The following is a 115343-nucleotide window of genomic DNA, read 5'->3' on the forward strand; positions in this document are numbered from 1 at the left end:
CTGTCGACGCCCAGGTCGGCGTATTCGAGCAGGCGTGCGGCGACAGTTTCCGGATCGCCGACCAGTGCAGTACCGGCGCCACCGCGAACCAGGCCGACCCCGGCCCAGAGATTGGGCGCCACTTCCAGCTTGTTGCGGTCGCCGCCGTGCAACGCGGCCATGCGCCGCTGGCCTTCGGAATCCATCTTGACGTAGTTGGCCTGGGCGGCGGCAATAGTGGCGTCGTCGAGGTGGCTGATCAACTCGTCGGCAGCGGCCCAGGCGGCTTCGCTGGTTTCCCGCACGATCACGTGCAGGCGCACGCCGAAGCGCACGCTGCGGCCATGCCTGGCGGCACGAGCGCGCACATCGGCGATTTTCTCGGCCACGGCCGCCGGCGGTTCGCCCCAGGTCAGGTAGGCATCGACATGCTTGGCTGCCAATTCATGGGCGGCCTCTGATGAACCACCGAAGTACAGCGGCGGGTGGGGGTGTTGTACGGGCGGGAAGAAGTTCTGGGCGCCACGCACTTTCAGGTGCTTGCCGTCGAAGTCGACGGTTTCGCCCTGAAGCAGGCGGCGCCAGATGGTCAGGAACTCATCGGAGGCGTCATAGCGCTCGTCGTGCGTGAGGAACACACCGTCGGCTTCCAGTTCGGTGGCGTCGCCGCCGGGTACGACGTTGAGCAGCAGGCGGCCACCACTGGCCTGGTCCAGGCTGGCGGCCTGGCGCGCCGACGCCGTGGGGTTGCCCAGCGAGGTGCGCAGCGCCACCAGCAGCTTGATGCGCTGGGTCACCGGAACCAGGCTGGCGGCGGTCACCCAGGGATCCAGGCAACTGGCCCCGGTGGGGATCAGCAGGCCATCGTAGCCGAGTTGATCGGCGGCCACGGCGATCTGGCGCATGTAGGCGTTGGTCGCCGGTCGGCCACTGTCGGAGTGTCCCAGGTAACGAGTGTCGCCGGAGGTGGGAAGGAACCAGAAAATATCCAGGCTCATGAGGTTCGGTCCTTGTGCGGTTGGGCGTATGGAAGGGCGCATGGGCCCTTCCGGCATCGCAACGCTTGGCATGTTGGGGCGTTGTCGGTCGCCCACGGGGGCGCCGCATCGCCTGGTTTTAGTTTGATCAGATCGACAGTTGCAGCGCCCGATCCGGGCGTGTGTGGATGTCCGGGCGACGTCGGTTGACCACCAGCTCGCCAATGGCGATCAGTCGTGCTCGCGTGACGTTGCGACTCAAGCCCAGCAAGCTGGCGGTGCGCACCTGGTTGCAGTGGCAGAAGCGGTAGGCGGCGCGCAGCAGGCTGTCTTCGACTTTCTCGTGGAGACCGCCAGCCTGTTCTTCGAACAACCGGTGGAACGTGCGCAGCAGTTGTTCGTCGGCGCTCTCGCCGAGGGCGGCCTGCGCTGGCTCCTGGCGCTCGATGCGCAGGGACGACAAGCGCAAGTCGTCTTCCTGCACCAGACCGTTGCGGCACACCAGCAAGGTGTGGTGGATGACGTTCTCCAGTTCGCGGATGTTGCCCGGCCAACTGTAGTCCGCCAGTTTGCGCTCGGCTCCGGAGGTCAGGCGCACTTCGCCGTAGCCCAGGCGGTTGCAGTAGGTCTTGATGAAGTGCCGGGTCAGCGGCAGGATGTCGCCTGGCCGCTCACGCAGCGGAGAGAGTTGCAGGCTGACCACGTCGAGGCGGTAATACAGGTCCTCGCGGAAGTGGCCGGCGCCGATGGCCTTGTCCAGCTGCACGTTGGTGGCAGCGACCACGCGCACGTTGATCGGGATGCTCTTGCGCGAGCCCAGGCGCACCACCTCGCGCTCTTGCAGCACACGCAGCAGCTTGACCTGGATGGCCATTGGCAGGTCGCCGATCTCGTCGAGAAACAATGTGCCGCCGTTGGCTTCCTCGAACCAGCCGGCCTTGGCGGCGAGGGCGCCGGTGAAGGCACCTTTCTCGTGGCCGAACAGCTCCGCCTCCACCAGCGATTCGGAAAAAGCCCCACAGTTGACGGCGACGAAGGGCCCCGCGCGACGGCCGCTGAGGTTGTGGATGTGGCGTGCGACCAGCTCCTTGCCCGTGCCGGTTTCACCAATGATCAGGACGCTGGCCTCGCTGGGGGCGACCTGTTGTACGTGGGCGAGCAGCGCCTGCGATCTAGGGTCTTCGAAGACCTGTGCGGTCGCCCGGATCGAGGTAGCCAGTGTCGGCGAAGGGGGGAGGGTCAGCAGTTGCATGGGCATCCCTATGAGTAGAAGGAGGGGGTGGGCCGCGTCTGGTTCAGCGCCCATTCACCCAGTTCGTGGAGTTTGTAATCCACGGGGTCGTGCAGGCTCTGCGTGCGCAGGTTGCGCCAATGGCGGTCCAGGCGCAGCGAAGCATGGGTGGCGCGGGCGCCGGTGACTTCGAACAGGCGGCTACAGATATCCAGGCCGGTGCGTACGGCGGCGACTTTGGCGGTGGCGATGGACAGCGCCAGCTGGGCGCGTTCCTCGGCACCCAGGGCGTGGCCCTTGTGCCAGGCCTCATCCAACTGGTCGGCAGCGCGTTCCACCAGCAGTCGCACACTTTCCAGGCCAACCCAGAATTCGCCGAAGTGGCGCAACACATAAGGGTCTTCGCTGACATGCTGGGCCTTGGAACGGAACCACGGACGGCCCTCCTTGAGGGTGTAGTGCCGGGCTTCTTCCAGGGCGCCTTCGGCAATACCGAGGAAGATGTGGGAGAAATGCAATTGCGCGATCAACGGGCGCAGGCAGGCGAAAGGCGTACTCAGGGGGCCGGGGTCGAGCAGCAATTCGTTCTCTTCTACCCGCACCCGTTCGAAGGTGGCACTGCCACTGTCGGTCTGGCGTTGGCCCATATTGTCCCAGTCGCCGTGCAGGGTGATGCCGGTGCGGCCACTGGGGATCGCGGCGATCAGCAGTTTGCCGCCAGCGCTCTCATCGATGGCCGAGGCGATCAGCATTTCCGAGTCGCTGGCACCGGAGCAGAAGCTCTTCTTGCCGGAGAATTCGCGCCAGCCGTCGAAGGTCTTGACCACGGTACGGGTGTCCAGTGGGTTCAGAGCGTTGCCCCAGAACCAGTTCTTGCGGGCGGTCTGTTCGAACCAGGGTTGCCACTGATCGGGGCGCGAGAACAGGCGCACGGTGGCCAGCATCAGGTGCTGAAAACCGAAGACGTGGGCGATGGAACTGTCCACCTTGGCGAACTCGCGCACCACGCCAAGGGTTTCGCTCCAACTGGCCCCGAGGCCACCGAACTGGGTGGGGATGCTCAAGGCCAGCAAACCGCTCTGGCGTATGGCATCGCGTTGCAGCTTGGGTGTGCCGCCGGCCTCGTCGCGCTCGACGGCGGTTTCGGCGAACTCCGCAGCCAGGCGGCGGGCGGTCTGCAGCGGGGTCAGCACGGTGGGTTGTGGTTGGATTCTCATGCGATGTCCCTCGCAAAAACGCCTTCCAGGCAGATGCAATCGTGATTCATGCGGGCTCCTCAGGCGATCTTGCGCAGGGCGTGCGCCTGGCCGGCAAACAGGCGAGAGGCGTGTGCGGCCGCCAGCTCGATGCGCGACTGCAAGGCGGTGCTGACGATGCGGTAGTCGGCGAAATCGGTCTCGCTGGCGTACACGCCGATGGGCAGGGTGAGTGACTGGAAGAAGCTGAACAGCGGGCGCAACTGGTGATCGAGGACCAGGGCATGGCGTTCGCTGCCACCGGTGGCGGCCAGCAATACCGGGGTGTTGATCAGGGCGTCCTGGCCGACCAGATCGAACAAATGCTTGAACAGGCCCGGATAGGTGCCGCGATAGACCGGCGCGGCCACCACCAGCAAATCGGCAGACTCGATCAGGCGCAGTTCGTGCTCGACGGTTTCCGGCAACTCCTTGCGCCACAGCGCACCGCCCAGCGGACGGGCGATGTTGCCCAGTTCGATCAGGTGGGTATCGATGACCAAGTGCTGGCCGAGCTCGCCCAGGATGGCTTCGGTCAGTGCCAGAGTGCGCGAGGGGCGGGCGGTACCGCCGGAGACGGCGACGACTTTCAATGGAGTGCTCATCCTAGGTGTTCCTGTTGGACTGTTGATCGAGGTACATAGGCTTGAGCAAGGGCCGTACCAACGCGAAAAGCCCAGCGTTTACTGGGCTTCGCGGGGATAGGAGGGGGCGGAACTGTTGGCCTGGCGGATGAATTGTTGAATGGCTGTTGCCCAGGCAACAACTGAGCCGCTGTTTCTGGGGCAACAGTCTTCAGTGGCAACAGTCGTCCCCCCTATAGGTCGTCCGCCATCGATGCTACAGTCCCGTCTTTCCAGGGGAGAAAGCGTCATGCGGATCGTGTTATTGGCTTTGACGATGGCGCTGCTCGGGGGATGCGCGACGGCCAACGAAACCTTTGGCATGGGGCAGCTTTGCGGCCGTCAACCTTATTGCGGCGCGGCGACCGATATCGAGATCATCAAGGGCTCGATGAACGACAACGATGTGTATTCACGCGCGCTGGCACCGTTTGCAATCATTGACCTGCCTTTCAGTGTCGTGGCCGATACGTTGATTCTGCCCTATACGATTTTTCATATGAGGCCTGCCGAGGAGTAGGCCTCTCTGAATGATTCGAACCCGCTCCCTCGCCCTGGGGATTCAACACCCGGCGGAGGAGGATGCCAACGCCGCTGCGCTCTCACCGAATACCTGATCCATCCTTCAGGATGAATGCACACGCACTTGAAGATGTTCTCCAAGGTACTGGATAAATTCTCGTGCCAACTGTGATGACTCTTCCTGTGTGGGAAGCAGCAATGCAATTTCGTATCTGATCGCTGGTAAAAAGGGTTTCAGGACAAGATGCCGAGTGAAGGACTTACTGACCACCGGATCGACGATCCCCACACCCAGGCCGGCGCCGACCAGTTCGCATGCTGTCGAGAAAAACTCTGTCTCGGCCACCACGTTCCAGGATGATCCATAGGCCGAAAAAGCCATGGCCAACTGCTGATAGATCGGATCGCCCTTGAACAGCGAAACGAACGGTACACCATGCAGGTCTGCCGGGGTAATCACGTCCAACGCTGCGAGAGGGTGACCCATCGGCATCATGCATTGGCACTCATACGAAATCACCTCCATGTGGGAGGTGGGGTAATCGAGCGGCAGTTCGGCGATGGCCAGGTCGAATTGCTGCGTCGTCATCAGCTCCCGGACGGACTGGGAGTTTCGGGTGATAATCTTGAGTTCCAGCCCTGGACGTTCTTTCGCAAACTCGGCCATCAATCGTGGCAGCAGATTGATCGAGATGCTTGCATAGGCAGCCACTGCCAGGTGGCCGCGTTTTCCTGTTCTGATTTCCTTGGCGATGCGATGGGTTTTTTCCACCGCTTCCAGCGCACGCTCAGCCTCGACGAAAAACAGTCGGGCTTCAGGTGTGGGTTGCAGGCGACCGCCCTTGCGCACGAACAGCTTGAGGCCAGTCTCATGCTCCAGATTGGCGATGGTGCTGCTTATGGCCGGTTGGGAGATGTTCAAAAGCTCTGCGGCACGGGTCATCGTGCCGTGGATCATCAAGGTCCTGAAGCACTCAAGCTGACGGATTCGCATGGCTTGCCCTATAAATTCAACTTATACCGAGGCCACTTTATATTATTGGTTTGCGGTTTTGTGCTGTGTTTTCCTTGATGGCAAGTACTCGGCCGTCGGCCTTTAGTCTTGCGAGGAAACAAGAACATGAATGCAGTAGATACCATCCACGGCACAGAGCTGGTCCGCTTGCCTGCCCGGCGAGGTGTTGCGCTTCGGTTGCATCAAGGGCGAACCCTCAAGCTCATCAACACACATGGCAAGCAGGTCGTTGATACTTGGGCGTTCAACCCGGATGATCTTTGCGAAGTCATGTCGATGGAGCACAGTCGACCTTTTTGGTTGAAGCTCAACCCGTGCAAGGGGGACAGCCTGGTGACCAACAAACGCCGGAAAATCCTCACGCTTACGCAAGACAGTTCGCCCGGTGTGCATGACACGCTGGTGGCTGCTTGCGACCCGACGCGTTACGTGCAGTTGGGGGTAGTGGGCCATCACGATAGCTGTAATGAAAATCTCTTCCTGGCTCTGGACGTCCTCGGCCTGGTGGTGACTGAAACCCCGAGTCCGTTGAACCTGTTCATGAATGTGCCGGTTCATCAGGACGGGCGTATCGAGTTCGCCGCGCCGGTCAGTGAGCCAGGGCAGTATGTGTGCCTTACGGCGGAAATGGACGCGATTGTGGTGCTCTCTGCTTGTCCCCAGGACATTACTGCCGTAAATGGAATGGAGCCCCGGGACGTTCACTATTGCATTCTCTGAATCCGCTGCACGTCATACCGTCCAGGTGCCAGGAGACCGTCATGCGCAAGATACCCCCTCTGAATTCGGTGCGAGCATTCGAAGCGGTTGCACGCCACCAGAGTTTTTCCGTGGCCGCGAACGAGCTCTCCGTGACAGTCGCCGCGGTCAGTCATCAAGTCCGGCAATTGGAGGAGGGGTTGGGACAAAAGCTTCTCGAGCGGGGGCGGACGGTGACCCTCACACCTGCGGGCAAAGCCATCTATCCGCTGTTGCGGGACGGCTTCGATCAGATTGCTCAGGCCTTTGCCCTGTTAAATGGGGCGAAGGAGGGCGATGCGATCCAGGTGTCCACCACGCGTGCATTTGCGGAGCGATGGCTCATGCCGCGCCTGGTGAAGTTCAACGAGATCTATCCGAACATCGTGGTGTCGATCCACGCCTCGGAGAAACTGGTGGATCTGCGTTCCGAGACGATTGATCTGGCGATTCGATATGGTCCAGTCGAGGCCGATGTGCGAGGTCCGGTGCTGTTCGAGGATCGGTACATTGCGGTTGCGGATAAAAGCATCTGTCCAGTCGAACGCATGGCAACGATCGACGACTTTCATAATCGACCACTGCTGGCGTTCAAATGGAAGAATCAGGCTCTCGAAGCTCCCGCGTGGTCAGCCTGGCTGGCCCGGGCCGAGCACGGTGCCTCCCGGGACTTGCGCACCTCCTGGTACAGCGAGGAAACGCTTGCGCTGCATGCGATGGAGCGGGGGTTAGGCCCTTTGCTGTGCAGCAACGTATTGATTGACGATGAGCTTCGCTCTGGTCGGATTCGACGGGTGGTGGGGCCGACCTTGGCCGGTTTTACCTACCACTTGATAGAAGATAACCATTGCAATCCTCGCCATAGCCTTTCGTTGTTCAGGGAATGGCTGCTGGGCGAGGCAAAGTCGTTCAGGGAGCACACGCTTGATGAGGTGGCAGGGCATCAAATGGCGCTGACGTCTTGAGCGCTGAGGCAGATAAGCTCGATTCTATCGTCAGGGCTGCATCGAGCCGTTGATCGTCGTGACCCCGGGTTGGCGAAAACAGGGTCGAGGTGGCAAGCCCGGTACTTTCCTTTCCGGATGGGATTGCCACGCCCGACATGTTCAGCAGGCTTCCCCATCGTTGGTTTTGGCGGGGATACGCGGCATCAAGCCGGAGAGAGCTGGCTTTGCCGTGCCTCGATCATTTGCCTGACCAGGACCGGAACGGCATCGAACGCATTCGCGATGGAGGCTTCATGGCGAGCGTCGCCAAATTCCTGGTAGTCGATAGAGATGACATGGGTTTCATTCACGCCCAGGTAATGCGCACAGGTCTGAATGTGCGTGTCCAGATGGTTCATGGCTTCACGAACGCCACCTGGGCCAAATCCAAACTCGCCACGGGAGGATAAAATGACCAGCTTCTTGCCGCTCATGATGGGTTCCAGTGGGTAGTCGCCGCGCTCGAGATCGAAGGTAAAAGTCTTGCCGACCCGAATCACCTTGTCGAACCAGGACTTAAGGGCCGCCGGCATCCCATAGTTGTACATCGGCGTACCGATCACAATGATGTCGGCCCGGTCGATCTCGTCGATCAGTTCATCCGAGAGGCGGATTTCCTCGCGTTTTTCTGGCGTCATGTGTTCTTCGGGGGTAAAAACTGCGGCGATCCAAGCTTCGGTCACGAATGGAGGAGGGTTGCGCCCAACGTCACGGGCGATGATTTGCGCCTTGCCATCACGTTCGACCCAGGCTTGGACAAAAGCCTGGGACAGTTTACGGCTTAGGGAACGGTCGGATCGCGCACTGGCATCAATATGAAGAAGGGTGGTCATTTCATCATTCCTGTTAACCCTGAAGTGGAGTTACTTCAGCGACTGCAACAAATTGGCACGTCCCTCGCCGCTTCGGCTATTGATGTTTATTTGAAGAGCGTTAAATAAAACTCAATAAGCGATTTTTATTTGTCGGGTTGGGTTGGAATGCTTTCTGTTTTTGACAAGGCGTGGGTATTTCATGCCTGGATGAATGGTGGGGTTGAGAAAATCTTTATCCGGCAATTTTTCTAAAGGGTAGTTTAGTTATGGTCAATTACATAAAAATACAGACCTCGCTTTAATGACTCGGGGCGATTCATGTGTCGCCGGTCAGCGAGGAAAATAATAATGTCAATGCGTCGAGAATCTATAAGAAACTTAACGAACGAAGCCAACTACGATGCGTTGGGCATTGAGCCGGTGCCCGATAGCCATCGTACTTCAACGCCGTTGGACCAGTTCTGGATCTGGGCTGGAGCGAATGTCGCGCCGATCAACTGGGTGCTGGGGGCAATCGGTATCCAGTTGGGTTTGAGCCTGATTGAAACTCTGCTGGTGATTATCGTCGGCAACCTGTTGGGCGCCGCCTTGTTCGGTGCTATCTGCATCATGGGCCACCGCACGGGCGTGCCGCAAATGGTGCTTTCCCGGCTGGCCTTCGGCAGACGCGGCGCCTACCTGCCAACCATAATGCAAATACTGATGCCGATGGGCTGGGTCGCCACCAACACTTGGATAGTCCTGGACCTGGCGATGGCGGCCTTGGAAAAGGTCGGTATCAGCGGAGGCATGGAGCTCAAGTACGGTATCGCCTTGGGCGTCATGGTCATCCAGGTGGGTATCGCAGCCTGGGGCTTCAATGCTATCAAGTGCTTCGAGCGCTACACCATGCCGGTGATCCTACTGATCATGGTCGTGATGACCGGGCTCGCCTTCACTCATGTGGACATCCAATGGCAGGCCTCGACCACCGAGGGCATTGGCAAATTGTCGGCCATGAGCAGCCTGATGACGGCGATCGGGATCGGCTGGGGCATTTCCTGGCTGGTATATGCCTCGGATTACACCCGCTTCACCCAGCGCAAACTCTCCGATGGCCAGGTGTTCCGCTCGACATTCCTCGGCATGTTCCTGCCCACGGTATGGCTGGCCTTTCTTGGCGCTGCCATTGCTTCTGCGGGCGCAGGCTCGGACCCGGCGCAGCTCGTCATTGCGGTGTTCGGAACCATGGCGTTGCCGGTACTTCTGGTGCTGCTGCATGGTCCGGTGGCCACTAACATCGTGGTCATTTATTCGGCGGCACTGGCAACGTTGTCGCTGGATCTGCGAGTGCCACGCTGGGTTGTTTCAACCGTCTCGGGCGTTGTCGCGCTGTTCATCCTCTATCTGTTCCTGCAATCAGGTGAATTCGTGCATACCTTTGAGAACCTGATGGTTTTCTTCGTGGTGTGGATCAGTCCCTGGGCCGGTATCACACTGGTTGATTTCTTCCTGATTCGCCGTGGTCAGCTCGATCTTCAATCGCTTTATTGTCATCACTTGGAAAGTGCCTGCACGGACGTGAATTGGAAAGGCCTGTTTGCACTTGCAACTGGCGTCCTGGCGGCTTGGTTATTCCAAGTAGGCACTATTAAATCACTGCAAGGTCCCCTGGCGATGGCATTGGGCGGTATTGATCTGTCTTGGTTGGCAGGGTTTGCTGTCGGCGGCGGTATTTATTATGTGTTGCACCGATCCCGGCAGGCGGAAGTTGCTCGCTCGTCGGCCATGGCTAAGTAAAAACAATGTTGTTATTCATTAAGCGAGGTTATGCAAATGTCTCATCTTGAACAAACCAATGTATTGGCGGCGTTGAACGGCGGTGCCGAGATCGATGCGTTTCTGGGCAATGTCGTGGAAATCGCGATCGTGACGCGTGACCACAGACGCACCATGGATGGCTTGCTCAAGCTGGGGATCGGCCCGTGGCGGGTCTACACCTTCAGCCCGGAAAACACCCAGAACCAGACTTACCACGGTGAGCCGGCCGACTTTGTACTGAAAGTCTGTTTCGCACAGTCCGGAAACATGGTCTGGGAATTGATGGAACCTGTTTCCGGGCCGACAATCTTCGCCGATTTCCTGGACAAGCATGGCGAAGGCATCCAACACGTCGCGTATGACTGCAACAACATTCCGTTCGAAGATCGTCTCGCTGAACTGGAGCGACGTGGTTTCAAATGCGTTCAGTCAGGTTCTTGGATGGGCGTGAATCATTTCGCGTTCTTTGGTACCGAGGCCGATACCACCACCGTATTTGAAACCTATGCATTTCCTTCCGATTGGGATTATCCGGAACCAGAGTCGTGGTACCCGCCGCGCGCATAAGCCCACGCGGCATCACCTCGGCGCTGATGGCTGTCATGCGCCGAAGTGCTCGCCACCTTGAAATGACATCAGGAGGACAACCTCATGAACAGTGTTCGGATGGATAACATCAGTTGGGTCGAGTACAAGCATCGGGTGCAATCAGGCGCCGTGGTGTTTCTTCCCATCGGCGCAACGGAGCAGCATGGACCTCACTTGCCTTTGGGAACCGACGCCTTACTGGCCAGCGCTATCAGCGAGGATGTGGCCCGGGCAATCGACGGCATCGTCGCCCCGACGTTGTCCTATGGCTATAAATCCCAGCCCAAGTGTGGCGGCGGGCAGCACTTCTGTGGCACAACCAGCGTGGACGGTGCAACCCTGATCGCCATGGTTCGGGATTCCATCCGTGAGTTTCATCGTCACGGTGTGAAGCGGCTGGTACTGGTGATCGGGCACTATGAAAACCAGTGGTTCGTGACCGAGGGCATAGAACTGGCAATGCGCGACATTGGCCCGGACAGCGGGCTGGAAGTCATGCGCCTGGAACACTGGGAGTTCATCAACCCACGGACGCTCGACAAGATTTTTGTGGACGGCTTTCCGGGAATCGCCCTGGAACATGCAGCGGTCATCGAAACCTCGATGATGTTGCATTACTACCCAGCGATGGTTGCCCTGGACAAGATTCCTGACCACGGGCCGGCCGAGTTCCCGGTCTATGACATGTACCCAACGCGGATCGAATGGGTGCCTGCGAGCGGGGTTCTGTCCTCTGCGCTGGGGTCCAGCGCCAACAAGGGAAAGCTGTTGGTGACCGATGTCATCAGCGGCATTGTCCAGGCGGTCCAGTCAGAGTTCGGGCTCGATATCCAGCGGCCCGTTGGCCTAGTATGTTGAGCGGTGTGGTGGTTACTCAAACCCCGGCGACAGCCTCGCGAACGAAGTCTTCATAGGTGCGCAGCGGGCGTCCCAGAATCGCCTGGAGCCGTTCCACGGTGCCTTCAGCGGCCTGCATGCCAAACCTCTGGATACCGGACATCATCAGGCGCATGTCATAAGCCAGCCAGGCAGGGCCGTACGCAGCCAATTGTGCTTCGAAGGCGATCACATCGTCACCGCCGTAGGCGACCTCGCGACCCAGGGCGGCGCTCCAGATTTTCGCCACGGCGGTACCGGTCAGTGCGTGCGGGCCGACCAACTCCAGGGTGACCCGATCCAGGGCCGAAGGTGCCTTGTCGCGACGCAGCAACTCGGCAGCGGCGATATCGGCGATGTCCCGGGTATCGATCATCGACACGCCCGCCGAGCCGATCGGCATCGGGTACACCGAGTAGTCCTGAATCGTCTGCTGGACCATGAATTCGTTTTGCATGAAGTAAGCCGGGCGCAGGATGGTCGCCGGGATGTCGAGGCTTTCGATCATGCGCTCCACCGTATGCTTGCCGGTGAAGTGCGGCACGTAGGTGAACTTGTCGGCATGGATCACTGACAGGTAGACGATGCGCTCGATGCCGGCCTCGCGAGCGAGGTTCAAGGTGATGAGGGCTTGCGTCACCTCGTCGGGCGTCACGGCGTTGAGCAGGAACAGCGTACGCACCGATGCCAGTGCGTTGCGCAGCGAAGGGACGTCGGTGAGGTCGGCAACGACTTCAGTGACGCCCACCGGGAAAGTGCCCTTGCCCGGCTGGCGCACCAGGGCTTTGACCTCGGCGCCTGCGCTGGCGAGGCGTTGAATGATGAGTGAACCGAGGGTGCCCGTGGCGCCGGTAACGAGAATGCTCATTTTGAATCTCCTGCAAAGGGTGGGTGAGTCAGAACGTCCGCCACGACCTTGTCGGCCCGTTGCGATGGACAAACGATAGGGTGTTGCAGGAATAAATCGAAGACACCAGGATGTAGACACTCCGTTGCAAAAGTGGAACGCCATGAACCTGAACGCACTGATCGATTTCACCCTCGTGGCCACGAACGAGGGGTTGGGCAAGGCAAGCCGTGCCAGCGGAATATCCAAGGCAACCTTGTCGCGCCGCATCGCCGACCTTGAGGAGCAATTGGGGGTCAGGCTGATCGAGCGCAGCGCCCGTGGCCTGAAGCTCACCGAGGCCGGTGCGCTGCTGATGGCCAGGGCCGAAGGGCCGCTGGCCGAGGTGGCCGAAGCCATGGCAGCGGCGAAGGAGGGCGTATCGACGCCGCGCGGACGCTTGCGTGTCGCTGCCCCGGTCCTGTTCTCGCAGCTGGCGATGGGACGCATCGGCGCAGAGTTTTGCGCGGCTTACCCTGACGTCACGATCGAGGTCGTTGCGGAGGATCGCGTGGTGGATCTCGTCGAGGAACAATTCGATGTCGCCATCCGGATCAACCCCAGCCCGGACAGCGCTTTAGTCGGTCGCTGTTTCGCCAAGGACCGGCTGGTGGTGGTGGCCGCGCCTGAACTGCCAATGCCTGCACCCGGGGCCATCCGCTCGGTTCCCGGCATTGTGGCGTCCGGTTTCGAGCCCACCCAATGGACACTCGATGGCGGCCACTTGGTTCTGGAACCGGTCCCCAGGCTGCGGTTCTCTTCGTTCCTGATGATCCGCGATGCGGCCATCGCCGGTGGTGGGGCGGCCCTTATCCCGCAGTCGATGGCATGGAACCAGCTGGCCAGTGGCGAGTTGGTCCAGTGGGGCACGGTATCTGGGAAAGAAGCCGAACTCTGGGTCCTGCACACGTCCCGGCGTCTTGCTGCGCCGAAGGTGCGGGCGTTTGTCGATTTCATGTGTGCCAGGTACCCGGACATGTCACTGATACTCAAAGGTTAGAAGTTCTTTGCAATACGTAGGGAGGTGCGGGCTGAGCCGGTGAATGGTGCGGCGGCGGTGGAGAAGTACAGCTAAGCTCACGGCCATTGAGAGGGCAGAAATAAGTCCCTCTAGGGATGCCAACATCTCTGGCAAAGGAGTCGCGAGCCATGAGTGCCGAACAGAGCCGCTATCCCCATGCCACCATTCTGGTGGTTGACGACACGCCTGATAATTTGATGCTGATGACTGATCTGCTCAAGGATCGTTACCGGGTCAAGGCTGCGAACAGTGGTGAGAAAGCCCTGCGAGTGCTCAAAGGTGACTCGTTACCGGACCTGATCCTGCTGGATGTGATGATGCCCGGACTGTCCGGTCATGAGGTCGCGGACCAACTCAAGCATGATCCGCGTACCTGCGACATTCCTATCATTTTTCTCACCTCCCTGGCGGCGGTCGAGGATGAAGTCCATGGCTTGGAGCTGGGCGCGGTCGACTACATCACCAAGCCGATCAGTCCACCCTTGGTCTTGGCGCGGGTGGATACCCAGCTCAAGCTCAAGGCAGCGGCAGACTTCCTGCGTGATCAGAACGATTACCTGGAGAAAGAGGTGCAGCGGCGTACCCGCGAGGTCATGGCTATCCAGGACGTGACCATCCAGGCCATGGCCTCATTGGCAGAGACTCGCGATAACGAGACTGGCAACCATATCCGCCGGACTCAGCACTACGTGAGGGTCCTGGCCGAGCAGTTGCGCGATCACCCTCGCTTCAACCATTTCCTCAACGATGACACGATCCGTCTGCTGTTCAAGTCGGCACCGTTGCACGATATCGGCAAGATCGGCATTCCTGATCACATCCTCCTCAAGCCGGGGCGCTTCACTGCCGAGGAGTTCGAGATCATGAAGACCCATACCACATTGGGGCGCGATGCCATCCAGCGTGCCGAGGACCAGCTGGGTGTCCAAGTGGACTTCCTCAGCCTGGCCAAGGAGATCGCCTACAGTCACCAGGAGAAATGGGACGGCAGCGGATACCCACAGGCGTTGGCGGGGGACGAGATTCCCATCAGCGCCCGACTGATGGCGGTAGCGGATGTCTACGACGCCTTGATCAGTCGACGGGTATACAAATTGGGCATGCCCCATGAGGAGGCTGTCGAGATCATCCGACAGGGACGTGGCTCACACTTCGATCCAGACATTTGCGATACCTTCCTGGCGAACGTCGAACAGTTCCATGCCATTGCACAGCGTTTCGCCGACAGCGATCAGGACATGGCCAAGCAGGCGGCTGCCCTGGAACGTATTGCCCGCAAACCTTGAGCGAAGTACTACAAAGCGCCTTCGCCAGCCTCTTTGTTGTGGATACTGGGGTATGTCATGGTCAGATTACGAACCCTGCTTGAGCGTCTTTCGCTTCTCCACAAACTGGTCCTCGGCTTTGCCACACTGCTGTTGTTGGTGCTGATCCTGGGCGTACAGAGTCTGCGTAGCCAGGAGTCGCTGAAACAGGACATGCAGAACCTCTATAGCCAGGAACTGGTGGGCATGGAGCACCTGCACGAAGTTCGAGTGCAATTGCCGCATCTGGTACAGACGCTGCAGCGTGCCGTGGGAACGGACAGCGCCGAGGTGCGCATTGAATCGCTGCAACAATTGCGGGATACCCAAGCCCGACTGCACCGCTCCCTGGCCGAAGCCAAATCAACCCTGAGGCGTCCGGAAAACCTGGCGCGCCTCGCCGAGTTCGATGTGCTGCTGCAACAGTTGCAGCGGGAAGGGGAGCGCGCCTTTGCAATGATCGATCTGGGCCGCCAGGGCGAGGCATTGCTGCTGCTCAACAGCAGTCAATTCCAGCACCTTGACCAGCAGGCCGATGCTCTGTTGAACGCCGTCGCTCAGGTAAAAGAGGCTTCGATCCGCGACACAGCCAAGGACATTGCCGAGTTTGCCGAGCGCAGCTCCACCTTGACCTACATCCTGCTGCTCGGCGGATTGTCGCTGGCGCTGCTGCTGTGCTGGCTGGTCAGCCAATCGATCCGCCACCCGCTCAACCGAGTGCGAGTTGCCGTGGATCAGTTGGCGGCAGGGAAACTCGACCAACCGATCCCGCATACTGACTTGAACAACGAGACCGGCGACTTGGCGCGGGCCATCGCCAAACTGCAGATCGAATCCCAGCAACTGGAGCGCCAGCGGTCGGTCAAGGCGCAAATCGCCCAGCTACAAATCGATCTGCAACAGGCGGAGGGTCCTGGCGAACTGGCGCAGGTGTTCTTGCAACACATGGCGAATCTGCTCGGTATTGGTCAGGGCGTTCTCTATGGCGCCCACCAGGACGCCACCCGATTGGTGCTGATGGGCGGCTACGCCACCGATTCCGAGCGGCCTCCGCAAGCGCAGGTCATGTTCGGCGATGGCCTGCTGGGCCAGTGCGCAGTCGATCGCCAGGCACGCCAGATGCAGGCACTACCGGAACAATATTGGCGCCTGCACTCGCAACTGGGCGAAATCCCGGCCACCTGCCTGCTGCTGCAACCGATTCTGCGTGGCGAGCGACTGTTGGGCGTGCTCGAACTTGCTGGATTAAAGACCTTGGATGATGACCAGTCACTGCTGCTTCAGGAAGCCACCCCTCGCTTGGCTGCGGCGATGGCCATCCTGGAGCGTAATCAGGCTGTCCAGGCTCTGTTGGCGGAGACCCGTCGTCAAGCCGATGAAATGGCGGAGCAGGCGCTGCAACTGGAGCGCCAGGCCCAGGAGCTTGAAGCCCAGCAATCGGCACTGCGCGCCACCGAGGCCTGGTACCGCGGAATCATCGAGGCGGCGCCGGACGGCATGCTGGTGGTGGGCACTGACGGGCGTATCCTGCGGACCAACCAGCAACTGGATCGGTTGTTCGGCTACAGCGCCGGCGAGTTGGTGGGCGAGGCGATCGAGCGCCTGGTGCCGGTCTCGAGCCGCGGGCGCCACGTTGAGCTGCGCAATGGCTTCATGGCCCATGGTGATACTCGACAAATGGGTGCCGGCCTGGACGACCTGCAGGGTGTGCGCAAGGACGGCAGTCTGTTTTCCGTGGAAATCGGTTTGTCACGCTTGCCTGCCCTGGAAGGACGCGGAATATGTGTGTGCGCCTCGGTACGCGACGTCAGTGAGCGCCGCCAATTGCAGGCGGCGCTCAAGGTCAGCGAAGCGCAACTACGCGCGGTACTCGACAGCAGTCCGGTGGCGATGCTGATCAGGGACATCGAAGGCCGTCCGACCTACTGCAACCCGCAGTTCGAAAAACTGTTCGGCGTCGATATTGCGCAACTCGAAGGCGTGGACCCGGGACGTTTCTGGGTCGATCAGCAGGCACACCAGCGCTTTGTCGCAGCGGCGGGGCAGGGCGCGGTGCTGAACTTCGAGGCCACCCTGCAGCGTAGTGAGGGGGAGCGCTTCGATGTGCTGGTTTCGGCGGCGACACTGGAGCAGCGCGAGCGGGTCATTCGCGCCAACTGGTATTTCGACATTACCGACCGCAAGGCCGCCGAGGCCGAAGTGCATCTGGCGCGGGAAATTGCCGAGGAAGCAACCCGGGCCAAGAGTGATTTCCTGGCCACCATGAGCCACGAGATCCGCACGCCGATGAACGCCATCATTGGCATGAGCCATCTGGCCCTGCGCACTGACCTGGACCATCGGCAGCGTAACTACATCGAGAAGGTGCACCGCTCGGCGGAGAATCTGCTGGGAATCATCAACGATATCCTCGATTTCTCCAAGATCGAGGCCGGCAGGATGCATCTCGAATACATTCCCTTCCACTTGGAGGACGTGCTCGAAGGCTTCGTCAGCATGATTGGCCTGAAGGTCGAGGATAAAGGCCTGGAGCTGTTATTCAGCACCCCGCCGGGCCTGCCTACCGCACTGATGGGGGATCCGTTGCGCCTGGGCCAGGTGCTGATCAACCTGGGCAACAATGCGGCAAAGTTCACCGAGCAAGGCGAGGTCGTGGTGGGCGTGGAGCAAATGGGCGGTGGCGAGGAGCAGGCACAGTTGCATTTCTGGGTGCGTGATAGCGGCATCGGCATGACCGCCGAACAATGCAGTCGGCTGTTCCAGCCGTTTAGCCAGGGAGATAGCTCCACCACGCGCAAGTATGGTGGCACCGGCCTGGGCCTGGCGATCTCCAAGCACTTGGTGGAGCTGATGGGCGGACGTATCTGGGTGGAGAGCGAGCCCGGTCGCGGCTCCATCTTCCATTTCGAGGTGAGCCTCGGCGTGCAACGCGACGCTCAGCCGCGGCGAATGTTCACCGCCGACGAACTGTTGGGCGTTCGCGTGCTGGTGGTCGACGACAACGCTAGTGCACGCGAGATTCTCTCCGGCATGGCGCGCAGTTTTGGCGTTGAGGTGGATGTGGCGGAGAGTGGGCGGGTGGCGTTGGGGAGGCTGGTCGATGCGGAGCGCAAGGCATTGGCCTATGACTTGGTGTTGATGGACTGGCGCATGCCGGGCATGGACGGCGTGGAGACGGTGCGGCAGATGCACGCCACCGATCTGGCGCGAACACCTTCGGTCATCATGGTCACCGCATTCGGGCGCGAGGAGGCGCGCGAAGAGGCCAGTCGGCACGGTATCCAGTTGCCGGTGGTGCTGACCAAACCGGTGACGCCGTCCACTCTGCTTGAGGCCATCGGCACCGTGCTCGGCAAGGTCCCCCAGGCCGACACCCGGGCCAGCGAGCGATCCGGGCAGAGCGCCCAGGCGATGGCTAGCCTGCGTGGCGCGCGTCTGCTGCTTGTCGAAGATAACGAACTGAACCGCGAGTTGGCCTGCGAGCTGCTGGAGAGCGCTGGCATCGAGCTGTGCCTGGCTACACACGGCCAAGAGGCGCTTGATCAGTTGGCGCGTGACGCGGATATCGATGGTGTGTTGATGGACTGCCAGATGCCGGTGATGGACGGCTATACCGCAACCCGCATGATTCGCGAGCAGTCGCGTTGGGCCGGGCTGCCCGTGATCGCCATGACGGCCGATGCCATGGCGGGGGACCGCGAGCGGGCCTTGGCTTGCGGTATGAACGACCATATCTCCAAACCGCTGAACATCGAGGGTATGTTCGTTACGCTGGCCAAGTGGATTCATCCCAAGCCCGGTCGTACCGTCCAGGCAACCGAAGTCTCTCCGTTTCCCGGGGCGGTCGCCGTGGGCCTGCCCGCTGAACTTGCCGGTATTGATCTGGCGGCCGGCCTCGCCACCAGCATGGGCAAGGTCGAACTCTACCTGCGCCTGCTGCGCAAGTTCCGCGCCAGCCAGAGCGCTTTTCGAAGCGAGTTCCTGCTCGCCCGAGACGGTGCAGACTCCTCGGCGGCGACACGACTGGCCCATACCCTGCGGGGCACTGCAGGTAGCATTGGGGCCAAGGCCGTCGCGCAGGCTGCCTTCGCCCTGGAGCAGGCTTGCCTGACCGGTGCCCAGGAAGCGGTCGTGACTGAGCGACTGTTGGCGGTGGAGCGTTGCCTGAACCTGGTGTTGGCAGGGCTGGCGGGGGTGGCGGAGCCACAGACATCCAGCGAGTCGCTGCCCGTGTCACTTTCTGATGCCGAGTGGCAGGTGCGGTTGGCCCAAGCCAGGGAGCTGTTGGCCGAGAGTGACACGCAAGCACTGACCGTCCTGCACGAGTTATCGGGGCTGACGTCAGACCCCAGGCTGGCCGAGCAGTTACGTCGGGTCGTCCAGTACGCCGATCGCTTCGATTTCGACCAGGCCCTGAAGCTGCTGGAAAACCTAGCCTGATGGGGACGAAGGGCGCGAGGCGACGGTGTCAGAATCGTTCTGGCATGGGACGATTCTGCTGTCGCTTTACGATTCGCCGTCAACAAGTCTCAATCTGTGGCAATCAAAGGGTCCAAGTTTTTCGCCACGTGCCGAGCGCACTTCCATCGGCATGAGGGCCTGGCCGGTGGCGTTGTCCAACAGCACGGAACGGGTTTCCCCCGGCTCGAACAGGAAACGTTCGCCCCACTGTCGCAGGCTGACCACCACCGGAAAGATCTCCCGGCCTTTCTCTGTCAGGACGTACTCCTTGTAGGCGCTCCCATCCGAGGCGGGTCGAACGTCGAATACGCCGGCCTCGACCAAGGCTTTGAGTCGCGAAGCCAGAATGTTCTTGGCCACGCCCAGGCTCTTTTGAAATTCGCTGAATCGACGGATGTCGTCGAATGCGTCGCGGATGATCATCAGTGACCAGCGATCACCCATCACATCCAGTGTCCTGGCGACCGGGCATTCGTTGTTTTGCGATGAAGCGGTTTCCATTTTATTGACCCTCTGGAAAGCATTGCCAAGTTGGCCGGAATTTTGTGGTTGCAAATTGAAACCTGATCAAGCAACAATTCAGACAGGTTTTTAATTGAAACCAGTTTAGCGCCAAGGAGACGTGCATGACAGCAGAGGCCGACTGTTTCACCCAGCAGCCTTCGGAAAGTCAGGGTGACGAGGGAGCTTGCTCTCGCTGGCCTGTAGGAGCTGACGAGCGAAGCGAGGCTGCGATCTTTCCCTCGACGCTTGAGTCTCAAGCGAAAGATCAAAAGATCGCAGCCTTCGGCAGCTCCTACACGGGGTCATCGGGGCTTTCGCCTTCGCTCACGTTATTGTTTTCCGTGACCTGCGCCCTGGCCGTCGCCAATGTCTACTTTGCCCAACCCTTGCTCGCCTCGATGGCCGAGAGCCTGGGTGTCGCTTCCGGATTGATCGGGGGAGTGGTGACGGCCACCCAGGTGGGGTACGCGCTGGGGTTGCTGTTCATCGTCCCGCTGGGGGACAGGGTCGACCGTAAACGGCTGGTTTTCGCGCAATTGGTGTTGTCAGCCATCGCGCTGGCGGCCGTCGGCGCAGCCCAGCATTGGTTGGCTTTGCTGGGCGCCATGGTCGTGATGGGGTTGCTGGCGGTGGTCGTCCAGGTGCTGGTGGCCTATGCCGCCGTGCTGTCCTCGCCATCCCAACGGGGACAGACCGTGGGCACCGTCACCAGTGGCATTGTCCTGGGGATTCTCCTGGCGCGGTTCACCTCCGGGGTGATCGCCGACCTGGCGGGCTGGCGCGGGGTTTATTTCGTGTCCTCGGGCTTGATGCTGGCCATCGCGGCAGTGTTCTGGGTCGTGGTGCCCGCCGCTGTGTCGCCCCGTCACCGGCAGCCCTACCTGGCGCTCATCCGCTCGCTGTTCGTGCTGTTCGTGACCGAGCCGATGCTACGGACCAGAGGCCTGCTGGCCTTGCTGATCTTTGCCGCTTTTTCGGTGTTGTGGACTGCGATGGTGCTGCCGTTGAGCGCCGCGCCGCTGTCACTTTCACACACGGCCATTGGCCTGTTTGGCCTGGCGGGTGTCGCCGGTGCCCTGGCGGCCAGAAGCGCCGGTCGTTGGGCGGATCAAGGTTTTGGACAACGGGTTACCGGTTTGTCGCTGGGGCTCCTGACGTTCTCCTGGCTGCCCATCGCGTTTACCGAGAGCTCCCTGATCGCACTGGTCTGCGGCGTGGTGCTACTCGACTTCGCGGTACAAGCCGTGCACGTTACCAACCAGAGCCTGATTTTCGCCGCGCGGCCCGACGCCCAGAGTCGCATGGTCGGTGCCTACATGTGTTTCTACTCGGTGGGCAGCGCATTGGGCGCGACCGCCGCGACCCAGGTCTATGCGCTGTGGGGCTGGATGGCGGTCAGCCTGCTGGGCGCCTCGATCAGCCTCGCCGCGCTGGTGGTGTGGAGACGCTCGCTTCATTGCGGCCACTGCTCAAGCAGGATCGAGACGAATTTCTCCGCGGCCGGGGAGAGCGATGCGCCCCGGCGGTAGACCAGGCCCAGGGAGCGGTTTACCACCGGCTCGATCAGCGGCACGCTGACCAGGGTTGGATGATCCCCGGCCGGCATGGCCAGGCTGGGCATCGCCGACACGCCCAGGCCGGCCTCGACCAGTCCCAGCGACGTAGACAAGTGCTGAACTTCGTAGAACCACTGTGGGCGCCAGCTCAGGCCCGACAGCGCGTGGTCCAGCAGCATGCGGTTGCCGCTCAGGCGCCCGACCCCGATCAGCCGATAGTCGCTGAGTTCCGACCAGGTGACCGCACTGCGTTCAGCCAATTCATGGTCGCGTCGGCAGGCCAGCACAAAGGGTTCGTTGACCAGGGGCACGAACTCGATGTCCGGGTGCTGGCCGCTCATCATGTTGATGCCGAAGTCGGCTTCGCCGCGCAGCACGGCTTCGAGCCCTTCGTTGGCGCTGAGGTCGAGCAGGCGGATGCGGATTTTCGGGTAGCGCTCGTTGTAGAGGCGGATCACCGAAGGCAGGAAATAGAACGCCGCCGTGGGGATGCACGCCAAGGTCACCCGGCCGATCTGCCGCTCCGCCAGCTCGCGGATGTTGAGAATCGAGTCGTCGAAATCATCCAGCAGGCGCCGCGCCTTGGGCAGGAAGTCACGGCCGACACTCGTCAGGCTGACCTTGCGGGTCGTGCGATCGAGCAAAGCGGTTCCCAGGCCTTCCTCGAGTTTTTTCATCCGTCGGCTCAGGGCCGGTTGTGACAGATGCAGCGCATCGGCAGCTTCGTGGAAACTGCCCAGTTCGGCGATTTTCACGAAAGATCGTATGTCCTGGAGCTCATATTCCATGTTCTACCTCACCGCAGAGGGGATGCGCAGTGCAAATCATCGTAAAGTAATTCATTTGTGAAACGCAATAATCTCTCTGATCTTTGCATTGGAAACACTTTTCAAACTTTGCCACTCTTGTGTCCAGAGCATCAATTATCCAGATTGATCAACAAGAGTTAGTGATCATGCAGCGAATTCCTTGTGTGCTAATGCGCGGCGGTACGTCCAAAGGCCCGGTGTTTCTCGCCTGGGATCTGCCGGTCGCCATCGCCGAACGTGACGAGCTGCTGCTCAACCTGATGGGCTCCGGCCACGAGCTGGAAATCGACGGCATCGGTGGCGGCAGCCCACAGACCAGCAAAGTGGCGATCGTCAGCCCATCGCTGCACCCTGACGCGGATGTCGATTATCTGTTCGTCCAAGTCATGGTTTCCCAGCGTCGGGTCGATACCGCCCCCAACTGCGGCAACATGCTCTGCGCCGTCGGCCCGTTCGCCATCGAGCAGGGGCTGGTCAAGCCTTCCGGCGACCTGACCCGGGTGCGCATTCGCAACCTCAACACCGGGACTTTCGTGAATGCCGAAGTGCAAACCCCGCAAGGCAAGGTCAGCTATGAAGGCGACACCGCCATCGACGGCGTGCCTGGCACAGCCGCTCCGGTACAACTGACGTTTCTCGATGCGGCGGGCAGCAAGACGGGGAAACTCTTCCCGACCGGGCAACTCCTGGACCTGATCGACGGCATTCCGGTGACCTGCATCGACATGGCGATGCCGATGATGATCGTCGAGGCCAGCCAGCTCGGTAAACGCGGTGACGAAAGCCCTGCCGAACTGGACGCCGATAAAGCCTTCCTGCAGCGGCTGGAGTCCTTGCGGTTGAAAGCCGGCCTGGCGATGGGCCTGGGCGATGTCAGCGACAAGGTCATTCCCAAGCCGGTGCTGGTGTCTCCGGCCAAGTGCGGCGGGACGATCCAGGTGCGCTACTTCATGCCGCACAACTGTCACCGCGCCCTGGCGATCACCGGCTCCATCGGCCTGGCCACGGCGTGCGTAACCGAAGGCAGCGTCGTTGCACAGTTGCTCGGCAACGTCAGTGAACCGCGCTTGCAACAGGTTCGGATCGAACACCCAAGTGGCGGTATTGATGTCGTACTGTCCTACACCGGTGAAAAGGGTGAGACCATTCGGGCTTCGGTAGTACGTACCGCGCGCCGGCTTTTCTCAGGTTACGTCTACGCCACGGCGTCCCAACGGCTGGCCGGGTAGCCCTGGTCGCCAGGGTCTTTTGCATCAGAACAATTCTAAAAATGGGTGATGCCATGAAAGTTGTTAAATCGCTCTACTTCCAGATCATCTGCGCCGTGCTGCTGGGCGTGGTCGTCGGGCACTTCTGGTCGCAACAGGCAATTGCCTTGAAGCCGCTGGGCGATGCCTTCATCAAACTGATCAAGATGATGATTGCGCCAGTGGTGTTCTGCACCATTGTCACTGGCATCGCCGGTATGAGCGACAAGCGCTCGCTGGGGCGTTTGTTGAGCAAGACCATGCTGTTGTTCCTGGCGCTGACGGTGATCAGCCTGATCATCGGCCTGGTGTCGGTCTACCTGTTCAAGCCCGGCGCGGGCATGAACATCGACCCGACGCAGTTGAGTACCCAGGGGCTGTCGCAGTACACCGAATCCGCCGCGAAACTGAGCGTGGTGGACTTCTTCATGCACATCATTCCCGACACCTTCATCGGCGCCTTCAATAAAGGCGAGGTGCTGCCGGTGCTGTTTATCGCGGTGCTCTGCGGTTTTGCCCTATCGTCCCTGGGCGAGCGCGGCAAACCTGTGCTGGAGGTCCTGGAATCGGCTTCGCACATGGTGTTCAAGATTTTCTCCTACCTGATGCGTTTCGCTCCGATTGGCGCTTTCGGGGCCTTGGCCTTCACGGTGGGGCAGTACGGCATCACGTCGCTGGGCTCGCTGGCCAAGTTGATCATGACCTTGTATATCGCCTGCGCCTTCTTCGTCTTCGTGGTGTTGGGCAGCCTTTGCCGCGCCCACGGTTTCAGCCTGTGGAAGCTGTTGCGTTATCTGCGTGAAGAGTTCCTGGTGGTGCTCGGCACGTCCTCGACTGAACCGGTAATGCCGCGGATGTTGGAAAAACTCCAGGCCCTGGGGTGCAAGAAAGGGGTCGTGGGGCTGGTGCTGCCGACCGGCTACTCGTTCAACCTCGACGGCACGGCGATCTATCTGTCGCTGGCGGCGATCTTCATTGCCCAGGCCTGCAACATCGACCTGACGCTGACCCAGGTCATCACCATGCTGGCGATCATGCTGCTGTCGTCAAAGGGTGCCGCGGGTGTGACCGGCAGCGGGTTTGTCGCCCTGGCCTCGACCTTGACGGTCATCCACGACATTCCCCTGGCGGGCCTGGCCCTATTGATCGGGATCGACCGGTTCATGTCCGAAGCGCGGGCGTTGACCAGCCTGGCGAGCAACGCCGTCGCGACCGTGGTGATCTCCCTCTCGGAGAATGCCTGTGACCGCGAAGTGCTGTTGCAGACCCTGGATGGCAAACCCGCCCTGGCACAGACCCCGGCAACGGACTCGAGCTGGGACGGCGCGAAGGTCGCCAAACACATCTAGCCGCTCACGGCTGACTCGACAGCACCGCAAGCTCATTCGATACCTCTGCGCCAGGCACACTTCAGCGTGTTGCCTGGCGGGTGGGAGGGCGTGTGCCTGGGTGTCTGCCAAGCTACTCATAACAACAAGAGATCTGACATATGCTCGCTTTACTTGGCTTGGCCATGGTGGTGGTCTTCACCTTCCTGATAATGACCAAACGGTTGTCCCCGATTGTCGCCCTGACGGTAGTGCCCATCGTCTTTGCCGTGCTCGGCGGCTTTGGCGGGACCACCGGCAAGATGATGCTGGACGGCCTGAAAATGGTCGCGCCCTCGGCGGCACTGCTGTTGTTCGCGATCCTGTTTTTCGGCCTGATGATCGACGCCGGTCTGTTCGACCCGCTGATCCGCAAGATCCTCAAGCGGGTCAATGGCGACCCGATGAAAATCGCCGTGGGCACCGCGCTGCTGTCGCTGTTGGTGGCACTGGACGGTGACGGCACGACGACCTACATGATCACCTGTGCCGCGATGCTGCCGCTGTATAAGCGCATCGGCATGAACCCGATGATCCTGGCGACCATTTCCATGCTCTCCCTGAGCATCATGAGCGGCATGACCCCTTGGGGCGGCCCGGCGACCCGTGCGATCGCAGCGCTGGGCCTGGATGCCGGTGAGTATTTCGTGCCGTTGCTGCCGACCATGATCGGCGGTGCGATGTGGGTGGTGTTCACGGCCTTCCTGCTGGGCCGTGCCGAGCGCAAGCGTATCGGCAACGTCCAGCTGCAAAGCGGTGGCGGTGACTGCTACATCAACGCGATCATCGAGGACACGCCACACAAGCGCCCGAAACTGGCCTACGTCAACCTGCTGCTGGTGGTTGCGGTGATGGTCGCGCTGGTGATGGGGCTCATGCACTCGGCGATTCTGTTCCTGATCGGTTTCGTCCTGGCGCTGATGATCAACTATCCGCAACTGGATATTCAGAAGGAGCGCATTCTCGCCCATTCGGGTAACGCCATGACCGTGGTCCTGCTGGTGTTTGCTGCGGGCATCTTCGCCGGGATCTTCTCCGGAACGAAAATGGTCGATGCGCTGGCACAGACCCTGGTCGATTGGATTCCGCCTTCCTGGGGCCATCTGTTCCCGCTGGTGGTGGCGATTACCAGCATGCCGCTGACCTTCGTATTGTCCAACGATGCCTACTACTTCGGTGTCGTGCCGATCCTGGCCAACGCCGCGGCTGCCTACGGGATCGATCCGGTGGAAATTGCCCGGGCCTCCATTCTCGGCCAGCCGGTGCACCTGATGAGCCCGCTGGTGGCCTCGACCCTGTTGCTGGTGGGCATGGTCGACCGCGACTTGGGCGACTTCCAGAAAGCCACCGTCAAGTGGGCGGTGCTCACGTCCCTGGTGATTACCGCGCTGGCCTTGCTGACCGGGGCGCTGACGCTGTTTTCCTGATTCACCCGACACACACTTTTATCTTTCTGCCCTGACATGCCCTCGCAAGCGGGTGTGCGCCGGCCTGCGTGCCCAATAACAACAACGAGTAGCCAGACATGACCATTTTGCTGACCCGCGGGGCTTTGTTTCCAATCCTTGGCCTGTTGCCCCTGGCCACGGCCAGCGCCGAAGGTTTCATCGATGACAGCAAGCTGAAGCTGCAATTGCGCAACGTCTACTTCAACGAAAATTTCCGCGACGAGCACGGTATGAGCGCCCGGGCGGCGAGGACCGCCAAGAGTGAGCGCACCGAATGGGCCCAGGGCTTCCTGCTGGATTACCAGTCAGGCTTTACGCCGGGCACCCTCGGCTTCGGGGTCGATGCCCTGGGCCTGCTCGGGGTCAAGCTCGATTCCGGGCGTGGTCGCAGTGGCACCGGTCTGCTGCCGGTGCATGACGACGGTCGCGCCGCCGACGAGTTCGCCAGTGCGGGCATGACCGCCAAGGCCCGGCTGGCCAAGACCACGCTCAAATACGGTACCTTGCTGCCCAAGACCCCGGTGCTGGTCTACAACGATGCGCGGCTGTTGCCCCAGACTTACCAAGGCACCCAGATCAGCAGCAACGACATTGACAACCTCACCGTCACCGGCGGACACCTGGAGCGTTTCAAGCTGCGGGATTCGAGTGACAGCATGCCCATCGTGCCGGACGGCTACGGCGGCGATAAGTCCGGTGACTTCAGCTATGCCGGCGCCGACTACAAGCTGGGCAAGCACATCCGCCTGAGCTACTTCTATGGCGAGCTGGAGAATTTCTATCGACAGAACTTCGTTGGCATCCAGCATGATCTGCCCCTGGGCGCCGGGGTATTGACCAGCGACCTGCGCTACTTCAACAGCGTCGATTCGGGGTCGGCCTACGGCGGCAAGATCGACAACGACATGCTCAGCGGGTCGCTGTCCTATGCCGTTGCCGGCCACACACTGAGCGCCGGTTACCAGACCCTCAGCGGCGAGGCGGGCCTGCCTTACGTCAGCGGCGCCACGGTGTACTCCTTCAGCAACGTCGGGATCGGCAAGTTCATCGAGGAAGACGAGAAGACCTGGATGCTCGGTTACGGCTACGACTTCGCGCGCCTCGGTGTGCCCGGCCTGACGTTCTCCACCCGCTACCTGAGCGGCAACGACGGTAAGTCCGACACCACGGTCAAAGAGTGGGAACGTGACGCAGAGATCGCCTATGTGGTGCAGCAGGGTACGTTCAAGGGGCTGGGGGTGAAGTTGCGAAACTACGTTTATCGCTCGGACTTTTCCCGTGGCCGTGACAGCAACCGGGTCTACTTTACCTACGACATCGCTCTTTGGTAGGTCATGCAGTTCACCTAAGAAACAACGATGGACCTGTGGCGAGGGAGCTTGCTCCCGCTCGGCTGCGAAGCAGTCGTGAACCGGCGGGTGCGGTGTGTCTGTGTTACGCGTTCGGCAGGTTTTGGGGTCGCTTCGCGACCCAGCGGGAGCAAGCTCCCTCGCCACGGTTTTCTCAGTGGCCCCGCGCTCATCACGGTGGCCCGGTTCGATTCTTTGCGACATCATTGCGTCAATTTTCTTTGGGGCAATGCCCGTCGAGGCCGCTGTGGATCGAAACCGAGACCGACGCAACAACCTTTCCCTGGATGGCCTGAATTTTTTCCTCGCGGATGTGCGCGATGGTTTGGGTCCTTATCTGGCGATCTACCTGCTGGCGGTGCATCGCTGGGACCCGGCCAGCATCGGCGTGGTGATGACGGTGGCGGCCATGGCCGGGCTCGTCGCCCAGGCGCCCGCCGGCGCGTTGATCGACCGGGTGCGCAGTAAGCGTGCCGTGGTGGCCGTGGCGGCCTTGGCGGTGACGCTGGGGTGCCTGGTGCTTCCGTTCACGTCGTCCTTTGGCCTGGTGGCATTGACTCAGGCCATCGGCGCCGTGGCAGCGTCAGTCTTTGCGCCGGCTATCGCGGCGATTTCCCTGGGCATTACCGGCGCCAAGGCCTTTACACGGCGCACGGGGCGCAACGAAACATTCAATCACGCGGGCAATGCCTGCGCCGCGCTGCTGGCGGGTGGGTTCGCCTGGTTGTTCGGTCCCATCGCGGTGTTCTACCTGATGGCCGCCATGGCATTGGCGAGCATCGTGGCGGTCAGTTGCGTGTCCGCCGAGGCCATCGACCATGACGTGGCACGGGGCCTGGAGGCGGGCCAACTGGTTCACGGCCCTGTACCCTCGACGCTGCGGGTCCTGCTGGATAACCGTACGCTGCTGTTGTTCGCCATTTGCTGCGGGCTGTTCCACCTGGCGAACGCGGCGATGCTCCCGCTGGTCAGCCAGAAGCTCGCCCAGGCCAATGTGCACCTGGCCACGCCGTTGACATCGGCTTGTATCGTTGCGGCGCAACTGGTCATGGTGCCCATGGCGTGGCTGGTGGGCGTCAAGGCCGATGCCTGGGGCCGCAAGCCGTTGCTGCTGGCCGGCTTCCTGATCCTGCCCATCCGCGGCGTGTTGTACGTGCTCTCGGACGACCCCTACTGGTTGGTGGCGGTGCAACTGCTGGACGGTATTGGTGCCGGGCTGTTTGGCGCGCTGTTTCCCCTGGTGGTCAAGGACCTGACCCAGGGCACCGGGCGCTTCAACGTCAGTCTCGGGGTGTTGTCGACGGTGTTCGGGCTCGGCGCCGCGTTGAGCAACAGCCTGGCCGGCTTCGTGGTGCAAGGGGCTGGCTACAGCGCGGCGTTCCTGACCCTGGCGGCGATTGCCGCGCTGGCATTCGGCCTGTTGCTGGCGATGCCCGAGACCTTCAGGCCAAGCCGCGTGTCCCAGGCCGACACCCTTGCGTTGCCCGACGGCGGGGTCGCCTGAGGCCGCGTACCCGGTTCGACCCCGCGCTGTTCAAGCCCGGGCGGGGTCGCTGGCGTGTTCCCGGCGAGACAATTGAAGCAGCAGTCCTGGTTCCGCTCTTGTGGCTGAAAGCGTCCAGCCATGGGCCTGGGCGATTTCCTGGCAGATCGTCAGGCCCAGGCCGGCGCCATGGTCGCGGCGATGGGGCCCGCGCCAGAAGCGCACGAACAGCTGCGGCAGTTGCTCCCGATCAACCCCGGGGCCCCAATCGCGTACGCTCAGGTGATCCTTGCCGATGTCCACTCGCACCTCGGTGCCTCGAGGGGCGTGTTGGAGGGCGTTCTCCAGCAGGTTTTTCAGCAAGGTGAAGAGGGCGCTGCGATCAGCCTGCCAGGGGGCAACGCCCGTGCAATCGTCGGCCAGCACCAGGCGTACGTCGACGGCTTCGGCCATGCGCTGTAGATAGTCGGCGGCTTCTTTCGCGACATCGGCCAGTTCGACCGCGGCAAACCTATAGTTCTGCGCCTCGCTGGCTTCGGTCAACAGCAGCAGTTGCTGGGCTTGGCGGGTCATGTGGGCGACGTCGTTGAGGAGCGCGCTGCGATCGGGACTGTCTGCCATCAATTCGATCTGCGCGCGTATCAGCGCCAGCGGTGTCTTCAACTCGTGCGCCGCTGTCGCCAGAAATTCCTGCTGGATCCGGTAGCCATTTTCCAGGCGCTGGAGGACCCGATTGAAACTGTCCACCAGTGGCAAGACTTCGGAAGGTACGCGGCTGACCTGCAAGCGCGAATGCAGCGAGCGAGGCGAGATGGCCGCGGCCGACTCGGACACTTCGCGCAAGGGCTTGAGCGTATAACCCAGGATGACATAGGCGCAGGCACCAAAGACGAAGAGCAGTACCAGGCTGAACAGGACGATGCCGGCCCCCATGAAGGGCAGCGCGAAGGCGCCGTGAAAGAGGTCCATCAACCGTTCGCTGACGGCAAGCTGCAAGAACCAGGTCTGGCCGTCGTGTTCGACTGGCGCGGTGGCACCGTACATCAAGATGCCCTGGCGCTCGAACTTGAACGGTTCGTGCTCCAAAGGGTGCAGCGAGGCACTCGCTGGCCAGAAGGTCGCATCGGTGGACGCCAGGGCCACGTTTGCCGAGGCGTCCAGCACGCGGTAGCCGATTTCCTGTCCCATGCTGTCATAGGTCCAGATTCGATCCGCCTCGCTGGGGTCGAATCCGACCGGGCGCCCGCCAGCATCGAACTGGAGTTTCTCCGCCAGCTCCTGGGTGCGTTCGGCCATGTTCATGACCGACAGGATGTCGCTCTGTGAGCTGACCAGGGCCAACGCCGCCGACACGATCAACAGAATGCTCAGCGCCACGCCGGCGATATAGGCCAGCAGCACCTTGAACCGGAGGCTACTCAACCACGTCGACCTGGCGGAGCGCATAACCGAGACCTCGCAAGTTGACAATGCGTTGGCGGGAGCCGATGGCAAGCAGCTTGCGGCGGATACGGTGCAGGGCCACGTCCAGGGCGTTCGGCGTGACCGCCTCGCTCAAACCCCAGCCCGCCGCCTCTATGCTGGGGCGGCGGACGATTTCCCCAGGCTTGCGCAACAGCAGCAACATGATCTGCATTTCCGCCGGCGCCAGGGTAATGCTTTCATTCGCACAGCACATAGTGCCGGTCTCGGGTTGCAGGCTCAGGTCACCGTGGCTGGGTGCCAGTGGGCGGCAGTCCACGGGGCGCCGCAGCAAAGCCCGCACCCGGGCAACCATTTCATCCATGGCAAACGGCTTTGGCAGATAGTCATCGGCACCGGCATCGAGCCCCTGTACCCGATCATGCAGGGCATCCCGTGCCGTGAGCACCAGGCACGGCAGGCCAAGCCCGGCGCTGCGCAGGCGCTTCAACAAGACAAGCCCGTCGCCGTCCGGCAAGCCGCGATCGAGGATCAGCGCCTGGTAGGGCACCCGCTGGATGGCTGCCCATGCACCGTCCATGCGGTTGATCACATCGACGGCGATCCCGGCGTTCGTCAATCCCGTGCTGACCAGTTGGGCCAAGCGTTCGTGGTCCTCGACCAACAGAATGCGGCTCATCAGAAGCGGTACAGGTAGCCGAACAGCGCGCTGTTTTCGGTAGAACGATCTACCAGCGGGCTGTCCTTGATCTCGCTGGCGAAGCGGGTCGCCTTGATATCGAGGAACACAGAGTGGTGCTTATCGAACATGTAGTTTCCCCGGACGCCAAACTCGGTATTGAGGGCGGACTTGCCATCATAGGCCGCGCGATCGATGCGGGCTTCACTGTCGCGCACGCCAAAATAATAATCGACGTATTTCTTGTCCTGCCACATCGCCGTCACGTGGGGCGTGAGGGTCATGTGCTCGTCGAGTCGCCAGGTCCGCTCCAGGCCCAGGTTGAAGCGCTGCCCCTTGCTGTTGCCCGATACATCCGCCAGCCACTCGGCGTGGGCGTCCACCCAGTCGGTGTGCCACTGCATTTTTGCTCCGGCCCAGAAGCTGCTTTTACGGTCGCTCATGCCATCGAAAACCCGCGAGTCATCGGCATCATAGCCACTGAAGTCGTACTGGCCCACGAGGCTGAAATCGATGTGCTGGGTGTCGTTGATCTCGAACTGCGACAGCTTGACCTCGGCGTTCGGGCCGAACACCCGCAGGTATTCGTTCTCGAAGTAGATCAGCGGTATCGCCTTGTTGTCACGATCGATGCCGGTATAGGGCTGCTGGCTGCTGATTGCGCCGACCCCCAGCCCCCAGGACGAAGACGGTTTGGCGGTTTCAGGTTCGGCGGCCTGTGCGGCCAGCGCTGAAGGGGGCGCAGTCAGTAGGATCAGGCTCGGGATGGTGGAAACGGCTAAGCGCAGCAAATGCATGGGGTGCTCCAACGGGACAGGATGAAATGCGCGCCTATCGTTGAGCGTCTTCCCTTACCGGATACTTACGGTTATTTGTCGAAAGCTTGACCTCGATCAAGGCAAATACATATTCCCGCTTCATGGCCGTTATATGTGCCAAGCGGTGCAATATCAGGGGTGATGGCTATTTGGTATTGCGCTAAGATCGCACCAAGTCAGCGTGTATAACAGCCTTCTTACAATAAGTTCACGCGTCACTAATTCATTTTTAAATGAGGCTTGAACGGAAATGCTCAGGAATGCACCGCTGCGTCTGAAACTTTTATTGATCCTGCTCCTTCCCTTGTTGGGATTCCTGATTTTGGCCGGCGTCTTTGTCGTGGACAACTACAAGACACTGCGTGATATGGACGCCACGGTCACCGCCAGCGCCACGGCGCAGAAGTTGAGTCAACTGATCACGGTATTGCAGCGTGAACGCGGCGCCAGCGGGGTGTTCCTGGGCAGCGCGGGCAAGTCCATGGGCGAGCGGATGATCCAGGCGCGTCAGGATTCCAATGCTTCTGTCGAGGTGGTGCGCCGGTTGTCTGCGTCGGGGAGCGCGCAATTGGACAACGTCCTCCAGGCCTTGGCGCAACTGCCCGCCATTCGTGGGCAAGTGGATAAGTTGGGTATCAGCAGCACCGAATCGGGTGTTCGTTATACCGAGATCATTCAAGCGCTCGTGGGCTATACCCACTCTTTGGAAGCGACGATCAACAACGCCACCATTGTTCATGCACTCGGTGCGCTCAATCAGTTTATCGAGATGAAAGAGCGGGCTGGACGCGAGCGGGTCGTGCTGGGCCTGGTATTCAGTCAGGACCGTTTCGACGAGACATTGTTGTCGCGCTTTAGCCGTAATCTCGGCGAGTTCTCTGCTTACTCCGACGCATTCCGTCGCCAGGCCCAGCCAGCCTTGCTTCAACAGTTTACCGAGCAGATGCTCAAACCCGCTGCGGTCGAAGTGGGCAAGTTGCAGCGCCTGGCTTTCGAAGTGCCATTGGGGCAGCCGCTGGGCATCAAGCCAGAGGCCTGGTTTGAACTCTCCACTCAGCGCATCGACATGATGGGCCAAGTGGAGGAAGCCCTCGGTCAAAACGTCAGCCGCCTGGCGGTACACGGGCGCGATGAAGCCAGCCGTGCGTTGTGGTTGACCCTCGGTGCGGTCGTCGTGGCGCTGCTGGCGGTGACGGTGCTGTCGTATGTGATCATCCGCATGATCGATTTGGCGGTACGCGATGTGAACCGGGCCCTGAACGGCCTGGCACAGCGTGATCTCACTGCCAGGGCCACGTACGAGGGTCGGGATGAATTCGGCCAGATCTCGCGCAACCTCAATCGCATGGCGCAGGAGATCAGCGAAGTCGTGCAGGAAATCGGCAATGCCACGGCGCAGGTGGCCACCGCCGCGCAAGAGTCTTCCACGGTGACGGTCCAGACCAGTGCGAGTGTCGAGCAACAGCGCCAAGGCACCGAGCAGGTGGCCACCGCGATCAATCAGATGAGCGCCACGGTGCGCGAGGTGGCGCAAAGTACCAACGATGCGGCGCACATGTCGCAACAGGTCAACCTCAGCACGGCGCAAGGGCGCGTGGAAATCGAAAGCACCATCGGGCTGATTCGCCAATTGTCCGGGCAGGCCGAGGAGACCGCGGGGATCATTGGTGATCTCAAGCTGGAAAGCGATGCGATCTCTTCCGTGCTCGACGTGATTCGCGGCATTGCCGAACAGACCAATCTGCTGGCGCTCAATGCGGCGATTGAAGCGGCGCGGGCCGGTGATCATGGGCGCGGGTTTGCGGTGGTCGCCTCCGAGGTGCGCACCCTGGCACAAAAGACGCAGGAGTCCACGGGCAATATTCAACAGATGATCAGCAACCTGCAAGCCGGGTCGGATCGTGCGGCGCTGTCCATGCAGCAGACCCTGGACAAGGCTCAGGACGGGGCGAGCAAAGTCGAGCGCGCGGGGGCGTTGTTGGTGGAGATCGCCGAGGGCGTGGCGACGATCAGCGACCGTAACATCCAGATCGCCTCCGCAGCCGAAGAGCAGAACGCGGTGTCCGAGGACATCAATCGTAACGTGAACGAGATCAATGACCTGGTGATCCAGGTGAGTGCCGGTGCCGAGCAGACGGCCATCACCAGCCAGGAACTGGCGCGCCTGGCCGAGCACCAGCAACAGTTGGTCAATCGCTTCAAGGTCGCCTAGTTCCTGCGGCCCCGGGCCTTTGGCGCAAGGCCCGGCTGTGCGTTCAAACGATATCGTCGATCAGGATGTGGCGCTCGCCGCGGCTGCACTGCTCGATCCGCGCTTCGACCTTGTAGACCTGGCGCAGCATCGACTCGGTAATCACCTCGGCGCTCGGGCCGCTGCCCTGGGCGGTGCTGTCGGCGATGACCAGCACTTGGTCGGCAAAGCGCAGCGCCTGGTTCAGGTCATGGATGGCGATGAACACAATGACCTGGCGTTTGCGCGCCAGGGCCCGCATGAAATTCAGCACCTGGACTTGCCGATGCATGTCCAGGGCGCTGGTCGGCTCATCCATCAACAGGATTTCCGGTTCGCGCACCAGGGTCTGGGCGATCGACACCAGTTGCTGCTGTCCGCCGCTAAGCTCTCCGAGATTACGGAACGACAACTCAGTGATGCCCAGCGCGGCGAGAATGTCGTCCACCAGCTTCAGTTCGTCATCGTGGACGACCCAGCCCGGCGTAAGCTGCTTGCGCGCCAGCAGCACCGACTCGTACACCGTCAACCGGGCACTGGCGTTCAAGCCCTGGGGCATGTAGCTGATGCCCTGCGGTCCCTTTTTCGAGCCCTCCAGGATCACCTGCCCGGGGCCGTCGATCAACCCGGCCATGCGCTTGAACAAGGTGGATTTGCCCGCCGCGTTGGGGCCGACTACCGCCACCACCTGGCCGCCGACAAAAGCTGCCGTGGTCACGCCGTGAATGACCGTGCGCTGGCCATAGCGGGCCCCGAGATTCTCCAGCCGGATCGTTACCATGAGTTTTTCTTCCCGCCGAGAATCAAGGATATGAAGAAGGGCACGCCGATCAGCGACGTCACCACGCCGATGGGGAAAATGGCCCCAGGGATCAGGGTTTTGCTGATCACCGAACTGGCGGACAGAATCAGGGCGCCGGTCAGCAACGACGCCGGCAGGAAGAACCGTTGGTCTTCACCGATCAGCATCCGCGCGATGTGCGGGCCGACCAGGCCGATGAAACCGATCGTGCCGACAAACGCCACCGGGAACGAGGCGAGCAAGCTGACCATGATCAGCGTCTGAAAGCGCAGGCTGCGCACGTTGATGCCGAAACTCGCGGCCTTGTCGTCCCCCAGCCGCAGCGCGGTCAAGGCCCAGGCGCGCCGGGCGAAAATCGGCAGGGTGACCAGGATCACCAGGCAGATCACCCCGAGCTTGGGCCAGGTGGCTTTGGTCAGGCTGCCCATCGTCCAGAACACCACGGCGGCCACGGCTTGCTCGGTGGCGAAGAATTGCACCAGCGCCAGCAACGCGTTGAAGGTGAACACCAGGGCGATGCCGAGCAGCACGATGGTCTCGGCGGTGACACCGCGGCGCAGGCTCAGGAAGTGGATCAGCAATGCCGACAGCATGGCCATGATGAACGCGTTCACCGGCACCATGTACTGCGCCGCCAATGGGAACAAGGCCACGCCAAACGCCAGCCCCATGGCCGCACCGAAACTGGCGGCAGCGGAAATGCCCAGGGTGAACGGGCTGGCCAGCGGGTTGTTGAGGATCGTCTGCATCTGCGCGCCGGCCAGCGACAACGCGGCGCCGACCGCGACAGCCATCAGCGCCACAGGCAGGCGGATGTCCCACATCACCACGCGAACCTGGGGCGAAGCGCTGTCCGGCGAAAACAGTGCGCCGAGCACTTCGTCGAGGCTGTAGCGTGCCGGCCCGAGGGCCAGGTCGAGCAGGACGCTGCAAATCAGCAACAGCGTGAGCCCGCCGAGGATAAGCCGCTTGCGCAACACCAGGCGTCGGTAGGTGTCACGCTGCATCACCAGGGTTTCGTTCAACGACGTCATGGCTTGTCCTCAGTCTGGTCCAGGCTGACGGCGTAACCCGGCTCATACGGGACCGGCAGGAACTGCTCGTGCAATTGGCGGAACGAGGCGTCCGGGTCCAGGTCGGCGAATAACGTCGGGTGGAACCACTTGGCCAATTGCTGGATGGCCACGAACTGATAGGGGCTGTTGTAGAACTGGTGCCAAATGGCGTGGAACGCCTGGTCGTCCTGGGCCTTGATGCCGGCGTAGGCCGGTCGCCGGGTGTACCACGCCAGTTTTTTCCTGGCTTGGGCCATGTCCGCCCCGGGGCCGACGCCGACCCAATGGCCACCGGGTGCAAAGGCTTCCCAGTTGGCGCTGGTGACCACCACCTGCGCCGGGTTGGCGACCACCACTTGCTCGGCATTCAACTGGCCGAACGTGGTGGGGATGATGCCTTTGGCGATGTTGTCGCCACCGGCCATTTCGACGAACAGGCCGAAATTCTCGTTGCCGAAGCTCAGGCAGCAATCATCGGTGTAGCCGCCGATGCGCTCGATGAAGACCTTGGGCCGGGCAGGGTGGCGCGCTTCAATGACGTCGGTGACCCGTCGAATCTGTTGGTTGCGAAAATCGATGAAGGCTTCGGCACGGGCTTGCTTGCCGAACAGTTGGCCGAACAGGCGCATGGTCGGCTCGGTGTTCTGCATCGGGTTGTTGCGAAAGTCCACGTAGACCACCGGGATGCCCAAGGCGTCGAGCTTCTCGATGTAGCGCGCATCCTCGGTGGCGTGCTGGGCTTCGATATTGAGGATGATCACATCCGGACGCTGGGAGATAGCCTGTTCGATGTCAAAGGTGCCGTCCTCGAACCCGCCGAAGGTCGGGATCTTGGCAATCTCGGGAAATTTGCGCAGGTAGGCGCCGTAGGTGTCCGGATCTGACTGGATCAGGTCCTTGCGCCAACCGACGATGCGTTCGATGGGGTTTTGCGTGTCCAGTGCCGCCACCAGGTACAACTGGCGGCCTTCGCCGAGGATCACCCGCCTGACCGGGAGATGGACCTTGACCTGGCGCCCGAGCAGGTCGGTCACGCTGCCCAGGGCAGGGTCCGCCTCGGCGGCCAGGGCGTTGCGGGGCGTCAGCGAAAGAAACGACACACCGAGCAGCCCGGCGAACAGCAGGGCGGCAAGGGTGTGAGGGCGGCGAAAAACGGTAACCATGGTTCATGCCTTTACAAAAGCCGGACCGGACAACGGCGCAAGTCGCCGCCCCGGCCCGCAGGTTTCAGAAATCAACGGTGGCGGATAACAACAGCGTGCGCGGTGCGCCTTGGGAAAACGCGCCATAGGACGCGACCCCCGACCAATAGGCGCGGTCAAAGACGTTCTGCACCGTGGCGCGAAATGTCGTGGGCCGTTCGGCAATGCGCGTGGCATAGCGGGTACCGACATCGAAGCGGGTCCAGGCATCCAGTTCCTGGGTGTTGGCCTGGTCGACGTACTGGCTGGCGGTGTAGATCGCGCCGCTGGTCAGTGTCAGCCCGTCGATGCCCGGGGTGTCCCACTCGGCCCAGAGATTGGCCTGGACCTTGGGCACGCCCACCGGTGTATTGCCGCGGTTGGCGGCCACGCTGGTGCGGGTCAGCTCCCCATCGAGTAGCGTCACACCACCGAGCAGGCGCGTGCCCCGGGCAATCTCGCCGGACAGGTTCAGTTCCACGCCACGGTTGCGTTGCTGGGCCTGGACCGAAAACACCCCGGACGACAATTCACCGCTGGGTTTCTTGATCTGGAACAGCGCCAGCGTGGCCATGAAACGCTCGTAGTCGAGCTTGAGCCCGATCTCCTGCTGGCGGGAAATGTAGGGTGAAAAAACTTCGTCGGCGTTCGTGGCGGCAGCCGGCGCGATGTCGCCCTTGCTCAGGCCTTCGATGTAGTTGTAGTACAGCGCGACATGGTCCCAGGGCTTGGCGACGATACCGAGCAGTGGCGTGGTCTTGCTTTTGTCGTAGGACGGGGTGGCAACGGTGGTGTTGTAGTTGTCCGACTGGATGCTTTGCCGGCGCAACCCGAGGGTGAGTTGCAGGCGCTCATCGAGCACCGACAAGGTGTCGGCCAGGGCAACGCCCGACAGTTCGCTCTCGGAGACTTTTGGCGTGTGAGGTTCGGCGATGTTGGGCCTGGGGCGGTCGACCGGGTGATAGATGTTCGAGAGGATGGCGGGGCCGGAAATAATGCCCCGGGACAATTCATCGCGATAACGGCTGACTTGCAGCACCGCGCGGTGGCTGACCGGCCCGGTGTCGAAGCCCAGGCGCGCGCCGGCATCGACGGTGTAGCGTTGGACGTTGAATTTGTAATAACCGGGAACCGATGACGTGTCGCCGGCGGCGTTGATGATGGTCGGGGTCTGGTCGGACATGCGCTCGACCTCGGATTTTCCGCCACCGGCGTGGGCAAACAGGGTCAGATTGTCGCTGAGGTCGTACTCGCCACTCAGTAACGCCGACTTGTCCCGGGCCCGGGAGCGCCCCCAGTCCTGGCTGACACTGGTGCGGCCGTTGGCGGCGGAGGGGATTTGCACGCCAGAGTCGATCAGGAAAGGGCGGGAGGCGGCGTCGAATTTTTCATCCTGGCTGATCAGGTCCAGGGTCATGCGCAGGCGATCCCCTTGGTAATCCAGGGACATGGCGCCGGTACCGACGTCTCGGGACTGCTTGTCGATGGCCGTGTCACCCTGCTGCAGGCTACCGTTGAGCCTGATCCCGAACCGGCGTTCCTCGCCAAAGCGCCGACTGACGTCGAGGTGGCCGCCCAGTTGCGAGTTCGTGGCGTAGCGGCTGGTGAATCGGGTCAGGTCCTCGTCGAGGGCGCGCTTGGGGACCACGTTGATCACTCCACCCACGGCGCTGTTGGGCGACATGCCATACAGCAGCGCGGCGGGCCCCTTGACCAGTTCGATGCGCTCGGCGTAATCGGTGAACACCCGGTAATTGGACGCCACGCCATACACGCCGTCGAAAGCCAGCTCCCCGAGGTTGCCTTCCCCCAACGGAAAACCGCGGATGAAGAACGAGTCGACGATGCCTCCCGCCTGACCAGTGGAGCGCACTGAAGCGTCGCGTTCCAGCAAGTCACCCACGGTGGTCGCCTGTTGATCCCTGATCATCGTCGAGGTGTAGCTGCTGACGCTGAACGGTGCATCCATCACATCGGCGTTGCCCAGCAGGCCGAGGCGTGCGCCGCGGGCGACCTGGCCGTTGGCGTCGGTAGGTGGCAGGTCGCTGCTGCGTCTGCCGGCGGCGTCGACGCTGATCTGCGGCAGGGACACCTGGCGCAGCACCAGTGTGTAGCTGCCATCGTCGCGGGCAACCATTTCCACGCCGCTGTCGGCCAGCAGATGGGTGAGTGCTTGCGTTGCCGGATAAGTGCCGGAAAGCCCCGGGCTGACCAGGCCCTCAGTGATCGAGGGCTGGAATGACAAGGCAATGTCGGCGGTCACCGCAAAGCTCGACAGGGCAGGGCCGAGCGGCCCCGGGGCGATGTCATAGGCGCGGGGGGCGACGGCTTCCAGTTGTGCGGGCACGGCGGCGAAGGCGAACGGCCCGGTGACCGTGCTCAACGCAAGGCTTAACAGCACACTGCGCATGACGTGCTTGGACGGACGATCCGGACGCAGGGGCCGCGCAACGAGCATGGATGGATGACCCTATGGACGAGATGAAATGGTTATTCCTTTCTTTGCCAGTTGAGATCAAAAAAAGTATCACCCGAGCAGCAAATAATTTTTGTGGGGTCAGGCCGGGGAGAGCGTCACCCAGTAACCGCTCAAATGACCGGTGACCAGGACCGGGTAGGTTTGCACCAGCATGTTGAGCGTGCGCTGGGTATCGCTGATGGGAAACGCGCCGGACACCCGCAGCTCGGCAATGGCCGGGTCGCAACGCACGAAGCCGCGGCGATAGCGCGCCAGTTCGGCGACGAAATCCGCCAGGCGCATCCTGTCGGCCATCAGCATGCCTTGGGTCCAGGCGCTGGCGTTGCGATCTGTCGGGGTCAACGGACCGAAGGCCTGGGACGAGAAGTCGGTGCGCTGTCCGGCGTTGACGATGAGCGGCGCGGCCTGGCGAGCCTCGGTCAATTCAATCCGCACCGCGCCTTCGAGTACCGCCAGATGGGTGCGCGATGGCAGTTGGCGCACGATGAACCGCGTACCCAGGGCCTGCATCCGGCCCTCGCGGGTGCTGACCAGGAACGGTCGGGCCTGTGGTGAGGCATCCGGCGCGGTCTGCACCAGGACTTCCCCTTCGCGCACATGGAGGAGCCGCTGGCGGGTGTCGAACAGCACGTCGATGGCCGTGCCGGTATTGAGGGTGAGGTGAGAGCCGTCGGCCAGGGCCAACTCGCGGCGCTCGCCGATGGCGGTGCGGTAGTCGGCGGACCATTGCTGCGATTGCGCCAGTTTCCAGCTGCCCCAACCGACAGGCACCGCTGCCAGCAGCAACGCCAGTTTGCCGAGGGCCGCGCGTCGTTCGGGGCTGCTTGGGCGATCCAACGCCGACATCGCCAATGCTCGTGGCAAGCCGCCGAGCTTGCTTTGCAGCAATTGCGCACGAGACCAGGCCCGGCCGCGCTCGGGGCTGCTGGCCCTCCAGCATTCCCATTCGGTGCGCTCGGTGTCACTGAGGTCGCTTTCGCTCAAGCGCATCAGCCACTCGGCGGCTTCTTCGAGGGCCTTGGGGTCGAGCGGCGGCTCACGGCGACGAGTGAGCATTCATTCCACCAGCATCAAGCACTGCACGAATGCCTGCTTCATGTAGCGCTTGACCGTGATCAGCGAGACGTTCAGCTGTTGGGCGATGTCGTCGTACTTCAGGCCGCCGATCTGCGACAGCAGGAATGCCCGCTTGACCGGCGCCGGGAGGGTGTCGAGCATGGCGTCGATTTCGTGCAGGGTTTCCAGCACCAGAAAGCGCAATTCAGGGGACGGCACTTCCTGGGCCGGTAAATGCGCGAGCGCCTCCAGGTAGGCACGTTCCAGGGCCTTGCGCTGATACCAATTGATGAGAATGCCCTTGGCCACGCAGCTCAGGTAGGCCCGGGGCTGGTCAATGGCCGTGACTTGGGAGGCGAGAATGCGCGTGAAGGTGTCTTGCGCCAGGTCCGCCGCATCCATGGCGTTTCCCAGCTTCTTCTTCAGCGTGTTGTACAGCCAGCTGTGATGGCCGGCGTACAGGTCTTCGATCACGCGCAGATGATGGTCGTTGTTCGCGGGCAGGGTTTCGCTCATGGCTGCGTTTTTTGCAATTGAGAAGTATTCCCAATGCTAAAGGACAACTTGCTCGCGACGCAAGCGGCATCGACTGGGAGCGAGCTTGCTCGCGATAGCGGTATATCAGTTTGCAGAGATGCTGGATTTACCGACGCCATCGCGAGCAAGCTCGGCTCCCACAGTTTTTTGAGCGTTCACAGATCAGGCGTCCACCATCGATCCTCTGTGGGAGCTGAGCTTGCTCGCGATAGCGGTATGTCAGCTTGCGGGGATGTTGGCTGTGCCGGCGCCATCGCGAGCAAGCTCGCTCCCACCGTTTTCGGGATGATGATGAGATTGAGATACACCCTGAATCCCCTGTGGGAGCTCGGCTCCCACAGTTTTTTTTGAGCGTTCACAGATCAGGCGTCCACCATTGATCCTCTGTGGGAGCTGAGCTTGCTCGCGATAGCGGTATATCAGTTTGCAGAGATGCTGGATTTACCGACGCCATCGCGAGCAAGCTCGGCTCCCACAGTTTTTTGAGCGTTCACAGATCAGGCGTCCACCATCGATCCTCTGTGGGAGCGAGCTTGCTCGCGATAGCGGTGTATCAGCTTGCGGGGATGTTGACGCCGACGCCATCGCGAGCAAGCTCGCTCCCACCGTTTTTGAGCAAAGCCCTGAACCATCCCTCAGGTGCGCGGCAGGTGCGCCAGCGCGGCCGCCAGGGTGTCGATTTCAGCTTCGGTATTGTAGGCGTGTACGGAGGCGCGGCTGACTTCCAGCAAGTCGCGTTGCTGCATGTCGAGCATCGTCGAGCGGAACGTCGATGTGCTGACGTTGATCCGTTTGGCCTGGCCCGCCAGCCATTGCTGGACCTGGGTCGCGCTGCCGTGTCGGTGAGTGAATGTGACGATGCCGGATTGGAGCGTGCCCTGGTCTTGAAGCGTGACCGTCGGAATCGTCGCCAGGCGTTCGCGCAAATGGCTGGCCAGGTGTTGGATGCGCTGCCACATCGGCTCGATGCCTTGGGCCAGAGCATATTCCACCGCCGCGCCGAGCCCCAGCTTGGCCGCTACGTTGCATTCCCAATTCTCGAAACGCTTGGCATCGCCACGCAGGCTGAACGTGTCAGGTGTTTGCAGCGAGGCGGCATGCAGGTCGAGAAAAACCGGCTCAAGGTTCTGGCACAGGGCCTTTTCGACATAGAGAAAACCCATGCCCCTGGGGCCGCGCAGGTACTTGCGGCTGGTCGCGGCGAGCATGTGGCAGCCGATGCGTTTCACATCGATCGGCATTTGCCCGACCCCTTGGCAGGCATCGAGCAGAAACAGCACCCCGGCGGCCCGTGCCAGGGCGCCGATCTGTTCGACGGGTTGGACCGGTCCGCCGTTGGTGGCAATCACCGGCAAAGACACCAAGGCGACGCGATCATCCTCCAGCAGCGTCTTGAGGGCCGGCAGCGACACCTGGCCGTGCTCATCGTTGGGAATGATCCGCAGCTCGATACCGCGGAGTTTCTTCAGTTGCAGGTAGGGGATGTAGTTGCCGGCGTATTCAGTGGTGGACGTCAGCACCACATCGCCGGGCCGCAGCGGCAATGAATAGAAGGCCATGTCCCAGGCACGGGTGGCATTTTCGATCACCGCGATTTCATCGGGCTGGGCGTTGATCAGGCGGCCAATGGCGTTGTAGACATTGGCCAGCGCCGCGGCCTGTTGCCCGGCGGCCTCGTAACCACCGAGGCGCGCCTCCCATTGCAGGTGGTTGGTCACGGCCTCGATCACCGGTTCAGGCATCAGTGCCGCACCGGCGTTGTTGAAATGGACCAGGTGCGCGACACCGGGCGTATCGGCGCGCAGTTGTTCAACGTTCAAAGGGAAACTCCTTGATCAGTCCCCGGGCGGGGCGGGGCTGGCTTGCAGGCTCGCGGGCCAGTACCGCAAGGCAACGATGGGAATCAGGGCCAACACATAGGCCAGGCAAACGAACAGGTAGGTGTACTGCAAACCGTAGACTTGGCTGAGCAACCCACCGGCCGAGATGCCCGCGATCGAGGCGAACTGCGCGGTGCCCTGGGCAATGCCCAGCACCTGGCCTTGGCGCGCGCTGTCGGCGGATTTCGAGATCAGCGCCATCAGCACCGGCGTGGTAGCCCCCAGCAGCACGCCCCAGATGAAGTAGACGACGACAAAGACGATGGCATTGCGCGTGACCCCCGCCAGGGCGGTCAGGGCGATGCAACCGAGCACGACGTAGATGATGCGGTGCAAGGTGTCCTGCTGGGTACGGTGTTCGAAGTAGCGCGACCAGGCGGTGGCCGAGAGGATGAAACCCAGCGCCAGCAAGCCGTAGCATAGGCCGACCACTGAGTTGCTGACGTCGAATACCGAGCTCACATACAAGGAGAAGGAGGTCTGTGGCAGCATCCGGGCCAACAGCAGGATGCCCATGACCCACAGCAATGACAGCAATGGCGATCCTTGCCAGACGCTGTCGGTACGGCTCGCTGTCGTCGGGGCCTGGCTGGTCGCGGCTTTTTTCACCGGTGGCACGTCCGGCAAGGTCACGGCGGCCACCACCGTGCACACCGCGCACAAGGCCGAGGCAATGATGTTGATCCAGAAGAAGGTGGCGTAGTCGAGGATCAGGCCCCCGACCACCGCGCCGAGTAATGAGCCGACGTTGGTGGATATTTGCAGGATCGCGAACAGCCGCGCCCGTCGCGAGGGGGCCTCGATGCTGACGCCATAGGCCTGGGCCGGGGCGATGTACCCGGCAAAGGCGCCCTGCAGGAAGCGCAGCACTAGGATGACCCAGATATCGCTGCACAGCGCCAGCCCGAGCTGCGTCAATGACAGGCCCGCCAGGGCGCGGATCATCATCAACTTGTGACCGTAGCGATCACCGATACGGCCCCAGAAGGCGCTGGTCAGAATGATGCCCAGCATTGGCCCGACATACACGGCGATGCTGGCGAAGCTGAAGACCGACTCCGAGGACGTCAGCCCGCGCAGGTGGACCGGCCAGAACGGCCCGCTCATTTCCATCGCGCCCATGGAGATGAGCTGGATCGCGAATAGAAGATAAATCAGGATTCTGACGTTCGAACCCTGGATGGCACCTGCGTGGGACATGACTCAGCCTCGGTGGTTAAACGCTCGCAAGCGGGTTGGTCAGCGTGTGCTGTAAACGATAGTTGGAGTACTGCAACAGGTGCATGCGCAACAACGATCGGGTCGGCCACGGGTCCTGGATGAACGCCTGGCGTTCGGTTTCCCACAATGGCGCGGCGACACGCTCGCGTACGGCTTCGAACGCCGCCTCGGTTTCCTCGCGCAACACGCGCCACAGTCGTGTGTCGTCCAACCCGTATTCCCGTGTCAGCCACAAGGCGATCTCGTGCAGGTGGGTGAGGAACGCCGCGTCGAGCACGAACATTCGCACCGGCTCGATATCTTCCACGAACACGGTCGGCAAGATGCCCGGCTGCACATGAGGTTGCAAGGTGTACCCGCGTTCCTCCAGCAGGGGCGCGTAGGTTCTGCCGTCGCCGAAATCGCGGATCAGCAGGCTACGCGCTTTGCCATCGGGGGCAAAGAGCACCATGGTGTTTTGCTGATGGGCTTCGAGCCCGATGCCGTACATCAGGTAGATCGCGATCACTGGGCGGGTGACCACGGCGGAGTACTGCCGGAACCAGTCTTCAACGCCCTGGGCCTCGGCCCGAACCCCATCGCGCTCGATCAGGTCGGTAAACAGCGGGCGGCCGCCGGGCAGGCGGGTGAACAACGAGGCCACGGTGATGGGCAGGCAATCGTCGCTGCGTTCGAACGCCGCTCGGCTGGCGCGATAGACCACTGAAAGGTGTCGTCCGGGGGCGTCGTCCTGGGTGATCGCGTTGCGGTATCGCACGCCGATTTCTTCCGGGAAGATCTCGAGGCGCTGGTCGAAGCCGTTTTCGGCGGCGAGGATTTTCGTGATCACCGTGCTGATCCGCGGGCCCATGTGGATCGACTTGGCTTGCAGGCTGCGCAGCTCGCTGGTCATCCACACGGCGATGGGCAACTTGATCAGCGGCGCGGTCTCGTCCAGCACCGGCATCATGGTCCGATAGGACATGGTCGGCAGGGTCTGGAGGTCGGGGCCCTCGGTGATCAGGATGCCTGCTTCGATTTCCGCGGCAAAGGTCTTGAGTACGTAGGCCTGCAGATGCCAGGCATGGATGGGCAGCGGCAGCCATTGGTTTTCGTCCAGGCCCTTGGCATTGAGGGCGGCGGTCCACTGCGCCCATTGCGCCGGGAAGTTGCTGGCGAACCAACGGTGGTAGCTGGTGACGTGGGGCATGCTTTCACTTTTGGCCATGTCGGCGCGCAATGCGGCGATGCGCAGGGGGACCTGGGCGTTGAACTCGGGGGACAGTTGTTCGACTTCCGCATCGCTGAGACCTGGACGGGATTTCCAGGTCGGATAATACGGATGGCCTTCCAGCGACCCCCATTGGTCCAACAGGATCGCGGCGTCCTTGGTGCTGGTGTGTTGGCGCAGGTAGTCGGTCAGGCTGGCGAGCCCGTGGCTTTCGGCGGCCTGGGCCAGGCGCGCGTTCCATTGCTGGCGATGCTGGCGGGCGTGGGCATCGTTCATCAGGCTGTTTTCCATGTCCGACTTGAGGCCGGCCACGCCTTCGTCGCTGGGTTCGAAGTCGAAGCTGTCGCGCAGCACGTCCAGCAAGTCCTGATGGCTGTGAATGACTTGGCGTACGCCTTCGTCGGTCAGCAGGACCACGTCACCGTCACTGATCAAGGTGTCGGCGGGGACCAGGGTAATCTGCGAGAAAAACAGCTGGGCCCGTGCATTTTTCAACGGGTAGGTCGCCTCGCTGCCGTCCGCGGAAAAGCTCAGGGCCGAACGGTCCAGGATGTTCTCGGCAAACAGGCAGCGAACCAAGCGTCGCATGGCGTTTTTGCGTGAATAAGTGACCAGTGTCTTGAAGTCATCCATATCGGTATCTGCTCGTCGATGAATAAGGAAGAGGGTGAAGCCCGGTTCAGGCCGAACGCGGCCAGTGGGTCGGGAAGTAGTCCAGCGCCGAGTCGCGCAAGCCTTCCATGTAGGCGATGCTCCACTGCAGGACTTCCTCGATGTAGGGGACTTTCAGTTCGAAACGCTTGGCCATTTCCACCAGCAGGACCAGGCCATAGGCGACGTCTTCATTGAAGGCTCGGCTCTGGCGCTCGATCACATAGCCGGGGCGGTTGCCGTCGGCCGGTACCATGGGCGCCAGGATGTCGTTGTAGGCCCGGTTGGTGCGCAGGATCGAAAGCATGCTGCTGCGGTCGCGGATCTGCTCGCCGTAGGCCTCGACGATCTCCTGTTTCAAGGACTTGACCGAGGACAGGTCCACGCCCATGCGCTGGCTGATGACCGCGCACAGGTTCTGGCTTTCTTCATCCATGCGTTCGAGGAAATAGGCGCCCAGTTCCGGACACTCGGTCCACCAGCACAGGCGTTGCGGGAAGATCTTGCGGTGCCACTGGCCGTAAGGGCCGATCAAGCCGTAGATCACCGAGCTGTGCATGATCGGATTGCCCGGGGTCAGGGTGATCTCCAGGTAATGGTCGAGCAGGGTCACGCAAGGGCCGTACAGCCTGCTGAGCATTTGCTGGAGCTGCTGGCGCGACGCCTGGGTTTCCCGGGCGTGGGTGGCGACATACAACTGGCTTTTGCCGCCGCCCATCTTCACCGAGCGTCCGGGTTTCAGGTCGAACGCCGTGTGCGGGACGTCCTTCATGCCCCAGATCACCAGGTTCGGTTTATCCGCCAGTGTGGCTTGGGCCAGCCAGTCGAAACCGCAGAAGCCTGGAATGGCACCGACGTACACCGGCTTGGTCGTGCTCAGGTACGGTGCGATGTCCTGCAGGACCTGCGGCCGGGCATGGGCCGGCACCGTGATGATGACGATGTCGGCGTCTTCGACGGCGACTTTTGCCTCGGTGGTCACCCGGTCCGGCCGCGCGCTCAGCGTCGAACCATCGGGCATCAACGCCTGCATGGGGGTTTGGCGGGCGTGGAGGTCGACGATGTCCTGATTGCTGGTGAGCAGCGACACCTGGACATCAGGCAATTGCTTGAACAGGATGGCATTGAGATGGCCGGTTCTGCCACCGCCGCAAATGGCGACTTTCAGCACGTTCATGAAGAGGCGTTCCTGTGTGGGTGGAGGGTCATGCGACGCTCAATTGCAGCGGCGCAGAACTGGATTCCAGCCATTGGGTCTTGCCCAGCCAGCCGTCCAGTTGCACGGCGACGCCTGGGTCGAGCAAGTCGCGCTCTTGCAGCCATTGATCGTCGAACACGGTGTGCAGGTACTTCTCGCCGCCGTCGGCGATCGGGACCACGACATTGCCGGTCAGCACACCTTTGTGAATGAATTCCAGGGCCTTGAAAATCGCCCCGCCGGTAGAGCCGCCCACCAGCAGCCCCAGGTTGCGAGCGATATAACGGGCGGTTTCGAAGGCTTGGGAATCGGTGACCTGGACGCCCAGGTCGATGCAGCTGTAGTCGAGCACCAGGCCCACGGTGTCGCCGGCCGGGGTACCGGTGCCGGATTGATAGTACGGGTAGCCGGGATGACCGAAGACAATGGAGCCGGCGGGTTCCACGGCGACGGTCACGGTGTCGGGGTTGTGCAGTTTCAGCCCGCGGGCGATGCCGGTCATCGAGCCGCCGGTGCCGACACAACCGACGTAGGCACCGACCTTGCCTTCCACCTGGGCAATGGTTTCGCGGACGAAGTCGCTGTAGCCGCCGGCATTGGCGGCGTTGTCCGACTGGTTCATGAACACCGCTCCCGGGATCTGTTGCGCGAGTTCGGCGGCCATCCGTTGGCGCTCGACTACCGCGACTTCATCCTCGCGATAATGGCCGGCGACAAATCGAACGTCGGCGCCCAACGCTTTCATGACGGCGATCTTGTCCTGGGCGGCATGGTGGTCGACCACGGCGATAAAATGCAGGCCGAATTCGACAGCGGCCATGGCCAGGCCGATGCCGGTGTTGCCGGAAGAGGACTCCACGACCACGCCGCCGGGTTTCAAGCGTCCGGACTTGAGTGCGGCCAGTACCATGTTCCGCGCCATGCGGTCCTTGATGCTGCCGCCGGGGTTGTTCTTTTCAATCTTGAGCAACAGCCTGGCATTAGTGTCGGGTATATCAATGCCCAGCATGGGGGTATTACCGATCAGGTCGGAAACTTTATTAAGTATCATGTGAAGTACTCCCTTTAGCAGTCAGGTGAAAACGCGTAGTGGCCTTGTGTACAACAAGTCGCCATTAATCGTCGGGGTAGGGGGTGACGATGGAATTCGTTTTCCAGCAAATCCATCTGATAGCCGGCGGTATTGGCGTAGATCAATAAGTCGCCGGGCTGGGGTAAATATTCGAAGTTGATAAGGCGATAACTGATGACGTCATCATCCAGGCAACTATGGCCGGCGATGTATGCTTGAGTCGGGCTATGAGGTGATTGCGTTGCGCTTATCAAGATGGGATCGACCAGATATTCAGACGCGAACCAGGTTTCACACGCGCTGAAACTACTGCCCTCGACGAAGATCACGGTTTTATTGTCGGCCAGCTTTTTGGTGCGGGTCACTCGAAATACCGAGATGGCGGCTTGATCCACCAGGCTTCGACCGGGTTGCAACGACAAGGTGATATTGCGTGACTTTAAGTAATTCGCTATCGAACGGCCGGGTGAATGATCGGATTCCAGGAAAAGTTCCAACCACTGGCTGGCTGTCAAACTGCCGCCATAGGGATAAAACGACTCGGGCACTGAATGGTTGTAGTAATGACCGGGTTTATTGTCGTTCTGCAGAAAACTGTTATAGATCTCGGGATCGACATAACGAATAGGCAGCCCTCCACCCATGTCGATCATGCTCGGAGTCAAGCCCATCTCGTGCGCCGCCTCGACAAAGGCGGTCACCTCTCGGAAGGCCTGTACCCGGGTTTCGTACCCGTAGCCGCCCAGATGGAAATGGAAGCCTTCGAAGTGAAAATGTTCGCCTTCTTCGGTCAATTGTCGCAGGCACTCCAGCAAGTCATCGGTGCCCATTCCGAAACGGCTCGCCAGGCAGCTCTGCGGCCGGTAACGCAGTAAAACCCTGGCCTGTAAGGGAGGGCGCGTGGCTTTTACCAGCGCTTTGAGATGAGCGAATTCTTCCAGCGAATCCACACAGATCAGTGAGCCAGCCTCTACCAGTGTCCGGTGGAAAACAGCCGTTTTGGCCGGCCCCGTTGCGCACAAAAGCGCGCCCGGCGTGCCGGCGCGCCGGGCCGCATTCAGTTCGTGAATGCTCGATACATCGACGCCGATACCCAAATCTTCTGCCGCGCGAAGCAGACATTGGGACTTGTTGGCTTTGGCGCCATAGAAGATGACGTGATTCACGTCGTATTTCTTCAACATGCTCTTCAGCGCCGTTGTATTGGCTTTAAATGCATGGGGCCACATCAGGTTCAGGGGTGATCCATGTTGTGAAACAAGTTCTATAAGTCTTTGTGAATGATCATGAATAAATTGTCCGATCGCCGGGTCGAGTAGGGGTGTCAACAGTGTGGGTTGATGCACTTTGGTTCGGTTGTTGGATGTTGGCGTGGAAACATTAGGCATAGTTAACCCCTGGCGTCGAACATGCCATTTTTCATAGTTCGACAACCGCTGTTGTCGAGGCGGATATAAAGCGTCCGTTTTCAGGCTTAAGAAATTTCCGTGTTTGGCGGTGTAAGCCAAACGAAGCCTGAAGATAAAATAATCAGGCCGGACGTAATAAATATTTCACAAAACACGGCATAAGAAACCCATTCCCTAAGGTTTATCCGAAGAGCGGAGCAGCCGCCATCGACGGATGGCGCGTCCGTGTTAAATAGCCAATGAATGGCATTCAAATGACATCACCGCTATGCACTTCCTGTGATGACAAAAACTTCCTTTGATGATTGGCTTGCATCAGTTCGATGGCGAGAACCATATTGCTAACGCGAACGATTATCAAGTAAGGTTTTCAAAAATTTTAAATAATTACTCGCTGAACGAGCGTGCATAAGCGCTTGTTCGCAGGTGCTTGTAAGCGTTCTTGCGCAGTTGAAGAAGTACCTTAATGCCTTGATGGAAAAGGAATTAAGGAGCGCTGGAACAGGCCGCAGCCGAGACCGGGATTTCCCTGCCTGAGGTACATGAAATTTTCGCTGATCACCACTGACGCATACCCAGGAGAGCTCCATGACAACTGAACGCCCCCATACCGTCGCCACGCTTCCCATCAGCTACCTGTTCGTTCCCGGCAACCGCCCCGAACGGTTCGCCAAGGCGGTCGACGCGACGCCGGATGCGATCATTCTCGACCTCGAGGATGCCGTTCATCCCGACAGCAAAGCCGCGGCTCGAGCGGCCATTTGGGCTTGGCAGGAAAGCGTGCCGAGTGTTGCTTGCCAGCGCTACATCCGCCTGAACAGCGTTGACAGCACCTTCCTGCGCCAAGACCTGACATGGCTGGGAGACATGCGCTATCCCGAGCGTTGCGCGGGGATTTTCTTGCCCAAGGCGCAGTACGGCGAGGCCTTGTGCCAAGTGGTCGAGCAGTTGCTGGCGTGGCAGCCCGAGTTGCAGATCGTCGCCATCATCGAGACGGCCAAGGGCTTGCAGCAGGTCGAGGCGATTGCCGGCATTGCCGGGCTGTCGCGCCTGGCGTTCGGTTCGTTGGATTTTTCCCTCGACATCAACTGCAGCCAGGTGCCCGAGGCGTTTTTGTTCGCCCGCAATCGGATCGTGCTGGCATCGCGCACGGCCGGTTTGCCTGCGCCGATCGATGGTGTGACACCGGCCATCAGCGACCTGGCGATGGTCAATCACGATGCGCATTACGCAAGGTCCCTGGGCTTTGGCGCCAAGCTGTGTATCCATCCCGCGCAATTGAACACGGTCCAGCGGGCCTTCCTGCCCAATGCGGGTCAACTGGCCTGGGCCGATCGCGTGATGCGTGCCGTGGCCAGCGGCTCCCATGCGGTGCAGGTGGACGGCGAGATGGTGGATCTGCCGCTCATCGAACATGCCCAGCGCCTGCTGGACGTGGCCAGCCTCTACGCGGTGCCCGCCAAGGCGGACGCCTGCTGAACCCGCTGCCGACCAGGAGATTCGCCATGGAACACCAGGGTTATCAGATTGCGCTGCGACCGCTGTGCGAAGTGCTGCAATCGGAGCACGTCGATCCGGCCAATGTGCAATGGCTGCGGGAGTCGATTATCCGTGCCGGGCATTGGCTGGAACCGATCATCGTCGAGCGTTCGCGAGGCATCGTGATGGACGGCAATCATCGCTTCAACGCGGCGTTGCAATTGGGCTTGAAGCGGGTCCCGTGCATCCAGCTCGACTACGCGGATCCGCGGGTGTGTGTGCGGCATTGGCAGACCGGCAAGGCGTTCGAGGTGGCGCGGATTTTCAGCACCATCGCCCGGGGCGAGCTGTTCCCCTACAAGACCACGCGGCACGCGTTCGACCCGGCCCTGCCCGTCGTCGCGATACCGCTGGAGCGCCTGTACGCCTGAGGGATCCGGCGCAGTCTGAAAAATAATCCCCAAGAGGTGATACTTTTCCGCAGGTCGACTGGCAATAGGAGTGATTACCATTTTCTCTCGTTGGAAAGGATCCTTAAGCCATGTCTGTTGCACGTCGACCTTGTGGTGAGTCTGCGTTATCCCTCGCGATTCGTAACGCCACGCTGAGTTTCATTCTGGTCGCAGGAAGCGCCACCGCCTGGGCGGCAACCCCCGGACAGGCGCCTGCCGCCGATACAACCCAGGACGCCTCCAAGGGCAACGGGCAAGGCTTGACCCTTGACGCCACCACCATCAGCGGCACCCACAACGACCCAGGCGCACTACCGCCCGTGCTGGCCGGCGGTCAGGTGGCGCGCGGTGCTCGCTTGGGGATGATGGGCAACAAGGACGTGATGGACACGCCGTTCAGCGTGACCAGCTACACCGAAAAGACCCTGGCCGATCTGCAAACCGTGACCGTGGCCGACGCCCTGCAACGAGACCCTTCGGTGCGTTCGACGGGTCAGGTGGGCGGCATCGTCGATTCGTTTTTCATCCGTGGTTTTCCCATCGGCGAGGGCAACCTCGGCGAGTTGGCCTACGACGGCGTATACGGCGTGGCGCCCAACTACCGGGTGTTCACCGACTACGCCGAACGGGTCGAAGTGCTCAAGGGGCCGGGTGCACTGATGTACGGCATTTCTCCGAACAGCGGGGTGGGCGGGGTGATCAATATCGTTCCCAAGCGTCCGTTGGACGAAGACCTGACGCGCTTTACCGGCAGCTATGCGTCCGATTCACAAGTGGGCGGGCACCTGGATGTCAGCCGTCGATTCGGCTCGGAAAACCAGTTCGGCGTGCGCTTCAACGGCAGCCTCCAGGGTGGCGACACGGCCATCGACGACCAGGAACGCGAGCTCAACATCGGTGCTATCGCCCTGGATTATCGGGGCGAGCGTTTGCGCTTGAACCTCGACTTCATCAGCCAGAAAGAAAGCTTTGACGGCGCCTCGCGGCCCTTCACCGTCGTGCCTGGCGTTGAAATTCCATCGGCCCCCAACGGTCGTACCAATGCGTCACAGAAATGGGGTTGGTCGGACACCAAGGAGCAGTCGGCCTTGCTGGGTGGCGAATACGACCTGACGGACGCGGTCACGGTGTTTGCCCACGCCGGCGGTGGTCGCTCGGACGTCAAGCGGATGTCCGACCAGGTACCAAGAATCCTCAACAACGCCGGCGATATCAGCAACACGCCGGGGTATTACAAATTCAACGTAGACCGTTCGACAGCCGATGTGGGGGTTCGTGGGGTGTTCGACACCGGCCCTGTCAGCCACACGACCACGCTGATGGCGACCACTTACCAGGATGAACTGTCCCGGGGGATCAACAATGGGCCGGAGGTCCGCTCGAACATCTATCACCTGGTGGACGTGCCCAAGCCGGCCATCAATGCGCCCAAGGTGCTGCGGGTTTCCGAGTCGCAGCTGTCCGGCTTCGCCTTGACCGACACCTTGTCGGTACTGGATGACCGTCTGCAACTGACCCTGGGGCTGCGTCGGCAAAATATCGAGTCGCGCAACTACAATGCCAGCGGCTCGGTCAGTTCCCGTTATGACGACAGCGCAACGACCCCGCTGGTCGGCGTGGTGGTCAAGCCCTGGGAGGACGTGTCGCTCTACTACAACTATGTCGAGGGGCTGAGTAAAGGTGACGTTGCGCCAGCCAACGCGAACAATCCTCTAGAAACATTCGCACCTTATGAATCCAAGCAGCACGAGATGGGCGTCAAGTACGAGCACGGCACGTTCATGACCACCCTGGCGCTGTTCCAGATCGAGAAGCCCAGTGGCGAACTCGGTGCGAACAATGTTTTCTCGGTGCAGGCCGAACAGCGCAACCGTGGCCTGGAGTTGAGCGTGTTCGGCGAAGTGGCCCCCGGCACACGCTTGATGGGTGGCGTGACATTGCTCGACGGTGAGCTGACGGATTCCGCCACCGCGGCCAACCGTGGTAATAAGCCGGTGGGTGTGCCAGACGTGCAAGCCAACCTGTGGGCCGAATGGGACACCCCGTGGGTGGAAGGCTTTACCCTCACCAGTGGCGCGATCTACACCAGCAGCCAATACGTGAACCAGGCCAACACCCAGGAGCTGGATGCCTGGACCCGCTTTGATGCGGGCGCTCGCTACGCCACCAAGATCGAAGGTCGACCGACGACTTTCCGAGCCACGGTTCAGAACGTCTTTGATCGCGAGTACTGGTCGGGGGTCGCCTCGTATGGTGCCTTCTCCCCAGGCTCGCCGCGCACATTGCAGTTGTCGGCCACGGTGGATTTCTGAGGCTTGGCGAGGGGTGGCTCTAGCACAGGGTCACCCCTCTCACTTTTCTTTCCCGATCTCTTCTATATAAGGTAATGCTGTTCACTTAGGAAAAACGATGAACCTGTGGCCAGACAAACCTTAAGCGAACAGCATTATTGGCCTTTGGCAGGCAGCCCCATCTTCGCCAGCGTCAGCGTTTCATCGGCGCGCCCCCAGCCACCGTCTGCCACCTCTTCGACCAGGACCATGGTGAATGGACGGACCCCTTCGCCGAAGTATTCGACGAACATTTCCGTAGTGCGATGGATGATCTCTTCCTTGCGGGCGTGGTCCAGGATTCCTTCGGGAAATTTGTAGTTGGCAAATGGCATGGATCGACTCCGTAGGTGTGAAAGATTCGCCAGGGGCGATGGCCCCTGGCGCGCATCTTTCTCCTTTATGCCCGTGGAATAAATCCTTCTGGATTGGCATCTGAATTCAACGTACGTGAACAATCGGCCGCTTGGACTCAGTGCGAATGACGCGGCTCGCCACTGCGGGCGATCACGCGTAGATGCAGCGTGGCAGGCTCCAGGCAGCCCCCGGTGGACAATTGCCCGACCAGTTGCCGGTACAGTTCCTGCCAAGGCGTTTGCGACGGTGGGATGTTCGGTGTCCATTCAAGTCGGCGCCGGGCCATCTCTTCGTCGTCGATCAGCAGGTTCACGGTGCGTGTATTCAGGTCCACTTTCAGCCGGTCGTTGGTTTGCAGCAACGCCAGGCCGCCGCCCACGGCTGCTTCAGGGGACATGTTGAGGATCGATGGGCTCGCCGAGGTGCCGCTCTGGCGACCGTCGCCCAGGCAGGGCAGGGAGTCGATGCCCTGTTTGATCAGCGCGGCCGGTGGGGCCATGTTCACCACCTCGGCACTGCCGGGGTAGCCCACGGTGCCGACACCGCGAATCACGAGGATGCAGCGCTCGTCGATGTCCAGCGCCGGATCGTCGATGCGGGCGTGGTAATCCTCCGGTCCTTCGAACACGATGGCCCGGGCTTCGAAACTGTTCTCGGCACCGGGCTCGGAGAGGTAGGTCTTGCGAAACGCTTCGCCCACCACCGACATCTTCATGATCGCGCTGTCGAAGAAATTGCCGCTAAGTACGATGAAGCCGGCACGGTGCTTGAGCGGGGTGTCGAAGGGATGGATCACATCGGCGTTGCTGGTCAGGCTGCTGCTGACGATTTCGCCGATGGTCCTGCCGCTGACCGTGGCGCAGTCTTCGTGCAGGCGTCCGGCTTTTTGCAGTTCATGCATGACCGAGGGCACACCGCCGGCCCGATGGAAACCTTCACCCAGGTACTTGCCCGCGGGCATGCAATTGACCAGCAGCGGCACGTCCTCGCCAATCCGTTGCCAGTCATCCAGGCTCAGTTCGACGCCCATGTGCCGGGCGATGGCGATCAGGTGCGGCGGGCAGTTACTCGAAGCACCCAGGGCCGAGGCGACGGCGATGGCGTTCTCGAAGGCCTGGCGGGTCATGATCTGTGACGGACGAATGTCTTGCAGCACCAGCTCGCAGATGCGCTTGCCGGTGGCATAGGCCATTTGCCCGCGCTCGCGATAGGGCGCCGGAATGCTCGCGCAACCGGGCAGCGACATGCCCAGGGCTTCGGCCAGGGCGTTCATCGACAAGGCGGTGCCCATGGTGTTGCAGTGACCCACCGATGGCGATGCCGCAGTGGTCATTTCCATGAAACCTTCGTAATCGATCTCGCCGGCGGCCATCAGGTTGCGCGCATGCCAAAGCACGGTGCCCGAGCCGATCAACTCGCCCTTGTGATGGCCGTCGAGCATCGGCCCGCCGGACAAGACAATGGCGGGCAAGTCGGTGGTCGCCGCCGCCATCAGGCAGGCGGGCGTGGTCTTGTCGCAACCGGTGGTGAGCACCACGCCGTCCAACGGGTAGCCGTGGAGGATTTCCACCAGCCCCAGGTAGGCCAGGTTGCGGTCCAGGGCAGCGGTGGGGCGCCGTGACTGTTCGGCGATCGGGTGCACCGGGAACTCCATGGGGATACCACCGGCGTCACGGATGCCGGCCTTGACCCGTTGGGCCAGTTCCAGGTGATGACGGTTGCAGGGCGTCAGGTCGCTGCCGGTCTGGGCGATGCCGATGATCGGGCGTCCCGATTGCAGCTCTTCGCGGGTCATGCCGTAGTTCATGTAGCGTTCGACATACAGGGCGGTCATGTCCGCGTGAGCCGGGTCATTGAACCATTGCTCGCTGCGCAGGCGGCGTTCAGGCGTGTCAGTCATGATTCATGTCTCTCTTGTAATTGGATGAATCGGTCACGGTTGTAGCGTCAGCGGCCCAGCAGTCCGCGGGCGGCGAGGTTGCGCAACAAGGCGCTGACGCCAAAGGTCCAGGGGGCGGCGTCGCAGCTGTGGGTCACCTGGTTATGCAAGCTACCGAGCAAGGGGCTGCTGATGCTGACCCGGTCCCCGCGTTTGTGGGTGAAACCGCTGCCGGGATGGTCGCGGTCTTCGGTGGGGGCGAACAGGGTACCGAGAAACAGCACAAAACCATCCGGATATTGGTGGTTGGCGTTGAGTGTCTGGCTTGCCAGGTCCTGCGGGTCACGGCTGATCTGGCTCATGGAACTCGAACCGTGCAGGCGGTAGCCATCTTCGCCTTGTACCTGGAGGTCGACCACGCAGGCGCGTACGTCATCCAGGCTGAAGTGTTCGTCGAACAGGCGAATGAACGGCCCGATAGAGCAGGACGCATTGTTGTCCTTGGCCTTGCTCAGCAACAGCGCGCTGCGACCTTCGATATCTCGCAGGTTGACGTCGTTGCCCAGGGTGGCGCCGTGGATCTGGCCACGGCTGTTTACCGCCAGCACCACTTCCGGTTCCGGGTTGTTCCATTGCGATACCGGATGAATGCCAATTTGGCTGCCGCTGCCCACGGCGGACAGGATCGGTGCCTTGGTGAAGATCTCCGCATCCGGGCCGATGCCGACTTCCAGGTACTGCGACCACATGCCCTGTTCGATGAGCAAGGCTTTCAGGCGCATGGCTTGCTCGGAACCCGGCACGATCGCCCGCAGGTTATCGCCGATCACGCTGTGCACGGTGGCGCGTACCGCCTCGGCCCTTGCCGCGTCGCCGCCTGCCTGTTCCTCGATCACCCGCTCGATCATGCTGGCGGCGAAGGTCACGCCGGCGGCCTTGATCACTTGCAAGTCCAGCGGCGGCAACAGAAATGGCTTGGCCGGGTCGGCATGAACGCCGGTGTTGGCCAGCAGCGCTTCGACGCTGGCGATGAAAGTGCCGGGCGTTTGCCTGACCGCCGCCAACGGTGAGGACGTTTCCAGCAAATCGCTCAAGGTCGCGAAACGATCCGACAGGTCGAACACCCCATCGCTGCGCAGCACGACGGGTGAAGGCCCGGCGACACGGCCAGGCACCCAGGCACGACCGATCAGGGTGCCGGCGACGCCATCGACGGGCAGGGTGTTCTCGGGAGTAAGCATCAGCGACATGGGCAGTCTTCCTGGTTCGTAAAGCTTTCAAGCTAGGGCCCGCGGTTGATGAACTCCAATGAGATATATTCAGTATCTGATAACGTCCGGTTATTACATCGTCGAGGATTGCCCATGTCCGATCTGTCTTTCTCCAGCTTCTGCGGCTGGCTCAAATTCCGCCATCTGCTGTTGATCGATACCTTGGGGCGAACCTGCAACATGCATCTGGCGGCCGAGCAGATGAACCTCAGCCAGCCCGCCGTGAGCAAGATGCTCAAGGAAATCGAAAGCCTGCTCGGCTTCGCCCTGTTCGAGCGACGACCCCGGAGCATGCCGCCCACCGCATTGGGCGAACATGTGCTGCGTTACGCGCAGATCGCCTTGAACGATGCACGTTCGTTCGTCGAGCAAATCAGCAGCCTGCGCGAAGGTGGCCATGGCTACCTCAAGGTCGGCGGTATTTTTGCCGCGACGGCGGTGGCCTTGCCTGAGGCGATCCTGCAGATCAAGCAACGCTGGCCCTTGCTGTCCATCGAGGTGGTGGAGCAGACCAGCAACCATCTGATGAAGATGCTTGAAGAGAAAAAACTCGATCTGGCGGTAGCCAGGTTTACCGAGCAAAGCCAGCAACAGCGCTACGACTTCCAGCCCCTGGCCCCGGAACCGTTCTGCATCGTGGTCAATGACCGCCATCCCCTGGCGAACGCCGGGCCGACCTCCCTGCAGCAACTGGTGGACCTGCCGTGGATTCTCTACCCGGTCGGCACGCCGATCCGTGCACGCATGGAACTGGCCTTCGCCGAGGCCGGGGTGGGAATGCCGCGCAATACCATCGACACCATTTCCATGCAGACCTTCCTCCAGGTGCTGCAACGCGGGCCCATGATCGGCATGCTGCCCAATGCCATGGTCGATCCGCTGCTCGACAGCGGCCAGCTCAAGACCCTCGATACCCCGTTGCACCTGGTGCCCCAGGACTACGGCATCCTCACGCGAAAGGACGAACCGCTGGTAGGCGCGGCGCTGGAGTTCGCCGAGATTCTCAAGGACAACGCCCGTCTGGCCGCCATGTTGCCTGTTTAAAGAAAAAGATGAGTCTGTGGGAGCAAGGCTTGCCCGCGATGCAGGCGCCTCTTTTCCCACAGATCGCGTCGTCCTCATCGCGGGCAAGCCTTGCTCCCACAGCTAACATCGGATGACCCTGAGGATGATTTCGATAACTTCTTGTTATCGACTAATCCAAAAATGCCATTGGGAAAGAATCGATTCCCGACAGTAGAGTCCTCGTTCAACCGCCGGATGAGTCACTCATTCGACGTGACCCAATAAAAACAATCAGGGGTTACCTCATGCAAACCATCTCCGAGCCGTTGCCCGCCCAGGCACAAGCCGGCCAGCTGGATTTCGAAGACCGGACCTACCGCAAGGTGATCTGGCGGATCCTGCCCGTGTTGCTGTTGTGCTACATGGCGGCGTACCTCGATCGGGTGAACATCGGGTTCGCCAAGCTCGACATGCTCAACGAGCTGCAATTCAGCAATACGGTGTATGCCTTGGGCGCCAGTATGTTTTTCTGGGGCTATTTCCTCTTCGAAGTGCCCAGCAACCTGTTGCTGCATCGCTTTGGCGCACGGTTCTGGATCGCCCGGATCATGCTCAGTTGGGCGGTGATCTCCATGGCCGTGGCCTACACCGTACCCCTGGCGGCTTTCTTCCACATCGAATCGAGCACGATGTTCTATGTGCTGCGCTTCCTGTTGGGCATCTGCGAAGCGGGCTTTTTCCCTGGCGTGATCCTCTACCTCAACTACTGGTTTCCGACCCACCGGCAGAGCCGGGTGATGTCCGGATTCCTGCTGGCGCTGCCCGTCAGCCTGACCCTGGGCGGCATACTTTCCGGCTGGCTGATGAACAGCATGCAAGGGGTGCATGGCCTGTCCGGCTGGCAATGGATGCTGCTCATCGAAGGCATTCCGTCGATCATCATGGCGTTCGTGGTGATCGTCTGCCTGGCCGACAACATCGACAAAGCCAAATGGCTGACGGTCGCGGAAAAAGCCCTGCTCAAGGCCAATCTGCAAACCGACAACCAGGGCAAGGCCACGCGCTTGAGCGAAGTGTTCTTCAACCCTCGGGTGTGGTTGCTGGTATTGATCCTGCTGACCTTCAACACCGGTTTCTATGGCCTGGCGTTCTGGATGCCTTCGATCATCAAGAGCACCGGCATCACCAACAGCTTGCACATCGGTTTGCTCACCGCCATTCCTTATTCGGTGGCGGTGGTGGCGATGCTGCTCAACGCCCGGCACTCCAACCGCACTGGTGAGCGGCGCTTGCATGCGGCGATCCCGGCGTTCATTGGCGGCGTCGGCCTGATCCTCAGTGCCTTCTTCGCTGACAACCTGGTGTTGTCCGTGCTCTTTCTCAGCGTCTCCGCTTCGGGGATCCTCAGCCTGATGCCGATTTTCTGGACCCTGCCGGGCACCGTGCTGTCGGGGGTCGCCGCCGCAGCCGGTATTGGCATGATCAACGCCATCGGCAACTTGTCGGGCTTCACCGGCTCGATGATCACTGCCGTGGCCGAAACCCTCACGGGCAACATCAACAACGGCACTTATGTACTGGCCTTGTGTCTTTTGGTCAGCGGCGGGCTGATCCTGGCCATCCCCGCTTCGATGCTCGGCAGGGTCCCCAAGCACGCCGCCACGGCAGCGCAACTGGAGGCCGCATGAACCTGCAGAACAAGCGCGTGCTGGTGACGGCAGCGGGGCAGGGCATTGGCTTGGCCAGCGCCATTGCCTTCGCCCGGGCCGGGGCCGAGGTGATCGCCACGGACATCGATATCCATGCACTGGCGGGGATCGAAGAGGTCACCGCCATGTCCCTGGATGTCACCTCGACCGCTGCCATTAGCGCCGCCTGCGAGCGCATCGGCGGGCTCGATGTGCTGTTCAACTGCGCAGGCTACGTGCACAGCGGCAACATACTGCAATGCGACGAAGCAGCCTGGGCGCGTTCGATGGACCTTAATGTCACGGCCATGTATCGGATGATCCACGCGTTTCTGCCGGGCATGCTGGCCCGTGGCGGCGGCTCGATCATCAACATGTCGTCGGTGGCCTCCAGCGTCAAGGGCGTGGCCAATCGCTTCGCCTATGCCACCAGCAAGGCGGCGGTGGTGGGCCTGACCAAGGCTGTCGCCATCGACTTCGTCAGCCAGGGCATCCGTTGCAACGCGATCTGCCCGGGCACCGTGGACTCGCCTTCGCTGCGCCAGCGCATCGCCGCCCAGGCCGTGCAACAGGGCGTCGATGAGGCGCAGGTCTATCGGCAATTCCTCGACCGCCAGCCCATGGGACGCATCGGCAGCACTGAAGAGATCGCCCAGTTGGCGGTGTACCTGGGCAGCGATGCATCGGCCTACACCACGGGTGCCATTCACGTCATCGACGGTGGCATGAGCATCTGAACCCGGTCTTCACTTGAGCAGGAGCACGACATGAAACTATTGCGCTACGGCGAAAAAGGTTCGGAAAAACCCGGGCTGTTGGATACCGACAATCAGCTGCGCGATCTCTCCGGCCATGTGCCGGACATCGCCGGGCAGGTCCTGGGCGCGGACAGCCTGGCAGCGCTCGCCGCCCTCGACCCGCGCAGCCTGCCGCTCGTTGCCGGCCAGCCGCGCATCGGTGCCTGCGTCGGCCAGGTCGGCAAATTCATCTGCATCGGCCTGAACTACGCCGACCATGCGGCCGAGTCGAACATGGAGGTGCCGAAAGAGCCGATCATCTTCAACAAATGGACCAGTGCCATCTGCGGGCCGAACGACGATATCCAGATCCCGCGCGGCTCCCTCAAGACTGATTGGGAAGTCGAGCTGGGCGTGGTCATCGGTAAAGGCGGGCGCTACATCGACGAAGCCAATGCCATGGAGCATGTCGCCGGCTACTGCGTCATCAACGATGTGTCCGAGCGCGAGTGGCAACTGGAGCGCGGCGGCACCTGGGACAAGGGCAAGGGCTTCGACACCTTCGGCCCTCTTGGCCCCTGGCTGGTGACCCGGGATGAAATCGCCGACCCGCATACGCTGGATCTGTGGCTGGAGGTTGACGGACACCGCTATCAGAACGGCAATACCCGAACGCTGATCTTCAGCGTGCCGCAACTGATTGCCTACCTGAGCCGCTGCATGAGCCTGCAACCGGGGGATGTGATCTCCACTGGCACGCCACCCGGCGTCGGCTTGGGCATCAAGCCCGCCCCGGTGTTCCTGCGGCCGGGCCAGACCATTCGCCTGGGGATCGAGGGTTTGGGCGAACAGCGTCAGGTCACGGTGCAGGCGGACTGATCGCAGGGCTCGCTGCCCCCTCAGGCCCCTGTGGGAGCGGGCTTGCTCGCGAAGGCGGCGTCACAGTCAATGAAGAGGTTGACTGTGCTGGCCTTTTCGCGAGCAAGCCCGCTCCCACAGAAGGATTCCGGATGCACGCGGATATTGTGTTCGCTGAAGACCCAATGTGGGAGCGAGCTTGCTCGCGATAGCGGTGGCCCGGCCTGGCCTCACTTCGGATCAACACGCCTGACACGCTTCATCACCACTACGAAAAACACCGGCACGAACACCACCGCCAGCGTGGCGGTGATCATCCCGCCGATCACCCCGGTGCCGATGGCCTGCTGGCTCGCCGAGCTGGCACCGGTGGCAATCGCCAGCGGTACCACCCCGAGGATGAATGCCAGCGAGGTCATGATGATCGGTCGCAGGCGCAGGCGTGCGGCCTGGAGCGTGGCGTCGATCAGGTCGTGGCCTTCGTCGTACAGGCTCTTGGCGAACTCGATGATCAGGATCGCGTTCTTCGCCGACAGGCCGATGATGGTGATCAACCCGATCTTGAAGAACACGTCGTTGGGCATGCCGCGCAACGACACGGCCAGTACCGCGCCAAGCACACCCAGTGGCACCACCAGCAACACCGAGGTCGGGATCGACCAACTCTCGTACAGCGCCGCCAGGCACAGGAACACCACGAGCAACGACAGGCCCAACAGGATCGGTGCCTGGCTGCCGGACAAGCGTTCCTGCAAGGACAACCCGGTCCATTCCTGGCCCAGGCCCGTCGGCCCCAGGGCCACCAGACGCTCGATTTCGGCCATGGCTTGCCCGGTGCTGTAGCCCGGTGCCGGTTCGCCGGAAATGCTCACCGCCGGATAACCGTTATAGCGGGTCAATTGCGCCGGCCCCTGGGTCCAGCGGGCCTGGACGAATGCCGACAACGGGACCATTTTCCCGCTGTTGTTGCGCACGTGGATCTTCAGCAGATCCTCGACCTGGCTGCGCTGGTCGCCCTCGGCCTGGACCACCACCCGCTGCATCCGCCCCTGGTTGGGGAAGTCGTTGATGTAGGCCGAACCCACCGCCGTGGACAACACGCTGCCGACATCGGCAAAGGAAATGCCCAGGGCATTGGCCTGCTTGCGGTCGACCTCCAGTTGCACCTGCGGCGCCTCCGCCAGGGCGCTTTCGCGCACATTTATCAGCATCGGGCTTTTTTCGGCGGCGGCGAGCAATTCGCTGCGGGCCTGCATCAAGGTGGCATGGCCGAGTCCGCCACGGTCCTGCAAACGGAACTCGAAACCGCTGGAGGTGCCCAGGCCATCCACGGGCGGCGGCAGCACCGAGAACGCCATGGCATCCTTGATTTGACCCAGGGCCAGGTTGGCGCGGTCGGCAATCGACGCCGCCGAATTCTCGGCGCCGCGTTGCGACCAGTCCTTGAGGGTGGTGAAGGCCAGGGCTGCGTTCTGCCCGCTGCCGGAAAAGCTGAAACCGAGAATGATCGTGCTGTCGCCAACCCCCGGCTCGCCGGCGTTGTGGGCTTCGATCTGCTCCACCACCTGCACCGTCCGGTTTTTGCTCGCACCCGGTGGCAGCTGGATGTCGGTAATGGTGTAGCCCTGGTCTTCCACCGGCAGGAACGAGGAGGGCAGGCGACTGAACAACAGGCCCATGCCCACCAGCAGCACGCCGTAGATCAGCAGATAACGGCCGCTGCGTTTCACCGCATAGGCCACCCACCCCTGATAGTGGTCGCCGAAGCGGTCGAAGCCACGGTTGAACCAGCCGAAGAAGCCGCTTTTGGCGTGGTGATCACCTTGGGCGATCGGTTTGAGCAAGGTCGCGCAAAGCGCCGGGGTCAAGGTCAGGGCGAGAAAGGCCGAGAACAGGATCGAGGTTGCCATCGACAGTGAGAATTGCTGGTAGATCACCCCCACCGAGCCCTGCATGAACGCCATCGGAATGAACACCGCCACCAGCACCAGCGTGATGCCGATGATCGCACCGGTGATCTGCCCCATGGCCTTGCGCGTGGCCTCTTTGGGCGACAAGCCTTCCTGGGCCATGATCCGCTCGACGTTCTCCACCACGACGATGGCATCGTCCACCAGGATACCGATGGCCAGCACCATGCCGAACATGGTCAGCACGTTGATCGAGAACCCCAGCGCGAGCATCGTCGCGAAGGTACCCATCAATGCCACCGGCACCACCAGGGTCGGGATCAGGGTGTAGCGGATGTTCTGCAGGAACAGGAACATCACCGCGAACACCAGCAACATCGCCTCGCCGAGGGTGTAGATCACCTTGGTGATCGAGACCTTGACGAACGGCGACGTGTCGTAGGGGATCTTGTACGCCACGCCGGCCGGGAAGTAGCGCGACAGCTCGTCCATCTTGTTGCGTACCAGGGTCGCGGTGTTCAAGGCATTGGCGCCCGGCGACAGTTGCACCGCCACCGCGGTGGACGGCTTGCCGTTCAGGCGCGTGGAAAACTGGTATTCCTGGCTGCCGATCTCCACCCGTGCCACGTCGGCGATGCGCACCGTCGAGCCATCGGGATTGGCCTTGAGCACAATGTCGGCGAACTCTTGCGGCGTGTTGAGCTGGCCTTTGACGACGATGGTCGCGGTGATTTCCTGGGTGCTGCGGCTCGGCAATTCCCCCAGGCTGCCTGCCGACACCTGGGCGTTCTGCGCCACGATGGCAGCATTGACATCGGCCGGGGTCAGGTTGAAGCCGACGAGTTTCTGCGGGTCGATCCAGATCCGCATGGCGCGCTCGGCCCCGTACAGCTGGGCCTTGCCGACACCGTCCAGGCGCTTGATCTCGTTCATCACGTTGCGCGCCAGGTAATCGCTGAGGGCCACGTCGTCGAGCTTGCCGTCGCTGGAGGTAAGGGTGATCAGCAGCAGGAAGCCGGCGGAGACTTTGTCCACTTGCAAGCCCTGCTGCGTGACCGCTTGCGGCAGGCGCGACTCCACCGCCTTGAGGCGGTTCTGCACGTCGACCTGGGCCAGTTCCGAGTTGGTACCGGGTTGGAAGGTCGCGGTGATGGTGGCGCTGCCCAGGCTGCTTTGGGATTCGAAATACAGCAGGTTGTCGGCGCCGTTGAGTTCTGCCTCGATCAGGCTGACCACGCTTTCGTCCACGGTTTGCGCCGAGGCGCCCGGGTAGACGGTGTAGATCTCGATTTGTGGCGGGGCCACCACCGGGTATTGCGCCACCGGCAGTTGGGGGATGGCCAGGACACCGGACAACAAGATGAACAAGGCGACGACCCAGGCGAATACCGGACGGTCGATGAAAAATTGCGGCATGGCTTAGTGTCCTGCCTGTGGCCCGGGAACCTGGGCGAAGGGGAGTGGAGCATCGTCTATCCGGACATGCTCGCCGGGACGGGCGTGTTGCAGGCCTTCGATGACGATGCGGTCGCCGGGTTTCAAACCGTGGGTGACGACCCAGCGATCGTTTTGCGCGGCGCCCAGTTGCACCGGTTGCTGGCTGACCTTCTGCTCGGCGTCCAGCAGCAACACCTGGGCAATGCCGGCGCTGTCGCGCAAGATGGCCCGTTGCGGCACGGTGATGCCCTGGCTGTTGACCGCCTGTTCCAGGCGCACGCGGATGAAACTACCCGGCAGCAGGTCCAGGTCGGGGTTGGGGAACTCGCTGCGCAGGGTGATCTGGCCGGTGCTCGGGTCGACGCTGAGGTCGGTGAACAGCAACTTGCCGGGCAGCGGATAAGGGCTGCCGTCGTCCTGGATCAAGGTGGCCTTGGCCTGGCCCTGGCCGACCGCTTGCAGTTGCCCTGCGCGAAAGGCGCGGCGCAGGTCATTGAGTTCGCGGGTCGATTGCGTGAGGTCGGCGTGGATCGGGTCCAGTTGCTGGATCAACGCCAACGGCGTGCTTTCGTTCTGCCCCACCAAGGCACCTTCCGTCACCAGGGCGCGGCCGATGCGCCCGGATATCGGCGCGGTCACCGTGGCATACCCGAGGTTCAGTTTCGCCCGTTCCACCGCGGCTTTGTTGGCGGCGACGTCCGCGGCCGTCTGGCGCACGTTGGCCCTGGCGTTGTCGTAGTCCTGGCCACTGATCGCCTTGTCATCGATCAATTGGGCGTAACGCTGTGCCTGCAAGCGGGCCTGGAACGCATTGGCCTCGGCCTTGCGCAACGCCGCCTCGGCACTGTCCAGGTCGGCCTTGAACGGCGCCGGATCGATGCGAAACAGCACCTCGCCTTGTTTGACGTCGCGGCCTTCGTGAAACACCCGCTGCAAGACCACGCCGGCTACCCGCGCACGGACTTCGGCGACCCGTGGCGCGGCGATCCGACCGCTCAGCTCGTTGCTGATCGACAGTGGCCGGGCCTGGACCGTTTCGACACGCACGCTTGCCAGCGGGGCGGAGGCTTGCGGGTTCGAGGCATTATCACAGCCACTGAGCAGCAGCGCGCCGACCAACAGGCCCAGTGTGACGAAAGGAATCTTGGACATGGTGCTTCCCCAATATTGAGCCGCCCATGGTAGGGGTCGAGGCCAATGCCAGGGGTGAAGCTTTGTAGGCGCTCTGTGAAATTGTGTAAGCGCACAGGCCACTAGATCCGGAAATGCCCCACCAACTGCTGTTGATGGTTGGCCATGGCATGCAACGAGTGGCTTGCCTGCGACGCTTCTTCCATCCGGCTGGTCAAGGTTTCGCTGATTGCGCGAATGTCGCTGACGCGATGGCTGATGTCTTCCACTACAGTGCTTTGCTCCAGGGCGGCGCTGGCGATCTGTTGGTTCATGTGTTCGATCACTTCCACGGCGTCGGTGATGTGTTGCAACGCCACATGGGTCTTTTCGACTTGGGCGACGCTGTCCTTGGCCTGTTCGCGGCTCAGTTGGGTGCTGTGCACGACCTCCTGGCTCAACTGTTGCAACGCTTCGATCACTGTGCGTATCTGCTCGACCGAGTTCTGGGTGTTGCTGGCCAGATGGCGAACTTCGTCGGCCACCACGGCGAAGCCGCGCCCCTGTTCACCGGCCCTGGCCGCTTCGATGGCGGCATTCAAGGCCAGCAGGTTGGTCTGTTGGGCAATAGCACAAATCACGTCCAGCACCTGGCCAATGTGTTGGCTGTTGCCGGCCAGCGCCTGCACTTGCTCGAGCGTGGTTTCCAGGCGCCGGTCGAGACTGTCGATGCTGGTGACTGCGTTGGCGAACAATTCCCGCCCCGATCGGCTTGCGTTTTCGGCGACGGTGGCGGCATCGGCCGCCTGGTGGGAATGGCGAGCCACTTCCTGGGCGCTGGTGCTCATTTCATGCAAGGCGGTCGCTGCCAGCTCGACTTCCCGGTACTGCGTGTGCATGCCGGCGCTGACTTCCCGGGCCACCCGTGCCGACGTATCGGCGGTGTTGCGGGTGTCCAGGGAGGCTTGCTGGATATCGCGGATAATGGGCTGCAACTTGTCGAGAAAACGGTTGAAGCCCCTGGCCAGATGGCCCAATTCATCGTGGCGGTCGTTGGGCAGGCGCTGGGTGAGATCGCCGTCGCCTTCGACAATCGCATCGAGCATATGCGCCACCCTCAGCAGTGGCCGGGTCACGCCGTAAGCGGTGAGCCAGATGAGCAACAGTCCCAAGCCGGCAGCCAGCAGGCCCAGGCTGAGGTTGAGCCAGTTGGCCTGGCGATACTTGTCGTCCAACTGCGCCTGCATGTGCAGGGCTGGCGCTTGCACAAGCGCTTCAGGCACGCGTATCTGCAATTGCCAGGGGCTATTGTCGGGAACGGTTTGCACGGCTTGCCGAACGTCGACCGAGGTGCCGTCAACCGTGCCGCTATGGCCGGCAACTTGCCCTGACGGGGAAAGAATGTTGATCTCGCTGTGGCCGGGATACAGGTCGTTGGCCAGGCTGGCGGCCAGTTGCTGGAGGGTATCGAGGCTGATGTCCATGCCCACCACGCCGATGACGTTGCCCTGGTCCAGCAGCGGTATGGAGATGCTGCTCATCAACGTCTTCTGGCCTTCGACCTCGATCGCGTAGGGCTCTGTCACGCAGGTGCGCCCCAGGGTCTGCGGGCAGACGTACCAGGCGTTGGCCGGCTCGCTGCCCGGTGGTGCGGTGTTGGCGCTGATCTGGGCTTCGCTGAGCACCTCCTGCACCAAGTGGCCGGGTTGGCTTTGCGACCAGTACAAGGCGAAGCGACCCTTTTCGTTGCCGGCCAGATCGCGCTGGCCAATGAAACCGGCATCTTCACCGACCAGCGCGTCGGGAAGCAGCACCACGTAGAAGCCGAGGACTTTTTCGCGGTTCTGGAGGGCTTGGCGGGTCGCGGCGATCAGGTCGCGGCGCAGTTGCCCCGGCGTCAATCGCCCGTTCCACGCCTGGGCGCGCAGTTGCAGGACCTGTTGGGCAAAACCTTCCCCATAGATCGCGGTTTCGCTGAAAAAGCGCTCCACCCGCTGACCGTGTGCCAGGCCCTGTGCCTGCAGGCCTTCCAGGGCCGAGCGCCCGAGCAGTTGACTGCTTTGCTGCTTGAGCAGCGTTGCGCCTTGCTGGTTCTGATACAGGGAGGTACCGGTCAATGCCCCGACGACGGCCAGCAGGCACAGCCCACTCAGGAGCGTGATCCGCCATTGGATAGAGAGACGAGCGAAGAACATGCTGAGATTTTCCTGCGCTTAGGGATTTTTATTGTTCTGTGCCCCGCACTGTTTGAACGGCGGGCGAGGCTATCTTGCGGCAGGAAGCGCTTGCCGGTTATCCCGAATCGGCAGCCGTTGTGCCCTGGCGTTGGGCAATGCGAGTCACTTAGGGCGACGACGTCCCTGTGGCGAGGGGATTTATCCCCGTTGGGCTGCGCAGCAGCCCCCCATACAAGCCAACTCAATCTATCTGAAACACCGAGTTGTTCAGCTTTTAGGACTGCTGCGCAGCCCAGCGGGGATAAATCCCCTCGCCACAGGGACTGACCTGTTTTGGGGCAGCGCTTTGGATGCTGCCGTTTTGGGATAGCGAAGGGTTTTGGCAAGGGCCTAGCATCGAATCCAGCGTGCAAGCAGAACAATAAGCTTTTGGACGTCGGCGAAACTGGCCGTCTCCGATCCAGCAACAACTGCCTCATACAATAAGGTCAAGAACAATGAGTGTATCTTTCCCGATCAGCAGCTCGACGGAGCTGAAGCGCGGCGCCCTGGGCGTCGGCTTCATCATCTTCTTTGTGATTTCGGCGGCGAGCCCCTTGAGCGTCATCGCCGGCGGCTTCCCCATCGGCATCATGCTGGGCAACGGCGCGGGTACGCCGGCGTTGCTGCTCCTGGCGCTGCTGGTGTTGCTGGCCTTCTCGGCGGGCTACACGGCCATGTCCCGGCACGTGACCAACGCCGGTGGTTTCTATGCCTTCACCTCCCGCGGCCTGGGTGGCCTGGCCGGTGGCGCGGCGGGGGTGCTGGCGATGTTCGCCTACAACATTCTCCAGGTCGGGCTGTACGGCATGTTCGGCGGCGTGGTCAGCGGCACGATGGCCAGTGTCTTTGGCCTGGATTTGCCGTGGTGGACGTATTCGCTCCTGGCGATGGCAAGCATCGCGATTCTCGGTTATCGCAAGATCGACCTGTCGGCCCGGGTGCTGTCGGTGGTGGTCATTGCCGAGTACCTGGCGATCCTGACGCTGGATTTCGCCATCCTCAAGACCGGTGGCGACAGTGGCATCAATCTCGATTCGTTCGATCGCAGCCATGTATTCAGCGGCACGCCGTCCATCGGCTTGCTGTTCTGCTTCGCGGCGTTCATCGGCTTCGAAGCCACCACCATCTACGGCGAGGAGGCGAGGAACCCGCACCGTACGATTCCCATCGCCACCTACAGCTCGGTGCTGTTGATCGGTGGTTTCTATGCCCTGTCGGTCTGGGCGATGGTGATTGGCGTAGGCGCGGACAAGATCGTACCGACCTTGCAGGCGCTCCAGGATCCCACCACGTTCATCTACGGCATGTCCGATCACTTTGTCGGCCCGCAGCTGACCCAGATCATCCGAGTGCTGTTCATGGTCAGCATCTACGCCGGACTGCTGGCGTTCCACAACGCCGCGGCGCGTTATTTCTATGCCATCGGGCGTGACGGTTTGCTGCACAGCCGGTTGGGCACCACCCATCGCGTGCACCAGAGTCCGCACATGGGCTCGGTCCTGCAAAGCCTGATCGCAGCGGTGGTGGTGCTGATCTTCGCCGCGCTGGACGCCGATCCGATCCTGCAATTGTTCGCCTGGTTCTCCAACCTGGCCACGTTGTGCGTGATCCTGCTCATGGCCCTGACCTCGGCGGCGGTATGGGTCTATTTCCGCTCGCACCCGGAGTTGAAGCTGGGGCTCTGGCGCGGACAGATTCTTCCGGGTTTTTCGTGCCTGGCATTGCTGGCGGTCCTGGCCCTTGCGGTGATGCATTTCGACGTGCTGACCGGCGCCAGCCAACTGTTGTCCTACGGCCTTTGCGCCGTCATTCCCGTCGCGCTGATTGTCGGGGTGTTCCTCGCCGCCCGATTGCGCAAGTGCTCGCCCGAGCGGTTCATGGCGTTGGGCAGCCACAAGCTCTAGGGCGCCACGCGACCACGTCAAACCACACAAAAAACTGCGCTGTCGTTCGGGACGGTCCGGCAGCGCGTGAAAGGAAGATGCTATGCACGATTATCAAATGCTCATCAATGGGGTTCGGATCGACGGCGAAAACGGCCACTTCGATGTGGTCAATCCGGCGACCGGCAGCGTGTTCGCCCGTTGCGCGGCCGGTTCCCTGGCCCAGCTGGACCTCGCCGTCGAAGCGGCGCAGTCGGCCTTTATCGAATGGCGATACAGCAGCCATGAAGATCGGCGCCAGCGCCTGCTGAGCATCGCGGCGGACATCGAACAGGACGCCGAGTCGTTGGCCCGGCTGATTGTCCTGGAGCAGGGCAAGCCGCTGGAACTGGCGTTTTCCGAGGTGATGGGCGCGGTGGCCTGGACGCGTTACGCCGCCGAACAACAGATCCCCGTGGAGTTGGTGGAGGAGACCCCGAGCCAGCGCATTGAACTGCACCGCAAGCCGTTGGGCGTCGTCGCATCGATCACGCCCTGGAACTGGCCATTCATGATCGCCGTCTGGCACATCATGCCGGCGTTGCGGGCCGGCAATTGCGTAATCAGCAAACCGTCGAGCCTGACCCCGCTGAGCACTTTGCGCCTGGTGGAGATCATTGCGCGCCATGTCCCTCGGGGCGTGATTAATAGCGTGACCGGCGAACAGGGTTTCGGCAGCGCGATGACTGCCCACGCCGGCATCCAGAAGATCGTCTTCACTGGCTCGACCGCCACCGGCCAAAGCGTGATGCGCGGCGCCGCGGGCAACCTCAAGCGCCTGACCCTGGAACTGGGCGGTAACGATGCCGCCATCGTGCTGCCCGGCACGCCTGTCGAGGCGGTGGCCGAAGACATTTTCCAGGCGGCCTTCCTGAACATGGGACAGACCTGCGCCGCCCTCAAGCGTTTGTACATCCACCAATCCCAGTACGAGGCCTTTGCCGAGGCCCTGACCGTTATCGCCAGGCGTCAGTTGGTGGGTGACGGCCTGGCGCCTGGGGTCACGTTTGGCCCGGTGCAGAACCTCGAACAGCTGATATTGGTTGAGGAACTGGTGGCGGACGCCCGTGCCCAGGGCGCGCGGGTGTTGTGCGGCGGTGCCCGCCTGGACCGCCCGGGCTTTTTCTATCCGCCGACGCTGGTCGCCGATGTGACCGACGGACAGCGCCTGGTGGACGAGGAACAGTTCGGTCCGGTGTTGCCCCTGATCGCCTATCAGGATGTCGAGGATGTCCTGCGCCGCGCCAATGCCGGCGACATGGGCCTGGGAGGGTCGGTCTGGGGCCGCGACAGCGAGCAGGCACAGGCATTGGCCAGTCGCCTGGAATGTGGCATGGCCTGGGTCAATTGCCATGCGCAGATCCAGCCGAATACGCCGTTTGGCGGCAGCAAGATGTCCGGGTTCGGCGTCGAGTTCGGCCTTGAAGGGCTGCTGGAGTTTACCGGCCAGCAACTGCTGTACGTACGCAAGCGTGAAACTGAGTGAGGACTGCAACCATGTACGAGCACTACAAGACAGCGCAGAAGAAGTTCTGGCACCCGATGAGTTCTTCGGCGCCAGCCAACCGCTCCAAGACGTTGATCATCGCCCGTGGCGACGGCAACTACATCACCGATATCGAGGGCCATCGCATGCTCGATGGTGTGGGCGGCCTCTGGAACGTGAACGTGGGCCATAACCGGCCCTCGGTGAAGGCGGCCATCGCCGCGCAACTGGACGAATTGGCCTATTACCAGACCTTCGACGGCATCGCCCATCCGCGGGTGTTCGACCTGGCCGAGCGGCTGACGTCGATGTTCGCCCAGGAAAACATGGCGCGGGTGCTATTCAGTTCCGGCGGTTCCGATGCGGTCGAGACGGCCCTGAAAATGGCCCGTCAATACTGGATCGCCAGCGGCGAGCCAGGGCGCACGCGTTTCCTGTCGTTGCGCAATGGCTACCATGGCGTGCACGTGGGCGGCACCTCCGTGGGCGGCAACGGGGTCTATCACTACAACCACGGGCCGCTGTTGGCCGGTTGTCATCTGCTCGATACGCCGTGGCTGTACCGCAATCCCTGGGACTGCCGCGATCCGGAGGAATTGACCGCTCACTGCATTCGCCAGTTGGAAGACCAGATCGCGCTGCTGGGGCCGCAGACCATTGCCGCGTTGATCGCCGAGCCGGTGCAAGGTGCCGGTGGTGTGATCGTGCCGCCGAGGTATGACTGGAAAAGGCTGCGTGAAGTCTGTGATCGCCACGGCATCTTGTTGATCGCCGATGAAGTGGTCACGGGGTTCGGCCGCACCGGCTGCATGCTCGGCAGTCGGGGCTGGGGCGTCGCGCCCGACGTGCTGTGCCTGGCCAAGGGTATCACCGCCGGCTACATCCCCATGGGCGCGACGGTATTCAACCAGCGTATCGCCGATGCCATCGAGAACGGTCCGGGTTTCAGCAGTGTGATCATGCACGGTTACACCTACAGCGGCCACCCGACGGCATGTGCGGCGGCCCTGGCGGTGCTGGACATCGTCGAAGCCGAGGACTTGCCGGGCAATGCCGGGAAAGTCGGTGCCCAATTGCTGGAGCAACTGCAGCCGCTGACCGAACGTTATGCGGTGGTGGGCGAAGTGCGCGGCAAGGGCTTGATGATTGCCGTGGACCTGGTGGCGGACAAGGTCACCCGCGAGCCGCTGGACCCGGCCAACGGCCTGGCCTCGCGTATCGCCGAGCAAGCGCGCCGCGCCGGCGTACTGGTGCGCCCGATAGGCAACAAAATCGTGATGTCGCCACCGCTGACCCTCACCTCCGATGAGGCCGCCATGATGGTTGGTGCGTTGGACGGCGCGCTCGCCGACTGCCGCTAGCCCGACCCGCCGGCGCAGCGTGCTGCGCCGGCTCCTGAATATAAAGACAGCCTTTGAAGGCGCACCACAAGGAGCTCCCGCCATGCGGAACCTATCGCGTATGGAATTTTTCGGCAGTGGCCTTGCCTGTACGCTGGCGCTCTGCGCCGCGAGTCAGGTCCAGGCCTATGAGTTGTATGCCGATGACGACACTCACTTCAACGCCGACATGCTGGCGGTGTTCGGCCATTTCAACAGCCGCAAGAACTACGACGGCAGGGCCGGCGGTTCAACCTGGCGCGAAGGCTTTATCAAGTATGGCGTCAGCGGCGACCAGGGCCTGGCCGGCCGTGGCACCGCCTACGGTGCGTTCAGCCTGGTCAGTTCCGCCACCTGGGGCGATGGCGACGCGGCCGGCAATACACTGGGCAGCGAGCGTACGACGAAGATCGAAGACGCTTACCTGGGCTGGCGCTCCGCCGATCTGTTCCCTGTGTTGGGGCAGGACGGTGTCGATATCTCCGGCGGTCGCCAGGTGGTCAAGCTGGGCAGGGGATTCTTGATCAACGATGATGGGCCGAACCTGGGTAAAGGGCCTGCCGATGGGCGCTTGAATCGCGGGGGTGCCTATTACCTGGCCGCCCGGCATGCGTTCGATCAGACCGCTGTATTGCGTCTGGGCGGGCAGGAGGGGCTGCATGGCAGTGCGGTCTGGCTCAAGTCCGACAACCGTGCCCAGGCCGAAACCGAACTGGCCGCTGGCACGCTGGACTACACCGCCAAGGCCGGGACCTTGGGCTTGACCTGGATCCATGGCCTTGATGTGAGCGACCAGTGGGCCAGCGCTTTCCAGAAGCAACGCAAGGGCATGGACGTCTACAGCATTCGTGGTGAAGGCGACGCGGGCATCGAGAACGTCAGCCTGGCATTCGAATACGCCTGGCAGGACAAGGACGCCGGCCCGCAGAACGCCTGGTACGCCGAGGCCGGCTATAGATTTGCCGATCTCGCCTGGGCGCCCAAGCTGACGTACCGCTACAGCCGCTATTCGCAGAAGTGGGATTCGCTGTTCACCGGGCAGAGCACGGGTTATGGCACGTGGTTCCAGGGTGAAGTCGCGGGCAATTATGCCGGGCCCTTCAACAGCAATACGGGCATTCATCATGTCGGCCTGACAGCCACACCGCTGGAGAACCTGACCCTCGGTGCGTTGTACTTCGATTACAACACCGTACGTAAAGACAACGCCCTGAACCTGGATGCCCGTGAGCTGGATGTGTATGCCGAGTGGGCCGTCAACGAGCATTTGATCGTCACCCCACTGATCGGCCTCTACAAGCCGGATCGGGATGCGACGACGGGGGGCAATCAAGTGACGGGCAATGGCACCAACGTGTACAGCCAGGTGACGGTGGCCGTGCCGTTCTGAGGCAGGAGTTGTTCGATAAAACCTTGTGGCGAGGGAGCTTGCTCCCGCTGGGTCGCGCAGCGGCCCCTCTCTTTGGGCCTGCTGCGCAGTCCAGCGGGAGCAAGCTCCCTCGCCACAGGGGGATCGTTTTTCTTGAGTGAGCAGTGTCTCTGTTGTTTAGCTGACCGCAGGCGGATGCTGCATCCGCTCGGCAATCCGCCGGGTCGTATCCATCACCATTTCAACCACGGTTTCCTGGCGCAGCAGTTTGAAGCTGTGGGTGCTGCCCACGGCCGAAAGGCTGCCCACCACCTCGTCGAGCTCCGGGTTGACGATCGGCGCCGCGATACCGGTGAGGCCCAGGTTGAGTTCGTCGTGGGTCATGCAATAGCCATCCTTGCGGATTTTTTTCGTGGCCTTGGAAAAGCTTGCCCAGTCATGGCCGCTGTCGGGGTCGTTGGCCAGGTGTTCTTCGAACAGGCGTTGCAGGCGCCGACCCTTTTGGAAGGCGATCAATACCTTGGATTGCGCACCACGAAAAAACGGCAGTGGTTGGCCGCGGCCGAATGAGAACTGGTAGGTGTCACTGGGTTCGGCGATGTAGGTGTTGATGATGCGGCCGTCGTAGAAAACGCTGGCGAACACCGCCAGGCCAGTGGCGTCGGACAGCTCGTGCATCAACTCGCGGCCTGCCACGAGGATCGGGTCGTACTGCCGCATCATCCAGTCCAGCTCAATGATGCGTGGCCCCAGGCCGTAGCTGCCGGCATCCACCCGCACCAGCAGGCCGGCATCGCACAAGTCCTTGACGTAGCGGTACACGGTCGCCCGTGAGAGGCCCATGCGCTCGGCGATGGTCTCGGGGTCGATCTTCAATGTGGCCGGGCCGAAAAGGTCCAGCACACTCAGCATTTTGCTCAGACTGCTCATTTCGCTCCTAAAGGGGGAATGGCGCGTAGGGGGTCGTTGGGTGAGCACTATAGGTAGCCGCGGCGCTGATGAAAAGCCCGCGCGCTCGCTCAGGAGCGCGTTATCACGGTAACTCAATGCTTGAGAAATACAAGCGGATTTCCAGTCGTTTACTCTCATAAAATATGCATTAATCTCAAAATATGATTTTAATGCATAAAAATAGCTTGTTTTGTCGATTGTGCTGTGTGATAAATCTCAGCCACTGCAAACGCTCGATGAAGAGGGCTGGAAATGAATGGTGCGCAACTGATAGTGAAGGCGGCGGTGGCAAGCGGTATCGAATACTGCTTCGCCAATCCCGGAACGACTGAAATTCCCCTGGTGGCAGCCATGGCCAGCGCGCCAGCCCTCAAGCCGGTGTTGTCCTTGTTCGAAGGGGTATGCACCGGTGCGGCGGACGGCTACGGCCGGATTGCCGGCAAGCCGGCGATGACCCTGACTCACCTCGGCCCAGGCTTTGCCAATGGCATTGCCAACCTGCACAACGCCCGTCGCGCCAACACCCCGATCGTCAACGTCATCGGCGATCATGCGTCCTGGCACGTCAATTACGATCCACCGCTGGCCAGTGACATCCAGGCCTTGGCCGGCAGCGTTTCCAAGTGGGTACGGACCTCGCGCACGGCGTCGGGCGTCGGTGAAGATTTCCAGGAGGCGGTGCGTGCCGCCTGGCAAGCCAACGGCCAGATCGCCAGCCTGATTCTGCCGATGGACCTGCAAGCCAACACCGTGCAGCACGAGAAAGCCTTCACGGCATTGCAGGCTCCGGTCCGGCGTTTTGCCGGTGACCGGGTCGAGGCGGTCGCCCAGGCATTGCGCGATGGTCGGCGCCTGGTGTTTATCGTCGGCGACCAAGGCTTGTCCGTCGCCGGCCTGGAAGCGGCGGGGCGCCTGGCGCAACTGCCGGGCGTGCGCCTGTTCGCCGAAACCTTTCCGCGCCTGAGTTATCGCGGCGGTGGCCTGCCAGACCTGGATCGCCTGCCTTACTTCCCCGAAGTGGCCATCGAGATCCTTGACCAATACGACGCGGTGGTCTGTGCCGGCGTCCCCGAGCCCATCAGTTACTTCGGCTACGAAGGCATTGCCTCCCGGCTGGCAGAGCGTGAACGCCTGCTGTGTCTGGCCGAGGTGGGGGACGACGTTGCCGGGGCGCTCACTGCGCTGGCCGATGCGCTTGAGGCGCCGGCTTACGTGCTTACGCCAACCGGTATCGAACTGCCGCCCGGCGAAGCCACGTTGACACCGCAATCGGTGGGCCAGGTGCTGGCCGCATCGTTGCCGGACGACTGCATCGTTTCGGTGGAAGGCGGCACGTGCGGCTATCCGTTCTTCACCGCTTCGGCCCATGCCGCACGGCATCGGGTCTTGACCAACACCGGTGGGGCCATCGGCCAGGGCATCCCGGTGGGCTTTGGCGCCGCCATGGCCGAGCGTGGCAACAAGGTGTTCTGCCTGCAATCGGACGGCAGTGCCCAGTACACCATCCAGACCTTATGGAGCATCGCCCGCGAGCAACTGCCGGTGGTGATCCTGATCGCGGCCAACCACCGCTACGCCATCCTGCAGAACGAGCTGCGCCGCTTCGGCATGACCGAGCTGGGCCCCGAGGCCCTGAGCCTGACGGTGCTGGACCGTCCACGCATCGATTGGAAGGCCCTGGCCAAGGGCTACGGCTTGCCGGCCAGCACTGTGCACACCAACGGTGAGTTGCAACGCGCCTTGGCCAACGCCAAGGCCGACGGTGGTCCTTGCCTGATCGAAATGGCGCTGTGAAGGAGCGGATATGAACCCGATTCAATTGTTACCTGCGGTCGAGAAGTTCCTGTCGCAACCGGGGCGTCTGTTTATTGGCGGCACTTGGCAGGACGCCGCCAATGGTCGCCGGTTTGCCGTGGAAAACCCGGCCACTGAACACACCCTGGCTGAAGTCGCCGAAGGTGGCGAACGTGACGTGGATGCCGCCGTCGCTGCCGCCCGCGCGGCCTTCACGGGGACCTGGGCACAGCAGTCCCCGGCCCAGCGCGGGTTGCTGCTGTTTCGCCTGGCGGAACTGCTCGACCAGCATCGCGAAGAGCTGGCGCAACTGATCACCCTGGAAAACGGCAAGCCGATCGGTGCGGCCCGGGGCGAAGCGGCCAGTGCGGCCAATATCATTCGTTACTTCGCCGGTTGGCCGACCAAGATCGAAGGCAGCACGCTGCCGGTGTCGCCCTCCAGTGGCGCGCCGATGCTCAATTACACCTTGCGCGAGCCGGTGGGCGTCTGCGCGTTGATCGTACCGTGGAACTTCCCGCTGACCATGTGCGTGTGGAAACTCGGCCCGGTGCTGGCGACCGGTTGTGTCGCGGTGCTCAAGCCCGCCGAGCAGACGCCCCTGGTTGCCATTCGCCTGGTGCAGTTGATCGAGGCCGCCGGTTTCCCGGCCGGGGTGGTCAACCTGCTCACTGGCCTGGGTGCGCAGACCGGTGCACCGCTGGCCCAGCACCCGGACGTGGACAAGATCGCCTTCACCGGCTCGACCCAGGTGGGACGACTGATCGCCCAGGCGGCCACTGGCAACATGAAGAAGGTCTCCCTGGAACTGGGGGGCAAGTCCCCCAACATCATCCTGCCGGACGCCGACATTGTCCGGGCCGCCAAAGGCGCCGCCGATGGCATTTTCTACAACCAGGGCCAGGTTTGCACCGCCGGATCGCGTCTGTATGTGCACGCCAGCGTTCTCGACCAGGTGCTTGAAGAACTCCAGCACCACGCGGCCGCCCATGTATTGGGGCCAGGCCTGGATCCGGACAGCAGCATGGGCCCGCTGGTTTCGGCCCGGCAATTGGGCACGGTGCGTGGCTACCTGCAACGGGGCCAGGAAGAGGGCGCCGAACTGATCTGCGGCGGTGATCGGCCGGCCCACCTGGAGCGCGGTCATTTCATCCGCCCCAGCGTGTTTCTCGACCGCGCCGAGCGCGCCTGTGTCGCCCGGGAAGAAATCTTCGGCCCGGTACTGACCGTCATGAGCTGGACCGAAATCGATGAACTGGTGCTGCGTGCCAACGACTCGCCTTACGGCCTGGCGGCGGGTCTCTGGACCCGTGACTTGCGCTCCGCCCATCGCGTGGCGGCGCAGTTGAAGGCCGGTTCGGTGTGGATCAACTGCTGGAACGTCGTCGACCCGGCCTCGCCATTTGGCGGCTACAAGCAATCCGGCTGGGGTCGGGAAATGGGTAAGAACGTGATCGATGCCTACACCGAAACCAAAAGTGTCTTCGTCGATCTGGCCTGAACCGAATAATCACAAGAGGAACTGCTATGGATCTGGAATTGCAAGGCCGCGTGGCGATCGTCACCGGCGGCGGTATGGGCATCGGCAAGGAAGTCGCGCGCTTTTTGTCCCAGGAAGGTTGCAAGGTAGTGATCTGTGCGCGACGCATGGAGTTTCTCCAGCAAGCCGCCGAGGAAATCACCGCCGAGACCGGCAACGAAGTGCTGCCGCTGTACTGTGACACCAACCAGATGTCGGCGGTGTCCGACATGGTCGAGGCAGCCCACAAGCACTTTGGCCGCATCGACATCCTGGTCAACGGCGCTGCGGCACCGTCCGGCGTGGTGCGCAATGACATCGAACATGCCGGCGACGACGAGTTGCTCTCGGACCTCAACACCAAGGTGATCGGCTATTTCCGTTGCGCCAAGGCGGTGACCCCGCACATGAAGGCCGGTGGCTTCGGTCGCATCATCAACATCGGTGGCTTGACCGGGCGTGGCAGCAAGGTGCTCTCGGGCATGCGCAACCTGGCCATCGCCCACATGACCAAGACGCTCTCCGACCAACTGGGCCCTTCCGGCATCACCGTCAACCTGATCCACCCCGGTGTGGTCGACACCCCGCACATCCAGGAGCTGTACGAGCGCGAAGGGGTCAAGCAGGGCAAGACGCCTGAGCAGGTGGAGCAGGGCTACATCGACGCGACGCCGATCCGGCGCACCCTGGCGCCCATCGAAATGGGCTGGCTGATCGGTTTCCTCGCATCCCCCAAGGCGGGCGCCGTGACCGGGGAATCCATTGGCATCGACGGCGGCTTGACCCGTGGCATCTTCATTTGAGGAGCAGCAGTGATGAGTAACGGAACCCTTTTGGTTGCCACCGTAGGGCAAGCGGTGATCCGCAGCGCCGACGATGGCCGTACCTGGCATCGCCTGGGCCTGGGCCAGGACCTGGAATTCGATGCGATCACCCGATCCCTGAGTTTCCATCCGGCTACGCCCGAGGTGATCTATGCCGGCACCGACGTCGGCCTGTGCATCAGCCGTGATACCGGCGGCTATTGGCAGCGGGTGGATTCGCCGTTCAACGGGCAGACCGTCTGGAAGGTGGCGGTGGATCCCCAGGATGCACAGCGTATTTTCGTGGGCACCGGTGCGCCTTCGCGCGCCGTGCTGTGGCGCACCCTCGACGGTGGCCAGCACTGGGATCGCGCCCCCGTGGAGATCCCGGAGTTCTGCGACGGCGTCAGTCGTCCACGCCTGCTGGCTTTCGCCTACGATCCGACGGACCGCAACCAGCTCTGGTTCGGCCTGGAAGAGGGCGGGTTGTTCCACAGTCGCGACGGGGGCGATAGCTGGACCCGTGTCGATGATCGCTTGTTGTGGGACTTCAACTCGGACGTGCACAACATCGTGGTCCTGCCCAACCATGGGCAAAAGGTCATCGTCGTGGTGTGCGTCAACGCCGTTTACCGCAGCCTCGACGAGGGGCAGACCTGGACCGGCATCGTCGCCCGGGAAGCCTTCGGTCTGTATTACGTGCGCGCCATGAATGCACCGTTGGGCGGCGAGGATACGCTCTACCTGAGCATCTCCGACGGCACCCCAGGCACGACCAGCAAGGTCCTGGTTTCCCGGGATGCCGCCCTCAGTTGGGAAGTGCTGCCGCTGCCGCAACAACCCAACTCCTGTGTCTGGGCGATTGCCTTGAACCCTGCCGACCCTCGCCAGATCGTCGCCGGCACCAAGTACGGGCATCTGTTCACTTCCGAGAACGGCGGTGACGGCTGGCAGAAGCAGTGGCGTGAGTTCAGTGAAATCGCTGATGTGCTCTGGACGCCCGCCGTGGCGCAAATCAAGTCCGGGCATCAATCCATCATCAAGAAAAACTGAGGTATCGCGCGATGAAAGTCGAAGTCGTTCGTACTCACCTGTCGTTGTTCGTGAGCGACCCGGAAGTGTCGGCCCGTTGGTACGCCGATGTGCTGGGCATGCATGAAAGCGCCCGGGGTGAAAGCTGGATCATGATGGCGTTTGGTGCCAAGCATCACGACATCGCGTTGCTCCGCGCAGAGCCCGGGGCTCACCAGGGCGGCCTGGGTTTGCAGCACTACGGGCTGGAGATCGCGGGCGACATGACCACCCTGCGCAAGCTCTACGGCATGTTGCTGAACAAGGGCGTCGAGGTGGTGAAGATCACTGACCACGAGATCGGCAACGGCGTGTACTTCAACGACCCCGATGGCAATCGCATGGAGTTTTTCCTCGAGTCCGAACACGACGACGAGCGCGGCAAGGCCCGCTTCAAGGCCGCTGGGGCCCCCAGCCGGCATTTCGATCTCGACCCACTTTAAAGAGGCAAGTCTGATGAAAACCGCAAATTTCGCCAGTTACCACATCCGCAAATGGTACAGCTTCGTCGAGGAAACCCTGGCCAACGAAACCGGCCAGTTGGCCGATGGCGAGCCGCTGTTCAAGTACGCCATTGGGGCGGTGATCGCCAACCCTTATGCCGGACGTTTCAGCGAAAGCCTGGCCGAGTTGATAGAGCCGTCACCCTTGCTGGGCCAGGAGTTTGGTCGGCGTATCCAGGCCCTGGCCGGCGAGCGTGAGATTGTCAGTTACGGCAAGGCGTGCCTGGTGGGCAGCCAGGGCGAGTACGAGCACGGCAATGCGTTGCTGACCAATCCGGCGGCGGATCCGATCCGTGTCGCATTGGGCGGTGGCAAGTCCTGGGTGCCCTCCACCGGCAAGCGTGGCGGGCCTGGCGTGACCATCGACGTACCGCTGGCCCACAAGGACGCGCTGTATGTACGCTCCCATTACGACAGCATTTCCCTGTCGTTCGGCGATGGTCCCTCGGCCGACGAGTTGATCATCATCTGGGCCTTCGCCACGCGCGGGCGTTTGCATGCACGTCTGGGTGGTCTGCAGGCCGCTGACGTCAAGGGCAATGACGGCCTGTATTGAGGTGCGCTGACGTGGGAAGCCAACGAATGTCTGCAAACAGCCAGTTCTTCACCAATCGTTCGGGGATGCGCCTGCACTACTTGTCGTGGGGCAATGCGTCAGGCATTCCCGTGCTGTTGCTGCATGGGCTGCGGGCCTATGCCCAGACCTGGGCGTCCCTGGCCAATGCTTTGGGCGAGCAATTCTGTTGCCATGCCCTGGACCAGCGCGGCCGTGGCGACAGCGATTGGGCAGAGGCTTCCAGCTACCGGACCGAAGCCTATGTCAGCGATCTGGAAGATTGGGTCACGCACCTGGGGCTGGAGCGTTTCGTCCTGGTCGGGCATTCCCTCGGCGGCACCAATGCGCTGGAGTATGCCCGGCTCAATCCTGGACGTCTGCAAGCCCTGGTGATCGAAGACATCGGCCCCGGCTCGTCGATCAGCGGCGAAGGTGCCGAGCGCATCCGTCGCGAAATGAACCAGACGCCCCTGTCGTTTCCCGACTGGGAAAGTGCCGCGCAATTCTGGCGCCGCTCACGTCCCGGTCTGTCCGCCCAGGGGCTGGCGTCCAGGTTGACCCATTCGATGAAGGAAACCCCGACAGGCATCGGCTGGCGTCATGATCAGGCCGGAATTGCCCAGGCGCGCCTGAGCATCACCCCGACCGATCTGTGGCCGGCGGTCCGGGCACTGGATTGCCCGACGCTGTTCATCCGTGGCGCGCGTTCCGATTTTCTGCCCGAGGCGACCCTGGAGGCCATGAAGGAGGCCAATCCACGCGTGCATACAGCGCAAATCGCCGACGCCAGCCATTATGTCCATGACGACCAGGAGGACACGTTCAACCGTGTCGTCATGGATTACTTGCACGACCAATGCCTAAAACCACAACAACAAAGCGGTGAATAACGATGAAGCAGGAGAAGACCCAGGTTGTCATCGTGGGCGGCGGCCCGAACGGGATCACGGCCGCTCATTACATGGGGCTGTACGGTATCGACTGCATCGTCCTGGAATTGGCTGACGGCGTCCTGCCGTATCCCCGCGCGGTGGGCATGGATGACGAGGCGCTGCGGGTGTTGCAGGGCATCGGCATCGCCGAGCTGGCCGCGCGCGACATGATCTGCAACGTGCCCCTGCGTTACTACAATGCGCGAGGCGTCTGTTTTGCCGAGGTCAAGCCGAGCACGGCGAACTATGGCTGGCCGATGCGCAACATCTTCATGCAACAGTTGCTTGAAACGACATTGCGCGAGCAGTTGGGCAAACACGCCAGTGTCGAGTTGCGCCAGGGCCATGAAATGCTCGACCTGGAGCAGGATGCCGAGGGCGTGACCTTGCAGGTGCGCGATGCCCGGGGCGAGCTCTATCAACTGCAGGCGCAGTACGTGATCGGTGCCGATGGCGGACGCTCCAGCGTGCGCAAGAAACTCGGCATCGAACTGCTGGGGCTGACCCATCCGCGCAAATGGGTGGTGATCGATACGGCCAACGACAGCCTGGATGCACCTTATACGGCGTTGCATGCCGACCCCCAGCGACCTTTCGTCTGTATCTACCTGCCGTATCAGCAGCGGCGCTGGGAGTTCATGCTCCTTGAGGGCGAAGACGAAACCCGGATGTGCGAAGAAGCGACGATCCGGGACTTGATCCGTGGGCATATCGGCGACGCGGTCGACCAACTGGAAATCATCCGGATCCGCGCCTACACCCACAACTCCCGGGTCGCGGCGCGCTTTGTCCAGGGCCGTGTGGCATTGGTGGGGGACGCGGCGCATATTTCCCCGCCCTGGGCCGGGCAGGGGCTCAATTCGGGCTTGCGTGATGTGGCCAACGTCAGCTGGAAGCTCGCCGCGATTCTCCAAGGGCGGGCGTCGCCGACGATCCTGGCCAGCTACGACCAGGAGCGCCGTGGGCATGCGACCGATCTCATCGCGTTGGCCGACAACATGGGCGCCGTCCTGGGGCTGACCAACCCGTTGATGGCGGGTGTACGGGACTGGTTGTTCCAGGCCGTCAACAGCGTCGACAACCTGCGTTCGCATTTGCTGGAATTCAAGTTCAAACCCAAGGCGACCATCACCAAGGGCCTGGTGTATCACGAGCGCGCCGAGCTGCATGAGGATGATCTGGTCGGGCAGTTGTTCATCCAACCGTCCATCGAAGATGCCCAGGGCCAGCGCCGACGCCTGGACGAGGTGCTGGGGCATTCCTATGCAGTGCTGGGGTATCGGGTCAACCCGAACGAACAGCTCAGCGAAGAAACCGCCGCCTGGTGGGCGCGCTGGGAGACGCGCTTCATCCAGATCAATCGCTCGCGCAGTGGCGTGGGGCGCAACCAACCCTTGTCGGCCAGCGGGGCCATTTGTGTCGAGGACGTCGACAACCGCCTCGGCGAATGGTTTTCCAAAGTGCGTGATTGTGTCGTGGTGGTGCGGCCGGATCGGTTCGTTGCCGCGATCACCACACCCGAGCGGCTCGAGGGCGTGTTGCGCAAACTGGCGGAGCAACTCTCATGAGGCGCGAAGATCATCTGTTGGTCCGGCTTCACGATGCCGCGCAGACCGTGCACGCCTTGCCTTCGTTGGAACCACAGGCCGTAGACCTGCCGACGGGCTACACCTTGCAGCGCGAGGCGCTGCGTCGGCGCCAGGCCGGGGGTGAGCGGTTGAGCGGATGGAAAGTGGCCTTCGCCGGCCGCGCCGCCCAGGACCGTTTCGGTATTGATGAGCCGGTATTGGGCGCACTGACCGATGCCATGGTCGTGGAACCCGGCCATGGGGTGTCGCTTGCGCGGCTGATCCAGCCGAAGTTGGAAATCGAGCTGGCGTTTGTCCTGGGGCGTACGCTGGTGCCCGGTTTCTACAGCGACGAGGACATCCTCGCCGCCATCTCCGAAGTCGCGCCGGCATTCGAAATTGCCGATTGTCGCTGGCAGGGCTGGCGTTTCGGCGTCGGCGCGTTTCTTGCCGACAATGCCGCCGCGGGGCTGTATTGCCTGGGGCCGCGGGTCAGGTTCCATCCCGAGCAATTGGCCCACCTGAACTATCGCTTGGCGTGCGATGGGGTGCCCTGTGGCGAGGGCAATGCCCAGGCGCGCGAAGACACGCCCCAGGCCAACCTGTGCTGGCTGGTCCGGCGCTTGCTGGCCGACGGGCAGTGCGTTGAAGCGGGCCAGGTGGTGCTGTCCGGCGCTTTGTTGGCACCGTTGGAGATCAAGGCCTCCGAGTACCGGTTGTACATGCTTGGCATGGAACTGGCTTTGGTTTTCCGGTAGGAGCTGCCGAAGGCTGCGATCTTTTGATCTTTTGATCTTTTTTTCTTTCGCTTGGGATTCAAGTGTCTGGGGGAAGATCGCAGCCTCGTTGCACTCGACAGCTCCTACACAGCTCCTATGCAGTTTCTATGCAGCTTTACGCATCAGGGTTAAGTACAGCGCCACCGAGGAACAATGATCATGTTCGCCGAAGTCCGTACCTTCAATGATCCTCAGCAACACGCCGGTTCGATCCTGGGCTGGCAACAAGTCTATGACCAGCTCGGGCGTGGATGTCTTTCCAGCGAGCTGCGCCAGGTGTGCGCCGAACGTTTCCAGATCTTCCAGGAGGTGCTGGATAAACGCGTGGTGCAGCACGGTTGCGCGCCAAAAGGGCGCTTGTGCATTGCCATGTCGCTGGGCGGTACGCCGGTGGTCCAGGGGCACCAGGTGGGCGCCCACAGCGTCGTGTTGTTGCGCGATGGCGAGGACTTCGTCTTGCACGCCCCGGAGGGCATGCATTTCTTCGCGGCCAATGTCGACACGGTGCGGTTCGCCAAGCTGGCGGCCTACGAACTGTCGAGCGAACAGCTCAAGCGTTTGAAAAACGTGTCCCAGGTCAGCGTGGATGAGGTGGTACTGCGCCGCGTGCAACAACGCATCCACCCACTGTTTCGTCGTCTTTTGGAACAGGCGGACGCCGTCAATCCCGCCTCGGAAAAGATCCTCGAAGACGTTCTGCTCAATGCCTTTCTCGACCTGTTCAGCCACGCCTCGGACGAGGTGCGTGGCCGACGCGGCAATTTTGCCGTCAGTGCCTACCTGGTCAAGCGTTGCCAGGAGCTGGTCGTCGCCAGTGCCGAGGTGCCCTTGAGCATTCTCGACTTGTGCGAGCAATTGCGGGTCAGCCGCAGGACCCTGCAGAACAGTTTCCAGGCGGTGACCGGGATGCGCCCGGTGGAGTACCTGCGCAACCTGCGGCTCAATGCCGTGCGCCGCCGTTTGATCACGACCCATGCGGCGGCGCAGAACGTCAGTGAGATCGCCGTGGAGATGGGGTTTTTCCACCTGAGCCATTTTGCGTTCCATTATCGGGCGCTGTTTGGCGAGTCACCTTCGGATACGCTCAGGGCGCCGGCATGATGAGCCGCCGTTTAGGGTGTTACCGAAGCGCCATCCTTCACCTATAAAGCGCAGTCGCTGAGCTGTTTGGTAGCAAACGGCTGCAGCCTGGCCTGTGGCAGGGCTCACGGCAGCCAGTCACTTTTCCTCGGTAAATTCCTTCAAATCAAACGCTTGCACGATTGCGTGAGAAGTTGGCACGCATTCTGCCTTTTTGAATCCATGGATAATTGGATACAAAAATGCAGAAGGTGCTGCCATGCAATTTGCTCCGACATACGCTGAACGCCCGCCCATGACCGCCGAGGAGGAGGCCTACAACTTCCTGCTCGATGCCATTTGTGGCGGTCGGTTACGCAAGGGCGACCGGCTGATCGCCGAGGACATTGCCAACGAGATCGGCATGAGCCGGATGCCGGTGCGCGAGGCCTTTCGCCGTCTGGATGCTCAGGGCCTGGTGACCCTGCGGCCCAATCGCGGGGCGATTGTCAGCGGCCTGGACATCGATGAGCTGCACGAAGTCTTCGAAATGCGCAGCGCCCTGGAAGGCCTGGCGGTCCGTGTCGCGACAGCGCGAATTGGCGAGCGCCAGTTGGTCGCCTTGGAGCGCTTGCTGGACGAGATGGACGACTACCGCGAGGAAAGTGCCGAGTGGATCAGCCGCCATCGCGCCTTCCATGAGTACCTGTGCAGCCTTAGCGGTCGCCCGCGACTGCTCAAGCAGATCAGCGCGCTTTATTCCCTGATCGAAGCGCCCATGCGCCTATGGCTGCAGCATGTGGAAAAGCCCCTGAGTGCGCGTCAGGAGCACATGTTGATCCTCGATGCCCTGCGTGCGGGCGATGCCGAGAAGGCCGAGGCGGTGGTGCGTGGGCACATCGAAGGCACCGTTCCTGAATTGATCGAGTTCCTGCAATCGAAAAAATAACGAGAGCAGGCCCCGAACCTGCCCGTGTTCTGACTTTGAGTACTGCCCGTTACCTACTGAACTGGAGTGTCTGGTCATGCATAAGCCTCGCCTGTTGGTTGCCGCTTTATCCTTGGGTTTCTGTGCGCAGTGGGCGGTTGCCGCGCCCGTTGTCCCGGAGCGTTTGCTCAAGGTCGACAAACTCGTCTACTGCTCAGGCATGGATTCGCCGCCGCTGGTGTCTTTTGACGAGGCGCAGAAACCCAAGGGATTGACCGTTGACCTGGGGCTGGAAATCGCCAAGCGCCTGGGTGACAAGAAGGTGGAGTGGCGGGTCATTCCCTTTTCCGGATTGCTCCCCGCGTTGCTGGCCCGCCAGTGCGACATGATCGTCGATCAGCTGTTTGACAAGCCCGAGCGCCGCGAGGTGATCGACATCGTCAACTACATGTATTCCAGCCAGGCGGTGGTGGTGCCCAAGGGCAATCCGAAGGGCCTCAAGACACTGCCGGATCTCTCCGGGCACAAGGTCGCGGTGCTCAACGGTTCCACCATCAAGACCCTGCTCGACGCCGAGAACGAAACCCTGGCCAAGGCCGGCAAGCCGGCGATGAAGCTGGTGGTCTACAACACCGACACCGATGCCTTCCAGGCCCTGCGCATCAGCCAGGTCGACGCCTACGGTACCACCGTGGAAACCGCCGGTTACTACGCGGCCATGGCGCCCGACCTGTTCGAGGAAGGCGTGCCGGCCTTCAGCCGGATCCTCACCGGCCTGGGCATTCGCAAGGACGATCCGCAACTGACCGCCGCCGTGCAGCAGGTGATCGGCGATATGCGCAGCGATGGCAGCTACAGCCAACTGCTTGGCAAATGGCATGTCGCCAGTGACACACTTGATTGAGGTGAACCATCGATGAATTTCAATTGGGATGTGTTCTGGCAGTACCTGCTGCAGCCCAGTGGGGTGTACCTCACCGGGCTTTGGCTGACCTGCCTGATCAGTGTGCTGGCGATGCTGCTGGGCTGTGCCCTGGGGCTGGCCGCCGCGTTGCTGCGGTTGTCGAGCAACCCCTTGCTGCATTTGCCGGTGCGTTTTTACGTGTGGCTGATGCGCGGCACGCCGTTGCTGGTGCAGATCGTCTTTCTCTACACCGCGCTGGCCGCCGGCGGGATTTTCCGCTTCGAAGACATCGACCTGTTCGGCCTGGTGATCCCCGGCAATATCCAGGCGGCGATCATTGCCCTGGGCCTCAACGAGGGGGCCTACATGGCCGAGATCATCCGCGCCGGCATCGGCGCGGTGGACAAGGGCCAATACGAGGCCGGACGTTCCCTGGGCATGACCTTCGCCAAACTGATGCGCCGCATTGTCCTGCCTCAGGCGTTCCGGGTCATCGTTCCGCCGCTGGGCAACGAGTTCAATGTGATGCTCAAGAACACCACGCTGGTCAGCGTGATCGGCGTCCAGGAACTGTTGCTCAGTACCCAGATGGTCACGTCGGCGACGTTCCGGGTGTTCGAGCTGTACCTGGTGGTGGCGATCTACTTCCTGTTGCTGACCACGTTGTGGGGCTTTTTCCAGCGCTGGCTGGAGACCCGTTTCGGCCAATCGGATCGGCCTTCGTCGCCACCGCCGGCGTCGACGCGAATGTTCGGTCGCAGCACCTTGAACCTGCTGAGGGCACGTTAACCATGGCGCATAAAAGCGAAGAGCTGATCATCGAGGCGCTGGACGTTCACAAGTCCTTCGGCGAGCTGCAGATTCTCAAGGGCATTTCCCTGCAAGTGCGGCGTGGCGAAGTGGTGGTGCTGATCGGTGCGTCGGGCTCCGGCAAGACCACTTTCATTCGTTGCATCAATCTGTTGGAAGACATCCAGGGCGGACGCATCCGCGTCAATGGCCGGGCCATGGGGTACCGCGAGCGGGCCGACGGCAGCCTGGTGCGTGAGTCGGAGCGCAACATCGCCCGGCAGCGGCGGGACATTGGCATGGTGTTCCAACGCTTCAACCTGTTCCCCCACATGACCGCCCTGGAGAACATCATCGAGGCGCCCATCCAGGTGCTCGGGGTGTCGCGTGCCGCTGCGTTGGAACAGGCCCGCGGGTTGCTGGAGCGGGTCGGCCTGGCGGACAAGGCCGATCACTACCCGTCGATGCTCTCCGGCGGCCAGCAACAGCGGGTGGCGATTGCCCGGGCCCTGGCCATGAAACCCCAGGCCATGCTGTTCGACGAGCCCACCAGTGCCCTCGACCCGGAGACCGTCGGCGAGGTGCTGCAAGTGATGAAGGAGTTGGCCGAGGAGGGGATGACCATGGTCGTGGTGACTCACGAGATGGGCTTCGCCCGGGAAGTGGCCGACCGTGTGGTGGTCCTGGACCAGGGCGAGCTTATCGAGCAAGGTCCGCCGGAGCAGATCTTCTGTCACCCCATTCACCCGCGGACCCGGGCTTTCCTCAGCCGGGTGCTATGACCCCTGCAAGATTGTCTAGCCCCCTGAGTCCGGTCAATCAATTCCCGTATTGAAGAGTCTTCGCCATGCTGACATTTTCTGCCCACGAATACCCTTATCCATCCCAGCGCCAGAGCGTTTTCGCCCGTCGGGGCATGGTCGCCGCGTCCCAGCCCCTGGCGGCCCAAGCGGGCATCGAGATCATGCAAAAAGGCGGCAATGCCATCGACGCCGCCATCGCCACGGCAGCAGCGCTGACGGTGGTGGAGCCCACTGGCTGCGGCATCGGCGGTGATGCCTTCGCCCTGGTCTGGTGCAAGGGCCAGCTACACGGCCTCAACGGCAACGGGCATGCGCCGGCGGCCTTGAGCATCGAGGCGGTCAAGGCCGCCGGTCATGGGCAGATGCCGATCCATGGCTGGACACCGGTAACCGTCCCGGGCTGCCCATCGGCTTGGGCGCAGTTGTCGCAGCGCTTTGGCAAGCTGCCCTTTGCCGAGCTGCTGCAACCGGCCATCAGCCTGGCCCGGGACGGCTTTGCGTTGTCGCCGGTGGTTGCCCATCAATGGCAGATCGCGCTGAACGAGTTCACGCCCCATCGCGATGCCGCCCTGGAGGCATGGTTCGAGACTTTCCTGATCGAAGGCCGGGCGCCACGGGCCGGGGAGATTTTTCGCAACCCGGCCCAGGCGCGCACGCTCCAGGAATTGGCCGACACCGGCTGCGAAAGCCTCTATCGCGGTGCGTTGGCCGAGCGCCTGGATGCCCACTCCCGGGCCAGCGGCGGCTACCTGCGCGCCTCGGACCTCAGGGATTATCGCGCCCAGTGGGTCGACCCGATCCACGTCAATTACCGAGGCGTGGATGTCTGGGAAATCCCGCCGAGCGGGCAGGGCCTGGTGGCCTTGATGGCGCTGAAGATTCTGGAAGGTTTCGACTTCGATCAGCGTGACAGCCAGCAGACCTGGCATCGTCAACTGGAAGCGATGAAGTTGGCCTACAGCGACGGCCTGCACTACATCACCGACCCCCTGCACATGCGTGTGGCGGTGGCTGACCTGCTCAGCGATGACTACAGCGCCCACCGGCGCGGACAGATCGGCGAACAGGCCCAACCGCCCAAGCCCGGCGACCCCCACGCCAGCGGCACGGTGTACCTGGCCACCGCGGATGGGGAGGGCAACATGGTCTCGTTCATCCAGAGCAACTACCACGGGTTCGGCTCCGGCGTGGTGCTGCCCGACAGCGGAATCGCCCTGCAGAATCGCGGGCAGGAGTTCAGCCTCGATCCGAGCCACGCCAACTGCCTGGCCCCGGGCAAGAAAACCTTCCACACCATCATTCCCGGGTTCCTTACCCGTAATGGCGAGGCCCTCGGCCCCTTCGGCGTGATGGGCGGCTACATGCAGCCCCAGGGGCATGTGCAGATGGTCATGAACCTGGTGGATTTCGGCCTCAACCCGCAAGCGGCCTTGGACGCACCGCGTTGGCAATGGCTGGGAGACATGAAGGTCGGGATCGAACACGGGGCTTCACGGGACCTGGCCAATGCCCTGGCGCGACGGGGGCATGAGGTGCAGATCGCCAGCGACCTGACCGACTATGGGCGTGGCCAGATCATCCTGCGTGACCCGGTCAGTGGTGTGCTGTGCGGCGGGACCGAACCCCGGGCGGATTCGCATATTGCTGTGTGGTGATGAGCGCAGGCAAACGGGTTTCACTCATCGGCTATTCCTGAGTGGATCTTGATGACGACCTTGCCCTTGGACCGTCCTTGCTCGACATAATCCAGGGCATCGGCCGTCGCGTCGAAGGCGAAGGATCGGTCAACCACCGGCTTGATGCTGCCGGACTCGACGAGGGTGGCGATCTCGCGCAGTTGAGGACCACTGGCGCGCATGAACACGAAGGCGTAGCTCACACCCGTTCGGCGCGCCTTGCGGCGTATGCCACTGCTCAGCAGGCCCATGATCAGCCGCAGCGGCCAGGAAAATCCCTGGGCCTGGGCGAACTGTGGGGTGGGTGGTCCCGAGATGGAAATGAGTTGGCCACCGGGTTTGAGGATCTTCAGCGACTTCTCCAGTTCATCGGCGCCCAAGCTGTTCAACACGACGTCATAGTCCTGCAGCACGCTTGAGAAATCCTGCTGTTTGTAATCGATGACAACGTCCGCTCCCAGCGCCTTGACCCAAGGCACATTGGCGGTGCTGGTGGTGGTCGCAACGAAGGCGCCGAGGTGTTTGGCCAGTTGGATAGCGAGGGTGCCGACGCCACCTGAACCGGCGTGGATGAACACCTTTTGGCCTTTCTTTACCTGGGCGGTTTCAACCAGCACCTGCCAGGCCGTCAGGGCGACCAAGGGCAGGGCGGCGGCTTCCTCCTGGCTGACGTTCGTGGGTTTCAGGGCCAGGGCATTTTCGTTCACTGCAATCTGCTCGGCGAAGGTGCCGATGTGCCCGTCCGGGACGCGGGCATAGACTTCATCCCCCGGTTTGAAATGCTCGACACGGGATCCCACCCGCATCACGACCCCGGCCACGTCATGCCCCAATACCAAGGGAAACGAGTAGGGCAGGATCAGCTTGAATTCGCCTTTGCGGATCTTTGAGTCCAGGAGGTTGACGCTGGCGGCATGCACGCGGACCAGAACATCGTGGTCAGCCACTGCTGGGGCCGGTATGTCGCCCATACGGCCACTGTGCTTGGCGTAGCGGTCGATTAAAAATGCCTTCATGGTGCTTTGCTCTCATAAGGGATGCTGCGGACGGGTCACCCGGCCAGGCATCCAGGAATGCCAGCGCTGTCCTTCGCGCTGGCGCCCGCTGAACGATGATTACGCCAGGTCTTGATAGCGCTCGGCAACATGGGACTGCTTGATTTGCCCGAGCAGGCCTTGGCGCGCCGCCTGCAAGGCATCCCAGCGTGCCTCTTCCTGCAGCGGCGGGATGGTCACCGGCTCGCGACGGTCAAAACCGACCAGCGCGGCGTCGACCAGGTCACCGACTTCCATGACTTCATTCAAGGTGTTGATATCGATGCCCGCGCGCTCCCAGATCTCGGTACGGGTAGCGGCCGGCAGGACGGCTTGCACGTAGACGCCTTTAGGCGACAGTTCCAGGCTGAGTCCTTGGGAGAGAAACAGCACGAACGCCTTGGTCGCGCCGTAGACCGACATGCCGAATTCCGGTGCCAGGCCGACCACGGAGCCGATGTTGATGATCGCACCGTCACCCGCCTTGACCAGGCGTGGGGCGATGGCGCTGGCCAATCGAACCAGCGCGGTGGTATTGAGCGACACGAGGTTCGCGACGCTGTCGGTCGACTGCTCGATGAAGGTGCCGGACTGGGCGGCGCCGGCGTTGTTGACCAGGATACCGATGCTGGCGTCGTCCCGCAGCCGGGCTTCGACGGTCGTCAGGTCGCTGATCTGGGTCAGGTCGGCCTGGAGAATGTCGACGGCAACAGTGTGTTCGCTGCGCAGCTTGGCGGCCAGGGCTTGCAGGCGCGCGCCGTCGCGGGCCACCAGGACGAGATTGTGGCCGCGTTGCGCAAAGCGCTGGGCATAGACTGCGCCGATGCCGGTGGAGGCGCCAGTGATGAGAACGGTTGTGCGAGTGTCCATGGGTGATTCTCTTCTTCAGGGATTGATGAGTGAATCGCGCGCTGTTGTCCAGGCGCTCAGTTGGGGTCGGGGCAGTGTTACCGCGCGCTGGATTGCGCGAGCGTTGGGTAGTCGATGTAGCCCGCCGCACCGCCGCCGTAGAGGGTGGCGGGATTGAACGCCGACAGCGGCGAGCCGGTTCTGAGTCGCTCCACCAGGTCTGGGTTGCCAATGAACGGCCGGCCAAAGGCGATCAGGTCAGCCTGGTCTTCGGCGAGTCGCGAAGTGGCCAGGTTCAGGTCGTAGCCGTTGTTGGCGATGTAGGTGTTATTGAAGCGCTGGCGCAACGCGGCGAAGTCGAAGGGCGCAACGTCGCGCGGCCCGCCCGTCGCGCCTTCGACCACGTGCAGGTAAACGATGTCCAGGGCGTTGAGCTGGTCGACCAGGTAGTCGAACTGGGCTTGTGGCGCGCTGCTGGACACGCCATTGGCCGGCGACACAGGCGAAATGCGCAGGCCGGTGCGTTCGGCGCCGACTTCTTTCACGACGGCCGCGGTCACTTCCAGCAGCAGGCGAGCACGGTTTTCAATCGAGCCACCGTAGGCATCGGTGCGCACGTTGGCACCGTCCTTGAGGAACTGGTCCAGCAGATAGCCGTTCGCGCCGTGGATCTCTACGCCGTCAAATCCTGCCGCGATGGCGTTCGCTGCCGCCTGGCGAAAATCGTTGACGATTCCGGGCAATTCGCTGATGTCCAGCGCTCGCGGTTCGGAAACGTCCTGGAAACTGTTGTTGACGAACACCTTGGTCGCCGCACGCAAGGCGGAGGGGGCCACGGGCGCCGCGCCGTTCGCTTGCAGGTCGACGTGGGAAACCCGCCCGACATGCCACAGTTGCTGGAAGATCCGCCCGCCTTTGGCATGCACGGCATCGGTCACCTTGCGCCAGCCGTCGATCTGCGCCGGTGTGTAGATCCCGGGGGTGTCCTGGTAACCCTGCCCCTGCTGGGAAATCTGTGAGGCCTCGGAGATCAGCAGGCCGGCGGACGCTCGCTGGCTGTAGTAAGTGGCCGCGAACTCGCTCGGTACAAAACCTTGCCCCGCACGGTTACGTGTCAGCGGTGCCAGGACCACTCGGTTGGAAAGCGTGAGACTACCCAGCTTGTGAGATGTGAACAGATTCTGATCGGTCATGGCGTCTTGTTTCCGTGGGTTGGATAAGAATTGCGTGCAACCTGCCGAGGTGAGCGCGGCTTTTCATTAGGATGATGATCGAAATCTAAGCTGTCAATGAATTTGATTATGTTCGACATCTATGTATGATGTGAACGTGATTTTCGAGCAGCACGAGGAGTTAAAAAATGCGGGTAACCAAGGCCCAGGCCCAGGCAAATCGGGAGCACATCGTCGAGACGGCGTCTGTCTTGTTCCGCGAGCGAGGCTTTGACGGCGTGGGTGTTGCGGATCTGATGGCGGCCGCCGGGTTCACCCATGGCGGTTTCTACAAGCATTTCGGCTCCAAGGCCGACCTGATGGCCGAAGCGGCCGCGCGCAGCCTTGCGCAATCGCTGACCAACAACGCGGGTCTCGATGTGCCTGGGTTCGTCAATCTCTACGTGTCCCGGGATCACCGTGACGCCCCGGGCGGTGGTTGCACCATGGCGGCACTGTGCGGGGACGCTGCCCGTCAATCGCCCGAGCTGAAGGCGACTTTTTCCAGCGGCATCGAAAATATGCTGGCGGCGCTCGCGAGTCGGTACGAGACCGGGCAAGACGCGCCGCAGGCAGAGGTCAGGGCGAAAATGCTCGACATGTTGGCCCATGTCGTCGGCGCGATCATGTTGTCGCGGGCCTGCCCGGACGATTCCGCCCTGGCTGATGAAATCCTCGAGATCTGCCGCGCCCGGATCATTGCATCACTGCCGCCATCGCCCGCGCAGCAGCCTTGACGGATACCGATTGGCCTTACAGCGACGCCCTGACCACCAGTGGGCAATCCACCGGCTGGGCGCCCGTCAGTTCGAGGGTCTCGATCAGGTGCCGGGCCGCCTGGCGACCGATCTCGTAGTAGGGCAGTTGGACCGTGGTCAGCGGCGGCATGAACAGTTCGGCGATGCCGATCATGTTGTCATAGCCCAGCACTGCGACATCATCAGGGATTTTCAAGCCGCGGCCCAACAGCAGTTGATAGGCGCAGAAGGCGATGCGGTCGTTGCCGCAGACCAGGATGTCGAATTGCGGACGGCCGTCGACGATATGCCGGTCGAGAATGGCGGCGGTCTCACCGTAGGCATCGTGATCGGAAAGGTCGTATTGCAGGAGTGCTTCAGGCGCCAGCCCGAATGCCTGGCAGGCGCGTTGCAGACCTTGTTGGCGCAGATTCCAGGCAACACTCTTCCTGGGCAAGTTGATACACAGCGGGCGCCGATAGCCTTGGCTCAAGGCATGATGCACGGCGCGGTACTGCCCGGCTTCATCATCCGGCACGTAGCTGACCAGTTGGCTGTCATCGGCCAGGCAATTGGCGAGTACCAGCGGCTTGCTCTTGAGTCGCTCGGGGATGCTCACCTGGCGCAACCCCATGGCACTGAAGATCAATCCGTCGGGGCGATGCGACAGCATCAGGTCGATGTTCTGGTCGGTGGGCGGGTTGCTCAGCAGGTTGAGGATGAAGACGTTCCAGCCAGCCTGCTGCGCGGTCTGTTCGATGGACAGCAGCAACTCGACGGCGAACGGCGTGGTCGCGGTGTCCAGGGCGAACACACCGATGGTGCGCGCCTGCAAGTTGTCGCCGCGCATCCTGCGCGCCGACAGGCTCGGTACGAATTGCAGTTCATCGATGGCGCGGCGTACCCGCTGAAGGGTCTCGGGGCTCAGTTTTTCCGGCGTGTTGAGCGCGCGCGAAACCGTCATCAGGGATACGCCGGCCAGCTGTGCAACGTCTTTCACGGAAGTCATGCGAAGTGCGGCCAGTCAGGTTGACGCAGAATCATGACACAGCGCCCGGGCTTCTCGCGACTCGAATGACGCGACTCACAGCCAACCCGAGGCCAGTGGCCAGGCGTTGGAAATGGCGACGCGCCCGCCAGTCCCGCTCGCCAACAGCTTCACCCCGAGGCTGTCGGGCCGCGGATAGAGGCGACTGCTGAGGCTGAAGCGGCCGCTTTGCTCAAACACCTCGATGGAGGAACGATCGAGAAACACCCGCAGATGCAGTTGCGTTTGCGCCGGCTCTATCGGCACGCTGCGCTGGCCGCTCACTTGCGCACCCGAGCGGCTGCGATCGAGCACCAGGCGTCGCAGTGACGCGTCGTAGTACAGCAGGGTCTGTTCCTGCTCATCGGCACTGCAGCGCAAGGCGATGCCCAACTGACCTTCGGTGCAATCGAGCAGGTCCAGATGCACATGGATCTCCAGTCGGTCGCCACTCACTTGCGGTACCCAGCGGCAGCCCGACTCGCCCCACGGCGCAATGCTCGGCAACGGCGCCTGGCGCAGCGCAACCAGTTCCCGCGCCGGAAACACGCCGAGGCGATCGCCCTGCAGTTCCAGCTCCCGCGGCAAACCGAGCATGCCGCACCAATGATGGGCCTGGCTCGGCATCGGGCTTTCCCACATGTCCAGCCAGGCCCACACCAGGCGCCGGCCATCAGCGGCCACCAAGGTTTGCGCGGCATAGAAATCATGGCCGTTATCCAGCTCGATGAACGGCCCGCCGCTGAAGTGCCATTCGCTGTCGAGGTGGCCAATGCGATATCCGGTCTGATACTTGTTCAGCCGTTCGTAACCCGCCGGTTGCATGCCTTGGGGGGAGTACAGCAGTACGTCGCGCCCGTCGAGGCGAAACAGGTCCGGGCATTCCCACATGTAGCCGTCGCCGTCAGTACCACTGGACACGTAATCGAGAAACTCCCAGGCGCGCAGGTCCGTGGAGCGATACAGCGGTAGCAGCGGCGTGTCGCCCAGGCGCGCCCCGGCAATCAGGTACCAGTAACCATCCTCCTGCCAGACCTTGGGGTCGCGAAAGTGCATGATCGCCGCTTGCGGCGCGTCCTCGATGACGGCGCCATGCTTGACGAAGCGGACGCCGTCGACACTGGTGGCCAGGCACTGGACCTGGCGGATCAGGCGTTCGTCACCCACCTCTCCCAGCCAAGTGTGTCCGGTGTAGATCAGCGCCAGGGTGTCGCCACATACCACCGCGCTACCGGAAAAACAGCCGTCGCGGTCGAAGTCGTCACCCGGTGCCAGGGCAATGGGCAGATGTTGCCAATGAACCAGGTCGGCGCTCTTGGCATGGCCCCAGTACATCGGGCCCCATTTGGCGTCGAAGGGGTGGTGTTGGTAGAACACGTGGTACTCGCCCCGAAAAAACACCACCCCGTTAGGGTCGTTCATCCAACCTGTTGGTGGGGCCAGATGATAGTCGGGTCGATAGTCGTGGATCAGGCGAGACAGGCCATCACGCAGGGCCTGCTGCGCATGTTCGAGAGAGGCGGGCATCGGATTGCTCAGGCTATTCAAGGATAAAGTCATAGGGCGCCCGCATGGGCCGGGCGCAGGGCGACGTCCTCGGGCAGGCTGTCGATGGCATGGCGTTTCAACGCCGTGCCGTGTGTGTCGAACACATGCAGATGGTTGATATCCAGTTGCAGTTCGACCCGATCGCCCACTCGCCATCCGGCGTTGACCTCACAGCGACAGACCATGGGGTCGTCCTGGCCGGTGTCGAGGTGCACATAGGTTTCACTCCCCAGGTATTCGACCCCGCTCACCGCGATGCCGGCCGTTCCCTGGGCCGCCTTGAGGGTGATATGTTCCGGACGAATCCCCAGGCTCAGTTGCGTATTCGCAGCCAGCCCCGAGCTGTCGAAGGGCAGGGACGTCATGCCCAGCACCAGGCTTTCAACCTGGCTGGTTTCGCCTGGCGCATGCAGGAACGCGGCAAGGAAATTCATCCTGGGTGAGCCCAGGAAACCGGCGACAAAGCGGCTGGCCGGACGCTCATAGAGTTCCCGTGGCGAACCGACCTGCTCGATGCGGCCGCCATTGAGCACGACAATCTTGTCGGCCAGGGTCATCGCTTCAACCTGGTCGTGGGTCACGTAGATCATGGTCGAGCCCAAGCGCCCATGCAGCCGGGCGATTTCGTTGCGCATCTGCACGCGCAGGGACGCGTCGAGGTTGGACAGTGGCTCGTCGAACAACAGGATGTCCGGCTCCCGTGCCATGGCCCGGCCCATGGCCACGCGCTGGCGCTGGCCGCCCGACAGTTCCCGTGGCTTGCGTTGCAGCAGTTTGTCCAATTGCAGGATCTGCGCGGTTTTCAGCACCCGCTCGCGCAGGCTGGTCTTTTCGGTCTTGGCCAGCTTGAGGCCAAAGCTGATGTTGTCGTAGACGCTCATGTGCGGGTACAGCGCATAGGACTGGAACACCATGCCGACGCCACGCTCGCGCGGCTCCAGGTCGTTGACCCGGCGCCCGTCGATCAGCAGGTCGCCGCCACAGATCGAATCCAGCCCGGCGATCAGCCGCAGCAGGGTTGATTTTCCACAGCCCGAAGGGCCGACGAAGACCACGAATTCGCCTGCCGAGATTTCCAGGCTGACGTCGCGAAGAATGCGTGCGCCGCCCAATTGTTTGTTCACGTTGTCCAGCTTCAACTTGATCACGATGCTGTTCCTTTTTTTGTCTGTGTTGGGCCTCAACCCTTTAACGCACCGGCAGTGAGGCCGGAAACAATGCGGCGCTGGAAGATCAGCACCAGAATCACCAAGGGCACCGTGACCAGCACCGACGCCGCCATCAACAGGCCCCAAGGCAGCTCATGGGGACTGCCGCCGGAAATCAGCGCGATGGCGACTGGGACCGTGCGTTGCGAGTCGGTCAAGGTGAAGGTCAGGGCAAAGAGGAACTCATTCCATGCGGCGATGAAGGCCAGAAGGCCGGTGGTGACCAGTGCCGGCCAGAGCAGCGGCAACAGCACGCGGGTCAGCGTGACCCAAGGTGACGCACCGTCCATGATGGCGGCCTCTTCCAGCTCATGAGGCAGTTGCCCCATGAAGGTGGTCAGCACCCAGACGGTGAAGGGCAGGGTGAAAATCGTGTAGCTCAGGATCAACGCCCAGGAGGTGTTGTAGAGGCCCAGGGCACGGATCACCTCGAACAGCCCCGACAGCACCGTGACTTGGGGAAACATCGAGACGCCCAGGACCATCATTAACACCGGACCGCGCCCGCGAAATTTCACCCGGCCCAAGGCATAGGCGGCGGTCAGGCTGAGGAACAGCGCCAGCGCGACCACGCACAGCGCAACCACCAGCGAGTTGCCGATAGCCCGCAGGAACGAGGCCTGGTTGAGCACGGCGGCGTAGTTGGAGAAGTCGGGCTGGTCGATCCAGTAGCTCACCTGGAACAAGGCGCTGGACGGTTTCAGCGACGTTACGATGGCGTAGTAGAAAGGGAAGACCGCATACACCAGCAAGATTGCGATCAGGCACCAGAACCCGAGGCGCAACAGGGCTTTTTTCAGTAGGCGCGGGCTCATGAGCGGACCTCCAGCTGACGGCGTCCGAGGTACAGATAAACCATGGCGATCACCGCGACGACCAGGAACAGCAAGGTCGAGGCGGCGCTGCCATAACCCACGTCCTGGAATTCCACCAAGTGCTGGCGGGCATAGACCGACATGCTCATGGTGCTCGACGAGTTCGAGGTCAACACATAGATCACGTCGAAGACCCGCAGGGAATCGAGGATCCGGAAGATCGCCGCCACCAGCAAGGCCGGCATCAGCAGCGGCAGGGTGACCCGCCAGAACACTTTCACTGGGTGAATGCCATCGACCCTGGCGGCTTCGTAGCAATCGCTGGGCAGCATCTGCAAGGCTGCCAGCATCAGCAGGGTGACGAAAGGCACGGTCTTCCAGACGTCGACGATGATCACCGCCCACATCGACAGGTCCGCGTCGGCGGTCCAGGCCAGGGGCGCGTCGATCAGACCGAGGCCGAGCATCAGGTGATTGATGATGCCGAACTGGTCGTTGAGCATCCATGACCAGATTTTCGCCGAGACGATGGTCGGGATCGCCCAGGGAATCAGGATCAACGCCCGCACCAGGGCGCGTCCGCTGAACCGGACGTTGAGCAGCAACGCCACCAGCAGCCCCAGGACGATTTCCAGCCCCACCGACACTACGGTGAAATGCAAGGTGTTGCGCACCGCATTCCACCACTGTGGATCGACGAGCAGGCCTGACCAACCGGCACTGCTGTGGAACAGATAATTGCTCAAGCCGACAAAGGTTGCATCCCCCGTATCGGCGAGGCTGGCGTCGGTCAGGCTGAACCAGAATGTACGCAACAGCGGCCAGGCCGCCACCAGCGCCAGACACAGCAGCATCGGGGTCAGGAACAGCCAGGCGGCGCGAACGCGACGGCGTTGTACCGGCGTTTCCCGGGCGGGCAGGTACTCGTCGTCGGGGACGAGTGTGGTGGAGACAGACATGGTGATTTCCTTCCTTGTGGCTTACCAGTTCCGGCGTTTGATCCGCGTGAGTTCGCTTTCCAGCTCGGCCAGGGCCTGATCCACCGGTCGCTCGCCCGCCAGCACGCCGTGCACTTGATCGAAGAAGGCATTGGAGACCCGTGGATAGCGGTCGGCAGTGATCGAGGCGGGGCGCATGACCCCATCGTTGAGAATGCTGTGCAGTTGGCTGTAGTAAGGCATGGCCGCGAGCAACTCGGGATCCTGGTAGAGCGATTCGATCACCGGGTTGTAGGCGCCGACCAGGGCCCGATGTTTCTGTTGTTGGGCGCTGCTCAAGTAGCTCACCAGTTCCGCGGCAAGCTTGGGGTTGGCGCTGTAGCGCGACACCGCCAGGCCCCAGCCGCCGAGGGTGGACGCATGAGTGCCCATCGCGCCGCCGCGTGGCAGGGGCGCGACGCCGACCTTGTCTTTGACGGCGCTGTCCTGGCTTTGCACCAGGGCCCAGACATAGGGCCAGTTACGCATGAACAGCGCATTGCCCGACTGGAAGACACCGCGTCCTTCTTCCTCGGTGTAATTGAGCACGCCACGGGGGGCGATGTCTCCGACCCAGCTTTTGGCCAGGGTCAACGCCGCCCGTGAAGCCTGGCTGTTGACCACGATATCGCCCTGGGCGTTGACCAGCCCGCCTTGCGGTTGGCTGCTGATCCACTCCAGGGCATTGCATGTCAGGCCTTCGTAGGCGCGTCCCTGGAATATATAACCCCAGGCATTGGCGTTCCCGGCAGCGCGCTCCGCCTGCTGGACAGTCCTGGCGGTGGTCGTCATTTCTTCCCAGGTCTGGGGCACGGGCTTGTTGTATTTCTCGAGCAAGTCCTTGCGGTAATACAGCAACCCCGAATCGGTGAACCACGGCATGGTCACCAGGCGCCCGTTCACCGTGGCGTTATCCACCTGGGCCTGGAAATACCCCTGGGTGGCGTCGGCCGCAAGCACCTGGCGCAAGTCCAGCAAGTGTTTGGCCAACATTCCCGGCCACACCATGTCGATCTGGATGATGTCGATGTCGCTGGATTGCGCGCTGAGGATCTGTTGGTAGAACGACAACCGCTCGGTCGCCGAGTTAGGTGTGGAAACCACTTCGACACTGTTGCCGGTCTGCTTCGACCACGCCTCGACAGCCTCTTTGCACAGTTGCAATTCGGCACCCACGGCACCACAGGAAATCGTCAGGTTGGCGGCAGTCGACAGGGCTGGAAACCCGACGCAAAGGCCGAGCAGCGCCGCTGGAAGGAGCGATTTGAGCTGTTTCATAAAGCCCTCTTTATTTTTGTTTTTAGAAAAGTTAACGTTAACATCGCCAAATGTAGCAGCGTATTTGCGATGAGGCATCCTTTTTTTCCTCTGCTTTGACAATTCAGAACCTGGGCGGAAAAGGCTGGTCGCGGCAACAGAACAATAAAAACAAAACAGGGAAAACCCACATGCAGAAAGCATCAAGCTGGCTACTCGCAAGCGTGCTCGGCGCCTCGGCGGCCACCTCTCAGGCCGCGACTCTGGAAGAGCGTATGGCGGCGTTCGAAGCCCGTGCCAGCGCAGCGGAAAAGCGTGCAGCCGCCGCCGAACAACAAACCCAGGCACTCGCCAGGGAACTGCAGCAAATCAAACTCGCCACCCCCGCCGCGCAACCGACCGTGCCCGCCGTTGCGACACCCACGCTCGATGCCCGCCTGGCAAAACTCGAAGCCCGCCAGCAAAGCACGGAAAAGCAGGGCGGTAGCGCTCACCTCACTGATGGCTTCAGCTTCAAGGGCTACGCCCGCTCCGGGTTGCTGATCAATGATGGGTTGGGTGGCGGACGCGGCGGTCCGTACACCACCCCGGCCGGTTCTGTCGGCGGCGCCGTGGGGCGACTCGGCAACGAGGACGACACCTACATGCGCATCGACCTGTCGAAAGAGCTGTACGCGCAGAACGGCACCCGCTCCAAGTTCACGGTGTCCATCGCCGATGGCGTAGAGAGCTCCAACGACTGGACTGCCGAGGAAAGCAATCTGAACGTGCGCCAGGTGTTCACCGAACTCGATCACCTCGCGGCATTCAAGGGCAACTCGATGTTCGAACATTCCACCTTGTGGGCTGGCAAGCGCTTCGACAGGGACAATTTCGACATCCACTGGCTGGATTCCGACGTGGTCTATCTGGCCGGCACCGGGGGTGGCATCTACGACGTGCAGATGACCAAGGACTGGCGCTCGAACTATTCGTTGATCGGGCGTAACTACGGGGATTTCAGTGAGGGCGGGGTCAATGCCGATGTGGAAAGCTACATCCTGACGTCCAACCAGTTTTTCGACGGCGGGCAGTGGCAGTGGATGTTCAACGCCATAGGCTCGAAGAAAAACGACTTCGGCACTCGCACCAATGAAGCGGGACTGGCGCCGGCCGATTCCGGTTTGCACAGCATGGTCGCCAATCACCAGAAAACCTTTTTCGGTCGCGAAGGCTTCTTCAAGACAGCGCTGCTTTATGGGCAGGGGTTGGGGGCTGAGGTCAAGAACGTCGGCGCCGATGGCGAATTGATCGACGATGCCCGGGCTCTGCGTGTGGCGCTGTACGGCGAAACGCCCCTGGCCTCCGACTGGCGCATCGGCCCGAGCCTGCTGGCCGAGCGAAGCAAGGATCGCTACGTCAAGGGCGACGACTACCGTTGGATGACCCTGAACGTGCGCTTGGCCAACGAAATCAACAGCAATTTCGAGATGGCCTACGAGATGAGTTGGCAAACCATGCAGCTCGACCCCAAGGGCTACCTGCAACGCAATGCGGTCGACGGTAACTTCTGGAAGTTCACGGTGGCCCCGACCTTCAAGCCCGACTTGGGCGATCTGCTTACGCGCCCTGAGCTGCGTCTGTTCGCCAGCGTCATGAATTGGTCGTCGGACCTGGACAGGTACAGCTCCACAGACGCCTTCGGCAAGACGGACTTCAACGCCGGTGGCACCTGGCAGTATGGCCTCCAGATGGAAACCTGGTTCTGACACCAGCCGGTCGAGACCTGTGGGAGCGAGCTTGCTCGCGATAGCGGAGGATCAGCCTGGACAGGTGTTGGATGTGCCGCCGTCATCGCGAGCCAGCTCGCTCCCACAGTTTTGCCCACGGCTTTTGCGATTAGCGTGTATGCCAGCCCAACTGGCTTGAGATCTGTTGGGTGGCTTGCATCAGTTGCTTGACGTAGTCCTGCTTCAATTCTTCCCTGAAGCGAAAGCACGGGAATGAAACACTCATCCCGCCGATCACATGGCCAAAACGGTCGCGGATCGGTGCCGCCAGGCAACGCATGTTGTCTTCGAACTCTTCATGGTCCTCGGCATAGCCTTGCTGGCGAACGGTCTCCAGTTCCTGCAGATACGCCTCGGCGCTGGTCAGGGTATTGGCCGTGCGACGCTCGAAGCTTTCCTGTGCCAGGTGGGCGAGCAACTCGTCTTCTTCGAGCCAGGCCATCAGCACCTTGCCGATGCCGGTGCAGTACAACGGCGCCCGTCGACCGATCCGCGAGTACATGCGCAGGTTGTACTTGGAGTCGATCTTGTGCACGTAGACGATGCTGCCTTCGTCGAGAATCCCCAGGTGGACGGTCTCGCCGGTCAGCTCGTTGATCCTGCGCATCCCGGGCTCCGCTTCCCGGACGATGTCCAGGTGGGGCAGGGCCTGGGCGCCCAGTTCGAACAGCCGGACGCTGAGGCGATAGCGATCCTCGGCATCCTGCACCACATACCCACGGGCCTTGAGCGACTGCAGGAAGCGATAGACCGTGGCCTTGGACATGTCCAGTTTGGTGGCGATTTCCGACACGCCGCTTTCTTCCGGATGTTCGGCCAGTGCCTCGAGCACGGCCATGGTCCGGCCCACCGCCGACACCAGATCGTTGTTGGGAATGACGCTGTTGTCCATGAAGGCTCCAACGTGAAAGTAAAACCCAAGGATATACGCAAGCAGAACAAAACGCTGTTTCATTTTTGCTTGACGAGGCCGGAAATCTGACTAGACTCGGGCCTTGAGATAAAAATGAAACGCCGTTTTAAAAACAAGAAAGGCGCGTTGATTATGGATTTAACGCTTGACCATGGCCCGCAGGCCCGCTTCGCCCGCCCGCTGAAAGTGGCGCTGGTGGGGGAGTGCATGATCGAGATGCGCGGTGAGCCGGGTACCGCGATCACGCAGACCTTCGGTGGCGATACGCTCAACACCGCGGTCTACCTGGCCCGATTGAATCCCCATGGCGCAGTGGCCGTGGACTACATGACGGCCGTGGGTAGCGATGCGTTCAGCGTCGCCATGCGCCGGTCCTGGCTGGACGAGGGGATCGGTGATGCTCATGTCCGCGTGATCGCAGACGCGCTGCCGGGGTTGTATTTCATCCAGACCGATCCACACGGCGAGCGGCGTTTCCTCTACTGGCGCGGGGAAGCGGCGGCGCGGCGCATGTTCGAGGGCCCCGAGGCCGACGCCATGCTCGATGCACTGGCCGATTACGACTACGTCTACCTGAGCGGCATCAGCCTGGCGATCCTCACACCGGAAGGGCGCCAACGCTTGATCCAGGCCCTGCCCAGGGCGCGTCGAGCGGGCACGCGCATCGTCTTCGACAACAACTACCGCCCCCACCTCTGGCCCGATCCTGAATCGGCCCGGCAGGCCTACCGCGACCTGTTGCACCTGACCGACCTGGCCCTGGTCACCTGGGAAGATGACGCGGCCCTGTTCAGCTATCGCGACCCGGAAGCCTTGTTCAGTGCCTACGCCCAGGTGGGAGTACGCGAAGTCGCCCTCAAGCGTGGCGCCGCCAGCTGCTTGATCCAGTGCCCGACAGGGCGTTTCGAGGTGCCCGCGCAAACCGTTTCCCATGTCGTCGACACCACTGCTGCCGGTGATTCGTTCAGCGCCGCCTACCTGGCCTGTCGCCTGCGCGGTGGCGATCCAGAGCAGGCCGCCCGCTGGGGGCATCGCCTGGCGGCCCAGGTCGTCCAATACCGGGGCGCGCTGATTCCCCAGGCGGCCATGCCGAACATGGGCACGTCCTCACTTCCTTCTGTTGCACAGGTCTGATTTTATGAAAATCGTTGAAGCGCGCGTCATCGTCACCTGCCCGGGTCGCAACCTGGTCACGTTGAAAATCGTCACCGATGAAGGCCTCTACGGCATTGGCGATGCAACCTTGAATGGCCGCGAACTGGCGGTCGTCGCCTACCTGGAGGAACACGTCCTGCCCGCGCTGATCGGCCGCGATGCCCACCGCATCGAGGACATCTGGCAGTACCTGTATCGCGGCGCGTACTGGCGCCGGGGCCCGGTGACCATGACGGCCATCGCCGCCGTCGACGTGGCGTTGTGGGACATCAAGGCCAAGGCCGCGAACATGCCCTTGTACCAATTACTTGGCGGCAAGAGCCGCGAGCGGGTGATGGTCTATGGGCATGCCACCGGCAAGGACATCGAAGGGTGCCTGGACGAAGTCGCCCGTCACGTCGAGCTGGGCTATAAAGCCGTGCGTGTGCAATGCGGCGTGCCCGGCATTGCCACCACCTACGGTGTCGCCAAGCGCAGCGGCGAGCGTTATGAACCGGCCGACAGCGACCTGCCCGCCGAACACGTCTGGGACACCGCCAAATACCTCAACTACGTCCCCAAGCTGTTCGCCGCCGTGCGCGAACGCTTTGGTGATGACCTGCATATCCTCCACGACGTGCACCATCGCCTGACGCCCATCGAAGCCGGGCGCCTGGGCAAGGCCGTGGAACCGTACAACCTGTTCTGGCTGGAAGACTGCACACCGGCGGAAAACCAGCAGAGCTTCCGCCTGATTCGTCAGCACACCACCACGCCGTTGGCCGTGGGCGAGGTGTTCAACTCCATCCATGACTGCCGCGAGTTGATCCAGGAACAGTTGATCGACTACATCCGCACGACGCTGGTGCATGCCGGCGGCATTACCCATGTGCGGCGCATTGCCGATTTCGCCGCGCTGTTCCAGGTGCGCACGGGCTTTCACGGCGCCACCGACCTGTCGCCGGTGTGCATGGGCGCGGCCCTGCATTTCGATACGTGGGTGCCCAACTTCGGCATCCAGGAACACATGCCTCACGAAGACCGCATCGATGAAGTCTTCCCCCATGCCTATCGCTTCGAGGACGGCCACTTCACGCCGGGCGAAACCCCGGGGCATGGCGTCGACATCGATGAAGACCTTGCCCGCCAATACCCCTACAAGCGCGCCAGCCTGCCGGTCAACCGTCTTGAAGACGGCACGCTCTGGCATTGGTGAAGCAGTTTCAACCCTTTGAGGAAACGGGGCGAGTGCCCCGTCAGGAGTGACTGATGAAAGCGTTCCAGGTAAGAGCACCCTTCGAGTTCGGGCTGGCCCAGGTCGACCAACCCCAGGTCGCCCACGGCGAGGTCCAGGTCGATGTGGCGTATGCCGGCATCTGTGGCTCGGACATGCACATCATTCATGGGCAGAACGCATTCGTGCGGTTCCCCCGTGTCACCGGCCATGAGTTTTCCGGGGTGATCCGGCAAGTCGGTGAAGGCGTCGAGCACCTGCAGGTGGGCGACCGGGTGTGCATCGATCCGGTGATCAGTTGCGGCACCTGTTATCCCTGCCGCATTGGCCGGCCCAATGTCTGCACGCGGCTGCAAGTGATCGGTGTGCACCGCGACGGTGGCTTCAGCGAGCAGGTCTGCGTACCGGCCGAAAACGCCCACCGCCTGCCCGACGCGATGTCCCTCAGCCACGGCGCTCTGGTCGAGCCTTATTCCATTGCCCTGAACGTGCTCGATCGCATGCAGCCGCACCCTGGCGACAGCGTGTTGATCTATGGCGCCGGGGTAATCGGCCTGACCCTGGTGCAAATGGCCCGGGCGTTGGGATTGACCGACATTACCGTCACCGATGTCATCGACAGCCGCCTGGAGACGGCCCGGGCGCTGGGTGCCAGCCGGACCCTCAACGGCCAGCAAGTCGATGTCGAAGCCGTCATGCGTGAGCTGACTCAAGGCGAGGGCGTGCCGTTGATTGTCGATGCAGCCTGCATTCCGGCACTGATGCCGCAGATGGTGCGCCTGGCCTCGCCGGCCGGGCGTATCGGGTTGTTGGGCTTCAATGCCACGCCCAGTGATCTGGTGCAGCTGGAAATGATCAAGAAGGAACTGACCCTGGTGGGATCGCGGCTCAACAACCGCAAGTTCCCCCAGGTGATCGAATTGATCGCCAGCGGCAAGTTGCAAGTCCAGGACCTGATCAGTCATCGCGTCACCTTCGACGAAATGCCCGGCGCCATCGACCTGATCGAAAAGCACCCCGAGCAAACCCGAAAAGTGCTGGTGGAGCTGACGAACGCCCATCACTGAGCCGTCGGTACCACCGGTTTCACCGTGCCTGTCATGGGCACCCTCACCGAATAAACACAACAAGCGGGAGGTTCCACCATGTTTGGTCAAGGACGTAGCTTAATCATCATCATGCTGTTCCTGGCTGGGGTCATCAATTACCTCGACCGGTCGGCATTGTCTGTTGCGGCACCTTTCATCCAGAAGGACTACGGTCTGAGTACGGGTGAGATGGGCATGATCTTCAGCAGTTTTTTCGTCGGCTATGCGGCCTTCAACTTCATCGGTGGCTGGGCCGCCGACCGTTACGGCGCCAAGACCACCTTGCTGCTGGCCATGGTCTTGTGGTCATTGTTCAGCGGCCTCACGGTGCTGACAGTGGGCTTCGCTTCACTGGTGCTCATCCGGATCCTGTTCGGCATGGGCGAAGGACCGCTGAGCGTCACCACCAGCAAGATGGTGAACAACTGGTACACCCCCAAGCGCAGGGCGCGGGCGCTTGGCGCATCAATGTCCGGCACGCCGCTGGGTGGGGCGATTTCCGGTCCGGTGGTGGGCTTTATCGCCGTCACCTACGGCTGGAAGATCTCGTTCATTATCATCATGCTGATCGGCCTGGTCTGGGCGGCGGTGTGGTTCAAGTTCGTCAAGGAACGGCCCGAAGGCGAGGGCGCCGAGGATATTCTCCGAGCCGAGGGGCAGGGCGAGCTGGCGGCACAACCGGTGTTCCCTTTGCGGTTCTACCTCAAGCAGCCGACGGTGCTGTTCACCTCCCTGGCGTTCTTTTCCTATAACTACACCTTGTTCTTCTTCCTGACCTGGTTCCCCAGCTACCTGACCATGGCCCACGGCTTGAACGTCAAGGACATGAGCATCGCCACGGTCATTCCCTGGGTCCTGGGATTCCTCGGCCTGGCCCTTGGCGGCTTCATCTCCGACTTCGTGTTCAAGAAAACCGGGCGGATGATGTTCTCCCGTAAAGTGGTGCTGGTGACGTGCCTGCTGGCCTGCGCTGCCTGCATCGCCTGTGCCGGGATGGTGACTACCTTGTATCCAGCGGTGATTCTCGTCGCCTTGGCGGTGTTCTTCCTTTACCTCACCGGTGCCATCTATTGGGCGATCATCCAGGACACCGTTCCGGCGGCGCGGGTGGGCGGCGTCAGTGGTTTCATGCACTTTCTGGCGAACACCTCGGGCATTGTCGGCCCGACCCTGACGGGCTTTTTGGTGCAGTTCACCGGTTCGTTCACCAGTGCTTTCCTGCTGGCGGGGCTGTTGACCGTGATCGGTGCCGTGTGCGTGGCGCGCTACGTTAAACCGCTGTCGGTGGCGGATACCGGCAACGCGGCGGCACAAAGCCCGCAGCCGGTTTCGGCCCTGGGCCGTTCCTGAACAGAAGGAGTGAGTCGATGCCTGTTGTGAAACGTGTACCTTGCACCGGCACTGCAGCGCAGATCGGTATCGTGCACCTGGGCCTGGGCGCGTTCCATCGCGCGCACCAGGCGGTCTACCTGCAACGCCATCTCAATCGCCACGGTGAAAGCGACTGGGGCGTGTGCAGCGCCAACCTGCGTTCCAATCACACTCTGGTCGAGCAATTGCGCGAGCAGGACGGTCGCTACCATGTGGCCGAATACCGCGACCGTGAGCAAGTGACGCTGCGCGAGATCGGGGTGCTGCGCCAGGCTTTGTATGTGGGCGAGGGCGGCCATGAACTGGAGCAGTTGCTGCAACGCATGGCGGCGCCGCAGACGCGGATCGTCACGCTGACCGTCACCGAAAAGGGCTACTGCCTGAGCCCTTCGTCCGGGCAGCTGCGCCGCGAAGATCCGAGCATTGCCCATGACATCGCTCAGCCACACAAGCCGCGCTCAGCCCCCGGTATTGTCCTGGAAGCCCTGCGCCGGCGCCGCGCCGCGGGTGTCCCGGCCTTCACTGTGTTGTGCTGTGACAACATGCCCGACAACGGCCAGCGCACCCGCCAGGCAGTCAGCGCGCTGGCGGCGTTGCAGGATGAGGCGCTGGCACAGTGGGTCGAGCAACAGGTGGCGTTTCCCAGCTGCATGGTCGACCGCATTGTGCCTGCGATGGACGGCGAGTCCTTCCGCCGGCTGGAGCAACTGGACTGTCACGACCCGGCGGCAGTGGTCTGTGAAAGTTTCAGCCAGTGGGTGATCGAGGATCACTTTCCCCTTGGCCGCCCGGACTGGGAAGTGGAGGGGGTGCAGATGGTGGACGACGTGGGCCCGTTCGAAACGATGAAGTTGCGCATGCTCAATGGCAGCCATTCGTTGCTGGCCTATGTGGGGCTGCTGGTCGGTCACGAAACGGTGTTCGAGGCCGTCAGTGACGCGAACCTGCTGCACCTGATCGGACGCTACATGGCCGACGAGGCGGCGCCCACGCTGGACATGCCAGCGGGTATCGATCTTTCGGTCTATGCCCACGATCTAAAGGCGCGGTTTGCCAATGACAGCCTGCAACATCGGCTGCGCCAGATCGCCATGGACGGTTCGCAGAAACTGCCGCAACGCTGGTTGCTGGGTGCGCAGCAGTTACTCGACCAGGGAGGTGGCATCGCCTGTACCGCATTGGGCATCGCGGCCTGGATTCGCTACTGCACGCAGTCGTTGCCCGGCGGTTCGGCTCAGGTGATTGACGATCCTTTGAACGCCACCTTTGCCGATCTTGCGGGGCGATTCGAAGGCCCGTCATTGGTGGATGCTTTTCTTGATCTGGATGAAGTCTTCCCGGCTGAGTTGTCGGCTCGCGCGGCGTTTCGCGATGCAGTGCAAGGCGCCTATGACGCCCTGGTCCGCGATGGCATCGGCAGCTTTTTACCCACGTTTACCGCACCCAACTGATCACAAGGAGAAGAACATGGAACAGACATGGCGTTGGTTTGGCCCCAAAGACCCGATCTCCCTGGCGGACATCCGCCAGACCGGTGCGACCGGCATCGTCACCGCGCTGCACGAGATTCCCAATGGCGAAGTATGGCCGGTAGACGCCATCGCGGCGCGCAAACAGCTGATCGAAGCGGCCGGCCTGAGCTGGTCGGTGGTGGAGAGCATTCCGGTGCACGAAGACATCAAGCGCGGCTGCGGGCGGCGCGACGAGTACATCGCCAACTACCAGCAAAGTGTGCGCAACCTGGCGAGCTGCGGCATCGATATCGTCTGCTACAACTTCATGCCGGTGCTGGACTGGACCCGAACCGATTTGTCTTTCGAACTGGCGGATGGCGGCTGGGCCTTGCGTTTCGATCAAACCGCGTTCGCCGCCTTCGACCTGTTCATCCTCCAGCGCCCGGGAGCGCAGGCCGAATACAGCGCCGAGGACATCCAGCAGGCCAAGGCCTACTTCGAACAACTGACGCCGGCCCGGCGCGAAACCCTGGTCAATACCCTGATTGCTGGCTTGCCCGGCGCCGAGGAACACTACAGCCTGGACAACTTCCGTGACTTGCTGCGCACCTACGCCGACATCGACGAGGCCAAGTTGCGCGAACACCTGGGGTACTTCCTGCGTGCGGTGATCCCGGTTGCCGAGGCGGTGGGTGTGCGCATGGCAATCCACCCGGACGACCCGCCCCGGGCACTGCTCGGCTTGCCACGTATCCTGTCCACCGCCGAAGACGCCCAATGGCTGCTGGATGCCGCGCCAAGCCCGGCCAATGGCCTGACGTTCTGCACCGGTTCCTATGGCGTGCGCGAAGACAACGATTTGGTGGCGATGGCCAAGCACTTTGCGCCGTTCATCTACTTCACTCACCTGCGTTCAACCCGCCGGGAAACCGACCCTCGCAGCTTCCATGAAGCCCATCACCTGGACGGCGACGTCGACATGGTCGGGGTCATCGGCGCCTTGGTGGCTGAAGAACGTCGACGTGAACGCGAAGGCGGCCCGCGCTTGCCGCTGCGTCCAGACCATGGGCATCAACTGCTTGACGATCAGCACCGCAAGAGCAATCCCGGCTACTCACTGATCGGCCGCCTCAAGGGCCTGGCGGAAATCCGCGGCGTGGAACTGGCCGTGCGCCGACAACTGGGCTAGATAAGCCCTGTTTGGGTGGGGGCGGTTAACACCTGTGGCGAGGGAGCTTGCTCCCGCTGGGCTGCGCAGCAGCCCTAAAACCCGGCACCTCGGTGCATCAGATCGATCCCATTCAATCAGCTTGGGGTCGCTACGCAACCCAGCGGGAGCAAGCTCCCTCGCCACGGGAGGTAAACGCCTGAGAAATTCTCGGGCTAACGCCATTCCCCTGTGGGAGCGAGCTTGCTCGCGAAGCGGTATGTCAGCCTGCAAAGATATTGACTGTGCCACCGCCATCGCGAGCAAGCTCGCTCCCACAATGGCTCAGCCTTCGAGCCCGCGCCGCTCGATCACGCCGAACACATCCGCCACATCCTGCACCAGGATCCGAGCGACATTGGTGATGGTGTTGATGTCGTTCGTTGCCGAATCACGCAGGCTGCTGCACGCCACCAAGGTCAGGTAGTCGAGCGTGGCGTGCAGGCGTTCGCTGGCACAGGCATGGAGTTCGCTGACTCAGCACCCACAACCGGCCTGTAGGACGCCCCGCCCCCCGTGGCGAGGGAGCTTGCTCCCGCTCGGCTGCGCAGCAGTCGCAAAACCGGCGCCTGCGCAGTACCTGGAGAAAAGAGGCGCCTGTTTTGGGGCCGCTTCGCGCCCCAGCGGGAGCAAGCTCCCTCGCCACAGGGTGTAAATTCCTACGAGATTTTCGGACCGCCTCTTGCCGCTAGCACTGATGTGCGCGGATTTCTGTGGGAGCAAAGCTTGCTCGCGATGCAGGCGCCTCGTTTCCCCGGAAGACCGCGTCATCTTCATCGCGGGCAAGCCTTGCTCCCACAGGAGGCTTGCGGTGAGTTTTTTCGGACTTTTCTAGCGACAGTCCCGGAAAAACGCCCTGATATCCTCCGCCAACAACGCCGGCTGTTCCAACGCAGCAAAATGACCACCCCGAGGCATCTCGGTCCAGCGCTTCACCTCGCAGCAACGCTCCACCCAGCTCCTTGGTGGCATGGGCAGTTCCCTAGGAAACAGCGCCACTCCAACCGGCGGCTTCAAACGTTCGCCGCTGTTGAACTGCAACGGCCGCTTGCTGCCCTCCACGTATTGGCGAAACGACGAGCCGATACAGTGCGTCAGCCAGTACAGCGTCACGTTGGTCAGCAACCATTCTCGGTCAATAGCGGGGCTGTCATCACACCAGGACAGGAGCTTTTCCCCCATCCACGCCAATAGACCTGCAGGCGAGTCATTCAGGCCCACCGCCAGGCTCTGGGGTTTGGTTCGCTGAATGTGCCCGTAGGCGCCTTCGGCATCGGCAAATGCCGCCGCGCGTTGCAGGAAGGCCGTTTCTGCCTCGGTCAGCGCTGGCTCGTTTTCGCCCAGGGGAGGGCGATAGGAACCCGGAATATAGTTGAGGTGAATGCCTGTCACCCGCTCGGGATAACGCACGCCCAACCACATCGAAACGCCCGCGCCAATGTCCCCGCCCTGGGCGCCGAACCGTTCATAACCCAGCCCGCTCATCAACTCACTCCACAAGCCCGCCACTTCAGAGGGCCCCATGCCGGATTGCTGGAACGGTGCGGAAAAGGTGTAGCCGGGCAGCGACGGCACCACCACATCGAAGGCGTCCGCGGGATCACCGCCATGGCGGGCCGGGTCCGTCAGCAGCGGGATGATGCGCTGCATTTCGATGAACGAGCCGGGCCAGCCGTGGGTAAGGACCAACGGTCTCGGACTCGGCCCGACGCCACGTTGATGAATGAAGTGCACCCTTTGCCCACCGATGTCGGCGACAAATTGCGGCAAGCGATTCAACGCTGCTTCCTGAGCGCGCCAATCGAGCGCGGTCGACCAATGTGCGAGAAGCGCCCGAAGCACATCCAGGTCCATGCCTTCGCTCCAGCCTTGGTCGTCGGCCAAGGGCTCAGGCAGCCTTGTGTTCAACAGGCGGTGCCGAAGGTCTTCAAGGGCACTTTCAGGGATATCGATGGCGAACGGTTCGATGATCATGCTTGCCTCCTGATTATCAACGCCGCCCCGTCCGCGTACTCACATCCACCCACACCGCCAGCACCAGGATGCTGCCTTTGACGATCATCTGCCAGTAACTGTCGACATCGAGCATCGACATGCCGTTGTCCAGGCTGGTGATCACCAGCGCGCCGAGGAGGGCGCCGTAGACCGTGCCGGAACCGCCGCGCATGGAGGTGCCGCCGATGAAGCAGGCGGCGATGGCGTCGAGTTCGCCCATGTTGCCGGCCGAGGGTGAGCCGGCGGCCAGGCGTGCGGTGTTGACCACGCCGGCGAGGGCGCACATCACGCCCATGATGCCGAAGATCCATAGCTTCACCGCTTGCACGTTGATGCCGGACAGGCGCGTGGCTTCCATGTTGCTGCCCACCGAGTAGACCCGTCGGCCGAACACGGTCTGGCTGGTGACGTAGCTGAACACGCCCAGCAGGATCAGCAGGAGCAGCACCGGTACCGGGATGCCGTCGTAGCTGTTGAGGGTATAGACGAACCCGGCCAGCACCGCGCCGATCACCACCACGCGCAACACGTCACGCACCAGGGAGTGAGCCGCCAGGCCATGGAGGGCGCGGTTGCGCCGCTGTTTCCAAGTCAGGAACAAGGTCAGGGCGAACAGCAGGATGCCTAGCCCGGTCCCGACCGTGTGCGGCAAATAACCTTGGCCGATGTAGACCAGTTCCGGTGACACCGGGGCAATGGTGGTGCCGCCGGTCACCCCCAGCAGGACGCCGCGAAACGCGAGCATGCCCCCCAGCCCGACAATGAACGATGGAATACGCAGGTAGGCGGTCATGTAGCCGTTGCCCAAGCCGATCACCAGACCGCACAAGGCCACCAGGCTCAGGTTCGCCAGCAGCGGGATGTGATAAACCACATCGAGGATCGCCGCCAGGCCCCCCAGCAGCCCAAGCAGCGAGCCCACCGACAGGTCGATCTCACCGCTGATGATCACCAGCACCATGCCACAGGCGAGAATCCCGGTGATGGACATCTGCCGCAGCAGGTTGGAGAGGTTGCGCGGGGTCACGAACCCACCCTCGGTCTGCCAACTGAAGAACAGCCAGATCAGCGCCACGGCGATCACCAGCGCGAGCATTTTGTAGCGGGAAAACAGCTGTTTGACCTGATTCATCTACGCGGACTTCCGATCATTATTGTTATGGCCATCGGGATGGCTGAGCGCGGCGGCGAGCACCTGTTCCTGGGTGAGTTCGTGGTTGATGAAGTCGCCGCGCAACTGGCCGTCGCCAATCACCAGGACGCGGTCGGAGA

At 62.0% G+C, this 115343-nt stretch carries 95 protein-coding genes and 2 pseudogenes (2 of these 97 running past the window's edge); 50 read left to right on the forward strand and 47 right to left on the reverse strand.

Annotated features, from left to right (window positions below):
• The 4 genes from ssuD to msuE all read right to left on the reverse strand — a co-directional run.
• Window positions 1-977, reverse strand: the 5' portion of a protein-coding gene (ssuD, locus tag IB266_RS07125; protein ID WP_060742773.1) for an FMNH2-dependent alkanesulfonate monooxygenase. Its footprint begins 154 nt before the window's first position; the window shows 977 of its 1131 coding nt (coding positions 1-977); its start codon is at window positions 975-977; the stop codon falls past the left edge of the window.
• A 127-nt stretch (window positions 978-1104) separates the two neighbouring features.
• Window positions 1105-2208 (reverse strand): sigma-54 interaction domain-containing protein, encoded by a 1104-nt coding sequence (locus IB266_RS07130; protein WP_060742772.1) that lies wholly within the window; start codon window positions 2206-2208, stop codon window positions 1105-1107.
• 8 nt (window positions 2209-2216) lie between these two features.
• Window positions 2217-3404, reverse strand: coding sequence for an acyl-CoA dehydrogenase family protein (locus IB266_RS07135; RefSeq protein ID WP_060742771.1), 1188 nt, complete (start codon window positions 3402-3404; stop codon window positions 2217-2219).
• A 59-nt stretch (window positions 3405-3463) separates the two neighbouring features.
• Window positions 3464-4027, reverse strand: a complete 564-nt coding sequence (msuE, locus tag IB266_RS07140; protein ID WP_192260705.1) for an FMN reductase — start codon at window positions 4025-4027, stop codon at window positions 3464-3466.
• A gap of 268 nt (window positions 4028-4295) precedes the next feature.
• Between msuE and IB266_RS07145 the strand changes: the two genes are divergently transcribed.
• On the forward strand, window positions 4296-4565 hold the full coding sequence (locus tag IB266_RS07145) for a YceK/YidQ family lipoprotein (protein WP_092474144.1): 270 nt from the start codon (window positions 4296-4298) through the stop codon (window positions 4563-4565).
• A gap of 105 nt (window positions 4566-4670) precedes the next feature.
• On the opposite strand, the gene IB266_RS07150 is transcribed toward IB266_RS07145, so the two are convergent.
• The gene (locus IB266_RS07150; protein ID WP_192260706.1) at window positions 4671-5561 is read right to left on the reverse strand and encodes a LysR substrate-binding domain-containing protein; all 891 of its coding nucleotides are present in this window, start codon (window positions 5559-5561) and stop codon (window positions 4671-4673) included.
• 126 nt (window positions 5562-5687) lie between these two features.
• On the opposite strand from IB266_RS07150, the gene IB266_RS07155 reads away from it, so the two are divergent.
• Both IB266_RS07155 and IB266_RS07160 read left to right on the forward strand, forming a co-directional pair.
• The gene (locus tag IB266_RS07155; protein WP_060742767.1) at window positions 5688-6302 is read left to right on the forward strand and encodes a DUF1989 domain-containing protein; all 615 of its coding nucleotides are present in this window, start codon (window positions 5688-5690) and stop codon (window positions 6300-6302) included.
• Between the two features lie 41 nt (window positions 6303-6343).
• Window positions 6344-7285 (forward strand): LysR family transcriptional regulator, encoded by a 942-nt coding sequence (locus IB266_RS07160; RefSeq protein ID WP_192260707.1) that lies wholly within the window; start codon window positions 6344-6346, stop codon window positions 7283-7285.
• Between the two features lie 185 nt (window positions 7286-7470).
• On the opposite strand, the gene IB266_RS07165 is transcribed toward IB266_RS07160, so the two are convergent.
• A complete protein-coding gene (locus IB266_RS07165) occupies window positions 7471-8139 on the reverse strand; it encodes an FMN-dependent NADH-azoreductase (RefSeq protein WP_060742765.1) in 669 nt (222 codons plus the stop codon).
• A gap of 330 nt (window positions 8140-8469) precedes the next feature.
• Here IB266_RS07165 and IB266_RS07170 point away from each other — a divergent pair, with 330 nt between their 5' ends.
• The 3 genes from IB266_RS07170 to IB266_RS07180 all read left to right on the forward strand — a co-directional run bounded on the left by IB266_RS07170 (window position 8470) and on the right by IB266_RS07180 (window position 11367).
• Entirely contained in the window at window positions 8470-9900 is a 1431-nt protein-coding gene (locus IB266_RS07170; RefSeq protein ID WP_192260708.1) for a purine-cytosine permease family protein, read from the forward strand.
• Between the two features lie 36 nt (window positions 9901-9936).
• Entirely contained in the window at window positions 9937-10488 is a 552-nt protein-coding gene (locus IB266_RS07175; RefSeq protein WP_225613445.1) for a VOC family protein, read from the forward strand.
• 84 nt (window positions 10489-10572) lie between these two features.
• Window positions 10573-11367 carry a creatininase gene (locus tag IB266_RS07180; RefSeq protein ID WP_192260709.1) on the forward strand — a complete coding sequence of 265 codons (795 nt, stop codon included), beginning with the start codon at window positions 10573-10575 and terminating at the stop codon, window positions 11365-11367.
• 16 nt (window positions 11368-11383) lie between these two features.
• Here the strand turns inward: IB266_RS07180 and IB266_RS07185 are convergent, their stop codons facing one another.
• Window positions 11384-12253 (reverse strand): NmrA/HSCARG family protein, encoded by an 870-nt coding sequence (locus IB266_RS07185; protein WP_192260710.1) that lies wholly within the window; start codon window positions 12251-12253, stop codon window positions 11384-11386.
• A gap of 142 nt (window positions 12254-12395) precedes the next feature.
• Between IB266_RS07185 and IB266_RS07190 the strand changes: the two genes are divergently transcribed.
• The 3 genes from IB266_RS07190 (at window position 12396) to IB266_RS07200 (ending at window position 19036) form a co-directional block, all read left to right on the forward strand.
• A complete protein-coding gene (locus IB266_RS07190) occupies window positions 12396-13271 on the forward strand; it encodes a LysR family transcriptional regulator (protein ID WP_192260711.1) in 876 nt (291 codons plus the stop codon).
• Between the two features lie 149 nt (window positions 13272-13420).
• A complete protein-coding gene (locus IB266_RS07195; protein WP_192260712.1) occupies window positions 13421-14578 on the forward strand; it encodes an HD-GYP domain-containing protein in 1158 nt (385 codons plus the stop codon).
• Between the two features lie 57 nt (window positions 14579-14635).
• Complete coding sequence (locus IB266_RS07200; RefSeq protein WP_192260713.1) at window positions 14636-19036, forward strand: response regulator; 4401 nt, start codon at window positions 14636-14638, stop codon at window positions 19034-19036.
• Between the two features lie 66 nt (window positions 19037-19102).
• On the opposite strand, the gene IB266_RS07205 is transcribed toward IB266_RS07200, so the two are convergent.
• The gene (locus tag IB266_RS07205) at window positions 19103-19558 is read right to left on the reverse strand and encodes a winged helix-turn-helix transcriptional regulator (protein ID WP_192260714.1); all 456 of its coding nucleotides are present in this window, start codon (window positions 19556-19558) and stop codon (window positions 19103-19105) included.
• Window positions 19559-19833: 275 nt separating this feature from the next.
• On the opposite strand from IB266_RS07205, the gene IB266_RS07210 reads away from it, so the two are divergent.
• Window positions 19834-21090: an MFS transporter gene (locus IB266_RS07210; RefSeq protein ID WP_318646587.1), complete on the forward strand. Its 1257-nt coding sequence runs from the start codon at window positions 19834-19836 to the stop codon at window positions 21088-21090.
• On the opposite strand, the gene IB266_RS07215 is transcribed toward IB266_RS07210, so the two are convergent.
• A complete protein-coding gene (locus tag IB266_RS07215; protein WP_003200706.1) occupies window positions 21015-21905 on the reverse strand; it encodes a LysR family transcriptional regulator in 891 nt (296 codons plus the stop codon). The two genes, IB266_RS07210 and IB266_RS07215, sit on opposite strands and share 76 nt — an antisense overlap.
• 167 nt (window positions 21906-22072) lie before the next feature.
• On the opposite strand from IB266_RS07215, the gene IB266_RS07220 reads away from it, so the two are divergent.
• From IB266_RS07220 to IB266_RS07240, 5 genes are all read left to right on the forward strand, one after another.
• On the forward strand, window positions 22073-23155 hold the full coding sequence (locus tag IB266_RS07220) for a 4-oxalomesaconate tautomerase (RefSeq protein WP_192260715.1): 1083 nt from the start codon (window positions 22073-22075) through the stop codon (window positions 23153-23155).
• Between the two features lie 41 nt (window positions 23156-23196).
• The gene (locus IB266_RS07225) at window positions 23197-24522 is read left to right on the forward strand and encodes a dicarboxylate/amino acid:cation symporter (RefSeq protein ID WP_192260716.1); all 1326 of its coding nucleotides are present in this window, start codon (window positions 23197-23199) and stop codon (window positions 24520-24522) included.
• A 140-nt stretch (window positions 24523-24662) separates the two neighbouring features.
• Window positions 24663-25967: a CitMHS family transporter gene (locus tag IB266_RS07230; RefSeq protein WP_060742757.1), complete on the forward strand. Its 1305-nt coding sequence runs from the start codon at window positions 24663-24665 to the stop codon at window positions 25965-25967.
• A 98-nt stretch (window positions 25968-26065) separates the two neighbouring features.
• Entirely contained in the window at window positions 26066-27319 is a 1254-nt protein-coding gene (locus tag IB266_RS07235; protein WP_192260717.1) for an OprD family porin, read from the forward strand.
• A 247-nt stretch (window positions 27320-27566) separates the two neighbouring features.
• Complete coding sequence (locus IB266_RS07240; protein WP_225613446.1) at window positions 27567-28841, forward strand: MFS transporter; 1275 nt, start codon at window positions 27567-27569, stop codon at window positions 28839-28841.
• 30 nt (window positions 28842-28871) lie between these two features.
• Here IB266_RS07240 and IB266_RS07245 read toward each other — a convergent pair whose 3' ends face one another.
• Genes IB266_RS07245 through IB266_RS07255 form a run of 3 tightly spaced genes read right to left on the reverse strand, consistent with a single transcriptional unit; the run spans window position 28872 to window position 31718 of the window.
• Window positions 28872-30242, reverse strand: a complete 1371-nt coding sequence (locus tag IB266_RS07245) for a sensor histidine kinase (RefSeq protein ID WP_263864926.1) — start codon at window positions 30240-30242, stop codon at window positions 28872-28874.
• A complete protein-coding gene (locus tag IB266_RS07250; RefSeq protein ID WP_192260720.1) occupies window positions 30235-30921 on the reverse strand; it encodes a response regulator transcription factor in 687 nt (228 codons plus the stop codon). The genes IB266_RS07245 and IB266_RS07250 overlap by 8 nt, the downstream gene beginning before the upstream one ends.
• Window positions 30921-31718: a MipA/OmpV family protein gene (locus IB266_RS07255; RefSeq protein WP_192260721.1), complete on the reverse strand. Its 798-nt coding sequence runs from the start codon at window positions 31716-31718 to the stop codon at window positions 30921-30923. Before IB266_RS07255 ends, IB266_RS07250 begins: the two co-directional genes overlap by 1 nt.
• A gap of 271 nt (window positions 31719-31989) precedes the next feature.
• On the opposite strand from IB266_RS07255, the gene IB266_RS07260 reads away from it, so the two are divergent.
• A complete protein-coding gene (locus tag IB266_RS07260) occupies window positions 31990-33951 on the forward strand; it encodes a methyl-accepting chemotaxis protein (RefSeq protein ID WP_192260722.1) in 1962 nt (653 codons plus the stop codon).
• 43 nt (window positions 33952-33994) lie between these two features.
• Here the strand turns inward: IB266_RS07260 and IB266_RS07265 are convergent, their stop codons facing one another.
• The 12 genes from IB266_RS07265 to IB266_RS07320 all read right to left on the reverse strand — a co-directional run bounded on the left by IB266_RS07265 (window position 33995) and on the right by IB266_RS07320 (window position 49699).
• Window positions 33995-34750 (reverse strand): ABC transporter ATP-binding protein, encoded by a 756-nt coding sequence (locus IB266_RS07265; RefSeq protein WP_192260723.1) that lies wholly within the window; start codon window positions 34748-34750, stop codon window positions 33995-33997.
• Window positions 34744-35805 (reverse strand): FecCD family ABC transporter permease, encoded by a 1062-nt coding sequence (locus tag IB266_RS07270; RefSeq protein ID WP_063321700.1) that lies wholly within the window; start codon window positions 35803-35805, stop codon window positions 34744-34746. The genes IB266_RS07265 and IB266_RS07270 overlap by 7 nt, the downstream gene beginning before the upstream one ends.
• On the reverse strand, window positions 35802-36989 hold the full coding sequence (locus IB266_RS07275) for an ABC transporter substrate-binding protein (RefSeq protein WP_192260724.1): 1188 nt from the start codon (window positions 36987-36989) through the stop codon (window positions 35802-35804). The genes IB266_RS07270 and IB266_RS07275 overlap by 4 nt, the downstream gene beginning before the upstream one ends.
• A 64-nt stretch (window positions 36990-37053) precedes the next feature.
• Complete coding sequence (locus IB266_RS07280; protein WP_192260725.1) at window positions 37054-39465, reverse strand: TonB-dependent receptor; 2412 nt, start codon at window positions 39463-39465, stop codon at window positions 37054-37056.
• A 99-nt stretch (window positions 39466-39564) separates the two neighbouring features.
• Window positions 39565-40542 carry a FecR domain-containing protein gene (locus tag IB266_RS07285; protein WP_192260726.1) on the reverse strand — a complete coding sequence of 326 codons (978 nt, stop codon included), beginning with the start codon at window positions 40540-40542 and terminating at the stop codon, window positions 39565-39567.
• On the reverse strand, window positions 40543-41058 hold the full coding sequence (locus IB266_RS07290; protein ID WP_192260727.1) for a sigma-70 family RNA polymerase sigma factor: 516 nt from the start codon (window positions 41056-41058) through the stop codon (window positions 40543-40545).
• A gap of 656 nt (window positions 41059-41714) precedes the next feature.
• Window positions 41715-42899: an aminotransferase class V-fold PLP-dependent enzyme gene (locus IB266_RS07295; protein WP_192260728.1), complete on the reverse strand. Its 1185-nt coding sequence runs from the start codon at window positions 42897-42899 to the stop codon at window positions 41715-41717.
• A 15-nt stretch (window positions 42900-42914) separates the two neighbouring features.
• Window positions 42915-44159 (reverse strand): MFS transporter, encoded by a 1245-nt coding sequence (locus tag IB266_RS07300; protein WP_192260729.1) that lies wholly within the window; start codon window positions 44157-44159, stop codon window positions 42915-42917.
• Between the two features lie 16 nt (window positions 44160-44175).
• Window positions 44176-46023, reverse strand: a complete 1848-nt coding sequence (locus IB266_RS07305; RefSeq protein WP_192260730.1) for an IucA/IucC family protein — start codon at window positions 46021-46023, stop codon at window positions 44176-44178.
• 46 nt (window positions 46024-46069) lie between these two features.
• A complete protein-coding gene (locus IB266_RS07310) occupies window positions 46070-47218 on the reverse strand; it encodes an NAD/NADP octopine/nopaline dehydrogenase family protein (RefSeq protein WP_192260731.1) in 1149 nt (382 codons plus the stop codon).
• Window positions 47219-47246: 28 nt separating this feature from the next.
• Window positions 47247-48290, reverse strand: coding sequence for a PLP-dependent cysteine synthase family protein (locus IB266_RS07315; RefSeq protein WP_192260732.1), 1044 nt, complete (start codon window positions 48288-48290; stop codon window positions 47247-47249).
• Window positions 48291-48304: 14 nt separating this feature from the next.
• On the reverse strand, window positions 48305-49699 hold the full coding sequence (locus IB266_RS07320) for an alanine racemase (RefSeq protein ID WP_192260733.1): 1395 nt from the start codon (window positions 49697-49699) through the stop codon (window positions 48305-48307).
• Between the two features lie 609 nt (window positions 49700-50308).
• Here IB266_RS07320 and IB266_RS07325 point away from each other — a divergent pair.
• The 3 genes from IB266_RS07325 to IB266_RS07335 all read left to right on the forward strand — a co-directional run bounded on the left by IB266_RS07325 (window position 50309) and on the right by IB266_RS07335 (window position 53963).
• Window positions 50309-51199 (forward strand): HpcH/HpaI aldolase/citrate lyase family protein, encoded by an 891-nt coding sequence (locus IB266_RS07325; protein ID WP_060742737.1) that lies wholly within the window; start codon window positions 50309-50311, stop codon window positions 51197-51199.
• A gap of 26 nt (window positions 51200-51225) precedes the next feature.
• A complete protein-coding gene (locus tag IB266_RS07330; protein ID WP_060742736.1) occupies window positions 51226-51630 on the forward strand; it encodes a ParB N-terminal domain-containing protein in 405 nt (134 codons plus the stop codon).
• Window positions 51631-51740: 110 nt separating this feature from the next.
• A complete protein-coding gene (locus IB266_RS07335) occupies window positions 51741-53963 on the forward strand; it encodes a TonB-dependent receptor (RefSeq protein WP_192260734.1) in 2223 nt (740 codons plus the stop codon).
• A gap of 134 nt (window positions 53964-54097) precedes the next feature.
• Here the strand turns inward: IB266_RS07335 and IB266_RS07340 are convergent, their stop codons facing one another.
• The 3 genes from IB266_RS07340 to IB266_RS07350 all read right to left on the reverse strand — a co-directional run bounded on the left by IB266_RS07340 (window position 54098) and on the right by IB266_RS07350 (window position 57467).
• Window positions 54098-54316, reverse strand: coding sequence for a tautomerase family protein (locus IB266_RS07340; RefSeq protein WP_003200762.1), 219 nt, complete (start codon window positions 54314-54316; stop codon window positions 54098-54100).
• Window positions 54317-54453: 137 nt separating this feature from the next.
• On the reverse strand, window positions 54454-56238 hold the full coding sequence (locus IB266_RS07345; RefSeq protein ID WP_192260735.1) for an IlvD/Edd family dehydratase: 1785 nt from the start codon (window positions 56236-56238) through the stop codon (window positions 54454-54456).
• 47 nt (window positions 56239-56285) lie between these two features.
• The gene (locus IB266_RS07350; protein WP_192260736.1) at window positions 56286-57467 is read right to left on the reverse strand and encodes a fumarylacetoacetate hydrolase family protein; all 1182 of its coding nucleotides are present in this window, start codon (window positions 57465-57467) and stop codon (window positions 56286-56288) included.
• A gap of 114 nt (window positions 57468-57581) precedes the next feature.
• Here IB266_RS07350 and IB266_RS07355 point away from each other — a divergent pair, with 114 nt between their 5' ends.
• From IB266_RS07355 to IB266_RS07370, 4 genes are all read left to right on the forward strand, one after another.
• Window positions 57582-58532 (forward strand): LysR family transcriptional regulator, encoded by a 951-nt coding sequence (locus IB266_RS07355; protein WP_192260737.1) that lies wholly within the window; start codon window positions 57582-57584, stop codon window positions 58530-58532.
• A gap of 266 nt (window positions 58533-58798) precedes the next feature.
• Complete coding sequence (locus IB266_RS07360; RefSeq protein ID WP_060742731.1) at window positions 58799-60181, forward strand: MFS transporter; 1383 nt, start codon at window positions 58799-58801, stop codon at window positions 60179-60181.
• Complete coding sequence (locus IB266_RS07365) at window positions 60178-60918, forward strand: SDR family oxidoreductase (protein WP_192260738.1); 741 nt, start codon at window positions 60178-60180, stop codon at window positions 60916-60918. The genes IB266_RS07360 and IB266_RS07365 overlap by 4 nt, the downstream gene beginning before the upstream one ends.
• 30 nt (window positions 60919-60948) lie before the next feature.
• Window positions 60949-61797: an ureidoglycolate lyase gene (locus IB266_RS07370; RefSeq protein WP_192260739.1), complete on the forward strand. Its 849-nt coding sequence runs from the start codon at window positions 60949-60951 to the stop codon at window positions 61795-61797.
• 209 nt (window positions 61798-62006) lie between these two features.
• Here the strand turns inward: IB266_RS07370 and IB266_RS07375 are convergent, their stop codons facing one another.
• The 4 genes and pseudogenes from IB266_RS07375 to IB266_RS31110 form a co-directional block, all read right to left on the reverse strand.
• The gene (locus IB266_RS07375) at window positions 62007-65102 is read right to left on the reverse strand and encodes an efflux RND transporter permease subunit (RefSeq protein ID WP_192260740.1); all 3096 of its coding nucleotides are present in this window, start codon (window positions 65100-65102) and stop codon (window positions 62007-62009) included.
• A gap of 3 nt (window positions 65103-65105) precedes the next feature.
• Window positions 65106-66275, reverse strand: coding sequence for an efflux RND transporter periplasmic adaptor subunit (locus IB266_RS07380; RefSeq protein WP_192260741.1), 1170 nt, complete (start codon window positions 66273-66275; stop codon window positions 65106-65108).
• A gap of 101 nt (window positions 66276-66376) precedes the next feature.
• Window positions 66377-67132, reverse strand: a complete 756-nt coding sequence (locus tag IB266_RS31105) for a methyl-accepting chemotaxis protein (RefSeq protein WP_412548294.1) — start codon at window positions 67130-67132, stop codon at window positions 66377-66379.
• A gap of 102 nt (window positions 67133-67234) precedes the next feature.
• Window positions 67235-68428, reverse strand: a pseudogene (locus IB266_RS31110) (HAMP domain-containing protein); the annotation flags it as partial.
• Between the two features lie 479 nt (window positions 68429-68907).
• Between IB266_RS31110 and IB266_RS07390 the strand changes: the two are divergent.
• The 4 genes from IB266_RS07390 (at window position 68908) to IB266_RS07405 (ending at window position 74629) form a co-directional block, all read left to right on the forward strand.
• The gene (locus tag IB266_RS07390) at window positions 68908-70356 is read left to right on the forward strand and encodes an APC family permease (protein ID WP_192260743.1); all 1449 of its coding nucleotides are present in this window, start codon (window positions 68908-68910) and stop codon (window positions 70354-70356) included.
• A gap of 82 nt (window positions 70357-70438) precedes the next feature.
• Window positions 70439-71860: an aldehyde dehydrogenase family protein gene (locus tag IB266_RS07395; protein ID WP_192260744.1), complete on the forward strand. Its 1422-nt coding sequence runs from the start codon at window positions 70439-70441 to the stop codon at window positions 71858-71860.
• An 11-nt stretch (window positions 71861-71871) separates the two neighbouring features.
• A complete protein-coding gene (locus tag IB266_RS07400; protein WP_192260745.1) occupies window positions 71872-73221 on the forward strand; it encodes an aminotransferase class III-fold pyridoxal phosphate-dependent enzyme in 1350 nt (449 codons plus the stop codon).
• An 82-nt stretch (window positions 73222-73303) separates the two neighbouring features.
• Entirely contained in the window at window positions 73304-74629 is a 1326-nt protein-coding gene (locus IB266_RS07405; RefSeq protein ID WP_192260746.1) for a hypothetical protein, read from the forward strand.
• 156 nt (window positions 74630-74785) lie between these two features.
• Here IB266_RS07405 and IB266_RS07410 read toward each other — a convergent pair whose 3' ends face one another.
• Window positions 74786-75538 carry an IclR family transcriptional regulator gene (locus IB266_RS07410; protein WP_072410000.1) on the reverse strand — a complete coding sequence of 251 codons (753 nt, stop codon included), beginning with the start codon at window positions 75536-75538 and terminating at the stop codon, window positions 74786-74788.
• Between the two features lie 273 nt (window positions 75539-75811).
• Between IB266_RS07410 and IB266_RS07415 the strand changes: the two genes are divergently transcribed.
• The 10 genes from IB266_RS07415 (at window position 75812) to IB266_RS07460 (ending at window position 86185) form a co-directional block, all read left to right on the forward strand.
• Entirely contained in the window at window positions 75812-77353 is a 1542-nt protein-coding gene (locus IB266_RS07415) for an acetolactate synthase large subunit (protein ID WP_192260747.1), read from the forward strand.
• Between the two features lie 10 nt (window positions 77354-77363).
• Window positions 77364-78854: an aldehyde dehydrogenase family protein gene (locus IB266_RS07420; RefSeq protein ID WP_192260748.1), complete on the forward strand. Its 1491-nt coding sequence runs from the start codon at window positions 77364-77366 to the stop codon at window positions 78852-78854.
• 26 nt (window positions 78855-78880) lie between these two features.
• Window positions 78881-79675, forward strand: a complete 795-nt coding sequence (locus tag IB266_RS07425; RefSeq protein ID WP_060742718.1) for an SDR family NAD(P)-dependent oxidoreductase — start codon at window positions 78881-78883, stop codon at window positions 79673-79675.
• A 12-nt stretch (window positions 79676-79687) separates the two neighbouring features.
• Window positions 79688-80728, forward strand: a complete 1041-nt coding sequence (locus IB266_RS07430) for a VPS10 domain-containing protein (RefSeq protein WP_192260749.1) — start codon at window positions 79688-79690, stop codon at window positions 80726-80728.
• Window positions 80729-80739: 11 nt separating this feature from the next.
• Window positions 80740-81189 (forward strand): VOC family protein, encoded by a 450-nt coding sequence (locus IB266_RS07435; RefSeq protein WP_060742716.1) that lies wholly within the window; start codon window positions 80740-80742, stop codon window positions 81187-81189.
• Between the two features lie 13 nt (window positions 81190-81202).
• Window positions 81203-81805, forward strand: coding sequence for an amino acid synthesis family protein (locus IB266_RS07440; RefSeq protein WP_060742715.1), 603 nt, complete (start codon window positions 81203-81205; stop codon window positions 81803-81805).
• Window positions 81806-81831: 26 nt separating this feature from the next.
• Entirely contained in the window at window positions 81832-82695 is an 864-nt protein-coding gene (locus IB266_RS07445) for an alpha/beta fold hydrolase (RefSeq protein WP_192260750.1), read from the forward strand.
• A 2-nt stretch (window positions 82696-82697) separates the two neighbouring features.
• Window positions 82698-84305 (forward strand): bifunctional 3-(3-hydroxy-phenyl)propionate/3-hydroxycinnamic acid hydroxylase, encoded by a 1608-nt coding sequence (locus tag IB266_RS07450; RefSeq protein ID WP_192260751.1) that lies wholly within the window; start codon window positions 82698-82700, stop codon window positions 84303-84305.
• Window positions 84302-85063, forward strand: a complete 762-nt coding sequence (locus IB266_RS07455; RefSeq protein WP_192260752.1) for a 2-keto-4-pentenoate hydratase — start codon at window positions 84302-84304, stop codon at window positions 85061-85063. The genes IB266_RS07450 and IB266_RS07455 overlap by 4 nt, the downstream gene beginning before the upstream one ends.
• A gap of 180 nt (window positions 85064-85243) precedes the next feature.
• On the forward strand, window positions 85244-86185 hold the full coding sequence (locus IB266_RS07460; RefSeq protein WP_192260753.1) for a helix-turn-helix domain-containing protein: 942 nt from the start codon (window positions 85244-85246) through the stop codon (window positions 86183-86185).
• Window positions 86186-86302: 117 nt separating this feature from the next.
• Here the strand turns inward: IB266_RS07460 and IB266_RS30865 are convergent, their stop codons facing one another.
• The gene (locus IB266_RS30865) at window positions 86303-86425 is read right to left on the reverse strand and encodes a hypothetical protein (RefSeq protein WP_257720542.1); all 123 of its coding nucleotides are present in this window, start codon (window positions 86423-86425) and stop codon (window positions 86303-86305) included.
• Here IB266_RS30865 and IB266_RS07465 point away from each other — a divergent pair.
• From IB266_RS07465 to IB266_RS07485, 5 genes are all read left to right on the forward strand, one after another.
• Entirely contained in the window at window positions 86424-87092 is a 669-nt protein-coding gene (locus IB266_RS07465) for a GntR family transcriptional regulator (protein ID WP_192260754.1), read from the forward strand. The two genes, IB266_RS30865 and IB266_RS07465, sit on opposite strands and share 2 nt — an antisense overlap.
• Before the next feature lie 76 nt (window positions 87093-87168).
• Window positions 87169-87975 carry an ABC transporter substrate-binding protein gene (locus tag IB266_RS07470; protein WP_092165517.1) on the forward strand — a complete coding sequence of 269 codons (807 nt, stop codon included), beginning with the start codon at window positions 87169-87171 and terminating at the stop codon, window positions 87973-87975.
• Between the two features lie 12 nt (window positions 87976-87987).
• Window positions 87988-88764, forward strand: coding sequence for an amino acid ABC transporter permease (locus IB266_RS07475; protein ID WP_060742708.1), 777 nt, complete (start codon window positions 87988-87990; stop codon window positions 88762-88764).
• 2 nt (window positions 88765-88766) lie between these two features.
• A complete protein-coding gene (locus IB266_RS07480; RefSeq protein WP_192260755.1) occupies window positions 88767-89546 on the forward strand; it encodes an amino acid ABC transporter ATP-binding protein in 780 nt (259 codons plus the stop codon).
• A gap of 65 nt (window positions 89547-89611) precedes the next feature.
• Window positions 89612-91222: a gamma-glutamyltransferase family protein gene (locus IB266_RS07485; protein ID WP_192260756.1), complete on the forward strand. Its 1611-nt coding sequence runs from the start codon at window positions 89612-89614 to the stop codon at window positions 91220-91222.
• Window positions 91223-91242: 20 nt separating this feature from the next.
• On the opposite strand, the gene IB266_RS07490 is transcribed toward IB266_RS07485, so the two are convergent.
• From IB266_RS07490 to IB266_RS07500, 3 genes are all read right to left on the reverse strand, one after another.
• On the reverse strand, window positions 91243-92259 hold the full coding sequence (locus IB266_RS07490) for an NADP-dependent oxidoreductase (protein WP_192260757.1): 1017 nt from the start codon (window positions 92257-92259) through the stop codon (window positions 91243-91245).
• Between the two features lie 99 nt (window positions 92260-92358).
• Entirely contained in the window at window positions 92359-93147 is a 789-nt protein-coding gene (locus tag IB266_RS07495) for an SDR family NAD(P)-dependent oxidoreductase (RefSeq protein WP_192260758.1), read from the reverse strand.
• A gap of 77 nt (window positions 93148-93224) precedes the next feature.
• The gene (locus IB266_RS07500; RefSeq protein WP_192260759.1) at window positions 93225-94319 is read right to left on the reverse strand and encodes an alkene reductase; all 1095 of its coding nucleotides are present in this window, start codon (window positions 94317-94319) and stop codon (window positions 93225-93227) included.
• Between the two features lie 167 nt (window positions 94320-94486).
• Here IB266_RS07500 and IB266_RS07505 point away from each other — a divergent pair, with 167 nt between their 5' ends.
• Window positions 94487-95074, forward strand: coding sequence for a TetR/AcrR family transcriptional regulator (locus IB266_RS07505; protein ID WP_192260760.1), 588 nt, complete (start codon window positions 94487-94489; stop codon window positions 95072-95074).
• A 16-nt stretch (window positions 95075-95090) separates the two neighbouring features.
• On the opposite strand, the gene IB266_RS07510 is transcribed toward IB266_RS07505, so the two are convergent.
• The 6 genes from IB266_RS07510 to IB266_RS07535 all read right to left on the reverse strand — a co-directional run bounded on the left by IB266_RS07510 (window position 95091) and on the right by IB266_RS07535 (window position 101927).
• Window positions 95091-96083: a LacI family DNA-binding transcriptional regulator gene (locus IB266_RS07510; RefSeq protein WP_103308337.1), complete on the reverse strand. Its 993-nt coding sequence runs from the start codon at window positions 96081-96083 to the stop codon at window positions 95091-95093.
• 75 nt (window positions 96084-96158) lie between these two features.
• Window positions 96159-97661: a glycoside hydrolase family 32 protein gene (locus IB266_RS07515; protein WP_192260761.1), complete on the reverse strand. Its 1503-nt coding sequence runs from the start codon at window positions 97659-97661 to the stop codon at window positions 96159-96161.
• Window positions 97658-98797: an ABC transporter ATP-binding protein gene (locus tag IB266_RS07520; RefSeq protein WP_192260762.1), complete on the reverse strand. Its 1140-nt coding sequence runs from the start codon at window positions 98795-98797 to the stop codon at window positions 97658-97660. Before IB266_RS07520 ends, IB266_RS07515 begins: the two co-directional genes overlap by 4 nt.
• 32 nt (window positions 98798-98829) lie before the next feature.
• Entirely contained in the window at window positions 98830-99672 is an 843-nt protein-coding gene (locus IB266_RS07525) for a carbohydrate ABC transporter permease (RefSeq protein ID WP_192260763.1), read from the reverse strand.
• On the reverse strand, window positions 99669-100631 hold the full coding sequence (locus IB266_RS07530) for a carbohydrate ABC transporter permease (protein ID WP_060742698.1): 963 nt from the start codon (window positions 100629-100631) through the stop codon (window positions 99669-99671). Before IB266_RS07530 ends, IB266_RS07525 begins: the two co-directional genes overlap by 4 nt.
• Window positions 100632-100652: 21 nt before the next feature.
• Window positions 100653-101927: an ABC transporter substrate-binding protein gene (locus IB266_RS07535; protein ID WP_192260764.1), complete on the reverse strand. Its 1275-nt coding sequence runs from the start codon at window positions 101925-101927 to the stop codon at window positions 100653-100655.
• Between the two features lie 170 nt (window positions 101928-102097).
• On the opposite strand from IB266_RS07535, the gene IB266_RS07540 reads away from it, so the two are divergent.
• Window positions 102098-103654, forward strand: coding sequence for a carbohydrate porin (locus IB266_RS07540; RefSeq protein ID WP_192260765.1), 1557 nt, complete (start codon window positions 102098-102100; stop codon window positions 103652-103654).
• Window positions 103655-103784: 130 nt separating this feature from the next.
• On the opposite strand, the gene kdgR is transcribed toward IB266_RS07540, so the two are convergent.
• The gene (gene kdgR, locus IB266_RS07545; protein ID WP_060742695.1) at window positions 103785-104567 is read right to left on the reverse strand and encodes a DNA-binding transcriptional regulator KdgR; all 783 of its coding nucleotides are present in this window, start codon (window positions 104565-104567) and stop codon (window positions 103785-103787) included.
• A gap of 153 nt (window positions 104568-104720) precedes the next feature.
• Between kdgR and IB266_RS07550 the strand changes: the two genes are divergently transcribed.
• The 6 genes from IB266_RS07550 to uxuA all read left to right on the forward strand — a co-directional run bounded on the left by IB266_RS07550 (window position 104721) and on the right by uxuA (window position 112058).
• Complete coding sequence (locus tag IB266_RS07550) at window positions 104721-105722, forward strand: sugar kinase (RefSeq protein ID WP_192260766.1); 1002 nt, start codon at window positions 104721-104723, stop codon at window positions 105720-105722.
• Between the two features lie 4 nt (window positions 105723-105726).
• Window positions 105727-106938, forward strand: a complete 1212-nt coding sequence (gene manD / locus IB266_RS07555; RefSeq protein WP_060742694.1) for a D-mannonate dehydratase ManD — start codon at window positions 105727-105729, stop codon at window positions 106936-106938.
• A 53-nt stretch (window positions 106939-106991) separates the two neighbouring features.
• Window positions 106992-108023 carry a Zn-dependent oxidoreductase gene (locus tag IB266_RS07560; protein ID WP_192260767.1) on the forward strand — a complete coding sequence of 344 codons (1032 nt, stop codon included), beginning with the start codon at window positions 106992-106994 and terminating at the stop codon, window positions 108021-108023.
• A gap of 78 nt (window positions 108024-108101) precedes the next feature.
• Window positions 108102-109394, forward strand: a complete 1293-nt coding sequence (locus IB266_RS07565) for an MFS transporter (RefSeq protein ID WP_192260768.1) — start codon at window positions 108102-108104, stop codon at window positions 109392-109394.
• Window positions 109395-109411: 17 nt separating this feature from the next.
• Window positions 109412-110866: a mannitol dehydrogenase family protein gene (locus tag IB266_RS07570; RefSeq protein ID WP_192260769.1), complete on the forward strand. Its 1455-nt coding sequence runs from the start codon at window positions 109412-109414 to the stop codon at window positions 110864-110866.
• 16 nt (window positions 110867-110882) lie between these two features.
• A complete protein-coding gene (gene uxuA, locus IB266_RS07575; RefSeq protein WP_060742690.1) occupies window positions 110883-112058 on the forward strand; it encodes a mannonate dehydratase in 1176 nt (391 codons plus the stop codon).
• A gap of 303 nt (window positions 112059-112361) precedes the next feature.
• Here the strand turns inward: uxuA and IB266_RS07580 are convergent.
• From IB266_RS07580 to xylG, 4 genes and pseudogenes are all read right to left on the reverse strand, one after another.
• Window positions 112362-112547 (reverse strand): annotated as a pseudogene (locus tag IB266_RS07580) (fructose-bisphosphate aldolase); the annotation flags it as partial.
• A 360-nt stretch (window positions 112548-112907) separates the two neighbouring features.
• Complete coding sequence (locus IB266_RS07585) at window positions 112908-114050, reverse strand: epoxide hydrolase family protein (RefSeq protein WP_192260770.1); 1143 nt, start codon at window positions 114048-114050, stop codon at window positions 112908-112910.
• A 16-nt stretch (window positions 114051-114066) separates the two neighbouring features.
• Window positions 114067-115203 (reverse strand): sugar ABC transporter permease, encoded by a 1137-nt coding sequence (locus tag IB266_RS07590; protein ID WP_192260771.1) that lies wholly within the window; start codon window positions 115201-115203, stop codon window positions 114067-114069.
• Window positions 115204-115343, reverse strand: the 3' portion of a protein-coding gene (gene xylG / locus IB266_RS07595) for a D-xylose ABC transporter ATP-binding protein (protein WP_192260772.1). It continues 1417 nt past the right edge of the window; only the last 140 of its 1557 coding nucleotides appear in the window; its start codon lies off the right edge, out of view; the stop codon is at window positions 115204-115206.

This window comes from Pseudomonas sp. Pdm06 (assembly GCF_014851795.1).
Classification (GTDB): domain Bacteria; phylum Pseudomonadota; class Gammaproteobacteria; order Pseudomonadales; family Pseudomonadaceae; genus Aquipseudomonas; species Aquipseudomonas fluorescens_AA.

Bases quoted from the DNA above. Each gene is read 5' to 3' on its own strand.
- IB266_RS07130 (WP_060742772.1), bottom strand. From the start codon at position 2,208: ATGCAACTGCTGACCCTCCCCCCTTCGCCGACACTGGCTACCTCGATC.
- IB266_RS07135 (WP_060742771.1), bottom strand. From the start codon at position 3,404: ATGAGAATCCAACCACAACCCACCGTGCTGACCCCGCTGCAGACCGCC.
- msuE (WP_192260705.1), bottom strand. From the start codon at position 4,027: ATGAGCACTCCATTGAAAGTCGTCGCCGTCTCCGGCGGTACCGCCCGC.
- IB266_RS07145 (WP_092474144.1), top strand. From the start codon at position 4,296: ATGCGGATCGTGTTATTGGCTTTGACGATGGCGCTGCTCGGGGGATGC.
- IB266_RS07150 (WP_192260706.1), bottom strand. From the start codon at position 5,561: ATGCGAATCCGTCAGCTTGAGTGCTTCAGGACCTTGATGATCCACGGC.
- IB266_RS07155 (WP_060742767.1), top strand. From the start codon at position 5,688: ATGAATGCAGTAGATACCATCCACGGCACAGAGCTGGTCCGCTTGCCT.
- IB266_RS07160 (WP_192260707.1), top strand. From the start codon at position 6,344: ATGCGCAAGATACCCCCTCTGAATTCGGTGCGAGCATTCGAAGCGGTT.
- IB266_RS07165 (WP_060742765.1), bottom strand. From the start codon at position 8,139: ATGACCACCCTTCTTCATATTGATGCCAGTGCGCGATCCGACCGTTCC.
- IB266_RS07170 (WP_192260708.1), top strand. From the start codon at position 8,470: ATGTCAATGCGTCGAGAATCTATAAGAAACTTAACGAACGAAGCCAAC.
- IB266_RS07175 (WP_225613445.1), top strand. From the start codon at position 9,937: ATGTCTCATCTTGAACAAACCAATGTATTGGCGGCGTTGAACGGCGGT.
- IB266_RS07180 (WP_192260709.1), top strand. From the start codon at position 10,573: ATGAACAGTGTTCGGATGGATAACATCAGTTGGGTCGAGTACAAGCAT.
- IB266_RS07185 (WP_192260710.1), bottom strand. From the start codon at position 12,253: ATGAGCATTCTCGTTACCGGCGCCACGGGCACCCTCGGTTCACTCATC.
- IB266_RS07190 (WP_192260711.1), top strand. From the start codon at position 12,396: ATGAACCTGAACGCACTGATCGATTTCACCCTCGTGGCCACGAACGAG.
- IB266_RS07195 (WP_192260712.1), top strand. From the start codon at position 13,421: ATGAGTGCCGAACAGAGCCGCTATCCCCATGCCACCATTCTGGTGGTT.
- IB266_RS07200 (WP_192260713.1), top strand. From the start codon at position 14,636: ATGGTCAGATTACGAACCCTGCTTGAGCGTCTTTCGCTTCTCCACAAA.
- IB266_RS07205 (WP_192260714.1), bottom strand. From the start codon at position 19,558: ATGGAAACCGCTTCATCGCAAAACAACGAATGCCCGGTCGCCAGGACA.
- IB266_RS07215 (WP_003200706.1), bottom strand. From the start codon at position 21,905: ATGGAATATGAGCTCCAGGACATACGATCTTTCGTGAAAATCGCCGAA.
- IB266_RS07220 (WP_192260715.1), top strand. From the start codon at position 22,073: ATGCAGCGAATTCCTTGTGTGCTAATGCGCGGCGGTACGTCCAAAGGC.
- IB266_RS07225 (WP_192260716.1), top strand. From the start codon at position 23,197: ATGGGTGATGCCATGAAAGTTGTTAAATCGCTCTACTTCCAGATCATC.
- IB266_RS07230 (WP_060742757.1), top strand. From the start codon at position 24,663: ATGCTCGCTTTACTTGGCTTGGCCATGGTGGTGGTCTTCACCTTCCTG.
- IB266_RS07235 (WP_192260717.1), top strand. From the start codon at position 26,066: ATGACCATTTTGCTGACCCGCGGGGCTTTGTTTCCAATCCTTGGCCTG.
- IB266_RS07240 (WP_225613446.1), top strand. From the start codon at position 27,567: ATGCCCGTCGAGGCCGCTGTGGATCGAAACCGAGACCGACGCAACAAC.
- IB266_RS07250 (WP_192260720.1), bottom strand. From the start codon at position 30,921: ATGAGCCGCATTCTGTTGGTCGAGGACCACGAACGCTTGGCCCAACTG.
- IB266_RS07255 (WP_192260721.1), bottom strand. From the start codon at position 31,718: ATGCATTTGCTGCGCTTAGCCGTTTCCACCATCCCGAGCCTGATCCTA.
- IB266_RS07260 (WP_192260722.1), top strand. From the start codon at position 31,990: ATGCTCAGGAATGCACCGCTGCGTCTGAAACTTTTATTGATCCTGCTC.
- IB266_RS07265 (WP_192260723.1), bottom strand. From the start codon at position 34,750: ATGGTAACGATCCGGCTGGAGAATCTCGGGGCCCGCTATGGCCAGCGC.
- IB266_RS07270 (WP_063321700.1), bottom strand. From the start codon at position 35,805: ATGACGTCGTTGAACGAAACCCTGGTGATGCAGCGTGACACCTACCGA.
- IB266_RS07275 (WP_192260724.1), bottom strand. From the start codon at position 36,989: ATGGTTACCGTTTTTCGCCGCCCTCACACCCTTGCCGCCCTGCTGTTC.
- IB266_RS07280 (WP_192260725.1), bottom strand. From the start codon at position 39,465: ATGCTCGTTGCGCGGCCCCTGCGTCCGGATCGTCCGTCCAAGCACGTC.
- IB266_RS07285 (WP_192260726.1), bottom strand. From the start codon at position 40,542: ATGCTCACTCGTCGCCGTGAGCCGCCGCTCGACCCCAAGGCCCTCGAA.
- IB266_RS07290 (WP_192260727.1), bottom strand. From the start codon at position 41,058: ATGAGCGAAACCCTGCCCGCGAACAACGACCATCATCTGCGCGTGATC.
- IB266_RS07300 (WP_192260729.1), bottom strand. From the start codon at position 44,159: ATGTCCCACGCAGGTGCCATCCAGGGTTCGAACGTCAGAATCCTGATT.
- IB266_RS07305 (WP_192260730.1), bottom strand. From the start codon at position 46,023: ATGGATGACTTCAAGACACTGGTCACTTATTCACGCAAAAACGCCATG.
- IB266_RS07310 (WP_192260731.1), bottom strand. From the start codon at position 47,218: ATGAACGTGCTGAAAGTCGCCATTTGCGGCGGTGGCAGAACCGGCCAT.
- IB266_RS07315 (WP_192260732.1), bottom strand. From the start codon at position 48,290: ATGATACTTAATAAAGTTTCCGACCTGATCGGTAATACCCCCATGCTG.
- IB266_RS07320 (WP_192260733.1), bottom strand. From the start codon at position 49,699: ATGCCTAATGTTTCCACGCCAACATCCAACAACCGAACCAAAGTGCAT.
- IB266_RS07325 (WP_060742737.1), top strand. From the start codon at position 50,309: ATGACAACTGAACGCCCCCATACCGTCGCCACGCTTCCCATCAGCTAC.
- IB266_RS07330 (WP_060742736.1), top strand. From the start codon at position 51,226: ATGGAACACCAGGGTTATCAGATTGCGCTGCGACCGCTGTGCGAAGTG.
- IB266_RS07335 (WP_192260734.1), top strand. From the start codon at position 51,741: ATGTCTGTTGCACGTCGACCTTGTGGTGAGTCTGCGTTATCCCTCGCG.
- IB266_RS07340 (WP_003200762.1), bottom strand. From the start codon at position 54,316: ATGCCATTTGCCAACTACAAATTTCCCGAAGGAATCCTGGACCACGCC.
- IB266_RS07345 (WP_192260735.1), bottom strand. From the start codon at position 56,238: ATGACTGACACGCCTGAACGCCGCCTGCGCAGCGAGCAATGGTTCAAT.
- IB266_RS07350 (WP_192260736.1), bottom strand. From the start codon at position 57,467: ATGTCGCTGATGCTTACTCCCGAGAACACCCTGCCCGTCGATGGCGTC.
- IB266_RS07355 (WP_192260737.1), top strand. From the start codon at position 57,582: ATGTCCGATCTGTCTTTCTCCAGCTTCTGCGGCTGGCTCAAATTCCGC.
- IB266_RS07360 (WP_060742731.1), top strand. From the start codon at position 58,799: ATGCAAACCATCTCCGAGCCGTTGCCCGCCCAGGCACAAGCCGGCCAG.
- IB266_RS07365 (WP_192260738.1), top strand. From the start codon at position 60,178: ATGAACCTGCAGAACAAGCGCGTGCTGGTGACGGCAGCGGGGCAGGGC.
- IB266_RS07370 (WP_192260739.1), top strand. From the start codon at position 60,949: ATGAAACTATTGCGCTACGGCGAAAAAGGTTCGGAAAAACCCGGGCTG.
- IB266_RS07375 (WP_192260740.1), bottom strand. From the start codon at position 65,102: ATGCCGCAATTTTTCATCGACCGTCCGGTATTCGCCTGGGTCGTCGCC.
- IB266_RS07380 (WP_192260741.1), bottom strand. From the start codon at position 66,275: ATGTCCAAGATTCCTTTCGTCACACTGGGCCTGTTGGTCGGCGCGCTG.
- IB266_RS31105 (WP_412548294.1), bottom strand. From the start codon at position 67,132: ATGCACACGCAGTACCGGGAAGTCGAGCTGGCAGCGACCGCCTTGCAT.
- IB266_RS07390 (WP_192260743.1), top strand. From the start codon at position 68,908: ATGAGTGTATCTTTCCCGATCAGCAGCTCGACGGAGCTGAAGCGCGGC.
- IB266_RS07395 (WP_192260744.1), top strand. From the start codon at position 70,439: ATGCACGATTATCAAATGCTCATCAATGGGGTTCGGATCGACGGCGAA.
- IB266_RS07400 (WP_192260745.1), top strand. From the start codon at position 71,872: ATGTACGAGCACTACAAGACAGCGCAGAAGAAGTTCTGGCACCCGATG.
- IB266_RS07405 (WP_192260746.1), top strand. From the start codon at position 73,304: ATGCGGAACCTATCGCGTATGGAATTTTTCGGCAGTGGCCTTGCCTGT.
- IB266_RS07410 (WP_072410000.1), bottom strand. From the start codon at position 75,538: ATGAGCAGTCTGAGCAAAATGCTGAGTGTGCTGGACCTTTTCGGCCCG.
- IB266_RS07415 (WP_192260747.1), top strand. From the start codon at position 75,812: ATGAATGGTGCGCAACTGATAGTGAAGGCGGCGGTGGCAAGCGGTATC.
- IB266_RS07420 (WP_192260748.1), top strand. From the start codon at position 77,364: ATGAACCCGATTCAATTGTTACCTGCGGTCGAGAAGTTCCTGTCGCAA.
- IB266_RS07425 (WP_060742718.1), top strand. From the start codon at position 78,881: ATGGATCTGGAATTGCAAGGCCGCGTGGCGATCGTCACCGGCGGCGGT.
- IB266_RS07430 (WP_192260749.1), top strand. From the start codon at position 79,688: ATGAGTAACGGAACCCTTTTGGTTGCCACCGTAGGGCAAGCGGTGATC.
- IB266_RS07435 (WP_060742716.1), top strand. From the start codon at position 80,740: ATGAAAGTCGAAGTCGTTCGTACTCACCTGTCGTTGTTCGTGAGCGAC.
- IB266_RS07440 (WP_060742715.1), top strand. From the start codon at position 81,203: ATGAAAACCGCAAATTTCGCCAGTTACCACATCCGCAAATGGTACAGC.
- IB266_RS07445 (WP_192260750.1), top strand. From the start codon at position 81,832: ATGTCTGCAAACAGCCAGTTCTTCACCAATCGTTCGGGGATGCGCCTG.
- IB266_RS07450 (WP_192260751.1), top strand. From the start codon at position 82,698: ATGAAGCAGGAGAAGACCCAGGTTGTCATCGTGGGCGGCGGCCCGAAC.
- IB266_RS07455 (WP_192260752.1), top strand. From the start codon at position 84,302: ATGAGGCGCGAAGATCATCTGTTGGTCCGGCTTCACGATGCCGCGCAG.
- IB266_RS07460 (WP_192260753.1), top strand. From the start codon at position 85,244: ATGTTCGCCGAAGTCCGTACCTTCAATGATCCTCAGCAACACGCCGGT.
- IB266_RS07465 (WP_192260754.1), top strand. From the start codon at position 86,424: ATGCAATTTGCTCCGACATACGCTGAACGCCCGCCCATGACCGCCGAG.
- IB266_RS30865 (WP_257720542.1), bottom strand. From the start codon at position 86,425: ATGGCAGCACCTTCTGCATTTTTGTATCCAATTATCCATGGATTCAAA.
- IB266_RS07470 (WP_092165517.1), top strand. From the start codon at position 87,169: ATGCATAAGCCTCGCCTGTTGGTTGCCGCTTTATCCTTGGGTTTCTGT.
- IB266_RS07475 (WP_060742708.1), top strand. From the start codon at position 87,988: ATGAATTTCAATTGGGATGTGTTCTGGCAGTACCTGCTGCAGCCCAGT.
- IB266_RS07480 (WP_192260755.1), top strand. From the start codon at position 88,767: ATGGCGCATAAAAGCGAAGAGCTGATCATCGAGGCGCTGGACGTTCAC.
- IB266_RS07485 (WP_192260756.1), top strand. From the start codon at position 89,612: ATGCTGACATTTTCTGCCCACGAATACCCTTATCCATCCCAGCGCCAG.
- IB266_RS07490 (WP_192260757.1), bottom strand. From the start codon at position 92,259: ATGAAGGCATTTTTAATCGACCGCTACGCCAAGCACAGTGGCCGTATG.
- IB266_RS07495 (WP_192260758.1), bottom strand. From the start codon at position 93,147: ATGGACACTCGCACAACCGTTCTCATCACTGGCGCCTCCACCGGCATC.
- IB266_RS07500 (WP_192260759.1), bottom strand. From the start codon at position 94,319: ATGACCGATCAGAATCTGTTCACATCTCACAAGCTGGGTAGTCTCACG.
- IB266_RS07505 (WP_192260760.1), top strand. From the start codon at position 94,487: ATGCGGGTAACCAAGGCCCAGGCCCAGGCAAATCGGGAGCACATCGTC.
- IB266_RS07510 (WP_103308337.1), bottom strand. From the start codon at position 96,083: ATGACTTCCGTGAAAGACGTTGCACAGCTGGCCGGCGTATCCCTGATG.
- IB266_RS07515 (WP_192260761.1), bottom strand. From the start codon at position 97,661: ATGACTTTATCCTTGAATAGCCTGAGCAATCCGATGCCCGCCTCTCTC.
- IB266_RS07525 (WP_192260763.1), bottom strand. From the start codon at position 99,672: ATGAGCCCGCGCCTACTGAAAAAAGCCCTGTTGCGCCTCGGGTTCTGG.
- IB266_RS07530 (WP_060742698.1), bottom strand. From the start codon at position 100,631: ATGTCTGTCTCCACCACACTCGTCCCCGACGACGAGTACCTGCCCGCC.
- IB266_RS07535 (WP_192260764.1), bottom strand. From the start codon at position 101,927: ATGAAACAGCTCAAATCGCTCCTTCCAGCGGCGCTGCTCGGCCTTTGC.
- IB266_RS07540 (WP_192260765.1), top strand. From the start codon at position 102,098: ATGCAGAAAGCATCAAGCTGGCTACTCGCAAGCGTGCTCGGCGCCTCG.
- kdgR (WP_060742695.1), bottom strand. From the start codon at position 104,567: ATGGACAACAGCGTCATTCCCAACAACGATCTGGTGTCGGCGGTGGGC.
- IB266_RS07550 (WP_192260766.1), top strand. From the start codon at position 104,721: ATGGATTTAACGCTTGACCATGGCCCGCAGGCCCGCTTCGCCCGCCCG.
- manD (WP_060742694.1), top strand. From the start codon at position 105,727: ATGAAAATCGTTGAAGCGCGCGTCATCGTCACCTGCCCGGGTCGCAAC.
- IB266_RS07560 (WP_192260767.1), top strand. From the start codon at position 106,992: ATGAAAGCGTTCCAGGTAAGAGCACCCTTCGAGTTCGGGCTGGCCCAG.
- IB266_RS07565 (WP_192260768.1), top strand. From the start codon at position 108,102: ATGTTTGGTCAAGGACGTAGCTTAATCATCATCATGCTGTTCCTGGCT.
- IB266_RS07570 (WP_192260769.1), top strand. From the start codon at position 109,412: ATGCCTGTTGTGAAACGTGTACCTTGCACCGGCACTGCAGCGCAGATC.
- uxuA (WP_060742690.1), top strand. From the start codon at position 110,883: ATGGAACAGACATGGCGTTGGTTTGGCCCCAAAGACCCGATCTCCCTG.
- IB266_RS07585 (WP_192260770.1), bottom strand. From the start codon at position 114,050: ATGATCATCGAACCGTTCGCCATCGATATCCCTGAAAGTGCCCTTGAA.
- IB266_RS07590 (WP_192260771.1), bottom strand. From the start codon at position 115,203: ATGAATCAGGTCAAACAGCTGTTTTCCCGCTACAAAATGCTCGCGCTG.